Here is an 88,648-nt window from a genome sequence, read left to right as displayed (position 1 = left end):
GGCAGACGCTTGGCTGGAAGACGCCGAACCAGGCGCTGGAAGAAGAGATCGCTCAATTCAACTCACGTGTTGCACTTGCAAGTTGAGACCGCCACCGGTGGTGCATGCGCGCGTTCCGGCGTGGGACCTTGAGCGGCATGGATGCCGCGCCAGAGCCTACATGGACGTACTTGCGGCGTGTCCCATGCCGGTACGCGTGCAAGCGCCGGCAGCAAACCGAAGCATTCGCATGGAACGCGAGATGTTTTGCGCAAGATTGATTGCTGTGCGGAGTTGGTCTGCAGTGCGGTGCCGCATCCTGTGTTGGGACACGCCGCGAATCCGTCCCCTGAAGAAGCATTCATTCGTACGGAACCCGCAGACGCCGCCCGCGATGTGGGTGCGCGGCAGCGTGTCTGTGGTCGGCAGTTGCGCAAGCGCCAGCAGCAGGTTGCACCTGTCAAACAGTTCGACCGCAAAACCAAAACGGCCAGCAGATCACTCTGCGGGCCGTCAGGTTTGCATCGTCCAGCGAATAAGCCTACGCCACCGCAGCGGTCTTTCCAGCGACCACGCCACGCTCGCGCTGGCGCAACAGGCGGTTGGCCACGTCCAGCCATGCGAGGGCGCTGGCTTCGATGATGTCCTTGCTGGTGCCGGTGCCTTCGTATTCCACGCCGTCGTGGCGCACACTCAGGCTGGCTTCGCCACGCGCGTCCGCGCCGATGCCCACGCTGTGTACCTGGTAGCTGTCCAGCTCTAGCTTCACGCCGGTGGCCGAGGCCAAAGCACCGAATAGCGCGTCCACTGGCCCGTTGCCCTGTGCGGTTTCCGCCACGCGGTTGCCTTCCGGGTCGGACAACTCCACCAATGCATTCGCACGGCTCCCCACATCGCTGATTGTCATCGATGCCAGGCGATAGCCTTCCTGCACGGTGGCGTCCTGCATCAACGCCTGCAGATCCGCATCGGTCACAACGCGCTGCTTCTCGCACAGTGCCTTGAACTGCTCGAATACCAGCTTGACCTCCTCTTCTTCCAGCAGGTAGCCCAGTGCACGCAGGCGCTGCTCGACCGCGGCGCGGCCGCTGTGGCGGCCCAGCACCATCTGCGACGATTCCCAGCCCACATCTTCCGGACGCATGATTTCGTAGGTGCCGCGGTGGCGCAGCATGCCGTGTTGGTGAATGCCCGATTCGTGCGCGAACGCATTGCCGCCGACCACCGCTTTGTTGCGCTGCACCGGCATGCCGACCAGGCGCTGCAACAACTGCGAGGTGGAGACGATGCGTGGCGTGTTGATCGCCGAATCGATGTTGTAGAACGCATCACGCACCTTCAGTGCCATGGTGATCTCTTCCAGCGCGCAATTGCCGGCGCGCTCGCCGATGCCGTTGATGGTGCATTCCACCTGGCGTGCACCGCCTTCGATGGCCGCCAGCGAGTTGGCCACCGCCAGGCCCAGATCGTTGTGGCAGTGCGCGCTGAAGATCACTTTGTCGGCGCCTTCGACGCTGGCGATCAAGCGCGAGAACATGCCGCGGATCTCTTCCGGCGTGGTGAAGCCCACCGTGTCGGGCAGGTTGATCGTGGTAGCGCCGGCGGCGATCGCCACACGCGTGACCTCGACCAGGAAATCTTCCTCGGTCCGGGTCGCATCTTCGGCGGAGAATTCGATGTCGTCGATATAGCCGCGTGCCAGGGTCACGTGCTTGTGCACCGATTCCAGCACCTGCTCACGGCTCATGCGCAGCTTGTGCTCGCGATGCAGCGGACTGGTGGACAGGAAGACGTGCAACCGCGGATTGGCCGCTGATTCCAGTGCCTTGGCCGAAGTCTCGATATCGGTCTGCAGGCAGCGCGACAGCACAGCCAGTGTCGGCCGGCGCAACTCGCGTCCCATCATGGCGACCGCTTCGCGGTCGGAGTGCGAGCTGGCCGGGAAGCCGGTTTCGATGATGTCCACGCCGAGTTCATCCAGTGCGCGCGCCATCACCAGCTTTTGCTGGGGCGTCATGCTGCAGCCGGGGGATTGCTCGCCGTCGCGCAGGGTGGTGTCGAAAATTCGGATACGCGGGGTCTGGTTGGATACGGTCGTGTTCACCAGGAAGACTCCTCTACGGCGATGGCGGTGACAGGCGTTGTAGCGACTGCGGATGGACGGGAAACAGCGGCGGGATGTGGCGGTGGCTTGACGCCACGTTCGTTGCGCAGCCGCTCGGTATTGCGGCGGCGCGGTTTGCGTGGCGGACGCGGCCGCACTTCGGACAAGAGTGTGGCCAGAACGGTTGCGTCGATATTACCGCCAGAGACCACCGCACATTTGCGTTTGCCCGCGACGCGGCGACCAGCGGCCAGGGCGAGGGCACCGGCGCCCTCGGCAATGACGTGTTCTTCCAGTGCCAGCCGCACCAGCGTTTCGCGCAATTCGGCCTCGCGCACGATGACCACATCGTCCAGCAGGCTCGCGCACAGGCGGCGGGTGAGGAAGCCGGGAATCTTGACCTTGACGCCGTCGGCGAGCGTGGCAACGGGCGTGATCTCGCGCACATCGCCGCGCACGGCACGGGCCATGGAGTCCACGCCTTCCACCTGCGCGCCCACCACACGCACGCCCTGCGACTTCAGCGCCAACGCAATGCCGGAGGCCAGGCCACCACCGCCGATCGGCACGATCACCACGTCCGGCGCATGCGCTGCCAGCTCGATCCCGACCGTGCCCTGGCCGGCGATCACGTCCGGGTCGTCGAAGGCGGACAGAAAGCGGTAGCCATTCTGGTCGGCCAGCTCGCGGGCAAAGGCGAAGGCCTCGTCGTAGCTATTGCCATGCTGGCGCACAGTGGCGCCCCAGTGCGCCACGCCGGCGATCTTGGTCTGCGGCGCGCCATGCGGCATCACCGTGATGGCCTGCACACCCAGCCGATAGGCCGACCATGCGACGCCCTGCGCATGATTGCCGGCCGAGGCGCAGATCACCGGGCGCTCGTCGCCGCGTTCCAGGCCTGCCAGCAGCGCGTTCAACGCACCGCGCACCTTGTAGGAGCCGGTGCGCTGCAGGTTTTCCAGTTTCAGCCACACGCCGAAGCGCTCGGCGTAGTGCAACGGGGTGGGCGACAGATACTTGCGCAGGCGTGCCTGTGCAGCCAACACGTCGGCCACGCTGACGGCCACGTCGCCTACGTCTGGCTCCTGCGGGGCGGGGCGACCTGAATCAGGCATTGCAGCACGCGCGCGGCCGATCCGGAAGAAGACACCTCCGGACGGCGTTGTGGTGATCACGCGAGGTCTGGATGCTGGACATCAGTACGTTCATGCGGCGGCCTCGACCGATTCCAGTGCGGTGATCGCAACGGATTCGCAGTCGTACACCTTCTCCAGTTGCAGGCGCAGCGTTTCCGGCGGACGGCTGCTGACCACATCCAGCTGCAGGTGCCAGCGGCCTGACCCATCCGGTTGGGCAGCACCCTGGATGGCGCATGGACGGAAGCCGCGTCGCTCGGTCATGCCGAGCACGCGCACCAAGGCGCCTTCGGCCGGCTTCAGCATCAGATCAAGCCGGTAACGCATGCGATGTCTCCTTGGCCGCGTGTGCGGGATTGCTGTCCAGCATGGTGCTGTTGGCATTGTTGGGCGGCACCAGCGGCCACACGTTGGCACGCGCATCGATGGCCACATGCAGCAGGCCGGGGCCGGGTTGCGCCAGCAGTTCGGCCAGCGCGGCATCGACATCGCCGCGCGCGATGATGCGCTTGGCCGGGATGCCGAACACCTGCGCCAGCGCTGCAAAATCCGGGTTGTCGGACAGATCGATCTCGCTGTAGCGCTCGGCAAAGAACAACTCCTGCCATTGCCGCACCATGCCCAGCGCACTATTGTCCAGCAGCACGATCTTCACCGGCAGCTTGCAGCGCGCAATGGTCACCAGCTCCTGCACGTTCATCATGAAACTGCCGTCGCCGGAGACCAGCACCACGGTGCGGTCGGGACAGGCGAACTGCGCGCCCATCGCGGCCGGCAGGCCGAAGCCCATGGTGCCGAGCGCACCGCTGGTGAGGTGGTTGCGCGGATCGTTGAAGCGGCAGTGCTGGGCCACCCACATCTGATGTTGGCCCACATCGCAGGCGATGATGGTGTCGGCCGGGGCCACTTCGCTCAGGCGCTTCAACAGCGCCGGGGCGTAGATATCGGTACCGGGCGCGTCGTAGCGGGCACCGAATTTTTCACGGTTGGCAAGACAGCGTGTGCGCCAGCCCTGGCAGTTGGCCCGCGCTGCGCTCAGTGCCTTGAGGCTGGTAGCCACATCGCCGGGCACCGCGATGTCGGCGGTGCGCAGCTTGGAAATTTCATAGGCATCGGCATCCAGATGGATGACGCGCGCAAACGGAGCGAACTCGCTCAGCTTGCCGGTGGCACGGTCGTCGAAGCGTGCGCCCACCACCACCAACAGATCGCATTCCTGGATGGCCATGTTGGCCGCACGGGTACCGTGCATGCCCAGCATGCCCAGGTAGTCCGGATGCGCGTGCGGCAATGCACCCAGGCCACGCAGGGTCAGCGCGGTCGGGATGCCGGTCGCCTCGACGAAGCGCCGGAACGCCTCCACCGCCCCGGCCAACGCAATCCCGCCGCCGCCGTACACCACCGGGCGCTCGGCGCTGGCGATGGCGGCCAGTGCTTCGGCCAATTTCGCATCCGCCGGTGCCGGTGGCGGCAGCACCGCCGCTGGCACATGTTCCGGCAGATGCGAGGCATCGGCGATCTGCACGTCCTTGGGCAGATCGATCAACACCGGACCCGGGCGTCCTTCGCGTGCAATGCGGAACGCTTCGCGCACCATCTCCGGCAACTGGTCCACGCTGCGCGCCAGGAAGCTGTGCTTGACGATCGGCATGGTCATGCCGAACACGTCCAGCTCCTGGAACGCATCGGTGCCCAGCAGCGGCGTGGCGACCTGGCCGGTCAGGCAGATCATCGGCACCGAGTCGAGCATCGCATCGGCGATGCCGGTGACCAGGTTGGATGCGCCCGGGCCGGAGGTGGCCACGCATACGCCAACCCGGCCACTGGCGCGGGCGTAGCCGTTGGCGGCCAGGGCGGCGCCCTGCTCGTGGCGGACCAGGATGTGCTTGAGCCTGGAATCCACCAGGGCGTCGTAGAACGGCATGATGGTGCCGCCCGGATAACCGAACAGCGTTTCCACGCCTTCGGCTTCCAGGGCCTGCGTCAGCCAGCGCGCGCCGTTGCGGGGCATGCTGTGTGCGGAGGTGTTCATGCGTTGCGGACCTTCGGTGTTAAGCGGTGGGGGATGCGGCGGCGAGTTACGCCGCTTGTTGGTTCGCTGGTGCGGCAGCGGCCTGCTGTTCGCCATTGAGCCATACCATATTGGCGCGCAGCTTCTTGCCCACTTCTTCGATCGGGTGCTCCAGATCGGCCTGCTTGTACTTGTTGTAGTTCGGCAGGCCGGCTTCGTACTCGGCCACCCAGTTCTTGGTGAAGGTGCCGTTCTGGATATCGGTCAGCACGTCCTTCATGCGTGCCTTGGTGCTGGCGTCGATCACGCGCGGGCCGCTGACATAGTCGCCGTATTGCGCCGTTTCGGATACGAATTCAAGCATGCGGGTGATGCCGCCTTCGTAGAACAGGTCCACGATCAACTTCAATTCGTGAAGGACTTCGTAGTATGCGATTTCCGGCTGGTAACCGGCTTCCACCAGCACCTCAAAGCCGGCCTGCACCAGCGAGGATGCACCACCGCACAGGACTGCCTGCTCGCCGAACAGATCGGTTTCGGTCTCTTCCTTGAAAGTGGTCTTGATGATGTTGGCACGCGCGCCGCCCAGGCCGCCGGCATAGGTCAGCGCGAGCTGTTCGGCCTTGCCGCTGGTGTCCTGGTAGACCGCATAGATGCACGGCACGCCGCGGCCGATCTCGTATTCGCGACGCACCAGGGCGCCCGGGCCCTTCGGCGCAACCAGCACTACGTCCAGATCGGCGCGCGGTTTGATCATGTCGAAGTGCACGTTCAAGCCATGCGCGAACAGCAGGCAGGCGCCTTGCTTCATGTTCGGCGCGATGACGTCTTCGTAGAGCTTCTTCTGCACCATGTCCGGGGTCAGGATCGCGACCAGATCGGCGCTCTTCACTGCTTCGGACGGCGCCACCACGGTGAAGCCATCAGCCTGGGCCTTGGATTCGGTCGGGCCACCGGGACGCAGGCCGACGGTGACGTCGAAGCCGGAATCGCGCAGGTTCAGCGCGTGCGCGCGGCCCTGGCTGCCGTAGCCGATGATTGCGATTGTCGGTTGGGTGTGGTTGCTCATGAGTAGTCCTTGCGGGGTTGGCAGTGGAGATAGGGATCAGCCGGCAGTGCGGGCACTGGCCGGCCGAGCAAAACAGAAAGGGGCGAATTCGCTGCGCGGGCAGGCAGCGGTGCCGGCGCGCATCGCTGCGCCGATATGACCTGTCGCGGTGATTGCAGCAAAAACGTTCATGTCATTCGAAACTTTTGGTGGTCCCTGAAACGCGAAACCCCGCGCCGTTGCCGGTGCGGGGTCTGATCGAAGCCTTGTGTGTCTGTTGTCTACACGAAGTCTCGTCCCGCACCGGTTGGCGAGGTAATAAGTACGAGCACGAGAAGCGACGCTGCCGACGCGCCGAAGGGCGCGGACATCAGGGCGTTCGAGGTGGCGTGGCGGTGCGGCATGGGGCTGAGATAACCATCGCCGCCGGTGAGGTGTCAACCCTTGCGGGTGAAACATCCGTGGGCTTGCTGCGCACACCGTGCGAAGCCGCATGGCAGCAGCATGGTTACCGCTGAAACCGCATCGCCCGATGGCCGGCAGAGCCGACCCGGATCACCAACTGCGCGGGTTTATCGCAACGCGCACCATGGATCGGGCACTGCGCCCCGGGCCGCTGGTATGGTGGGTCATTCACTGTCGTGTCTTGGGGAGTTGCCTGCACATGCGTCGCGTACCGGTCTTGTTGGTGTCTGCTCTGGCGCTGCTCGCGCCGCCCCTCGGCGCCGCCGACCGCATCACCGGGCAGCCGTTCGCCACCCGCTCGGAAGTCATCGCGCCGCATGCCATGGCCGCCACCTCGCAGCCCCTGGCCACCCAGATCGCGCTGGATGTGATGAAGAACGGCGGCTCGGCGGTGGATGCGGCGATCGCGGCCAATGCGGCGCTTGGCCTGATGGAGCCCACCGGCAACGGGGTGGGCGGGGATCTGTTCGCCATCGTCTGGGACCCCAAGACCAGCAAACTCTATGGCTACAACGGCTCCGGCCGTTCGCCCAAGTCGCTGACCCTGGCCGAGTTCCAGCGCCGTGGGCTGAAGGACATTCCGCCAACCGGCCCGCTGCCGGTGTCGGTGCCGGGTGCGGTGGATGGCTGGTTTGCGTTGCATGAGCGCTTCGGCCGCAAGCCGATGGCGCAGAACCTGGCGCCGGCGATCCGCTACGCGCGCGAAGGCCATCCGGTGGCCGAAACCATTGCCTACTACTGGGACCGCTCGGTGCCACGGTTGTCGCAGTACCCCGGCTTCAAGGAACAGTTCACCATCGACGGGCACGCCCCGCGCAAGGGCGAGCTGTGGAAGAACCCGAATCTGGCCAATACGCTGCAGCAGATCGCCGACGGCGGCCGCGATGCGTTCTACAAAGGCGAGATCGCGCGCACCATCGGCGCCTACTTCAAGGCCAATGGGGGGTATCTGAGTTATGAAGACATGGCCAGCCATCAGGGTGAGTGGGTGGAGCCGGTCAGCACCAATTACCGCGGCGTTGATGTGTGGGAGTTGCCACCCAACAGCCAGGGCATCGCGGCATTGCAGATGCTCAACATCCTGGAGGGCTACGACTTTTCCAAGATTCCGTTCGGGTCGGCCGAGCATGTGCACCTGTTCACCGAAGCCAAGAAGCTGGCCTTCGCCGACCGTGCGCGCTTCTACGCCGATCCGGCCTTCCAGCCTGCGCCGTTGGCCACGCTGGTGTCCAAGGAGTACGCGGCCCAGCGCCGGCTGCTGATCTCGATGGACAAGGCCTTGAAGGAAGTGCAGCCCGGCACGCCCAAGCAACTGGAGGAGGGCGACACCATCTATATGACGGTGGCCGATGCCGACGGCATGATGGTGTCGCTGATCCAGTCCAACTACCGCGGCATGGGCAGCGGCATGGCGCCGCCGGGGCTGGGCTTCATCCTGCAGGACCGCGGCGAGATGTTCGTGCTGAAGAAGGACCACCCCAACGGCTATGCGCCGGGCAAGCGGCCGTTCCAGACTATCATCCCGGCCTTCGTCACCAAGGACGGCAAGCCCTGGCTGAGCTTTGGCGTGATGGGCGGAGCGATGCAGCCGCAGGGCCACGTGCAGATCGTGATGAACCTGGTGGACTTCCACATGAACCTGCAGGAGGCCGGCGATGCGCCGCGCATCCAGCACGAGGGCTCCACCGAGCCCACCGGCCAGGCCACCGCGATGAGCGATGGTGGCGAGGTCAATCTGGAAACCGGCTTCTCCTACGACACCATCCGTGCGCTGATGCGCAAGGGGCACCGGGTGATCTTTGCCGACGGCCCGTACGGCGGCTACCAGGCGATCGCGCGCGATGCGGCCAGTGGCGTCTATTACGGTGCCTCGGAAAGCCGCAAGGACGGGCAGGCGGCCGGTTACTGAGCAGATCGCCACGGTCGAGTCTGCCGCTCAACTCCAGCCGCCGCGCGCCGCTAACGATAGCGATGGATCAGGAACTCCCCATGAGCTCGATGCAACAGCCCGATTCGCCGTCGCAAACCCAGGCGGCTTTGCTTCCCGATGCACCGGTGGCCTTGTTGCGCCTGTCGGCCGAGGCCTGCGTGGTGGCCTGCAATCGTGCCGGCCTGGATGTGCTGGGCAAGACCGCCGACGAATTGGCCGGTGCACCTGCCGGCGTGCTGTGGGGGTTGAGTGTGACCGACCTGGTTGGCGAAGAAGGCGTGTGGGCCGCGCCGGGCGACGACCCGGCCCGGCGTGTGCGCTATCTGCGCGACCGCGCCCATGGCGGCTGGATGCTGTCGCTGCCGCATGTGGAAACTGCGATATTGCTGCGCGAGGCCTCGCGTCTTGCCGAAGACAGCCGCCCGGTGCCGATTTCGCCGCTGTTGCAGCCGCTGGTCGCGCGTCTGCAGGCCGAGCATGAAGACCGCACCGTGCTGGAGCACACTGCGCAGGCGCTGGCCGGCTGCGAACTGGAATTACTGTTGCCGCCCGGTCTGGCCGACACCGAGATGGGGCGCCGGCTGCAGGCCGGCTTCGGCAATCTGGCCGAAGCGATCCGCCAGGCGGTCGCGCTGTCGGTGCAGATCGCCGCCGAGGTGCCGCCGCTGGTGGCCGAGAACGATGAGATGGTGCGCCAGTCGCAGGCGCAGACCGACGCCCTGGATGGCGCGCGTACCGCCGTGGAGCGGCTCTCGTCCAGCCTGCAGGACGTCAATGCCGAACTGGCGCAGGTGATTGTGCTGGCCGCCAGCGCCGATGACAGCGCACGCCAGGGCGTGGCCGCGGCGCATGCGCTGGGCCAGGCCATGCACGAGGTGGAACGCCGGGCGGCACGTGCCGGCGAGGTCATCGAGGTCATCGACTCGGTGGCATTCCAGACCAATATTCTGTCGATCAATGCCAGCATCGAAGCGGCGCATGCAGGCGATGCCGGGCGCGGTTTCGCCGTGGTCGCCACCGAGATCCGCCGCCTCGCCGAGCGCGCTGCCGCCGCCGCCCGCGATGTACGCGCGATCCTGGCCGAAACCAGCGCCGCGGTGGGCGAGGGTGCGGCCTCCGCGCGCGGCACCGAAGCCGTGCTGGATGGCATTACCCGCGTGCTCGGCCAGGCCAGTGCCGCGATGACCACGGTGGCCGGGCGCATCCAGGCGCAGGACGAGGAGATTCGCGGTATCGAGCATGCGGTGGATGGCGTGGTCGCGCTGGGCCGCAGCAATCTGCAGCACGCCGCACATGTGGCCGAGCGCAGCGAAGCCCTGGAGCGCGGCACCGAAACCCTGCGCGATTGCGTGGGCCTGTTCCGGTTGCCGGCCGACCCATTGCAGGTGCCACGGCACGCGCGCGTCAAGGAACTGGCCGTTGCCACGGCGGGCAAGATCGGCGCGGCGTTGGCGCAGGCCATCGCACGTGGCCAGATCGACGAGGCGTCGCTGTTTGCACGCACCTATACTCCAATCCCCGGCGTGGAGCCGACCAAGTTCAGCACCGACTTCGACGCGGTCTGCGATCACGTGCTTCCGCCGCTGCAGGAGCCGCTGCTGGAAGCGCATCCATGGATCGTGTTTGCGATCTGCGCCAATCCCGACGGCTACGTGCCCACCCACAACCTGCGCTTCACCCAGCCATTGACCGGCGATCCCAAGCGCGACCTGGTCGGCAACCGCACCAAGCGCAAGTTCACCGACCGCGTGGGCCGCAGCGTCGGCGCGCATACCGATCCGTATCGGCTGCAGGTCTACCGCCGCGACACCGGCCAGATCATGTTCGATCTGTCCGCACCGATCTTCGTCGGCCGCAAGCACTGGGGCGGCCTGCGGGTGGGGTACACCCTGGAGTAATCAGGCGCCGCACTTACTGCGGCGCGGCAGGCACCGGCAAGGCACCTGCGACAGCTGCCGGGTTACCCAGGTGGCTGGCGAGGAACTGCTCAAGCGTGCGATAGAAGGCCACCTGATTGGCCTCCTTGTAGAACCCGTGGCCCTCCTTGGGTACGGCCATCCACTGCGGCGCATTGCCGCTGCGGGTGAGTGCCGCGCGCAGGCTCTTGGCCTGCGCAAAGGGCGCACGCTCGTCTTCTTCGCCATGGACCAGCAGCACCGGCGCCTTGATGCGTTCGGCCAGCGCCACCGGTGAGTGCGCCGCCAGATCGGCAGGGTCGCGGCCGATCGCACGCTCCAGGTAATTCAGGCCGTAGTCGCTGCGATTGATGTCGCCCTTGCTGTACATCATCTGCAGATCGTAGATGCCGGCCATGCCCACCGCGCAGCGGAACATCTCCGGTGCCTTGACCTGCACCATCATCGCCGCGTACGCACCGAAACTGGCCCCGTAGCTGCAGATGCGCGTCGGATCGGCCAGCCCCTGGGCGATCGCCCAGCGCACGCCGTCGACCAGATCGTCCTGGATGCGTTCGCCCCACTGGCGGTAGCCGGCACGCTCGAAGTTGGGTCCGCGTCCCTGCCCGCCGCGGTAGTTGACCTGCAGCACCAGGTAGCCGCGGCTGGCCAGGAACTGCGCATCGGTATCGAATGCCCAGCCGTCGCCATCGGCATGCGGCCCCCCGTGCGGAAGCAGGATCATCGGCAGCGGCACTCCCTTGGCGGCAGCGGCAGGGACGGTCAGCACGCCATCCAGCGCCAGGCCGTCGCGGGCCTGGAAGCGCAGCATGCGTCGCTCGCTCATCTGGGCGGCCGGCAGGGCGTTGCGGGCCTTGATGACCAGTTTGAGCGTATTGGTCGGGCGGTTGAAGATGTACCAGGCGCCGGCGTCGCGGTCGCTGTAGGCCTTCAGCAGCAAGGAACTGCCATCCTCGGTGAAGTTGACGAAGTCCACGTACTGGCCGGCCAGCGTCTGGCTGAGGCTGCGATGCAGCTGGGCTTGGGCATCGTCCTGCGCAAAGTAGCGCAGTGTCGGTTGACCTGGCCCGAGCCGTGCAGCGAACGGTGCGGCGGGGACCGGCCCCCATTGCAGGTCGTCGACGTCGTAGAACGGATCCGACGCCAGGACGCTGCGCTGCTGGCCGTCCGGATCGCTGGACACCAGGGCCGCCGGGCCACCGGCGTCGCTGTACCAGCCGTAGACACGCCCCGGCTGGTCGGCAAAGGTGAACGGGCGCCAGTTGGCCTGGATCTGCGTCAGCGGCGTCCAGCCGTTCCCGCTGCGGCGGAACAGCAGCGAGGTGTCGTCGTCGTCGGTGCCATAGGCGTATTGCGCCACGCCGTCCCTGTCGAGCACGAACCGCAGGTCCTGCATATCGATGTCGGCGATCAGCCGATGCGTGGTGGTGGTCGCATCCACGTCGTAGAGCATCGAATGGCGCGAATCCGGCGACAGGCGCCGCATGTAGAAATGGCCATTGCGGCGGCTGGGCAGCCCTTCGATATAGCCGAAGCCGCGCTCCAGCCCGGCGTTGCGGGTGCTCTGCTGGTAGCCGTAGACATAGCGCTGATTACCGCCATCCAGGTCGGTAGCAATGATCTCGCCCATCGGCACCGGTTCTTCCAGCGAACCAAGCTTGCGGCCCTTGCCGATCACCAGGCGTCGGTCGCTGACCCAGGCGATGCGCACCGGCAGTTCGTAGCGTGGCAGACGCAGCATGATGGTGGATTGCATATCGGCGATGCGATACACCACCAGGGCGTAATTGCCGTCGCCCAGGTCCGCACTGACCGCCAGGTGCTTGCCGTCCGGCGACATCGACGGCGAGGAGATCGGGCCGGACTCGACGAACGCCTCCGCGGGCGGCGGCTCCGCTGTCACGCCACCGGCCGATGCCCACACAGACACGGCCACCATCCAGGCACACCACTGCATCCTGCGCATTCGCGTTGTCCATCCCCTATTTCACAAAACGATAACGAAACTCAACGGGTGCTGGCAAGCGCCGGACAAAAAAGCCGCCGAAGGTCGGCGGCAGGGAGAGAGAGCAGTTTCTTGTCGTTATGCGGGCAGGCTAGCCAGGCGGCATGCCGTGGAAATGTCGGTGCATGTCAGGGGCGAGGGGTGTGTTCAGCTGTAGCGAGGCGGGCCGTGCGGGTGGCACGCACGCCCTGGCTGCATCAGCGCATGCCGCCTGTCTTGGCGATGTGGTTTAATCGCCGCCGAAGTGGGGGTACCGCAGCACCGTTGCGGTTGAGATAGTCCCTTGGAACCTGATCCGGCTCATACCGGCGTAGGGAAGCTTCGTTAGATGCGATGGTCCGTGCCTGCACGGGCGATCCGTGTCGAGCGCCGCCGCTTCGTCCGCACTGCGACTTTCTCGCAGAGCCAGCGCCATTGGTGCTGGTCCCCAGCACACAGGACGAATGCCATGAATGCCGCGCCTACCGTTTTGCAGCAACACGCCCAATCGCTGTCCAAGGCCGTGACCCAGCCGATTCCCGGTTCCCGCAAGATCTTCGTGTCCGGCTCGCGCGCCGATCTGCAGGTGCCGATGCGCGAGATCGTGCTGACCCGCACGCCAAGCCTGTTCGGTGGCGAAGACAATCCGCCGCTCAGCGTCTACGACACCTCCGGGCCATACACCGATCCGCAGGCGGCGATCGATCTTGCGGCCGGGCTTGCGCCATTGCGTGCGAACTGGATCGCCGAACGCGATGACACCGTGGTGCTCGACCAACTCAGCTCCAGCTTCGGGCGTGGCCGCGAACACGATGCGCGGCTGGATGCGGTGCGCTTTTCAGCGCGGCGTCTGCCTCGGGTTGCACGCGCCGGCGCCAACGTCACGCAGATGCATTACGCACGCCGCGGCAGCATCACCCCGGAGATGGAGTTCGTGGCCATCCGCGAAAACCAACGGCTGGAGGCGGTCGCCGATGCGGTGCTGCGCAAGCAGCATCCCGGCGAGCCGTTCGGCGCCGCGATCCAGCAGCGCATCACGCCGGAGTTCGTGCGTGATGAGATCGCACGCGGTCGCGCGATCCTTCCCAACAACATCAACCATCCGGAAAGCGAGCCGATGATCATCGGCCGCAATTTCCTGACCAAGATCAACGCCAATATCGGCAACAGCGCGGTGTCCTCGGGCATCGCCGAAGAAGTCGAAAAGCTGGTGTGGTCGATCCGCTGGGGCGGCGACACGGTGATGGATCTGTCCACCGGCAAGCACATCCATGAAACCCGCGAGTGGATCATCCGCAATTCGCCGGTGCCGATCGGCACGGTGCCGATCTATCAGGCGCTGGAGAAAGTCGATGGACGCGCCGAGGCGCTGACCTGGGACATTTTTCGCGACACCTTGATCGAGCAGGCCGAGCAGGGCGTGGACTACTTCACCATCCATGCCGGCGTGCTGCTGCGCTATGTGCCGCTGACCGCCCGGCGCGTCACCGGCATCGTGTCGCGCGGCGGATCGATCATGGCCAAGTGGTGCCTGGCGCACCACAAGGAAAACTTCCTCTACACCCATTTCGAAGACATCTGCCAGATCATGAAGGCGTACGACGTGGCGTTCTCGCTGGGCGATGGGTTGCGTCCTGGCTGCATCGCCGATGCCAACGACGCCGCGCAGTTCGGTGAACTGGAAACCTTGGGCGAGTTGACCAAACTCGCGTGGAAGCACGACGTGCAGACCATGATCGAGGGGCCGGGACATGTGCCGATGCAATTGATCAAGGAAAACATGGACAAGCAGCTGCGCGAATGCGGAGAAGCGCCCTTCTACACCCTGGGGCCGCTGACCACCGATATCGCGCCTGGCTACGACCACATCACCAGCGCGATCGGTGCGGCGATGATCGCCTGGTATGGTACGGCGATGCTGTGTTACGTCACCCCCAAGGAGCACCTGGGACTGCCAAATCGCCAGGACGTGCGCGACGGCATCATGGCCTACAAGATCGCCGCGCATGCTGCCGACCTGGCCAAGGGCCATCCCGGCGCGCAGGTGCGCGACAACGCCCTGAGCAAGGCGCGTTTCGAATTTCGCTGGGACGACCAGTTCCACCTGGGGCTGGATCCGGAAAAGGCCAGGGAGTATCACGATGAAATCCTGCCCAAGGACGCGCACAAGCTGGCGCACTTCTGCTCGATGTGCGGGCCGCACTTCTGCTCGATGAAGATCACCCAGGACGTGCGCGATTATGCTGCCGAGCACGGCATGGGCGAGGAACGCGCGCTGGCGGCAGGGATGGAAGAAAAGGCGACGGAGTTTCTGGAGCAGGGCGCGCAGGTTTATCGCGCATCGTAGCCGGGTCACGCGGTTGCACGGCAGCCTGCGTGACACGCGGGCTGCTTAGGAACAGTTCAGCAAATTTTTGTGCAGATTGCAGCGGCTCCCGCAAGTGCCGCGCTGCACCGATTTGCAAGCGGTTACATATTTCAAGGCTTACGGGCCGTCTAACTGAATCGCAGATAAAAAAATCGCGCCAGAAGGCGCGAAGGGAACATCTTTATTATTTGAATTCGTCGGCGAGAGAGAGAGAGCCTGACGTCACTGCCTGTCATAGGAAGCAACGGGGCATAGAGTAAAATTTGCATCAAATGGATGCATGACACAGTCGGTCGTCGTCCTTTGCTGAATTTGGCGCTTCGCAGCTTTCGTGTGTTGCGTCTTCTGTGGTTCTTGCATGCCGATGCCTGTTCTTTGCCGATGAGTGTTTCTCCCGCTACTGCGATGTCCTCTGGCCGGCTGCGTGTCGGGCAGTGTGTGGTCGACATTGCCTCGCGCGAAGTGCATGCACCGGGCGCCAAGCGCGCGCTGCGGCTGGCGCCGAAATCCCTGGCAGTGCTGCTGACCCTGGCCAGGCAGCCAGGGCAGGTGGTCACGCGCGAACAACTGTTGGCCGAGGTCTGGCCCGACACCCTGCCCACCAATGACGTCGTCACCCAGGCCGTTACGCAGTTGCGCAAGGCGCTGGGCAGCCATGGCAGCCAGCGCTCGGAGCATATCGAGACGATTTCCAAGACCGGCTACCGCCTGTTGGCGCCGGTGGCGTGGGATCTGCACGTCGAGCCACCCATGGTGGTGCAGGTGCCAGACACATTCGTGACTCCGGGCGAGCTGCTGTCCGAGCACGCGGCGCCAGTCGCAACCCGGCCGATGCATGCCGGGTCTGGCGCCGGCCAGCAGGCAAACGCACAGCGCCTAACTGCGATACCAAAGGCGCAGCATCGGCGCCGCTGGATGGCCTTGGTCGTTGCCAGTCTGGCATTGCTGGTGGTGTTGGGGCTTGCGGCGCGCACGCTGTGGCTGCGACCGCAAGCCACCGACACTGCCGCGTCGGCACCGGCGGTGCCAGGCAGCCCCAAACGGCCGTACCGGGTGATCACTGCAGGCGGTGGGTTCGATCTCACCCCCAGTCTTTCGCCCGATGGCACGATGGTTGCCTATGCCTCGCTGACCAATGATCGCGTGGGCACCTCGATCCTGGTCAAGACTACCGACAACGCCTATCCGCGTGTGCTGGAAACGCCTGCCCCCGGCGTCTCGGATCGATTGCCGGCCTGGTCGCCGGATGGACGCGAAATCGCGTTCGCGCGGCAGGCACCGGACGGTAGTTGCAGGATCATGATTGCTGCGGCCGCCGGCGCCGCCGCCGCCTCACGCGAAGTGACGCGTTGTGATGGCGCCGACATGCTCAGTTTCAGCTGGTCGCCCGACGGACGCGCATTGCTGTTCGGCAGCATGACCGGCGCGCAGGGCGCGCCGCGGATCCGGCGCCTGGATCTGGAAAGCGGTCGATGGCAGGAGCTGGCCTACAATGCGCAGCCGACCGACTTCGATTACGCGCCGCGCTATTCCCCGGATGGACGCTGGATCGTGTTCCAGCGAAACCCCCAGCTCGGCGATCTCTGGCGGATTCCTGCACGCGGTGGCACCGCCGAACGCCTGACCCATGACAATGCCGACATCCGCGGCTGGAGCTGGCTGCCTGATGGCAGCGGCCTGATTTTCGGGCGCCGCGTCGATAGCGAGGCGCGGCTGTATCGGCTCGATCTGGTCGACCGCAGCCTGCACGATCTGGGTGTGGACGACGCGCAGGCGCCGGACGTGGCGCATGGCCATCTGGTGTTCGTCCAGCGCAAGCCGCAGTTTGGCGTGCATCAGGTCATCCATGACCCGATGAATGGTGGTTACATTCGGCGCCGGCTGTTCGCATCGAGTGGACGCGACGACCATCCGATGATTGCGCCTGATGAGCGCCAACTCGTTTTCGCTTCCAATCGCTCCGGTGCTTACAGCCTGTGGTGGGGCGATGTCACCAAGCCTGGTTCGGTGCGGTTGATCGAAGGGGTGCGGCCGGATGCGCGACAGGCCGCGGATTGGTCAGCCGACTCGCGGCAGATACTGGTCAACGGTAGCGACGCAGAGGGGCACGCAGCGCTGTTCGAAGTGACGCCGGCCATCGGCAAGGCGGTCCGGCTGCCGGTACCGCAGACTCGGCCGCTGCAAGCCATCTATCTGCCTGATCCCAATCAGGTGCTGATTGTTGCTGCCGACGACGATGGGCACACCTTCGCCACGCTCTACGACCGGCGCAGTCGGCCCTGGCGCGCGCTGGCAAGCTTGCAGGATGTCTCGCAGCTGCGCCTGGATCGCACAAGCGGGCAAGTGCTGTTCACGCATCTGAGTGGCGCAGGCTTGTGGCAGATCGCACCGACCCTGGCCGCCGACAGCGTACGAGCAGTGGATCCGCAGCAGCCATCGCGTTGGCGGTATCGCAGTTGGGCACCAGGTGCGGATGGCCGGGTGCATTACCTGTCGTCCACTGACAGCTGTGCGGCCTACGACAGCGAGCTTCGCAGCGGGCGTGCGCAGTGCCTGGATGCGGATAAATTCACCACCATCAATGGCTTCAGCGTGAACCAGCGCAGCGACGCGATGTATGTAGCCCTGGCCGAAGAAGACGGTAGCTCGATCGCCTACATGGCGCTGCCGGAGCGGTCTTCGGCGGCCCCCGGCATCATTTCCAGCATGTTGATAATGCTGAGAAAAATGGCTTCGTAAATTTTTCGGAAAGGTTTCGTAGCGATTTCGGCACAGTTTCGTCAGAACTTCCTGATTCGCGCCAGATTCGGCAAAACACTGCGCCCTCTTTTGTACACAGGGCTGCCAACATGCAACAGGTCATCATTGCCGATCGCGGCCTCGCACTGTCACTGGATGGTGCCAGCGAATCGACCTCGACCACAGGTCTGGCAGTCTCGCGGCTGGGCAGCATCCGCACCACGTCTGCGACGTTCACGCTGTGGGTGCAGTTGCGCGGACGCGCATGGGTGGAATCCAAGGAAGGACGTTTCCGCCTGCGTGCCGGCGACTGGATTGCCTTCGACAAGGACTCGCACCCCACCGTGCAGGCCGACCGGAGCGCGCTGTGCGTCGGCGTCAGTCTCGACGGCGACAGTCTGCAGTCCCTGGCCGAGTTAACCGATGCCACGCTGTATCCGGGGCGCAGCCACCTGTCACGCAGCGATCTGCGTATTGCATTGCGGCTGTGGCGCAACGCGGCAGTGCAGAGTGGCTGTGCCTCTGCACGCCCGCTGTTGCTGCACCTGGCGGCAATGCAGCGCGACTTCATCGAGCAGGAGCAGCGGTGCCCAGGTCGCTCACGCAGCCGTCGCCGCCAGGTCTTCGGTCGCATGCAGCGCGCCCGGCTCTACCTGGAAGGCAACAGCGATCGCGTCGTGCGCATCAGCGAGCTGGCGCAGCTGACCAACTTCTCCGGCTGGTATGTCTCCAAGACGTTTCAGAGCCTGTACGAGGAAAGCCCACAGGCATTGTCGGCGCGCCTGCGACTGGAGCGCGCCTCCGATCTGTTGCGCGACACATCGATGATGATCGGTGAGGTTGCGGCCGCCAGCGGCTTCGATAATTGCTGCAGTTTTGCGCGTGCGTTTCGCGCGCGCTTCGGGGTCTCCGCATCGCGTTACCGGGACCAGACGACCAATCCGCCAGATTCGGCAAAGCCACGTAGCGTGACGCGCAAAGCGACGGCGTTCACGCAATCGTAATTTGCACGGGGGCGCTTAACGCGCCACTAACGAACCCTGGAGAGATTGATGAACCTTCGCACCTCCGCAGTGCGGCTGGGCCTGTTGCCCGCCGGTATTGCGATCGCGTTGACGCCGGCTTTTGCCGCCAATGCACAAGAGCAGTCCGCCCCGTCGACCACGACCCTGGACCGCATCGAAATCACCGGCTCGCGCATCCGCTCGGTCGACGTCGAAACCGCACAGCCGGTCTTTACCGTCACCCAGCAGGACATTCAGAAGTCCGGCCTGGTCAGCGTCGGCGACATCCTCCAGAACCTGTCGATTGCCGGCACGCAGACCTACAGCAAGGCTGCCGTGCTGACCTCCGACCCGGAACAGGGCGGCCAGTACGTCAATCTGTACAACCTGGGCGAGAACCGTACCCTGGTGTTGGTGAACGGCAAGCGTTGGACCAGCAGCCTGTCCAGCCTGTCCGGCCTGACCGACATGTCCACCATCCCGAGCTCGCTGATCGAGCGCATCGAAGTCCTGAAGGACGGCGCCTCGGCGATCTACGGCTCCGACGCCGTGGCCGGTGTGGTCAACATCATCCTGCGTCAGAACTACGACGGTGCAGAAGCCTCGGCGTACTTCGGCCAGAACGGTCGTGGCGACGGTTCCAAGGAGCAGTACTCCTTCACTGCCGGCACCACCACCGACCGCTCCTCGCTGGTGTTTGGCGTCAACTACACCAACGAAGATCCGGTATGGGCCAAGGATCGCACGCTGACCCGTTACTCGGCCGGTCCGAACCACATCGAAGATGGCCTGAGCGCGACCGGCCCGTGGGGTCGCTTCACCTCCAACGACCAGACCTACATCCTCAACCACACCGGTTCGTTCGACGGTAAGGGCGTGGGTGCGGATTCACGCAATCTGGCCAACTACCACAACGACATCACCACCGACGATTACTTCAATTCCGTCGACCAGATGATGTTGCAGCAGTCCAGCCGCAACAAGTCGATCTTCACGACCGGCAGCTACAACCTGACCGACAGCCTGACCTTCAAGTCGACCGCGATGTACTCCGAGCGCGACTCGAACCGTCAGATCGCCGGCTACCCGCTGCAGGCCTCGTCGCAGCCGCAGTTCCCGGTCGCCATCAGTGGCAGCAGCTACTACAACCCGGTTGGCCAGGACATCACCAGCTGGTTCCGTCGTACGGTTGAATTGCCGCGCACCACCGAAAGCAACGTCAAGACCCTGCACTTCGATGCAGCGCTGGAAGGCGTGTTCGACGTCGGAAGCCACGGCTGGAACTGGGACGTGGGCTTCAACTACAACAAATACGATGTGACGCAGGTTTCGCGCGGCAACATCAACCTGCTGGCGTTGCAGAAGGCATTGGGTCCCTCGTTCCTCAATGCGCAGGGTCAGGTGCAGTGTGGTACCGCAGCAGCCCCGATCGCGCTGGGTACCAGCAATGCGCTGGGCCAGTGCACCCCGTTCAATATCCTGGGCGGCCCGTCGGCTTCCACGCCGAACGCGCTGCAGTACATCAATGCATTGGGCCAGGCCACGCAGCAGAGCCTGAGCAAGCAGTGGACCGCCAACGTCACCGGTGGTCTGTTCGACCTGCCGGCCGGTGAGCTGGGCTTCGCTGCAGGCGTCGAGCACCGCGAAATCAGCGGTTACGACTATCCGGACCAGCTGTCCAGCGCCGGTTACACCACCGACCTGGCGGCACAGGCCACCGAGGGTCGTTACCAGACCAACGAAGCCTACCTGGAGCTGTTGATTCCGGTGCTGAAGGATTTGCCGGGCGCCAAGGAACTATCGTTCGACGTGGCTGCGCGCTACAGCAACTACAGCCGCTTCGGCGACACCACCAACAGCAAGTTCAGCTTCACCTGGAAGCCGATCGACGACCTGCTGGTGCGCGGTACCTACGGCACCGGTTTCCGTGCGCCGACGCTGTCGGACACCTTCGGTGGCGGCTCGCAGACCTTCGATACCTTCACCGATCCGTGCGACGCGACCTTCGGTTCGCTGGGTACCGCCGGCGTTGCTGCACGTTGCACCGCCGAAGGCCTGCCGGCGGGTTTCCGTCAGACCGACAGCGCCGGCAATCCGGTCACGCGTCGTGATGTGCAGGGCAATGCGCCGTTCAATTCGGGCGTGGGTAATGCAGAGCTGGAGCCGGAATACAGCATCACCCGGACCGTGGGCATGGTGTACAGCCCGCATTGGGTGCAGGGCCTGGACTTCTCGCTGGATTGGTACCGCATTTCGATCTCCAACATCATCACCGCGCTGTCGGCCAATGATGTGTTGAACAACTGCTACCTCAACAACCTGGCCAGCTACTGCGCCGACTACAGTCGCGATGCGGTCACCGGCCAGGTCACCACGCTGAGCCGCGGCAACGTCAACCTGGGTCGTCTGGAAACCGAAGGCTACAACTTCGGCGTGCGTTATCGCATGCCCGAAACCGCCTACGGCAAGTTTGCCGTCAACCTGGACACCAACTACCTGGCGACCTACAAGTCGCAGGCCGAAGCCGGTGCCGATTGGGCCAACTACGCTGGCTACTGGAACTTCCCACGCGTGCGCGCCACCCTGGGTCTGGACTGGTCGCTGGGTTCGCTGTCGGCCAACTGGAACCTGCGCTACTACGGCGGCTTCCGCGATTACTGCTGGGATGCATCGGCAGGCATCGAGTGCAACGACCCGAACTACCAGACCCCGAACCCGGGTTGGGGCGGCGGTACCGGTTCCAACAAGAAGGGCTCGATCTCCTACCAGGACGTCTCGGTCACCTGGCAGGCTCCGTGGGACGGCAGCGTGACCGTCGGCGCCCGCAACATCTGGAACAAGCAGCCGCCGGTGACCTACTCGATCACCAACAGCAGCACCGCGGCGATCGATCCGATGCTGGATTACGACCGCTTCCTGTTCGTGCAGTACAACCAGCGCTTCTGATCATCGAAGCGTCGTGAAAGAAGAAGCGGGCCGAAAGGCCCGCTTTTTATGCCTGTCGTCGACTGCGTCCAAGGTGTGGCCTGTGCATGTGAGTCGCCACGGTTGCCGTGGTGCCGAGGGCTGGCACGCGCCAGGCCGAGCTGGACGAGCTGCAACCGGAGCCTGCCAGCGCATGCCGAAAGCTCCTTTGCGTGCATGGTCTATGACGTCTGGCCACGGAATCCCGAGTCCGACTGCCATAACCCTCGGTCTGGCTCGGACCGCAGATGTTCCAGGTCTAAATCCAGCGCCGCGGATAGCCCGTTGCGGGGCGCCTGACGGCAGAGCTCAGCCGCAACGTCTATCGCCCATCCCACGCACGTCATCACGCGGCAGCAATGCGGCAAAGAAAAAGGCGCGATTCCATCGCGCCTTCTCGCTGCTTCGATCGCTGCCCCTGACGGCCGCCGCTTACGCCTCGGTAAGGCCCAGCAAGGTGTCGGCCTGTTCGCGCCAGGTCGGCAGGCGGGAGATCACGCCGACCTTGGACAGATACTCCTCGTCCACAGTTTCGCCGCTGGCCAGTGCCGTGGCCACATGTACCGCGCCGGTGACCCAGAAGCTGCGCAGGCTGGAACGCTGCGGGTGGCGATGGAAAGCCACTGCCTCGATGATCGGCATCGGCAGGCCCCACAGGCCAAGCAGATAGGCGCCGGCTTCGGTATGGCCCAGGCGCTCGTCGCCGCCTTCCGGCAGCGGCTCGCGCTCATCGCGCACGCCGGGCAGGAGCAGGCCGATGTCGGCCAGCAGCGCGGCGGTGGAACCCAGCTCCGCGCTGGTGGGTGGCAATACCTTGGCCGCCAGACGCGAGGAGAGCAGGGCGCGGCGTTGCATCGCGCTGCGCTCGGCCGGGGTCAGGGTCTGCACCGAGAACACTTCGCTCGCCAGCACCAGGTCGCGCAGCGTCGCCACGCCCAGGCGGGTCACGGCCGTGCGCAGATCGGTGATGCTGCGGCCGCCGGAAAAGAACGCCGAATTGCACAGCTGCAGCACCTTAGCTGCAATTGCCGGGTCGCCCGAGATGAGCTTGGCGATGTCGGCCGCATCGGCGCCATCGTCTTCTTCCAGTGCATGCATCAGGCTCAGATACAGATGCGGCGGCGACGGCAGCTTTTCGATCCGGCCGATGGCCGCACGCAGGCGCGGGTTGCCGAGCAGGTCGCGCAGCTCTTCCAGGCTGGTGACGGCTTCGAGCAGGACTTCCGGCGCCAGCGGCATCGGCAGGAAGCGATGGGCCACGCCGATGATGCGGGCCGGCGGCGTGCGCTGACCATCCTGGGCATCGATCAATGCAATCCGGATCGTGTCCGGACGCAGCGTCCGGATCTGCCCCAGCAAGGTGGCGGCAGTCAGGTCGGGCAGAGTCGGTGCAACGATGACCGCATCGAACGGAGACAACGCGGCAGCCTCGATCGCCGAATTTCCATCGGCCACCTGCTGCGCCTGCCATTGGTCGCCGAGATCGGAGACGTAATCGACCAGGTCGGACGGAAGGCTGGCTTCGTCCCCAACAAACAGAATACGCAAGACACTTCCCCAGAAGTCACCGGCGGCAAGGCGCCGGCCAAACGCAGTCCGGCAATGTACCCGATCTGCCGACGGCGGTCACCGGGATCACGGCAAAAGCGTGATCCCGGTCGCTCCATGCTCACGGAGCAAGGTGACGGCCAACGGCTCAGGGCGCGTCGGAATTATAGCGTTCCACCGATTCGACCAGGATGCGCTTGGCCTCGGCAGCGCCGCCCCAGCCATCCAGCTTCACCCACTTGCCCTTCTCCAAGTCCTTGTAATGCTCGAAGAAATGGCCGATGCGCTCCATCCAGTGGCTGGAGACCTGGCTGATGTCTTCGATGTGCGCGTAGCCTGAGAAGATCTTCTCGATCGGCACCGCCAGGATCTTTTCATCGCTGCCCGCCTCGTCGCTCATGCGCAGCACGCCGACCGGACGGCAGCGCACCACCGAGCCCGGGACCAGCGGCAGTGGCAGCACCACCAGCACGTCGGCCGGATCGCCATCGCCGCACAGGGTGTTGGGCACATAGCCGTAATTGCAGGGGTAGCGCATCGGGGTCGACAGGATCCGGTCGACGAAGATCGCGCCGCTGGCCTTGTCCACTTCGTACTTGACCGGCTCGGAATCCTTGGGGATTTCGATGACAACGTTGATTTCTTCCGGCAGATTCTTGCCAGAGGTGACCAGTTCAAGACCCATGCGCGTAGCTCCGAGGCGTCAGCTGTGTGTGGAGCGCGATTCTACGCGTTCGGCTGTTGCGCTGCAGCGACACTGAATAGGCAATGTTCTGACGGCCGAATACGGCATAGCCTGCATCCATTGCTGGCAACCGCCCGATCCCGGCGGGTCGGCACCGAGGCGCACGCTGCAGGCTCATCCACCGTTCGGAAACCGCCATGCTCAGGCTCCCGCGCTTGCTCGTCGTCTTGCTGCTTTCGCTCACCGCACCTGTCGCCGCCGCGGCAACGCCGCCACCGACCTATGTGGACGCCGTGGACTGGCCGGCCAATGGAGAGGGCTGGGAGGCCTTCATCGATCTGGAGCAACGGCTGGACCGTGACTTCGACAACATCTGCGGCGACACCTTCTGCGGTGGCGAGTTCAGCGACTACCAGCCGCTGCGCTTTCGCTGTTCGGTCCATCGCCTCACCGGCGTGGTGCGTAGCTGCATCTGGACCTTCGGCGCCAGCGAGGTCAGCGTCGACCCACGCAGTGGCTACCTGCGCTCGGACAGCCGGGTCTGGCGTTGCATCGCGCCACTGAAAGCCGGCACCCGCCTGGACGAGATGTATCGCGTGCTTGCCGTGACCAACCCCCTGTTCGAACCGCTGCCCGGCGGTGCGCCGCCGATCTACGATGGCTTGATCGGCTGTCTGTGATCAACGTCGAGGCGAATCGCCTTATTCGAGGATTGATGACCGGCACGGCACGGCGGTCAGCGCTCGCGCTCGCAGGCGAGTCACTGCATTGCCGGCAGGCGGGCGTTGGGTGTTCAGCGTGCAGCGTTGCGGGGAGGGGGCGATGCCATGCAGGTTCTGTATGGCATCGGGCTCGGCAAAACCCGAGAGGCGCTGGTCATACGCTCGCCGTTGTCGCTGCAACGCCCACCGCAAGGTCCTGTGCGGGTTTGGCCAACGCTCGACTGAACTGCAACTCATCCTGCGCCGGAGCCCATCCGTTAGCCGGCGCAGGATATTGCAGGCAGCAGGCCTGCCAGAGCCAGGTGCAGTTCGCTGCCCCGCACTGGATCAGAGTGTCGACCTGGGTACCGTGGCCGGCCGTGTAGTCTGCATCGCGAGCCACCGGAGGATCCCGGCGGCGTGGCCTGCGCTGCTCACAGCAATGGCACCAGCAGCAATGCCACGATGTTGATGATCTTGATCAACGGGTTGATGGCTGGCCCTGCAGTGTCCTTGTATGGGTCGCCCACGGTATCGCCGGTGATCGCCGCCTTGTGCGCTTCGCTGCCCTTGCCGCCGAAGTGACCATCCTCGATGTATTTCTTGGCGTTGTCCCAGGCGCCGCCGCCAGTGGTCATGGAAATGGCCAGGAACAAGCCGGTGACGATCGTGCCGATCAACAGGCCGCCCAGTGCGCGCGGCCCCAGCAACAGCCCCACCACAATCGGCACCACCACCGGCAATAGCGAGGGCACGATCATTTCGCGGATCGCCGAGCGGGTCAGCATGTCGACCGCACGGTCGTATTGCGGCTTGGCGGTGCCGGCCATGATGCCGGGAATCTCGCGGAACTGGCGGCGGACTTCCTCCACCACTGCGCCCGCCGCGCGGCCCACGGCCTCCATTGCCATGGCACCGAACAGATACGGAATCAGGCCGCCGATCAGCAGGCCGATGATCACCGTGTGGTCGGACAGGTCGAAGGCAAAGACCTCGTTCGGATTGGCGGCCTGCAGGTTGTGGGTGTAGTCGGCAAACAGCACCAGCGCGGCCAGCGCCGCCGATCCGATCGCATAACCCTTGGTCACCGCCTTGGTGGTGTTGCCGACCGCATCCAGCGGGTCGGTGATATTGCGCACGTCCGGCGGTAGCTCGGCCATTTCGGCAATGCCGCCAGCGTTGTCGGTGATGGGGCCATAGGCATCCAGCGCCACGATCATGCCGGCCATCGACAGCATGGCGGTGGCCGCGATGGCGATCCCGTACAAGCCGCCGAAATGGAACGCGCCCCAGATCGCGGCGCACACCGCGATCACCGGCAGTGCGGTGGACTTCATCGAAATGCCGAGGCCGGCAATGATGTTGGTGCCGTGCCCGGTGGTGCTGGCCGATGCCACGTGTTGCACGGGCGTGTACTGGGTGCCGGTGTAGTACTCGGTGATCCAGACGATCAGGCCGGTGAGGATCAGCCCGATCAAGGCGCATACGTACACCGACGTGGCGCCATGGCTGTTGTCGCGCATCAGCGCCTGGGTGATCGGCCAGTAGGCCAGTGCGGCCAGGACGCCGGAGACGATCACGCCCTTGTAGAGCGCCCCCATGATCGAGCCGCCCGTCTTCACCTTGACGAAGGCCGCGCCGACGATCGACGCGATGATCGACACCCCGCCAAGCACCAGTGGATACAGCACCGCATGCGGCCCGGTCTCGGTCAGGGTCAGGCTGCCGAGCAGCATCGTGGCGATCACGGTGACCGCATAGGTCTCGAAGAGGTCCGCCGCCATGCCGGCGCAGTCGCCCACGTTGTCGCCCACGTTGTCGGCAATCACTGCCGGGTTGCGCGGGTCGTCTTCGGGGATGCCGGCCTCCACCTTGCCCACCAGGTCTGCGCCCACATCCGCTCCCTTGGTGAAAATGCCGCCACCCAGGCGCGCGAAGATCGAAATCAGCGACGACCCGAACGCCAGTCCGACCAGGGCATGCAGGTTCTGCTCCAGCGGGAGCCCCAGGCGCTGCAGCACGGCGTAATACCCGGCCACGCCAAGCAGGCCCAGGCCCACCACCAGCATGCCGGTGATCGCGCCACCGCGAAACGCCACATCCATCGCCTTGCCGATCCCGTGGCGTGCGGCCTCGGCGGTGCGCACATTGGCGCGCACCGAGACATTCATTCCGATGTAGCCGGCCAGCCCGGAGAGCACTGCGCCCAGTGCGAACCCGATCGCGGTGTACCAGCTCAGGAACAGCCCGACCAGCACGAACAACACCCCGCCGGCGATCGAGATCGTGAGGTATTGCCGGTTGAGGTAGGCGCGTGCGCCTTCCTGGATCGCAGCGGCGATCTCCTGCATGCGGGCGTTGCCGCTTGGCTGCGCCACCACCCAGCGCGCCGACACGATTCCGTAGACGATTGCCAAGACCGCACATCCCAGCGCAAGCGATAACCCATAATGTTCCAGCATGACCCCTCCCAGAGAATGGATGTCATCCGGTCGGGATGAACCAGGGGGGCGATGCACGACGAGTAGACGGCGAATACGAACTCGACGGCCGCAAGGGCCATAATGCGCGTCGCGATGTTCAAGTGGCCGGATCGCGGCCGAGTATGCGCCGCAGCGTGCGTGGCTGCCAGCATCGCGGCTTTGGCATGTCGTTCAGTTGCCGCGTGACAGCCTGCGGCCTATCCGATCGAGCGATCCAAGGAGTGACCATGTCCCACCATGCCGCGTGCGGTTATGCCGTCCTGCTGAGCGCCCTGCTGCTCACCGGCAGCGCGTTTGCCGCAGACCCCACGCCGGAGCTGAAGGCGCGTGCACCCGGGAGCGCGCAGGCGGTTGGGGCAGTACACACCTTGCGCCAGATTCCGGAAGCCTGCGCGCGTCTGGAAGGCGTGTTCACCGGCAATGCTGCGCAGCCATACACCTTCTCGGTGGTGCGTAGCAGCCCGACCTGTCAGCCGCGTGCACGCTTCGTGGACTATGCCAAGGCCGCGCCCAGCGTGGCATCCGGCTGGATCTTCAACGATGTGATCCGCGTCCCCAGCGCCACCTGTCCGAGCCAGCAGGCGGTCGTGCGTGTCTGGCGCAAGCCGGTGGATGCCAAGCCGCAGCTGGATGGGCAAGGCCAGTCGCGCATCTATCTGGAAGATGCCAAGCAGCAGGCCGCCGCAGGCAAGATCCCGCAGGTGCCGATGTTCGCCGCGCAGCAAACCATGGAAGGCAAGGCCTGTCAGTAAAGGCGGCAGGTCATCGTTCTCGGTGATCCCGCCACCAGGGTGCCAATGGCGAATTGGGCGCGCTTGGTCAGCCCACCTCTCCTCATGGGGACACCGCGCCAGCAGGGCATGTCCGATGTGCTGCCGGTGCCGAGCAAGGCCTGACAAAGGTCGATGCGTCTCGACGGATCCATCGCACAGCTGTCGCACAGTCGATCCGGCAATTTAAGTCGCTTCGGTCGCCAATTCCGGATCATGTTTGAATAAACGCAGCGCCGCGTGGTCGGTGTCAGCTGGAGGCATGGTCGCGTGCGATGCCGGCCACGGTGTCCAGCACACTGATGCCCGCATGCAATGTTGCGGGGACGGAAATCGCTTGGGGCTGACCGATGTTCGGCATGGCACCACGTCCATGGACCTTGGCGCCAAGCGCGTCCTGCGCGATCCTGAGCAACATGTGTTGGCATTGTAAATGGGCACGCAGCGCTCCTGGCAGGGGTCGCAACAAGGTGCACGCTACATCACGTTACCGTTGACCTGGTCGTTCGGCGACGCAGCGGCTACCGGCCTTCATGCTGGTGCGGGGATGCGGCCGAATGCCATCGTTTGCCTGTCCAGGTGCTGATGCGTCACCACCTGGAGCGCGGAGGTCTGTCTGTGCTCAGCCTTCCCAGGCCGGCAGCTTCTTCGCCACCGCGACGGTCTTCAGGCTGACGTACTTGGGCAGGCCATCGCTGCCGTAGGCCAGTGGTGCTTCGCCCTTGATCAGCGGGGCGAAATAGCGGCGGGCGCGCTCGGTGATGCCGAAGCCGTCCTTGCGCAGGAAGCTGGGCGGCATCTTCTTTTCATGGTTGGCCACCTTGTGCAGCGGGGCCGGCACGATCTTCCAGCGGTACGGCGCGTCGCTGACGCGTTCGATCACCGGGATCACCGCGTTCATGCCCTTGAGTGCGTACTGCACGGCGGCCTTGCCGACAGCCTGGGCCTGTTCCCAATCGGTCCTGGAGGCGAGGTGGCGTGCCGAGCGTTGCAGGTAATCCGGCAGCGTCCAGTGCACCTTGTAGCCCAGCTCCTGCTTGACCTGCGCGGCCAGGAACGACGCCACGCCGCCGAGTTGTGCGTGGCCGAACGAGTCGGCCGCGCCGCCGGCATCGGCGACGAATTCTCCGCGCGCGTCCTGGATGCCTTCGCTTGCGACCACCACGCACCAGCCGACCTTTTCCACCACCTGCTTCACCTTGGCCAGAAACATGGCCTGATCGTAGGCACGCTCGGGCAGCAGGATGATCTGCGGTGCGTCGTCCGGGCCTTGTCCTGCCAGGCCTGCCGCTGCGGCCAGCCAGCCGGCGTGGCGGCCCATCGCTTCGTAGATGAAGACCTTGGTCGAGGTATCGGCCATCGCGGCGACATCCAGCGCGGCCTCGCGTACCGACACCGCGGTGTACTTGGCCGCCGAACCGAAGCCGGGGCAGGTATCGGTCACTGCCAGATCGTTGTCGATGGTCTTGGGCACGCCGATGCAGTGCAGCGGGTAGCCATAGGCCTTGGCCAGTTGCGAGACCTTCCAGGCGGTGTCGGCGGAATCGTTGCCACCGTTGTAGAGGAACCAGCGCACGTCATGCGCGCGCAACACATCGAGCAGGCGTTCGTACTTGGCGCTGTCCTGCTCCAACGATTTGAGCTTGTAGCGGCACGAGCCGAATGCGCCGCCGGGCGTCTGCGCCAGTGCGGCGATCGCGGCGGCCGACTCCTTGGAGGTATCGATCAGCTCTTCGCGCAATGCGCCCAGGATGCCGTTGCGCGCGGCCAATACCTTGATCTTGCGCGCGCGTGCTTCGCTGATCACGCCGGCGGCAGTGGCGTTGATGACGGCGGTGACGCCGCCAGACTGGGCATACAACAGATTGCCGGTGGTCATAGGGGACAGGCTCCTCACAGGGGCGATGGCGCAAGGGACAGTGCCGGGACATTCCCCGGATGCGGTAAGCTGCACGACCATGCGGTCAGCGCTGGCGAAGACCTGAGTCTAACGCCGCCAACCGCAACGCGTTTTTCTTCGAAAGTGGAGTCCACTGATGCGATTGGTTCTGTTGGGACCGCCCGGTTCGGGCAAGGGCACCCAGGCGACACGTCTCAAAGACACGTTTGACATCCCGCACATTTCCACCGGCGACCTGTTGCGCGCCGAAGTGGCCGCTGGCTCGCCGCTGGGCCTGAAGGCCAAGGAAGTCATGGCGCGCGGCGATCTGGTGTCCGACGACATCCTGCTCGGCATGCTGGAAGCGCGTCTGGGTCAGCCCGACGTCTCCAAGGGCTTCATCCTCGACGGCTATCCGCGCAACGTGGCGCAGGCCAATGCGCTGAACGACCTGCTCGGCAAGATCGGGCAGCCGCTGGATGCAGTGGTGCAGTTGGATGTGGCCAGCGAATTGCTTGTCGAGCGCATCGCCGGGCGTGCCAAGGCCGAAGGCCGCGAAGACGACAATCCCGAATCGGTACGCAAGCGTCTGCAGGTGTACACCGACTCGACGGCACCGGTGATCGGCTTCTACGAGCAGCGCGGCAAGCTGGCGCGCGTGGACGGTGTCGGCTCGCTGGATGAAGTGCTGGAGCGTATCAGCAAGGCGCTCGGCCGCTGAGCGCATCCGGCCGGGCGCAATGCCCGGTCCTTGACGCGGCACGCCCATGGCAGCGCCGCGGCGCAGGTGCAAGACCTGCGAATCTGACCTCTTCCAAACAAAGAAAAACCCCGGTCGTACACGACGACCGGGGCAGGATAACGCCAGTAGTGAGCTTGCTCAGAGCCCCGACAGCATGAGCTCCCTGGGGATTTGGCCTCTTGGGGAGTAGGACCAAAGGGCTGCTGCGACTGGCGCTCAGCATAGTGATGGATGTGATGCAGTTCGCATATCGGGAAATTCCCGACAGTACGGTAGGGTTTCCCGACACCGGGGCCGAGGGCGGATTGGAATGTCCCGCAACTCCGGTGATCGGCGACAATATGCGGCATGACCAAACTTCACATCCTCGGCATCGCCGGGACTTTCATGGGCGGTGTGGCCGCCCTGGCGCGCGAGCTGGGCTGGCAGGTGGAGGGCAGCGACCAAGCCATCTATCCACCGATGTCCACTCAGCTGGAAACGCTCGGCATCGCGCTGGCGCAGGGCTACGCGCCGTCGAACATCGCGCCCGATGCCACTGACGTGGTCATCGGCAATGCCTTGTCGCGCGGCAATCCGGCGGTGGAAGCGGTGCTCGATGCCGGCCGTCGCTACACCTCCGGCGCCCAGTGGCTGGCCGAACAGGTATTGCCGGGCCGCGACACGCTCGCGGTGGCCGGCACCCATGGCAAGACCACCACCACCACCATCCTGAGCTATCTGCTCGAGGCCGCCGGGCGGTCGCCGGGCTTCTTGATCGGTGGGGTGGCCGAGGACTTCGGCGTCTCCGCACGGCTGGGCCAGGGCCGCGAATTCGTGGTGGAGGCCGACGAGTACGACACCGCGTTCTTCGACAAGCGCAGCAAGTTCGTGCACTACCGGCCGCTGGTGGCGATCCTCAACAACCTCGAGTACGACCACGCCGATATCTTTCCGGATGTGGCCGCCATCCAGCGGCAGTTCCATCATCTGGTGCGCACCGTACCGGCGCGTGGGCGGTTGATCGCCAACGGCGACGACGCGCGGCTGGCCGAGGTGCTGGCCATGGGCTGCTGGACGCCGGTGGAACGCTTCGGCTTCGATGCCGGGCTGGAGTGGAGCGCCCGCCTGATCGCCGCCGATGGCAGCACATTTGCGGTGGCCCATCGCGGTGTGGAGATCGGTCAGGTGCAGTGGTCACTGGTAGGCCGGCACAACGTGCTCAACGGGCTGGCCGCATTGGCCGCGGTGCATGCGGTGGGTGTGGATCCGGCGACGGTGATGCCGGCGCTGGCGCAGTTCCAGAGCGTCAAACGACGATTGGAAGTGCTGGGCCAGGCGCGCGATATCACCGTCTACGACGACTTTGCGCATCACCCCACCGCGATTGCGACCACGCTGCAGGGGCTGCGTGCCAAGGTGGGTGCGGCGCGCGTGCTGGTGGCGATGGAGCCGCGCAGCAACTCGATGCGCCTGGGCGCGCATGCGCTGGCGCTGGCGCCGTCGCTGCACGATGCCGATGCGGTGGTGTTCCTGCATCGGCCAGAATTGCCCTGGGACGCGGCGCCGATCATCGCGCAGGTGCGCGGCGATGCGCGCGTGGCGCATGACGTCGATGCATTGCTGCACACCTTGGGCGAGCTGGCGCAGCCCGGCGACCATGTGGTGTTCATGTCCAATGGCGGTTTCGATGGTGCGCCGCGTCGCTTCCTGGCGCAGCTGTCCTGATGGCGCCGATCCCCGCCACCGCCGACACCAGCGCGTTGCCGCTGTTCCCCTTGCACAGCGTGCTGTTGCCGGGCGCGGCGATGGGTCTGCGCGTGTTCGAACGCCGCTATCTGGATCTGGTACGCGAATGCGGCCGCAACGGCACCAGCTTCGGCGTGTGCCTGATCCTGGAGGGCAACGACGTCGGCATGCCGGCCACGCCGGCCGCGTTCGGTACCGAAGTACGCATCGAGGATTTCGATGTAGGCGCCGACGGTGTGCTGGTGCTGCGCTTGCGTGGCACGCGGCGTTTCCACGTACAGCGCTCGCGCATTCGCGACAACGGTCTGGTGGTGGGAGATGTCGCCTTGCGCGAACCGGATCCGGACGACGAATTGCGGCCCGAGCACGGCCTGCTGTCCACGGTGCTGGAGCGCATGCTGGAGCAGGTGGGTGGCGAATTTGCATCGGTGGGACCGGGATTGATGGATCAGGCCGCCTGGGTTGGTTGGCGGCTGGCCGAGCTGCTGCCATTGACCGAGCAGCAGCGGCTATCGCTGTTGCAGCAGGACGATCCGCATCGGCGGCTGGATCAATTGCTGGCCTGGATGCCTTAAGAGCAGCAGATAAAGCGGCTGCGCTCCGAACTTTCATGCGCCATGTGTGCACTCTGTTCCTGCAGACCGTGCACATCCAACTGATAGCCTCTCGCTACGCCTTTCAATCGCTTCGGCGGCGTGGGGCAGTGGTTTCGATCGGCCCCATCACCGCGCTTGCACCGTGGCAACGGCACACTGCGCACGCTTGAGTGCGCTACCGACCGCATCCATGCGCTGGATGCGCGTAATGGCGTTACTCGTTTCTTTTGTTTGATGGAGTGCGCCTTTGATTGTCGATGTAAAGCCGCGTGTGGCAGATGTGATCGGCCAGGTCTGGCGGACCCTGGCGGTGTTGTTCGTATGGGATGTGTTGATTACCATCATCTATTACGTGCTGCCGTTCCGTGCGCCGGCGTTGCCGCTGACCATCTTTGGATCTGCGCTGGCGTTGTTCCTGGGCTTTCGCGCCAATTCCACCTATCAACGCTGGTGGGAGGGGCGGGTGCTGTGGGGCCAGATGATCAATGCCTCGCGCAATCTGGTGCGCTTGAGCGTCAGTATCCTGTCTGCACCGAAAGCCGGCGATCTTGGGCGCACCATTGCGCTGCGGCAGATTGCCTACGTCAACGCACTGCGCTGCCAACTGCGCCGCTTGCCGATAGCGATGGCGTTGGCCCCGCATGTGGACGCCGACGAAGCGGCGGCGGTGGTGGTGCGCACCAACGTGGCGAACGGCTTGCTCGATACCACCGGGCGCAGCGTCGAACAGGCGCGTCGCGAGGGCTGGATCGACAGCATCCAGCAGGCCAGCGTCGAACGCATCCTGGTGGACATCGCCAATGCGCAAGGCGGCATGGAGCGCCTGAAAAATACGCCGCTGCCGTATCAATATCGCTTCTATCCGAACCTGTTCACGCGGTTGTTCTGCGTGCTGCTGCCGATCGGCCTGGTGGAAACGCTGCAGTACGCCACGCCTGTGGGATCGACGGTGGCCGGCTTGATGTTTCTGGCGGTGCTGAAGATCGGCGATGAACTGGTCGACCCGTTCGCCAACACCATCCACGACCTGCCGCTGGATACCATGTGCCGCACGGTGGAGATCGATGCGCTTCAGGCCATTGGTGAGCAAGCGCCGGAGCCGATGCAGCCAGTGGATGGCGTGTTGTGGTGAGGCGTCGCGCCCTTGACCAGCGCGGCTGGTGCGCATCCAAACGGCGCTGAAACACAAGCTCTCGGCCACCTTGAGAGGTAATGAAACGGTGCGGATGCGTTGGTTGTAGAGCGGCTGCGGCTTGGCTGCAGGGCCCTTGCCCGCCCACCATCGCGGGACACGCTGCAAGTCCGTCCTTGTAAGCTCTGACGCGGCATCCATGCCGCGTAAGGTCCTGCGACGGTGAGCGGGCAAGGTCCAGTCCAGTTGGTCGGTGCGCCGAGTGTTCAAGCGATAGCAAACCATGCGACGCAAGTAACCAGGCAGCGCAGTGTTCTCTGCTCTTCGGTGGATCACCGACAAACGTCCTGATGCGGTGTCCTCGCCGCTTGCGGGACCGTTGGCGGCATGGATGCCGCCATCGAGCCCCCATGGATGGGTTCACGGCGTGTCCCGCAAGTGGTGAGGGCACCGTGCGCTCGGCTAGCCAAGCGTTCACCCTGAAAATTCATCTGTTTCTACAGGACGTCAGCACGTGACCGCCATCGATACAGCGTTCAAGAGGCGTTGCTGACACTCCATATCAACACGGCCGCGCGATCGCCAGCCAATCGTCTGTTGCCCGATCGATCAACGGCGTTGTTGTGGCGAACCTGATGCTGCTGGATCGAACGCAGCGGTCTGCGTCTGCGCTGCAGCGTCGTCGTTGTTTCCGCCACGCACTGCACTGCCCGAGGTGCTGTCGATCAGGATCACCGGCACCTGCGAGCGGGGGCGTTGCTCCACGCGATGCGGCAATGGGCCAAGTGCGTCGCGCAAGGCGCTCAAGGCAGGGTCCACGCCGCGCAGCGGATACCACAGCCCGATCAGGCTGAAGTGGCGGCTATAGCGCAAGGTCTGGGTGCTGCCGACCCATAGCGGCTGCGCATCGGGCTGCAGGCGTGCGGCGGCGGGCCACAGGCGCAGGACATGCACGTGGCCGGGGGCCGCATGGCGCACCATCAGCAAGGCTTCGACCTGCGTGTCGAGGGTGGCCGGCAGGATCGGCACCTCGTCCGGGCGGCCGCTGACGTCGAGCAGGTGCAGTGCCTGTTCCCAGCCGGCCTGCGGTTGTGTCCGCCAGCCACGCGCTTGGAGCTGGCGCTGCAGTGGTGCCAGCGAGCCGGCAAGCTGTACGTCCAGCGGCCAGCGCTGGTCGTCGTCGAATTCGTTGCGGCGCGCCGGCAGCAGGCGCCATTGGCTGGCCCACCACGCGCTGGCGGGCAGTTCCATCAGCAACGGCGGTGGCGGTTCGAACTTGGCCAGCTTGGTGTCGAGGTTGCGTGGCGCAAAGAAGATCGCGCCGCCCAGGAACACGCCATAGAAGATCCATGACACCGGCTTGACCCAGAACGCCCGGGTGGCGCGGCGGCGGTAGGCAATGCCCAGCACCAGCAGCCAGAAGATGCCGAACAACATGCCGCCGACCACATCGCTGAGCCAATGCGCGCCCAGGTACAACCGCGCAAAGCCAATCAGCGAGACGATCGCGCCACTGACCAGGTACGGCCACACCCGGCGTCGGCCGGGCAGTTCGCGTGCAATCAACAACGCAAAGAAGCCAAACCCAATGGTGGCCATGGTGACCGCCACCGACGGAAACCCGAACCCGCTACTGGCCGCAGGCGGGCGCACCACTTGCACGGTCGCGCCCAGCAACTGTGTCAACGCAAGGCCGAACGCCAGTGCGATCACCCAGTGCGTCACCGCCATCCAGCGCCGGCGCCAGGCCAGGTAGCCCATCGCCGCGGCGATTGCCGGCAGCAGCACCTGCCAGTCGCCCAGCGAGGCCAGCGCCACCATCGGGTAATCGGCCAGCGGGTTGCGCAGCGCCAGCATCAGGTCGTGCACGGCCAGGTCCACGCGCAGCGGCTCGCCGTGCGCCAGCACCACCATCAGCAGCACGAACCAGCCCCAGCCGAGCAGCAACAGCATCAGCGCCATCATCGCCAACGGCACCGATTCGCGGCGCCGTGGGTCGAACACGCTGACCGACCAGTTGCCCAGCACTGGATGCCGATGCGACCACTCCAGCAACCGCGCCAGCAGTGCATCCAGGTGGCCGGCGGACCAGCGATACGAATACAGCACCATGGCCCAGGCCAGCCCGATCACCGCGGCCAGCAATGCCACCACCACGAACAGGCGCCCGGCCACGGCGGCGACCGCGTCGTAGGCGGTGCCCAGCACCCAGCCCGGCACCAGGAACAGCAGTGCCCAGGAAATGCAGGCCAGCCCGCTGGCGATCAGGTAGCGCTTGAACGGCATGTGCGACATGCCGGCGATGGCCGGTACGAACGGCCGCACCGCGCCCACATAACGGGCGATGAGAATGCTCTTGAACGCATTGCGCCGGAACAGCAGCTCGCCGCGTTCCAGCAACTGCGGATAGCGCCGGAACGGCCAATAGGTATGCAACTGGTGGCCCCATCGGTGGCCCACCCAGAAGCTCAGCGCATCGCCGACGAAGGCGCCCAGCGTGGCGCAGACCACCGCATACGGCCCGTTGATCTGGCCGAGCCCGATCAGCACGCCGATGGCGAACAGCAGCGGCAAGGCGGGCACGATGGCCCCCAGCACGATCACCGCATCACAGAATGCGATGGCAAAGATCACCACGCCAGCCAAGGTGGGGTGGTGTCCGATCCACTCCAGCGTGGCGTCGATCCATGAGTTCATTCCCGAATTATAGGCGGGCATGGCGACGACTGACTTGCGCCATGCTCACATCGGACGGTTTGCTTCACTTCAGGTTGCATCCGCCCCGGCGTTGCATGCCATTGGCACAGCGGCGCTCGCATTGGCGATGTGGCGATGCTGACCGCCCGTCTACAATGGGCGATGAGCGACGATCCCGCCGGCAACCTGCCGCTGAAGTCCGATACCTTCGGGCGCATCCTGCTGATCCGCGACGCGGGCCGCGTGTTCGTGCGGCGCGACCTGAGCGTGGCACCGTGGCTGCTGCGCGGCGTGGCGTGGTGGCTGGCGCGGCGCGAAGCGTTGGCACTGCGCCAGCTGGACGGCCTGCCGCGGACGCCGCGCCTGCTGCATTGGGACGGGCGTCATCTGGACCGCAGCTACCTGGCCGGCGATGCGATGTACCAGCGCCCGCCGCGCGGGGACCTGGCGTATTTCCGGCAGGCGCGCCGGCTGTTGCAACAGCTGCATCGGCGCGGCGTGGCGCACAACGATCTGGCCAAGGAAGCCAACTGGCTGGTGCAGGACGATGGCAGCCCGGCGGTGATCGATTTCCAGCTGGCGGTGCGCGGCCACCCACGCGCGCGCTGGATGCGTCTGCTTGCACGTGAAGACCTGCGCCACCTGCTCAAGCACAAGCGCATGTATTGCCCGGCCGCCATCACCCCGGTGGAACGCCGCGTACTCACGCGCCGCTCCTGGGTGCGCGAGCTGTGGTTCGCCACCGGCAAGCCGGTCTACCGCTTCGTGACCCGCCGCGTGCTGCATTGGGAAGACAACGAGGGGCAGGGCCCGAAGCCCTGAAGGCGGGGATTGGGTATTCGGGATTGGGGATTCGCAAGAGCGTATGGCTTGAGCGGTGGGTTGGTCGGTGGGAGCAATGAAAGAATAAGCTCTTACGAATCTCCAATCCCGACTCCCTAATCCCATGACGTTATCAGGCAAAACCCTCTTCATCACCGGTGCCTCGCGCGGGATCGGGTTGGCGATCGCGCTGCGGGCGGCGCGGGACGGGGCCAATGTGGCGATCGCGGCCAGGTCGGCGGTGGCCAATCCGAAACTGCCCGGCACCATCCATGGCGCGGCGTCGGCCGTCGTGGCGGCAGGTGGTAAGGCGCTGGCGCTCAAATGCGACATCCGCGACGAAGCGCAGGTGCATGCCGCTGTGGCCGCCACCGTGGACGCGTTTGGCGGGATCGATATCCTGGTCAACAACGCCAGCGCGATCTGGTTGCGCGGCACGCTGGACACGCCGATGAAGCGCTTCGACCTGATGCAGCAGGTCAATGCGCGCGGCAGTTTCGCCTGCGCGCAGGCCTGCCTGCCGCACCTGTTGCAGGCGCCCAATCCGCACATCCTCAGTCTGGCGCCGCCGCCCTCGTTGAATCCGGCGTGGTGGGGCGCGCATACCGGCTACACGCTGGCCAAGATGGGCATGAGCCTGGTGACGCTGGGGCTGGCTGCCGAATTCGGCCCGCAAGGCGTGGCGGTCAATGCGCTATGGCCGCGCACGGTGATCGCCACCGATGCGATCAACATGCTGCCCGGTGTGGATCCCGCTGCCTGCCGCCGGCCGGAGATCGTGGCCGATGCGGCGCATGCGCTGCTGACCCGCACCGCGGCCGGCTTCCACGGACAGTTTCTGATCGACGAGCAGGTGCTGGCGCAGGCCGGCATCACCGACTTCAGCGGCTATGCGGTCGATCCGTCGCGCAGCGTGTTGCCCGATCTGTTTCTCGACTGAGTGCGGCGCGTGCGCGCACGCCGCGGTCGGGTGGGGCATCGTTGCGTGCAGGGCGTTGTAGTACTGCCATGCACGTGGCGAGTGTCGCGGCGGTTGCGCCTGGCGGCGGTGCGCCATGCATTGGGCTGCGCAGCCTTGCGTCAGCCGTTGCCGAGCGCCGGCAGCGGCTCGGCGCACTGCCGGCAGTAGCGCGCATCCGGCGCGTGGCCTTCCAGTCCGCAGCGGGCGCAGTTGCGAGCATCGCGCTTGCCGGTATGGCCACCTTCGCGCAGCGTGGTGGCCAGTTCGGCTGTATAGATGCCGGTGGGCACGGCGATGATGCTGTAGCCGATCAGGATCAGCGCCGAGGTGACGAAGCGGCCCAGCGTGGTCTGCGGCACCAGATCGCCGAAACCCACCGTGGCCATGGTGACGATGGCCCAGTACATGCTGGTGGGAATGCTGGTGAAGCCGTGTTGCGGGCCTTCGATCACATACATCGTGGCACCGGCGATCACGGTGATGGTGAGCACGCTGAACAGGAACACCAGCACCTTGCGCCGGCTGCGCCACAGCGCGTCCACCAGTTGCCCGCTTTCCTGGATGTAGCGGGTGAGCTTGAGGATGCGGAACAGGCGCAGGATGCGCAGCACCCGCACCACCACAGGGTCTGCGCACCGGGCACGAAGAACGACAGGTAGCTGGGCAGGATCGACAGCAGGTCGATCACGCCCCAACTGCTGAGCGCGTAATGCGATGGCCGCCGCACCACCGCCAGGCGCAAGGCGTATTCCAGTGTGAACAGGATCGTGAAGGCCCATTCCAGCGGCACCAGCCAGTGTGCCGAGCGCGCATGGATGCGCGGCACGCTGTCGATCATGATCACCCCCACGCTGGCCAGGATGGCCGCCACCAGCATCAGGTCGAAGTTGCGCGAGGGGCGCGTGTCGTGCCGGTAGATGATGTCGAACCAGTGCCGGCGCCAGCCGTGGTCGGTGGCGGGCGTGAGCTGGGGATCGGAAAGAGGGCGCATGCGTGCATTGTGCCGCAGGCGCGCGAATGCGCGCGAATGCGCGCGAATGCGCGAGAATGCCCGTTCCCTTTCCGCTTCTGCGACCGATCATCATGAGCACCGCTGCCGATTCGCCCCTGTCCCTTGCGCACTACTACCTGCCGGTCTATCGCCCGCGCCAGGTGGTGCTGGAGCGTGGGCAGGGCAGTCGCGTGTGGGACGATGCCGGGCGCGAGTATCTGGACCTGTCCTCGGGCATCGCGGTCAGCGGGCTGGGCCATAACGATCCGGACCTGGTGGCCGCGCTCACCGAGCAGGCCGGCAAGCTGTGGCACACCAGCAACATCTTCTACAGCGCGCCGCCATTGAAGCTGGCCGAAGAACTGGTGGGCGCCTCGCGCTTCGCCGAGAAGGTGTTCCTGTGCAATTCGGGTACCGAGGCCAATGAGGCGGCGATCAAGCTGGTGCGCAAGTGGGCCAGCGATCAGGGCCGCCCGGCCGAGCGGCGCGTGATCGTCACCTTCCGCGGCAGTTTCCATGGCCGCACGCTGGCGTCGGTCACCGCCACCGCGCAGCCGAAGTACCAGGAAGGCTACGAGCCGCTGCCGGGCGGATTTCGCTATGTGGATTTCAACGATGTGGCGGCGCTGGACGCGGCGATGGCCGCTGGCGATGTGGCGGCGGTGATGGTGGAGCCGATCCAGGGCGAGGGCGGGGTGATGCCGGCAGCGCCAGGCTTCCTGGCCCGCGCACGCGCGCTGTGCGACCAGCATGAGGCCTTGTTGGTGCTGGACGAGATCCAGTGCGGTATGGGCCGCACCGGTACCTTGTTCGCGCATTGGCAGGAGCAGGTGACGCCGGACATCGTGACCCTGGCCAAGGCATTGGGCGGCGGTTTCCCGATCGGTGCGATGCTGGCCGGCCCCAAGGTGGCGCAGACCATGCAGTTCGGCGCGCACGGCACCACCTTCGGCGGCAATCCGCTGGCTGCGGCGGTGGCACGGGTGGCGTTGCGCAAGCTGGCCTCGCCGGAGATTGCGGCCAATGTGGAACGTCAATCGGCTGCGTTGCGCGCGGGGCTGGAGGCATTGAATGCCGAGTTCGGCCTGTTTGCGCAGATCCGCGGGCGCGGCCTGATGCTCGGCGCGGTGCTGGCGCAGGCGCATGCCGGCCAGGCGGGCGCGATCCTCGACCTGGCGGCCAAGCACGGGCTGCTGGCGCTGCAGGCGGGGCCGGATGTATTGCGTTTCGTGCCGGCGCTGAATCTGACCGATGCCGAGCTGGCCGATGGGCTGGCGCGCCTGCGGCTGGCGATTGCCGAGTACGTCGCGCAGCGGTGAGTGGTCGCTTGGTCTGTTGCGTGGCGGCGGGTAGGGCGCTGATTGGTGAGGGTATGGAAGGCGCGTGCGTCGCAATCCCGTACCCTCACCCCAAGCCATACCGCTTCAACACCCGCCGCAATGCGCGCGCATCGCGCACGGTATCGGCATGCAATCCTGCGGCGCGGGCGCCGCTGACGTTGACGAACAGGTCATCGACGAACAGGGTGCCAGACGCGTGTGCCCCGAGGGCGTCGAGCGCACGCTGATACACCTGCACGTCCGGCTTGCGCCCGCCGAGTGCGCCGCTGCACAACACGCGCCCTTGCACGAGCGGAAACAGCGACGGCACGATCTGCGCAATCGCCTCGGCCATCAATGGGCCGTTATTGGTCAGCACGGCCACCGCGGTTGTCGCTGATACCGCCAGCACCTGCGCCACCACCGCAGGGTCTGCACGGCACGCGGCCACGCGCGCAGCGATCCAGGTGGCCTGATCGATCGGGTGCCCCAGACCGTCGCTGAGCTGGCTCAGGTACGCCGGCGTGTCGATCGCGCCGGCATCGTAGGCGCGCTCCAGTCCCTGTTCGAACAGCACCTGCTGGACGCGCTGCGGGGTGCAGGCAGCGGCCGTTGCCAGGGCGGCCAGGCGGCGTGGCCGCCAATAGCGCGCGAGCACGCCATCGAAGTCGAGCAGTAGCAGGGAAATCGGTGCGGTCGGCATGCGCAGGCCCAGGACGTAGCGCTGCAGCGTTGTCGATTCGCCCTTGCATGGCAAGCGTGCGAGAGCTGCCATGCCCAAAGCGCCGCACGCGGGTCGGCGCGTTGTGTACGAGCGGTTCGCGGCCATGCGGCGCAGTGCCAATGCCTGTGTCGCCAATGCCTTGCCACGGAAACACATAGGCGCCGAGCGCACGGATGCTGCGCATTCATATGGTTCGATTCGGTAGCAGCCTATCCACCTGCGCAGAGCCTACCCTCCGCACCGCCTCTGCTGCGGAACCGTGCTGGGTATGGTCGATCCGTGCCGCATCCGCGGTGCCAGCCGGTCTTGGGGAGCGGGTCCGGTCACTCATCACGCGCCACACTCCACACTCCAGGGGGCGATTGCCTGCCTAAGCGCTTGAATACCGATCAGCTGGCGGCGGCACTGGCCGCCGTTCTCACCGCCGCCATCGCGCCACCAACTGCCGGCGCGTTGTCGCCGGTGATGGTCGGCTGCAACGAACATCCGGACCGGCCATGCCCGGCGACGATCAGGGCGATCACCCAGATCGCTCCGCAAGGTGGGCGCTATCTGCGTGACGTGCAACTGGAGCCGATGACCACGCCGGCAGCCGAACTCAGGTTGCCGTTGGATCACCTGATGGCTCATGCCGGCTCCACCGAGCCGCTGGATTACACGATGCTGGCGTTTGCCTCGCCTGGCGCCTCGTTGGCGACTGCCGATCCCATCTACGAGTCGGGATGGCGCGCAGCCACGCGCAATGGCGCCAAGCTGATCAAGGTGCCGCTGCGCAAGGATTTCTCGCATGACGTGCAAGCCATGTGCAGTGCCGATGCGCATGCCGGCGTGATCTACATCTGCAATCCCAACAACCCCACCGGTTCGGCGACCGCGCGCAAGGACCTGGACTACGCACTGGCGCACAAGCCCAAGGGCAGCGTGCTGATGGTGGACGAGGCCTATATCCACTTCGCGCAGAACACCCGCAGCAGGGTGGACATGGTGGCGGCGGGGCGAAGACGTGGTGGTGCTGCGCACCTCCTCCAAGCTCTACGGCATGGCCGGCATCCGCCTGGGTTACGTCGCGGCACGGCCGGAGTTGTTGGCCAAGCTGATGTTCTACAGCGTCAACAGCCTGCCGGTAACGGCGGCCGCAGCCGGGCTGGCCAGCCTGCGCGACACTGCACTGGTGCCGCAATGGCGCGCCCGCACCGCCGCTCCACGCGAGGATGTGATCGGGTTGCTGCGCGCGCAGGGCTACGCCTGCATCGCTATCGCAGAGCAATCGCTTCATGGTCGATGTGAAGCAACCGGCGGACGGCTTCAAGGACGCCATGGCCAGCTTCGGCGCGTTCATCGGACGCAGCTGGCCGGTGTGGCCAACCTGGTCGCGCATCACTGTGGGCGCACCCGAGGAGATGGCGCGCTTCAAGCAGGCCTTCGTGCAGATGATGGCCGGCAAGCGCGGCACGTTCCAGGCGCCGCAGGGGGCGTCGGCCACGGACGCGCACATGGACGCATTCTTCCGTCATGCCTGATGCAGACGGTTGAGCCAGGCCTGCAGGGTCATGGCGAGGTGTGGCGGTGCTACGTGGCACCGGTCATCGCCTGCGCACTGCGATAGCGGCCTGTGGATGTTCTGTTGACCTCGACAAGGCATTACCCTGGAAGCGCCGACGCTGTGCGCGCAGCGATGGTTGCCTTGGGCGCGTGGTGTATTTCTTATTGCAGGAGTCATGCCTTGAAACTGTTTTCGACGATCGCGGTACTGGGCTTGCTGGGGCTGGCGCCTTCGGCCTGGGCAAAGACCTGTGCGGTGACCATCACCGGCAACGACCAGATGAAATTCGACCAGAGCGCCATCACCATCGCGCCGGACTGCACGCAGGTGGAGGTGACGCTCAAGCATTCCGGCAAGATGGCCCCCACCGTGATGGGGCATAACTGGGTGCTGACCAAGACCGCCGATTTCCAGCCGATCGCCAATGCCGGCGTGCGGTCTACCCTTGCCGACAGCTATCTGCCCAAGGCCGATGCGCGCGTGATCGCGCATACCAAGGTCATCGGCGGCGGCGAGAGCGCCACGGTCAGCTTTGCCACCAGCAAGTTGACCAAGGGCGGCGCGTATACGTTCTTCTGCTCGTTCCCCGGACACTGGGCGATGATGAAGGGCACGCTGAGCTTCGGCTGATGTTGTCGCGGGCGGCGTGCATCTGTGGCGTGTGGATTGCCGGTGCATTGACTTGAGCGTTGCTTGCAGCACTCACGCGCTGCGAGCGCAGGCGCCGCCGTCCGTGAAGACGCAGGTCGGGCAAGCTCCACCACTCAGCGGGGCGCATCTTCTGCTTGCTGGGGATCCTGGCCGTGCAACACGCCCCGTTGCTGAGCCTGTGCCAGCGCACCCTCGCGGCTGCGTGCATTGAGCTTGCGATACAGGTTCTTGAGGTGGAACTTGACGGTGTTCTCCGACAGGTGCAGGTGGCGGGCGATCTGCTTGTTGGAATAGCCGCGTGCCAGCTGCGCCAGCACTTCCAGTTCGCGCTCGCTGAACATGTCGCTGGCCGGGTCTTCGTCGCCGCTGAGCCGTTCGAGCAAGGCCTGGATGGTCAATGCACGCGTGGTGCCGCCAACGGTGTGCGGGTCGTGCTGGCGCAGCGACCGCAGCATCGCCTTGGCTGGCAGACCCAGCTCGACGATGGCCTGCCAGCTTTGGGTCAGCGCTACGTGATCCAGTGCGCTGTACAGCGGCGGCAGTGCCTCGAGCAGTTCGCCGCGCTGCTGCAGCACCAGTGCGATGCGCGCACGGGTGCGCGCGAGGTGGCAGGCATTGTCGTTGCTCAGGCAGGCTTGCTCGATCTGGCCAAGAATGCTCAGCGCCGCACTGCTGCGCCCGGCCAGCCGATGCCAGCGCGCCAGCGCAAAGCCCATTGCGGCGCGGTCGCGCCAGCGGTGCGCGGCGCGCAACGTGTGGGCCAGGCCGGATTCGCCGCCGGTGCGGGCGATCAGCAGGTCGATGGCCGTCGTGCCGGGGTGCTCCAGCAGCACCATCAATCGCCACGCAGCGGCCAGTTCGGACAGCCGCGCCAGCTTGCGCTCGTGGGCAATCTGTTCGATGTGTTCGAGCAACCCCAGGGCACTGCGTCCGCTGCGATCGCGCACGCGTTCCAGGCCCAGTGCGGTGTCGTAGGCAGCTGCCAGGACATCGGCGCTGCCATCGTGTTGTTCGAGCAGTTCCAGCGCCGGATGCAGCAGGTCGGCCGCATCGTCGTGGTGGCCACGCTCGTAGTGCAGCTGCGCAAGCAGGCACTGACCTGCGGCTTGCACTACACGGTCCAGCTTTGGTGAGCGGGCGCAGCACTGCAGGGCTTGCTGGTAGCAGGCTTCGGCGTCGCCGAGCTGGCCGCGGTAAAACAGACTCTGCCCCAGCGACAGCAGCGCCTGGCTGGCACCGAGATCGCTGCCGCCGCGGCGCATGGCATCGCGTGCGGCCAGTGCATGGCGCTCGGCAACTGCAAAGGCGCCTTGTGCAAGCGCGGTGTTGGCGCAGATGCACAGCAGCATCCCGCGGCCCAGGTGGTCGTCTTCGTCCAGTGCGCCGGCCTGCGCGGCGATCTGGCTAAGGCCGTGTGGATTGCCGCAGATTTCATCCAGGCGGTCGCGCAGCAGCGCCACCACCACCGTGTAGTCGCGCTGCAAGGGCTCACGCAGCGCCGCCGGGAAGTCGCGGAAACGTTCCAGCAGCAGACGCGCATGGCTGAACTCGCCGAGCCTTGCGTGCAGATGCGCCTGGGTGAGATTCAGCGCCGGGGTGTCGCGGATGGTGCGGTGTTCGAAATGCCGGAGCAGTGCGCGGACTTCGTGTGTGCCGTGGGTCAGCACCAGTTGCCAGGTGCCGGCACGCGCGATGTAGCTGGCGGCCAGGTCGCCGCACTCGCCACGTGCGGCATGCCGTACCGCGTCGGCCAGATGCTGGTGCTCGCCACACCAGCGCGCCGCGCGTTGGTGCAGGTGCACGGCCTGGCCGGGATGCTCGCGGTCGAGCAGTTGCTGCAGGAAGTCGGCAAACAGCCGGTGATAGCGGAACCATTCGCGCTCGCCGTCCAGCGGCACCAGCAGGCCATGGAAGTGTTCCAGGCGCGCCAGCAGGCGACCGCTGTCCTCGCGCTGGCGCAGTGTATCGGCAAGGGACGCATTGATGCGTTTCAGGTGGCTGGTGCGCAGCAACAGGTCGCGCGTGTCCGCATCCAGATCGTTGACGACCTGTTCGGCCAGGTAGGCGGCGATCTGCGCGCTGCGGCCGGAGAAGCGCGCCGTCACTTCCTGCTGGCGTTGCGCATCGCCTTCCAGCCAGAGCCGGGCCAGGTGCAAGGCCACTGGCCAGCCCTCGGTGTAGCGCAGCAAGGCATCCACCATCGGTGCAGGGATCTGCGGTCCCAGCAACGTGCGCGCCTCGTCTGCGTCCAGTGCCAATTGCACGCTGCCAAGGCGGCTGAGTTGGGCTTGCAGATCCAGGCGCGCCAGCGGCAGTGCCGGGATGCGGCGGGTGGCCAGCAACAGATGCAGCCGCCCGCCGCCGTGTTCGATCAACCGCAGCACCAGTTCATCGACCGATGCGCTGCCGACCCGGTCGTAGTCGTCGAGAATCACGCTGATCGGACGCGGTGCGTTGCGCAAGGCGCGGATCAACAGGGGGACGGCGTTGCGTGGGTCCTGGTCGCAGCCGTGCAGCACGCTGGCGCACAGTGCGGCATCCGCGCCCGCGTGCTGCAGGGCCAGGGCAAGATGGCCGAGGAAGCGCGCGGCATCGGCGTCTTCCTCATCCAGCGACAGCCACGCCACGGCCATGTGCTGGCTTGTCTGCAGACGGGCATGCCATTGCGCCAGCACAGTGGTCTTGCCGAAGCCGGGGGGCGCCAGCAGCAGGGTGAGCGGGCGTGCCCGCGCCCGATCCAGTGTGCTGAGCAGTGCCTCGCGCAGCACCGCGCCCGGGCGCGGCAACGGTGGCTCCAGCTTGCCGGCAAGCAGCCAGTCGGGAAGAGGATGGTCGCGCGACGGTGACGGGCGCGGAGCGAGCAACGCAACAGGCTCGAGCATGAGGCGAGGGCGGCCGTGGCAAGCATCGGCAGCGCGCCGGCTCGATGCGCTGCATGACAGGATGAAACAGCGGCGACGGCCAGCCTGTCACGGCGAAGGCGACAACGGCGGATCGGCTGCTTCGAGGGTCCCCACCCATGCCCGTCCGTGAGCACCTTTCAGAAAGGTATGACAGCCACACGACAAAAGCAAAGCGTGTTGCGCCGGGTTGGCGCGTTCAGCGTGACGAATGCGTCGGCCCGTGCGCACGGTCAAGGCGCGTCAGAGGTCGCCTGGCTTCGGTGGCGCGCATGCACAGATACCACGGCACAGCGTCACCGGCACGCGGTCACGGACTGCTTGCAACGCCCACCGCCTCGCAGTTGCTGCTGCCGCGAACGAAATCGATCACGCCGCACCGCAGACCCGCAAACCTGCAACGCCCCGCACTCACCGATTCCCCATTCCCCACTCCCAGCTTTCAGCGCGCCACGTCGGCAAAGGCCTCGCGCGCGGCCGCCAGCGTGGCATCGATCACTGCCGCATCGTGTGCGCTGGACATGAAGCCGGCTTCGTACGCCGACGGCGCCAGATACACGCCCCGCTGCAGCATCGCGTGGAAGAAGCGATTGAAGCGGGTGATGTCGCAGGCGGTGGCCTGGGCGTAGCTCTCCACGATCTCGTCGGCGAAGAACAGCCCGAACATGCCGCCCACCTGGTTGGTGGTGACCGCAATGCCGGCCGCACGCGCGGCATCTTCCAGCCCCTCGCACAACGCGCTGGTGGCCTCGCTCAGGCGAGCATGGAAGCCCGGCGCCTGCACAAGCTCCAGCATCGCCAGGCCCGCGGCCATGGCCACCGGGTTGCCCGACAAGGTACCGGCCTGGTAGATCGGCCCGGCCGGGGCAATCTGCTCCATCAGCTCGCGACGGCCGCCATACGCGCCCACCGGCATGCCGCCGCCGATGATCTTGCCAAAGGTGGTCAGGTCCGGCGTCACCCCGTACAGCGCCTGCGCCCCACCCAGGGCGACGCGGAAACCGGTCATCACCTCGTCGAAGATCAATAGCGCGCCATGCCGCGTGCACAGCTTGCGCAGGTGCTGCAGATAGCCGGCCAGCGGCGGAATGCAGTTGGCGTTGCCCACCACCGGTTCGATGATCACCGCCGCCACATCGGCGCCGATCTCGTCGAACAGGGCGGTAGCGCCTTCGAAATCGTTGAAGCTGAGCGTGGCGGTCAGTTCGCTCAGGCCCGCCGGCACGCCCGGCGAGGTCGGCACGCCCAGGGTCAGCATGCCGCTGCCGGCCTTGACCAGGAACGAGTCGCCGTGGCCGTGATAGCAGCCTTCGAACTTGATGATGCGGCTACGCCCGGTCGCGCCGCGCGCCAGGCGCACCGCCGACAGCGTGGCCTCGGTGCCGGAATTGACCATGCGCACCATCTCGCAGGAAGGCACCAGCCGGGTGATGGTGTCGGCCATGGTCACTTCGGCCGCGCACGGCGCACCGAACGACAGCCCGTCACGAATGGCGCGTTCCACCGCCTCGCGCACCGCCGGGTGGTTGTGGCCGGCGATCATCGGGCCCCACGAACCCACGTAGTCGATATAGCGGTTGGCGTCGACATCGTACAGATACGGGCCGTCGGCGCGCGCCACGAAGAACGGCTCGCCTCCCACCGACTTGAACGCCCGCACCGGTGAATTGACGCCGCCGGGCAGCAGTGTCTGCGCCTGGGCCAACAGGGCGTGGGAGCGGGTGTGGTTCATGCGCGCAGATCCTTGAGGAATACCGATGGGAGCATCGATGCCCGGTAGCGGGCATCGCGTGCGCCATTGTCAGGCCTGCAGCCTCGCGCGCCTACCCGGCAGAGGCCCGCCTACCCGTCGGAGCCGGCGGGTAGGGCAACCCGGCTGCCTATGATCGAACGCAACGGTCTCGACGGTTGGGCATGAGTTGATGGCATGCGGTCATTGGCGCCCTGCTGCGAATGTTCAGAAAGTGTGATTCCGGTGGCCGTTGGCCCCGTTCATTGGTCGCCTGGCGACAGTTCCAGACTTGGGGAGAAAGCATGAACCGTAGTATCCAGAAGCGTGCCCTGGCGTTGGCCCTGGTGGTGGCCATCGGTAGCGCACACGCGCAGTCGACCACCGGCAGCATCGTCGGCAGCGTGGGGCAGGGCAACGGCACCAGCGTGGTGGTGGAAAACAACAGTGGCCTCCGTCGCGAAGTGCCGGTGGATGCGCGCGGCCGCTACACCGCCGGCAACCTGCCGCTGGGCACCTACAAGGTGACGGTCAAGCGCGACGGCGCGGTGGTGGAAACCCGCGAGAACGTCGCCATTACCGTCGGCGCCAACACCGACGTCTCGTTCGCCGCCAGCGCCGCGGGGAGCGGCGTGCAGACCCTGGACAGCGTCACCGTCAATGCCGCCAGCCTGGCCAGCATCGACGTCAGCAGCGTGGATACCCGCACCGTGGTCACCGCCGAGCAGCTGGCGCAGCTGCCGTTGGGCCGCACCGCCGAAGCGATCGCGCTGCTGGCGCCGGGCGTGGTGGTCAACAGCGGCGGCTTCGACAACGGCCCGCTCGGCGGCTCGCTGCCCAGCTTCGGCGGCTCGGCCGCCAGCGAAAACGCCTACTACCTCAACGGCTTCAACACCACCACCATCAGCAACAACCTGGGTGGCCTGACCCTGCCCTACGGCGCCATCGACCAGCAGGAAATCTTCACCGGCGGCTACGGCGCGCAGTTCGGCCGTTCCAATGGCGGCGTGATCAACCAGATCGGCAAGCGCGGCACCAACGAATGGAAGTTCGGCGCCGCCGTCATCTGGGAGCCCAACGGCTTGCGTGCCAACCAGCGCGACATCTACTGGCGTCCGGACAGCCAGGCCAGCACCGTCAACAACGCCGCCTACCGCTACGCGCGTGCGGCCAACGGCCTGTACCAGCCGGCCAGCGAAGCCGAAGCCAACCAGACCACCTACAGCGCCTATGTCGGCGGGCCGATCATCCAGGACAAGCTGTTCTTCTTCCTGGCCGCCGAGCAGGTGGATTCGGACGGCGTGCGCGTGGGCACCAATCGCGACACCGACAACGGCCGCACCGGCGGCCTCACCGATTACGACTACAAGCAGAAGCGCTGGTACGCCAAGGTGGACTGGAACATCACCGACAACCACCTGATCGAGGTGACCGGTGCCAGCGATGAGGCCGAGACCAACGGGTCGATCTACCGCTACGACTACGTCAATCGCCAGCGCGGCAGTTATTTCACCGACGAATCCACCTGGAAGACCGGCCCGACCCTGTTCACCGGCAAGTACACCGGCTACCTCGGCGACAACCTCACCGTGACCGCGCTGTACGGCAAGATGAAAACGCCCGATGAGCTGACGCCCTTCAACTACAACGCGGCCGGCGGGCCGGTCATCAATAGCGCCGCACTGCAGAATCCGGCCTACACCGGCGGCACTCCGCGCATCGGCAACCAGCTGGTGACCTCGGTCAGTTCGCCCGACCGCGAGTACAAGAAAGACAATCAGCGCCTGAATCTGGAATGGCGCATCGGCCACCACACGCTCAACTTCGGTATCGACAACCAGAAGTCCGAAGGTATCGACGTAGGGTCGGTGCTGTCCGGCCCCGGCTTTGCGTGGACCTACGGCCAGACCAACGATCCCAACGGCCTGGCCACCGGCGGGCTGGTCAGCCAGTCGGCCAACGAGGCCGGCGGCATCGGCGCACCCAGCCCGGGGTTGGTGGATCCGGTCAACGGGTCCAGCGGCTACTACGTGGTGCGCAACATCAACACCAGCCTGTACTCGTACGAAGCAAAACAACGCGCGTACTACATCGAAGACAAATGGCAGGTCACCGACAACCTGCTGCTCAGCCTGGGCCTGCGCAAGGACGAATTCACCAACTACACCCCGTTCGGCGATCCCTACATCGAAGTGGACAATGCCTGGGCGCCGCGCCTGGGCTTCAGCTGGGACGTCAACGGCGATTCCAGCCTGAAGGTATTCGGCAACCTCGGCCGTTACTATCTCGGCCTGCCGCTGTCGGCGGTGAGCCTGTTCACCCCGGCCACCACCACCGACACCTACTTCACCTACAGCGGCATCAATGCCGACGGCACGCCGATTCTGGCGCAGCAACTGGGCTCGGCGGTCTCCGCCAATTCGCGCTTCGGCCGCATTGCCGACGTGCGCACGGCCGTGGCCAAGGACATCGAAGGCGAGAACCAGGACGAACTCATCCTCGGCGTCACCAAGCAACTCGACAGCGGCTGGGTGCTGGGCGTGCGTGGCACGCACCGCCGCCTCAATGCCGGCATCGACGACCAGAACTACGATGTCTCCAATACCGCGCTGATCGACGCGGCGGCCGCGCAAGGCGTGACCATCGATTTTTCGAAGGTGGCTGGCGCGTCGCTGATCAATCCCGGCCAGACCAACACCTGGGGCGTGATCGGCACCGATGGCCAGTTCCACGAAGTGTCGGTCAGCCGCGAGGCGGCGGGCTTTCCAAAGCTCAAGCGCAACTACTCGGCCGTGGAATTCAACCTGGAGCGGCCGTTCGACGGCCAGTGGTACGCCAAGGTCAACTACGTGTGGTCGCACAGCTACGGCACCACCGAAGGGCAGGTGCGCTCTGACCTGTGGCGCACCGGCGGCGCACTGGGCAGCTACCAGGGCCAGGCCTCGGTATCGACCACGCAAAGCTGGGACCACCCGGCGTTGATGGAGCACTTCAACGGCGATCAATCCAACGATCACCGTCACCAGCTCAAGGTGTTCGGCTTCTACCAGTTCACTCCGCAATGGGGTGCGTCGGCCAACTTCAGCCTGATCTCCGGTGCGCCGCGCAACTGCCTGGGCAATTACTACGGCACCGAATACAGCGGCCGCGATCCGGCCGGCTATGGCGGCAGTGCAATCACCGGCGGTCCGTACCACTACTGCTACAACCCGGAAACCGGCACCGGGGTGGCATCGCCTCCGGGCTCGCAGGGCCGGCTTGGCTGGATCGCCCAGCTCGACATGGGCGTGACCTACAAGCCCTCCTTCGCCGACGGCAAGCTGGCCTTGCGCTTCGACGTGTTCAACCTCACCAATGAGCAGACCGCGACCAATATCTACCCGTTCTCGCAGTTGCCCGACAACACCACCAATCCGTTGTGGAACCAGGTCGTGGCCTATCAGGCGCCGCGCTCTGGCCGGGTGACCCTGAGCTACGACTTCTAACCGGATCAAGCGACAAAGGCAGTCCCGGCAGCGACGCGTGAAAGCACGCGTCGCTGTTTTTGTTTCGGGAGATGGCTTGGCTGACGACGCGGTGTCTTTTGCTCTTCAACAAAAAACACCAGCCAACTGTCTGGCGTGGCGTCCTCGCCGATTGCGGGACCGGGACCGCCAAGGGTCCTGCGATGGTGGGCGGGCATGGGCCCGTCACGATGGTCGGTGCACTTGGTGCAAGCAAGGCATTCAATCCTGCGCGAGCGGCGTACGCTGCAGCCAGCATCGATCGTCATCATCGTTTGCAGCACTACCACCCAAACCCGGCGCGATACGCCTGCACTGCAGCGACCGGATCCGGCGCCGCATACACCCCGCTGACCACGGCAATCAGATCGGCGCCGGCAGTGACGAGTTCGGGCACCTGTGCAGGTGCGATACCGCCGATCGCCACCCGCGGCAGTCCCAGCTCTGCCGTCTTCTGCAATAGCGCAGGGGTGGCGCGCCGGGTGGTCTGCTTGGTGGTGGTAGGGAAGAATGCGCCGAACGCCACGTAGCTGGCGCCGGCAGCCGCTGCGGTGCGCGCGCGCGCGATCTCGTCGTAGCACGACACCCCGATGATGGCCTGCGGCCCCAGCGCGGCGCGTGCGGCCGCCACCTCGCCATCGTCTTCGCCAAGATGCACGCCTTGCGCGCCGACCTGCGCGGCCAGCTGCGCATCGTCGTTGATGATCAAGGGCACGCCATGCGCCGCGCAGGCCTCGCGCAGGGCGCTGGCCTGGCGTAGCCGTAGCGCCGCATCGGCCTGTTTGTTGCGGTATTGCAACCAGGTGATCGCCGACAACAATGGCGCGGTGCGCAGCAGCAGGCGCTGGGTGTTGGGCTCGTCGGGGGTGATCAGGTACACGCCGCGGGCGTCAAGGCGGTTGGGCATGGCAGCGCTTCCGAAAGCGGTGGATGGAGTGGGACAATGTATCCCCACCGTCACGTGACCGCGATTATCCGATGAGCGACACATCCACGACCATCTACCGCACCTGGATGTGCGTCGTCTGCGGGTTTCTCTACCACGAGGCCGACGGCATTCCCGAAGAAGGCATCGCGCCCGGCACCCGCTGGCAGGACGTGCCCGACACCTGGACCTGCCCGGACTGCGGCGTCACCAAGGACGACTTCGAGATGGTGGAGATCGACTGAGCGCTTGCCCGCCCGGATCGGGTATCGATCACGGGCGGCAGCGCCACGCTGCGGCGGCCAAGCGGATCGCGATGCAGGCGGGCTCAGTGCGCGCGTGAGCGCTGGCTGTTCAACTCGACCAGATGCTCGTGCAGATTGCCTGCGTCCTGCGCGCCTGGATTGAGCAGCAGGTAACGCGACAGATCGTGGCGTGCGCCGTTGCGGTGGCCCAGATGCAGGTAGGCCATGCCGCGATCGCGCATGGCCTCGGGTTGGTCCGGTACCAGCTTCAGGATGCGGTCGGCGCTGCGCGCGGCGCGGTCCCAATGCTCGGCATCGGCATACACGCCGTGCAGGTTGCGCAGGATGCGGATCAAGATCGCGCGGTGCGGGGCGGGGTCGAGAATCTGCGCCAGCGCACGGTCGTCGGGAATTTCTCCCCCCAGATGTGGGCGGGCGCGTTCGCGCAGCTCGTCCACGCCCAGCGGACGGCCGCCGTTGAACGGGTCCATCACCAGCACGCCGTCGTCCACCGGCAGCCGCACCAGGAAATGCCCGGGAAACGACACGCCTGCCAACGGGATACCGAGCCGGCGCGCCACTTCGATCTGCACCATCGCCAGCGAAATCGGATTGCCCAGCCGGCGCTCGAACACCTGGTTGAGATAGCTGTTACGCGGGTCGTAGTACTCGTCGTGATTGCCCGAATAGCCCAGCTCATCGAACAGGTAGCGGTTGACCGCGGCCATCTTCAGCGGCCACAGGTCGATCGCGTCCACTTCGCGGCGCAGATGCTCGACGTGGCTCTGCACCAGCGTGTCATACAACTCGGCATCCAGTTGTGGATACTCGTCGCGCGCAATCAGCAGCGCGGTGGACATCAACGGCACCGCATCGTCGTCCAGGCTGGCAAGCGCGGTCCAATGGGGAAGTGGGAGCATGTCGACCATGCCGACAAGAGTGTCGGCAAGCGGCGCGGGGTTCAAGTCCGGTACTTCCTGACAGGAGACACCGCATCGCTGTGAATCACTTCAGCTCGGGAATATCCGGGCCGAAAACAAGCTCGGTGCCATCCTGGAGGTCGAGCTTGGTGGCCTGGCCGGCATTGAGTTCCAGCACGTAGCGGGCCGGCGCCTTGCTGGGATAGGGCGGGCAGGCATCGCCGCCGGCCGAACACGGCGGCACATCGCGCTGCTGCGACACCAGCCGGCGCTGGTCGTCGAAATACAGGATGTCCAGCGCGATCTTGGTGTTCTTCATCCAGTACGCCAGCGGTTCCTGACGGTCGTGGATGAACAGCATGCCGCGGTCTTGGTCCATGGCATCGCGGAACATCAGGCCCTGGACGCGGTCGGCATCGTTCTGCGCCAGTTCCACCTGGTAGCGCGTGCCGGCCAGTTCCACCCACGAGCCGCGGCTGGCGCAGCCACCAAGCAACATCAGGCAGGCAAGGGCGAGAAAGCGGACAGGGCGCATGCGGCAGACCAGCGAGACAGGGGATGGCGCACCATCTGCCATGCGCCGGCGTGCGTCAAGCCGTTGGCATGCAGTTGCAGCCGGGCCATGCGAGTCCGTGTATCGCCAGGTGCAGGCAGCGTGGTGCGAAGCGTGCAGCATGAACGTCGGAGTTCGCAGGCGCGGCGGTCGCTGCTGCCTGCGCGTGTGCAGGGTGTTTGCCGGCATGCAGCCTGCGTGCGGTGATCGCCCGGATGGCCTCGCAACGGCCTGGCCTAAGGGGAGATGCAGAAGGCACCATCGCAGGCGCCTGCGTGTGCAGGCCGGTGGGTTGGCGCCAGGCCGCGTTGCTGGTGTCCGCGCATCGCAGGGGCGCGCGACCATGCTGCACGCGGCGTGCGTCAGAGCACGCGCGGCGGCTCGCCACCGACGATCACCACATCGGCCGGGCGGCGCGCGAACAAACCCACGCAGACCACGCCAGGGATCTGGTTCAAGCTGCGCTCCAGCGCCACCGGGTCGGTGATCTGCAGGTTGTGCACATCCAGCACCACGTTGCCGTTATCGGTGACCACGCCGTCGCGCCACACCGGCTGGCCGCCGGTCGACGCCAGGATCTGGCGGGCCACCAGGCTGCGCGCCATCGGAATCACTTCCACCGGCAGCGGGAACTTGCCCAGTACCGGCACCTGCTTGCTCGGGTCGACAATGCAGATGAAGCGCTCGCTGGCCTCGGCGATGATCTTCTCGCGCGTCAGCGCCGCGCCGCCGCCCTTGATCAGGCAACGGTTTGGGTCGCACTCGTCGGCGCCATCCACATACAGCGACAGATTGCCGGTGTGGTTGAGGTCCAGCACCTCGATGCCATGCTGGCGCAGCCGTGCGGTGCTCTGTTCGGAGCTGGACACCGCGCCCTTGATGCGATGGCCGATGCGGCCCAGCGCATCGATGAAGTAGGCCACCGTCGAGCCGGTACCCACGCCAACGATCATGCCGTCTTCCACGTAATCGATCGCCTTCTCGGCGGCCAGGCGTTTTGCTTCGGACATGGGCAAGGGCTCGGGATTGGGGAATCGGGAATCAGGAATCAGGAATCAGGAATCAGGAATCAGGAATCAGGAATCGGGAATCGGGAATCGGGAATCGGGAATCGGGAATCGGGAATCGGGAATCGGGAATCGGGAATCGGGAATCGGGAATCGCAAGAGCGGCTGGGCTGAGGCGGGATGTGCAAATCTCAAATCCCGACGCTCTGTTCCCGGCTACTCCATCGCCAGCAACAGCTTCCACTGCGCGGCGGTCACCGGCAGGATCGACAAGCGATTGCCGCGCGCGATCAGCGGGAAGCCTTCGCCCAGCGCATCGGCGTGTTGCTTGATTTCATCCAGCGAAATCGTGCGTTTGAGTTTGCGCTCGAACGCCACGTCCACCAGCATCCAGCGCGGGTCTTCGCGGCTGGCCTTGGGGTCGTGGTAGTCGGAAGTCGGATCGAACTGGGTGTCGTCCGGGTACGCGGCGCTGGCCACCTTGGCGATGCCGACGATGCCGGGCACCTTGCAGTTGGAGTGATAGAAAAACACGCCATCACCCACGTGCATGCCATCGCGCATGAAGTTGCGCGCCTGGTAGTTGCGCACGCCATTCCACGGTTCGGTGCCGACGCGTTCCAGATCGTCGATGGAAAAGGTGTCCGGTTCGGACTTCATCAACCAGTAGCGCTTGCGGGCAGTCATACGGAAACGGCGTCGTCGTTCAGGAGAGTGGCGTGTTCGGTGCAGATGGCATCCACCGCCACGTCCCAGGGTTCGGTCGGCAGCGCAGGCACCTGTTGCGCGGCGAAGCCGACGCCGACCAGCCAGGGCGGCGGCGCCTGGCGATGCCGGAACGCGAAGCTGCGATCATACCAGCCGCCCCCCATGCCCAGCCGCCGACAGCCCGCGTCAAAGCCGGTGAGCGGGGTGATCACCAAGGCCATATCCTCCGGTGCCAGGGTGTCGGCGCGGGCCACATCCGGCTCCGGGATTCCGTAGCGGTTGCTGACCAGCCCCTGGCCCGGCCGCCATGGCGCAAAGCGCAGCACGCGCCCGTCCAGCATCGGCAGGCAATAGCGCAGGCTCGCCGGCAAGCTGAGTTGCCAGCGATGCAGCGCGATCTCGCCATCCATCGCCCAGTACCCCGCCACCGCGCCGGTTTGCGGCGCAAACGGCAGCGCCAGCAAGCGCTCCGCCAAGGCATCGGCAGCGGCCAGGCGCTGCGCGGCCGGCATGCTGCGCCGCTGCGCGCGCAACTGTTGGCGCAACGCCTCTCGATTCTCGGTCATCGGTGTCTCGCAGCGGTGTGGGAGCCGTAGTGTCGGTGGCAGGCCTCCACCTGCCTAGCGGCGCGGCCGGATCGGCGCGATGTGTGCCGCACCTGCTGCACGCTGCGTTGTCGCATGTGTCGTCGTTGCGGATCGCTCTTGTGGCACGTCATGTCATTGCATCGCTTACCCGGGGTCATGCGTGGGTGCTCATGAACGCGGTCGTGCCAAAGGCCATGCGCCCGCCTCAGCGGCAGGCAATGGACATACAAATAGACAAATGGCGGACGCACAAAAAGAAGCGACGCCCAAAGGCGCCGTTTCAGATTTGCATTCTCCGCCGTGACGATGCGGGCGAAACGACCTTGAACCCGGGGTTCAAGTGGGGACGTTGTGAGGCCATCGGGCTTCCCGCTACAAGGCGGACTTGCACACCCGGCTTCGTCGCGCCCCCGTAGTCGTAATTAAGGGACAAGGCGAATGTTTTGCACGCTGTCGTTTACAGCAGAGAACGCAAGCGAAGTATAGACCTCTGACGCGCGATGGCTAGCCCATTGGTCGATGCGCGCGTTCGAAAGTTCATCTTTGCGACGACAGTGCGACGTGCGCCTCAACGCGACGTGTCGGCCACGCTGTCCAGGCGGCGATTCAAGGTGTCCAGCGTGGTCGCCAATTCACGGTCGTACAGCGCCTGCTGGTCGCGCAGTTGCTGCAACTCATGCGCCAGGTTGAGCGCCGCCAGCACCGCGACGCGGTCCACCGCAGCCATGCGGTTGCTGCCGCGGATCTCGCGCATGCGCAGATCCAGCAGGCGCGCAGCGGCAGTCAGGCTCTCGCGTTCTTCGGCGGTGACGCCCACCGTGTATTCACGATCCAGAATACGCACGCTGACCGGTTCGTTGTTGCTCACGTGTGCTGCTCCAATGACTTCAACCGCGTGATCATCGCTTCCACGCGCGAGCGCGCCTGCTCGTTCTTGGTCAGCAACTGCGAACGCTCGCCGATCAGCTGCTCCTGCTGGTGTCGCAGGCTGCGGTTTTCGTCGGTCAATCGTTGAGTACGCTCGACCAACGCCTCCACGCGAGCGGCAAGTGCGCGGATCTGGGCGAGGGCGGCGGGGTTGTCCATGCACTCACGATAGGGGGGCGTGCGCGCGGCGGTCAAGCGCTCGATTGACCGCCGGCGGTACCCCGCAAGCGCAAGCCTGCCAAGGCCTGGCGTCACGCGGTCCCGGCCTGGCGCGGTGGGCGTGGAACGCTGCATGGAACCACGTGATGGCGGCGGAAGGGGAGGGCACCTTGGTACACTGGGAAGTCACATCGCCCAGCGTGCGTGGGCTCCTTACTGCTCTTAACTGGATGACTCGATGGATCTGCCTGACGTGACCGCTGTGCAAACCGAAAGCCGCCAGCTCGCGCTGGCGTCCTCTGCGGCGGAACTGCATGGCGGGCTGTGCGGGTGGCTGTCTGGCGGCGGTGCCGACAGCGCCGACTGGCTGGCACGCATCCTTGCCGAACCCTCCCAGGTGGCGCCAAAGCAGGGCGGCGCGCTGGATCAGCTGCGGCAGGCCACGGTGGCGCAGCTGGAAGATCGCGACTTCGCCTTCGAACTGCTGCTGGTTGAAGACGGGGCCCCGCTGCCGGCACGCACCGATGCCTTGTTCGACTGGTGCCGTGCGTTCCTGGGCGGCTTCGGGCTGGCCGCGCAACAGCGCCCGGCGCTGACCGAGGAAGGCGAGGAGGCGTTGCAGGACCTGGCGCGTCTGGCGCAGGCATCCAGCGAGGATTTCGATGCCGGCGAGGAAGACGATACCGCGCTGGCCGAGATCGAGGAATTCGTGCGCGTGGCGGTGCTGTTGCTGCATGGCGACTGCGTGATGGGGCCGCGTTTCCGCCAACGTCTGAACTGATCGTCGCGCTATGAAAAAGCTCACCGGGATCGGCGCGGCCGAATATGCGCGCCGGCGCAAGCAGCTGATGCAGATGGCCGGCGAGCACGCCATCCTGATCCTGCCGGCCGCGCCCGAGCGCGTGCGCAGCCACGACACCCATTACCCGTATCGACAGGATTCGGACTTCTGGTACCTGAGCGGGTTTCCCGAGCCCGAAGCGGTGCTGGTGCTGGTGCCCGGCCGCAAACATGGCGAGGCGATCCTGTTCTGCCGCGAGCGCGATGCCGAGCGCGAAGCCTGGGACGGCCCGCGCGAAGGACAGGAAGGCGCGGTGGAGCGCTACGGCATGGACGATGCCTATCCCATCGACGATGTGGACGAGATCCTGCCGGGCCTGCTCGAAGGCCGTAGCCGTGTGTACTACCACTTCGGCCGCGACGTCGATTTCGACCTCAAGCTGATCGGCTGGCTCAAGCGCGTGCGCGAGCAGGTGCGCCACGGCGCGCAGCCGCCGCACGAATTCCTGGAGCTGGGACACCTGTTGCACGAGCAGCGCCTGTTCAAGTCGCGCGACGAGATCGCGTTGATGCAGCAGGCGGCCGACATCAGCGTGCGCGCGCATCGTGCAGCGATGCGGCTGGCGCGCCCGGGCGTGCACGAATACGCGTTGCAGGCCGAGGTCGAGCGCGAGTTTCGCGCCGCCGATGCGTGGCCGGCGTATGGCAGCATCGTCGGCACCGGCAGCAATGCCTGCGTGCTGCACTACCGCGCCAATGCTGCACGCAGCCGCGACGGCGAGCTGGTGCTGATCGATGCCGGCGCCGAGTACCGCGGCTATGCTGCCGACATCACCCGCACCTTTCCGGTCAATGGCCGCTTCACCCCGGCGCAGCGTGCACTGCACGATCTGGTCGGTGCCGCGCAGGCCGCTGCGCTGGCGCAGGCGCGTCCCGGCGTGGCCTACGAGGCGGGGCATCTGGCCGCGGTGGAGATCCTGACCGAAGGCCTGCTGCGCCTGGGCCTGCTCACGGGCAAGCTGGAGCGCATCATCGCCGAAGGCCATTACACGCGGTTCTACCGGCACAAGACCGGTCACTGGCTGGGCCTGGACGTGCACGATGTCGGCGACTACAAGCTGGCGGGCGAGTCGCGGCTGCTCGAACCGGGCATGGTGTTCACCATCGAACCGGGGCTCTATGTGTCCGCCGACGACACCTCGGTGAATGCCAGGTGGCGCGGCATCGGCATCCGCACCGAAGACAACGTGCTGATCACCGCCGACGGCCACCGCGTGCTGACCGATGCCTTGGCGCGCAGCGCCGATGAGATCGAGGCGGAGATGGCCGCCGCCGGCGCCTGAGCGGTTGGTCCGGTGCGGTCAGCGTGCCTGGGTCGCGGTGATGGCGTGCGGGGCGCGTACCGTTCGCCGCCGACGGCGACCGCCGACTTGCCTCCCAGTGAATCCAGCGGAGATGGCCGGCGCCCAGACCCGATACCGCTGCCACATCGGGGGGGCAGGGCGCCTGTGGTCGGCAAGTGCGCACGCCGCCCCGATGCACGCGCCGCTGGGTGCGATGCGGACGCGTGGATGCCGCGCCTCGCCTGCCCATCTTTGCTGTTCGCCGCGATCAGTGCGGCGCCAGCTGCGGCGCCTTGCGCGGGCTACTGCCCCAGCTGCGGCGTCTGGCTGCGCTCTGGCTGCTGTGCCTGCTCGCCGGGGCCGGTGAGTTGGCGGGTACGCTCGAACGACTGCGCTTCGGGTGTGCTCAGGGCCTGCTCGGTCTTCATGTGCGCGCGCAGATGCACCGGGTTGGTTGGCTCGCCCTGCACCACGAACACATGCTCGCCGCCATGCACGCCGGTGCTGTTCGCCTCACTCATCAGCACGTGATCCACGCGCGACAAGCCGTTCTCCTTGGCCAGCGGCAACAGCGCGGCGGTGAGCCGCGCGCTGGCCTGATCGGGGGCGCGTCCGTGCGCGGCGTCGATCGCGTGCACGCCGCGTTCGATCTGCTGATACATCGGATGATCTGGATGCGAGGCCTGACGTGGGTCGTTCATGGGAATGCTCCGTGTGGCACAGGGCCGGTCATGCGGCGGCAAAGACCGGGCGGGTCAGGTTTTCCGGCGCGTCATCGGTACACACCACTTCGTCTTCGATGCGGATGCCGCCATAGGGCGTGAACTGTTCCACGCGCTGCCAGTCGATGCTGGCGGCGTGGCCATTGCGTTTGACTTCCTGCAGCAGCATATCGATGAAATATACGCCCGGCTCGATGGTCACCACCATGCCCGGTTCCAGCACGCGGGTCAGGCGCAGATACGGATGGCCTGCCGGCCGCTCGATGCGTCCGCCCTGGTCACTGGCGGCAAACCCCGCCACATCGTGCACCTGCAGGCCGATCAGGTGACCCAGGCCGTGCGGGAAGAATGCGGCGCTGACGCCGGTGGCTAAAGCAGCCTCGGGCGAGACGGTGAGGATGCCGAACTCCTTGAGGATGCCCATCAATGCCAGATGCGCGTCCACATGCAGCTGCTTGTAGTCCACGCCGGCACGCACGCTCTGGCCCATGCGCACCTGCGCGGCGTCCACTGCCTCGATCAGCGCCTGGAACTCGCTGCCGGTATCGGCGGCGTAGGTGCGGGTGATGTCGCTGGCATAGCCATAGGCCGAGGCGCCGGCATCGATCAGAAAGCTGCGCAGCGGTTGCGGCGGTTGCTGGCCCAGCTCGGTGTAGTGCAGCACCGCGCCGTGTTCGTTGAGCGCGACGATGTTGCCGTAGGGCAGCTCGCTGGCATCCTGGCCCACCGCGGCGCAGTACGCCATGTGGATGCCGAATTCGCTCTGGCCGGCGCGAAATGCGGCCTCGGCGGCGCGGTGGCCGCGCACGGCCAGTTGCTGGGCGATGCGCATCAGCGCCAGTTCGTACGGCGTCTTGAAGGCGCGCTGATACTCCAGGCAATCGAGCACCGGCTGCGGGGTGTTCGGCACGTAGGCGCCGAGCGCGCTGTGCGCCTCGCCCAGGATGGCGCAGCGTTCGCTGCGCGCGGGCAGCAGCGTCAGCGCCTGCTCGGGTGTGCGGATGATGTGGATATCGCAGTGCTCCACCCACCAGCCGCTCGGTGCGTCGGGCACCACGTGCCAGTAATCGAGCGGCTGATGGAAGATCACCGTCGGGCGCTGGCCTGGCGTATAGACCAGCCAGCTGTTGGGCACCCGCGTCAGCGGCACCCAGGCCTTGAACTGCGGATTCACCGCATACGGGTAATCGCGGTCGTCGAACACCTGATAATGCAGGTTGCCGCTGGGCACCACCAGATGATCGAAGCCGCCGCGCTGCAGCGCCTGATCGGCGCGCGTGGTGAGCGTGCGCAGGTGGTCGGAATACAGGCGGCTGAGGGACGGCTGGGGCATGCGGGACTCGATCGGCGATGCAAAGGCAGAACGCGATTTTGCCGCAAACCCGGTGACGCGGTCAGCCCACCATGTGTTCTTCGGCGATCCAGGCGCGCAGGCGCAGGCGATGCGGCTCGGACATGCTCAGGAACCGGAAGCCGGCCCAGGCCTGGCCGGGCGCGTGCGCCGCGTCCGACCACAGCAGGTGCACGCCGACATCGATCTCGGTGGCGCGGCCAATCCGCTCGGGCAGGCTGAAGCGCAGCTGGTACAAGGCGTCGTCGTGCAGCGGAACCGAGGCCAACACCAGCATGCCGGTTTCGGACACGTTGCCGACGCGGCCGATCTGCGCCTCGCTGAGCATGTCGATGACCGGCACCAGGTCGCTGGGTTGGCGGCGCGGCGCGCGGCGGGTGTCCTGGATCATGGGCTAGCCTCTGCGGGGGAGTGGCCGGCCAGGCTGCGCAGGGTCCGCACGGTGGCGTGCCAGGCGCGATCGATCAGCCGCGATTTTTCTTCCACCAGCAGCCGCGCCTGACCACTGGCCATCAGCCGTGCCAGGCCGTCGAGCGAGTGGTCGCCCACCTTCTGCCCGCGGTGATTGACGAACAGCGCGTGGTCGGTCATCGGGCTGTACCAGGACAGCCGCTGCCGGCGCAGGTCGCCCTGCTGGTTGATGGTGAATTCGAACCAGGTACCGAACGGCAGGCTGCGCAGCTGCGTGTAGTACTCCTCTTCCGCCGGCGTGCGCGGCGCCGTTGCCGGCGTGCGCGCTGCGCCCTCGCCCTGGTCGCCCAGCCGTGCACGTGCCTTGAGCTTGGCGGTGAGCTCGGTGCGCGAAGTGAGTTCGTCCTCGCCGCCGGGCGTGGACAGGCGGCGCGCGATCGCCGCCGCTTCGTCGTGGTGGTAGCCGACCTGCAGCAGCGCGGTTTCCACGTCGGTGGCGAGCGCGGTGTCGATGGGCTCGCCCTTGCTGCGGCAGGTGACCTCGGCAATACGCGCGGTCAAGGCCTGGCGTTCGTCCCATTCGGGCGACTGCTCGCCCTGGCGCAGCAGGGTGAGGGTGAGCACATCGGACCAGGCCTGGCGCAGCAGCGACTGCACGAACCGTGGCGGTGCGCTGCCTTCGCACACTTCCTCGATGCGGGCCTGGGCTTGCTGCTTGGCCGATTCCAGCCGCTCCTTGCCGCGGGCGGCATCCACATGCCGGCGTTCGGCAACCTCGGCCTTGCGGCTGAGCGTGCGCAGATGGGCCTGGATGTCGTCGTTGGCGGCGGCAAACACCGCTTCGTCACCCTGGTAGGTGTCGACGATGCGGTCGACCGCGCTGCTCAGCTTGTGCAGCAGCTGCGGGTCGATGTCCTCTTCGCCCAGCCACACCGCGCCGGACTCGGCCACGGTGTTGAGCAGCTCGCGCACCGGGTGTTGGTCGCGCACGAAGAAATGCGTGTCGGCCAGCGCGGCGCGCACCACCGGAACCTGCAATTTGGCCAGCAGCGCCTGCGCCGGGGTGTGCTCGCGGACCTCGCGTTGCATCTGCGCATACAGCAGGCCGAGCAGGTCGAAGGTGTCGGTGTCCTGCGGCGACAGCGCCGCGGTAGGCCCATGTTGGGCACGCAGCACCTCCAGCACCCGACGCTGGACCGCATCGATACCGCTGGCTTGCGAAGCCGGGTTTGCCTGCGCGCGCAAGGCGCCTTGCAGGCTGGCCAGTGCCTCGCCGAGCGCGGCCTTGGGCACGGCAGCCGAGGCCGCCGCAGCGGGCGACGTGGCGGGCTGTGCCGCGGCGGCCTGCACCAGGCTGCCCGGTGCGGCGCCCCGGTGGGCGTTGCCGGCGACCTGTGCCTGGCGTGCCGAGGACATCAGGCCACCGAGCGCCTGAGCGGCATCGGCCAGTGCCGGTGAGCCGGCCACTGCACCATTGGTCACGGCAGCCGGTGGTGCAGCGGCTGCGCCCTGCGGATCGAGCAGCGCGCTCTGCCAGGCGGTCGGGGCGGATGCGCCACTCCAGCCGGTGGCCGGCCACCCTGCACGGTGTGCGTTGCCGCGCGCAGTAGCCTCCTTGGGCGTGGTTGCAGCAGCCGGGGCCGTGCGCCGGGTCTGGACCTGGGTGGGTTTGACCAGATACGGGTGATAGATCAGCCCCGGCAGGATGCCCTCGTGTTCCAGTGTGCTGTTGGCGCGCTCGAACAGATCGCCCAGTCGGTCCACGACCTGGCGCTCGAAGACCTTGTACAGGGTCAGCTGCCCATCCAGGTTGAGCCCGAGCGCGTGGCCGCACTCGCGCAGGATCCGGCACAGCGCGTACGGCCCGAGTGGCAGGGCTTCCAATTCGAATTCGGGCACCGCGCCGATCACCGCCAGCCGCTGCGCGAGCAGTTGCAGTGCATCGGCGCGCCGCGAGGTTTCGCGCCGGGCGATCTCGCTGAGCACGATGTCGCGGTCGATATCGGTGTCTTCCACCAGCGTGAGCATCTGCGGATGCGCCGACGCATCCGGCGGCGGCATCAACGCAGGGCGTGTGTGCAGGGTGGCCAGGTCCTGCGCCAGTTCCTGCAGGAAGCGCTGTGGAAAGCGGTCGACGTGATCGCGCAGCCCGCGTGTCTGCGCGTAGGTGTCGGCCTGGATCTGGCTATTGCGCGCATGTTCTGCCTGGTGCAGCAGCTCGCGCTCCAGCTCGACGATGGTCAGCCGTAGCGGCCCGCCAAGCGCCTGCATGCAGTGCGCATGCAACATGCCGAGCAGGCGCCGGCCGCGCGCGGACACGGGCGCTTCGGCGATCGGGCCGCTGAGCGTGGGCTGCAGGGAAGAGGCGGGCGTGGACATCCGGGGGCGGGCTCGGTTCGAAGCGTGAGCTATGTAGCATGTTTTTCCGTCGTCCAGCGAACCGGCGTGCATCGGCTGGCGTACTGCGTGTCTCTACAGGCGGCGATGACTCTAGCCACGCAAGGTGTGCTGCCTGCGGCCGCCGGGCAGGCCGCTGCAGTTGTTGCGCAGTCGCCAGGCAGGCGCGGCCGGTACCGATCTGCAGACGCGTGGATGCAGCGTCATGCCGCCGCCAGCTGCATCTGGCGAGTGGTGATCCTGCAGCCGTGCATTCGCCGTTCCTGCGTGGCGCAGGCAGCTCACCTGTGCGCGGTGGCAATCAGTCCAGGAACAGCTCGACCACGTCGTTGGTGAAACGGCGGCCCAGTTCGGTGGGCAGCAGGCGTTCGTCGTGCTCGACCAGCCAACCCTGCGCCAGCGCACGCGCCAGCGGTGCGGTAATCGCCGAGGCCGGCAGCCCGGTGCAGGCTTCGAAGTCGCCCAACCGGAAGCCTTCGTGCAGCCGCAGCAGGTTGAGCATGTATTCGAACGGCAGCCGTTCGCGCGGCACGATGTCGACGCCGCCGATCGACGCCGCCGTGCCGGCGCCGGCCAGATAGCTTTGCGGATGCTTGTGTTTCCAGCGGCGCAGCACCTGTTGCTGCGCACCGGAGCTGATCTTGCCGTGCGCCCCGGCGCCGATGCCCAGGTAATCGCCAAAGCGCCAGTAATTGAGGTTATGCGCGCATTGCCGCCCGGGCCTGGCGTAGGCGCTGACTTCGTACTGCGCATAGCCGGCCTGGGCCAGCAACCCTTGGCAATGTTCCTGGATATCCCAGGCCGCATCTTCGTCGGGAATGCCCTTGGGCGGCCGCGCGAAGAACACCGTGTTCGGCTCCAGCGTGAGCTGGTAGTGCGACAGATGCGTGGGCTGCAGCGCGAAGGCGCGCTCCAGATCGTGCTCGGCCTGGGCCAGGGTCTGCTCTGGCAGGGCGTACATCAGATCGATGTTGACATTGTCGTAGCCGGCATCCTGCGCCAGCTTGATCGCACGTTCGGCCTCGCCGCTGTCGTGGATGCGCCCCAGCCGTTGCAGCGCCACATCGTCGAAGCTCTGCACGCCGAAGCTCAGCCGGTTCACGCCCGCTGCGCGGTAGTGCTCGAAACGGCCATGTTCGGCGGTGCCCGGGTTGGTTTCCAGGGTGATTTCCAGATTCGGCGCAAACCGCAGCCGCGCCGCGGCCGCCTGCAGGAAACGGTCGATCGCCGCCGGCGGAAACAGGCTGGGCGTGCCGCCGCCGAAGAACACCGAATGCACCACCCGGCCCCAGACCAGCGGCAGATCCGCATCCAGATCGCGGATCAGCGCATCCACGTAGTCGTCGAACGGCAACGCGCCATTGGCCGCATGCGAATTGAAATCGCAATACGGGCATTTGCGCACGCACCAGGGCAGGTGCACGTAGAGCGAGAGGGGCGGTGGAATCAGGTCGGGCACTGCGTCAGGCCATGGTTCACAGCGACAGGGCGTGCAGCTTGTGCTGCAGCGTGGCCAGCGCCACTGCGCGATGGCTCAGGCGATTCTTCAGATCGCTGTCCATTTCTGCTGCGGTCAGGCCATGCACCGGGTCCAGGAACACCGGGTTGTAGCCGAAGCCGCCATCACCACGCGGTGCAGTGGTGATGACGCCTTCCCAGCTGCCTTCGGCGATCAGCGGTTGCGGATCTTCCGGGTGACGCAGCAGCACGATCACCGCGTAAAACCGCGCGCTGCGGCGCTCGGCCGGCACGGCGCGCATAGCGTCGAGCAGCTTGGCGGTGTTGGCCTGCGCATCGGTCGGGCTGCCGGCATAGCGGGCGCTGTACAGGCCGGGCGCGCCGCCGAGCGCATCGACGATCAGGCCCGAGTCGTCGGCCAGTGCCGGCAGGCCGGTCACCGCGCTGGCGTGGCGGGCCTTGATCAAGGCATTCTCGACGAAGGTCAGGCCGGTTTCCGGCACGTCGTCCACGCCCAGCTCGCCCTGCGCCACGATGCGCAGCGGCAGGTCGGCCAGCATGGCGCGCAGTTCGTCCAGCTTGCCGGCGTTGCCGCTGGCCAATACCAGTTGTTTCATCGCTTGGGCTCCAGCAGATCCCACCGGGTGCCGTACAGGTCGCGGAACACCGCGACCGTTCCATACGGCTCCTGGCGCGGGGGTTCCAGGAATTGCACGCCATACGCCTGCATCGCCGCATGGTCGCGCCAAAAGTCGTCGGTGTAGAGGAAGTGATCCACCCGTCCGCCGGTCTGGTCGCCGATGCGCGCCTGCTGCGCGGCATCGGATGGCTGCGCGAGCAGCAGGGCGGCATCGTCCGCGCTGCCCGGGCCGATCACCACCCAGCGCTTGCCATCGCCCAGCGCTCGATCTTCGATCACGCGAAAACCCAATGCGCCGGTGTACCAGGCGATAGCCGCGTCGTAATCGGCGACCAGCAGCGTGGTCAGGGCGATGCGCCGCTTCATCCGGCCAGCGCGGCGCGTTGCAGCGCGAATAGCTCGCTCACGCCTTTTTCGGCCAGCGACAGCAGCGCATCGAGTTCCTCGCGGCGGAAAGCGTGGCCTTCGGCGGTGCCCTGCAGCTCGATGAAGCCGCCGCCATCGTTCATCACCACATTCATGTCGGTATCGCAGTCGCTGTCTTCGGGGTAGTCCAGATCCAGTACGGGTGCGCCGCGGTAGATGCCGACCGACACCGCCGCCACCGCACCGATCAGCGGGTGCTTCTTGATGTCGCCACGCTTGAGCAGCAGGTTCACCGCATCGGCCAGTGCCACGTAGGCACCGGTGATGGCGGCGGTGCGGGTGCCGCCATCGGCCTGCAACACGTCGCAGTCCAGGGTGATGGTGCGCTCGCCCAGGGCATTGCGATCCACGCAGGCGCGCAATGCGCGGCCGATCAGGCGCTGGATTTCCAGCGTGCGCCCGCCCTGCTTGCCGCGCGCGGCCTCGCGGTCGGAACGGGTGTGGGTGGAGCGCGGCAGCATGCCGTACTCGGCGGTGACCCAGCCTTCGCCCTTGCCGCGCAGGAAGTTCGGCACGCGGCTGTCCACGCTGGCGGTGCACAGCACGCGGGTGTCGCCGAAGCTCACCAGCACCGAGCCTTCGGCATGGCGGGTGAAGGAGCGTTCGATGCGCACCGGGCGCAGCTGATCGGCCATGCGGCCGCTGGGACGGGAAAAGGTCATGCGATGGATCCGGAAGTCGGGAGGTGGTCTGTCGGCGCGTGGCGGGCGGTCAGCCAGCGCGGGCGGCTAGAGTACCATTCGCGCTTTGATGGCACGGGACTGACGATGATCCGAAGCATGACCGCATTCGCCGGCGGCGAACGCATCACGCCCTGGGGGACGCTGGGCTGCGAGCTGCGCTCGGTCAACCACCGGTTTCTGGAGGTCGGCATCCGCCTGCCGGAGGAATTGCGTGCGCTGGAGCCGTTGCTGCGCGAACGCGTGGCGGCCAGGAACAGCCGCGGCAAGCTGGACCTGACGCTGCGCCTGCGCGCGCCGGAGCATGCGCAGAGCCTGGCGGTGAACGAAGCGCTGCTGCAGGAACTCGGCGCGCTCGCCACTCGGCTGGATGCGAGCTTTCCCAGGTTGCAGGTGGGCTTCACCGAGTTGCTGCAACTGCCCGGCGTGCTGCAGGTGCAGGACGTGGATGCGCCGGCCCTGCAGGCGCAGGCGCTGGCGCTGCTGGACGAAGTGGTGGACAGCTTCGTGGGCGCACGCGAGCGTGAGGGCGCCAAGCTGGCCGAGGCGATCGGCGAGCGGGTGGATGCGATCGAACGCATTGCCGCGCAGGTGCGCAGCCTGATCCCGGCGATCCGCGAAGGCCAGCGCGCCAAGCTGGCCGCACGCCTGGCCGACCTGCCGCATCCGGTGGATCCGGGTCGCGCGGAGCAGGAACTGGTGCTGTGGCTGCAGAAACTCGATGTGGACGAGGAACTGGACCGGCTGTCCAGCCATATCGGCGAGATCCGCCGCGTCCTCAGGCAGCGCGAACCGGTGGGCCGCCGCCTGGATTTCCTGCTGCAGGAATTCAACCGCGAGGCCAACACGCTCGGCTCCAAGTCGGTGGACAGCCGTACCTCCAACGCCGCGGTGGATCTGAAGGTGCTGATCGACCAGATCCGCGAGCAGGTGCAGAACATCGAGTAGCCGGGATGTGTGATTGGGGATTCGGGATTGGTGGACGGCAAATCCCGCGCCTCTGCGGGCTGCGCTCAATCCCGGTAGCATGTCGACCCCGGTGGTACCGGTCCGCAGTCCGTTCGCGAATCCCGACTCCCCAATTCCGAATCCCTGATCTTATGCGCGGCACCCTCTATATCGTTGCGGCCCCCTCCGGCGCCGGCAAGAGCAGCATCGTCAACGCCACCCTGGCGCGTGATCCCAAGATCGCCTTGTCGATCTCGTTCACCTCGCGCGCGCCGCGGCCGGGCGAACGGCATGCCGAGCACTACCATTTCGTCTCCGCCGACGAGTTCCAGGGCATGATCGAAGCGGGCGACTTCTTCGAATACGCGCTGGTGCATGGCGACTGGAAGGGCACCGCGCGGCAGTCGGTGGAGCCGCAGCTGGCCGCCGGTCACGACGTGCTGCTGGAGATCGACTGGCAGGGCGCGCGCCAGGTGCGCCAGAAGGTACCCGACGCGGTCAGCGTGTTCATCCTGCCGCCGTCGCGCCAGGCGCTGGACGAGCGCATGCGCAAGCGCGGCCAGGACAGCGAGGACGTGATGGCGCAGCGTCTGGCCGCTGCCCGCGAAGAGATGCTGCATTTCGAAGAGTTCGATTACGTCATCATCAACGAGACCTTCGACACCGCGGTCTCGGAGATGTGCGCGATCTTCACCGCCAGCCGGCTGCGCCGGCAGGCGCAACAGCAGCGACATGCGGCGTTGATCCGGGCCTTGCTGGACTGAGCGGCTCAAATCCCTGATTCCAAAGGAAACTGAATAGGCCAAGGTTGCCGTGACGGCGGCCGGGGCGTACACTCCGCCCCTTTCCCTCATTCGATGCGCGGCCGTTGCCGGTCGCCGGGAGCCCGCATGGCCCGCATTACCGTAGAAGATTGCCTGGAAGTCGTGAACAACCGTTTCGAGCTGGTCATGATGGCATCCAAGCGCGCCCGTCAGCTCGCCAACGGCGTGCAGCCGCTGATCGAGAACGCCGACGCCAGCGACAAGCCCACCGTGATGGCACTGCGCGAGATCGCCGCACGCCGGATCGACAACGCGCTGATCGACGAAGTCGAGAAGGCCGAGCGCGAGCGCGCCGAACGCGAAGCGCTGGAATGGGCCGCTGCCGAAGTCGTTGCCGACGAAGACATGTCCAAGAACGACGATTGATCGATCGCGTTCGCGATCGATCCAGACAGCCCGCCTTGCCGCGGGCTGTTTTTGTTTGCGGGCCTCGCATACGCCTGGGTGTGCAAACGTTTGCCGTCATTGCGCCGCTGGCATAGTCTTCTGCCATGAACCCAGGCCCTACTGCCCAGGCGAGCGTGGCGACGTCCCCGTCCTCCGACCCGGCGATTCCCGACTACGTCCTGCACTTCGAGCGCGCTGCCAGCTACCTGCCCAAGGAGCAACTGCCGATCCTGCGCCGTGCCTGGGAAGTGGGCGCCAGCGCGCATGCCGGCCAGACCCGCAAGTCCGGCGAGCCCTACATCACCCACCCGGTGGCCGTGGCCGGGGTGCTGGCCGAGCTGGGCCTGGACATGGAGTCGCTGATCGCCGCGATCCTGCACGACACCATCGAAGACACCCCGCTGACCCGCGAAGAGCTGGCGTCGGAATTCGGTGAAGCGGTGGCCGAGCTGGTCGATGGCGTCACCAAGCTGGACAAGCTCAAGTTCCGCGACCGCCAGGAAGCGGCGGCCGAAAGCTTCCGCAAGATGCTGCTGGCGATGTCGCGCGACCTGCGCGTGATCATGATCAAGCTGGCCGACCGCCTGCACAACATGCGTACGCTGGGCGCGCAGAGCACCGAGGCGCGCGGCCGCATCGCGCGCGAAACGCTGGAGATCTACGCGCCCATCGCCCAGCGCCTGGGCATGAGCCTGATCAAGTCCGAGCTGCAGAACCTGGGCTTCCGCGCGTTGTATCCCTGGCGTCACGCCATCATCGAAAAGCATATCCGCAGCCAACCGGTGGTGCGGCGCGAATCGATGGCGCAGGTGGAGGTGCAACTGTCGCAGCGGCTGGCCAAGGAAGGTCTGGAGCACCGCCTGGTCAGCCGCATCAAGACGCCGTGGAGCATCTATTCGAAGATGCACGAAGAGAACAAGTCCTTCGACCAGGTGATGGACGTGTTCGGCTTCCGCCTGGTGGTGCGCACGGTGGCCGACTGCTACCACGCACTGGGTGCGGTGCATGCCACCTTCAAGCCGCTGGACGGGCGCTTCCGCGATTTCATCGCGATCCCGAAGGCCAATGGCTACCAGTCGCTGCACACGGTGTTGTTCGGGCCGTATGGCTCGCCGATCGAGGTGCAGATCCGCACCGAAGAGATGGACCTGATCGCCGAGCGCGGCGTGGCGGCGCACTGGACCTACAAGGTAGGTTCGGCTGCGCCCAACAGCGCGCAGAGTCGTGCGCACGACTGGATCGTGGAACTGATCGATTCGCAACGCGCCGCCGGTTCGTCGCTGGAGTTCCTGGACAACGTCAAGGTGGATCTGTTCCCGGACGAGGTCTACCTGTTCACGCCCAAGGGCAAGATCCTGGCGCTGCCGCGCAATTCCACCGCGCTGGATTTCGCCTATGCGGTGCATACCGATGTGGGCAACCGCGCCGTGGCCTCTCGGGTGGACAAGAAGCTGGTGCCGCTACGCACCAAGCTGGTCAGCGGGCAGGCGGTGGAAATCATCACCGCGCGCTCGGCCACGCCCAAGCCGCAGTGGCTGGAGTTCGTGGTCAGCAGCAAGGCGCGCACCGCGATCCGCCACCAGCTCAAGCAACTCGAACACGAAGACGCCGTGCAGCTCGGCCACCGCATGCTCGACCGCGCGCTGGAAGCGATGGACTCCTCGCTGGAGCGTCTGCCCAAGGGCCGGCTGGATGCGTTTCTCAACGAACACCGTTACCCGCGCCTGGAAGCGCTGCTGGCCGATGTGGCGCTGGGCAACTGGATGCCGACCCAGGCCGCGCAGGCGCTGATGGCCTACGCCGAACTGCGCGGTGGCGGCCACTCCAAGCATTCGCACGAAAAGATCCTGATCGACGGCAGCGAGCGCGGCGTGATCAGCTTCGCCAACTGTTGCCAGCCGATTCCCGGCGACGAGATCATGGGTTACCACACCGCCGGCAAGGGCATCGTGGTGCACCGGCTGGACTGCCCGAACCTGGCCGAGCTGCGCAAGTCGCCCGAGCGCTGGGTGCCGATCGACTGGGATTCCAACGTCAGTGGCGATTACGACACCGCCTTGATCGTCGAGGTGGAAAACCGCACCGGCGTGCTTGCGCAGCTGGCCGCGGCGATTGCGCAGAGCCAGTCCAATATCGAACGCGTGGATTACCTGGACCGCGACTTCAATGCCGCGGTGCTGCGCTTCAATATCCAGGTGCGCGACCGCCGCCACCTGGCCGAAGTGATGCGCCGGCTGCGCCGTCTGCATGTGGTGCAGAGCGTGGGGCGTCAGTAGGAGGAGTGCCCCCTGCGCGCTGCACTCAGGCAACCAACCGGCGCAGCGCCGGATTGTCGTTGTCCTGCTTCCACACCAGATGCAATTCCACCGGCGTGGCCGGTGCATCGTCGCGCAGTGGCAGATACACGATGCCGGCGTAGCGCAGGCCGCTCGCGCCTTCGGGCACCAGCGCCATGCCCATGCCGCCGCGCACCAGTGCCAGCACCGAGTGGATCTGGCTGACGTATTGCACCGAGCGCGGCGCGATGCCGCGGCTGCCGAACAGCTGCGCCAGCAGATCGTAGAAGTAGCGCGCTTCATCGGGCGCGTAGTTGACCAGCGGCTGGCCGTCGAAATCCTGCAGGCGCAGGCTGTCGCGGCGTGCCAGCGGCGCGTCTTCGGGAAGCGCGGCGATCAGCGGCTCACGCGCCACGCAGCGGCTGTGCAGGCTGGGGCGCTGGATCGGCGGGCGCAGCAGGCCGATATCCAGCCGGCCTGCGTCCAGCGCATCCAGCTGCGCCAGGCTGACCATTTCCTTCAGCTGCAGGTCCACATCCGGTGCCTGCCTGCGCCAGCGCGCGATGGCCTCGGGCAGGAAGTGATAGCTGGCACCGGCAGTGAAGCCCACCGAGACGCTGCCGGCATCGCCGGTGCCGATCCGGCGTGCACGCAGGCCGGCGTTCTCGGCCATGCGCAGGATCGCGCGTGCCTCGGCCAGCAGGCTGCGCCCGGCCTGGGTCAGCCGCACGTGCCGGCTGTTGCGCTCCAGCAATGCGGTGCCAACGCTGTGCTCCAGCAGCTGAATCTGCCGGCTGAGTGGTGGTTGGGTCATGTTGAGGCGTTCGGCTGCGCGTCGAAAGTGCAGCTCGTCGGCAACGGCAACGAAGCAGCGCAGTTGGGGCAGATCGACCATAAAGCAGCCTCTCGATGGGCGATTTGGATGAATTCGATGCTGCATGTGCAACATCTTTGCGCGCGGTGTGCGGATGAATACGCGGCACACCGGCAAGGCACCGACAACGAGCACGCGCATCCATAATTACGCAAGCCGCAGAAAACTGTTGCAAAGCAGCCATTTGCACAGGTTTGGCGTCATCCATAACGCGATTGATTCAACTCGTGTATCAGACAATACGTAATTTGGTTTGGACCAGCAACGATCTGCGTTCCTAGGATCAGCCCATCCCCCGCCTAGGAGCGTTTGTCCGATGAGCAGCAGCTACACCCCGTCCGAAATGGCCCAGGCGCTTGGCGCCGGGTTGCTGTCGTTTCCGGTCACCCATTTCGATGCCGAACTGGCGTTCGACGAACCGGCCTATCGCACCAACCTGGACTGGTTGTCCTCGCATCCGGCAGCCGGGCTGTTTGCTGCCGGCGGCACCGGCGAGCTGTTTTCGCTGAGCCTGGACGAGGTCAACCGCGCCGTGCGTGCCGCGGTGACCCAGACCGCCGGGCGCATGCCGGTGATTGCGCCGGCCGGCTACGGCACCGCGATCGCCATCGAGATGGCGCAGGCCGCCGAACGCAACGACGCCGACGGCATCCTGCTGTTTCCGCCGTACCTGACCGAGTGCGATGCCGAGGGCGTGGCAGACCATGTCGAACGCGTCTGCAAGGCAACTAAGCTCGGCGTGATCGTCTACGGCCGCGCCAATGCCAAGCTCGACGATGTGACCCTGGCGCGCGTGGCCGAACGCTGCCCCAACCTGGTGGGCTACAAGGATGGCATCGGCGATGTGGATCGCATGACCCGCATCTATGCGCGGCTGGGCGACCGGTTGCTGTACGTGGGCGGCTTGCCCACGGCCGAAACCTTCGCGCTGCCGTATCTGGAAATGGGCGTTACCACCTATTCGTCGGCCATCTTCAATTTCCTTCCCGAGTGGGCGCTGGCGTTCTATGCGGCGGTGCGCGCGCGCGACCACGTCACCATCTACCGCGAGCTCAACGATTTCGTGCTGCCGTACACGGTGCTGCGCAATCGCCGCGCTGGCTATGCGGTGTCCATCGTCAAGGCCGGCATGCGCGCGGTGGGCCGCCCGGCCGGCCCGGTGCGTACGCCGTTGGCCGACCTCAACGAGGACGAATTCGCCCAGCTCAGGCAATTGATCGGAGGACGCCGCTGATGCATGCCATCCAGGGTGAATCGTTGATCGGCCAGCGCAGCGTGCCCGGCGTCGGTGCGGTGTTTCAGGGGCTGGATGCCGCCAGTGGCCAAGCGCTGCAGCCGGTGTTCGCCTCGGCCAGCGCACAGGATCTGGAACAGGCGTGCGCGCTGGCGCACGCCGCGTTCGATTCCTATCGCGACACCTCGCTGGAAGTGCGCGCCGGCTTTCTGGAGACCATCGCCGAGCAGATCCTGGCACTGGGCGATGCGCTGATCGAACGCGCCATGCGCGAAAGCGCTCTGCCGCGTGCACGGCTGGAAGGCGAGCGCGGACGCACCGTGGGCCAGCTGCGGCTGTTCGCCAACGTGGTGCGCGAAGGCAGCTGGCTGCAGGCGCGCATCGACCCCGCCATGCCGCAGCGCACGCCGCTGCCGCGTGCGGATCTGCGCCAGCGCCATATCGCACTGGGGCCGGTGGCGGTGCTCGGTGCCAGCAACTTCCCGCTGGCGTTTTCGGTGGCCGGTGGCGATACCGCCTCCGCCCTGGCGGCCGGCTGCCCGGTCGTGGTGAAAGCGCATGGCGCCCATCCGGGCACGTCCGAACTGGTGGGCCGCGCAATCCAGGCGGCGGTGGCGCAGTGCGGTTTACCCGAAGGCGTGTTCTCGCTGCTGTTCGATGCCGGCATCGAGATCGGCGCGCAGCTGGTGGCCGATGCACGCATCAAGGCAGTGGGTTTCACCGGCTCGCGCGCCGGCGGCATGGCGTTGGTCAGGATTGCTTCTGCACGCCGCGAGCCGATTCCGGTGTATGCGGAAATGAGCGCCATCAACCCGGTCTATCTGTTGCCGCATGCGCTTGCAGCGCGCGCGCCGGCACTGGGCAAGGCGTTCGTGGCTTCGCTCACCCTGGGCGCAGGGCAGTTCTGTACCAACCCCGGCCTGCTGCTGGCGATCGATTCGCCGGCACTGGATGGCTTCATTGCCTCGGCAACGCACGCGCTGCAGGACGTATCGCCGGCGGCGATGCTGACCGCCGGCATCGGTCATGCGTATGCGCAAGGCGTGCAGCGCCTGGATGCGCATCCGCAGGTCGCCACCCTGGCCCGTGGCGCGGCCGCTGGCACCGGGCGTTGCCCGGCGGCGTTGTTCGGTACCGATGCCGATGCCTTCCTGGCTGACGAAGCGCTGCAGGCCGAGGTATTCGGCGCCTCCTCGCTGCTGGTGCGTTGCAAGGACATTGCCCAATTGCGTGCATTGAGCGAGGCGCTGGAAGGCCAGCTCACCACCACCCTGCACATGGACGACGGCGATACCGAGTTGGCGGGGGCATTGCTGCCGGTGCTCGAGCGCAAGGCAGGGCGCATCCTGGTCAACGATTGGCCCACTGGCGTGGAGGTCTGCCACGCCATGGTGCATGGCGGTCCGTTTCCGGCCACCTCCGACAGCCGCAGCACCTCGGTGGGCACGCTGGCGATCGATCGTTTCCTGCGCCCGGTCTGCTACCAGGACCTGCCGGCGGCGCTGCTGCCGGCGGCCGTGGCGCACGGCAATCCGCTGGGCCTGTGGCGCCGCGTGGATGGCGCGTTGGGCCACGACTGACCGACCCGTTCGCAACCTTGCCTGAGGCGTGCCGGAGGAGGGTCCGGCACGCCAACCGCAGGCCCACTTGGAATACCGAAGCGCAGTGCGCTTCCATCGTCATAGGTGAGGAACGATGATGGCTATCGATTCAAAAACGGTCGGTTCAACGACAGTTGGCGCACCGACGGTTCCGCGCAGGCGGTATCTGATCCTGTTGATGTTGTTCGTGGTGACCACGATTAACTATGCCGATCGCGCCACCTTGTCCATCGCCGGTTCCGCGGTCCAGGATGCGCTGGGCATCGACGCGCTGCAGATGGGCTTCATTTTTTCCGCGTTCGGTTGGGCCTATGTGGCCGGGCAGATTCCCGGCGGCTGGTTGCTCGACCGCTTCGGCTCGCGCCGGGTGTACGGCCTGTCGCTGCTGATCTGGTCGTTGTTCACCGCCTTGCAGGGCTTCATCGGCTGGGTGCCGGTGACCTGGGCGGTGACCACGCTGTTCGTGCTGCGCTTTCTGGTGGGCATTGCCGAAGCGCCGTCGTTCCCCGGCAATAGCCGCATCGTGGCAGCCTGGTTTCCCACCGCCGAGCGCGGCCTGGCCGCATCCATCTTCAATTCCGCGCAGTACTTCGCCACCGTGGCGTTTGCGCCGCTGATGGGTTGGTTGGTGCATGCCTGGGGCTGGGAGCATGTGTTCCTGGTAATGGGCGGGGTGGGCGTGCTGCTGGCGTTGGTGTGGCGCAAGACCATCTACGCACCGCGCGACCATCCGCGCCTGTCTGCGCAGGAGCTGGACTACATCCAGCGCAATGGCGCACTGGTGGACATGGAACAGGGCAACACGCCCGGTGGCCAGCCCAAGGGGACGCAATGGCATTACGCCAAGCAGTTGCTGTGCAATCGCATGCTGCTGGGCGTGTATATCGGCCAGTACTGCATCACCACGCTGACCTATTTCTTCCTGACCTGGTTCCCGGTGTACCTGGTCAAGGAGCGTGGCATGTCGATCCTGGAGGCGGGCTTTGTGGCCTCGTTGCCGGCGGTGTGCGGCTTTGTCGGCGGCGTGCTGGGCGGCTATGTGTCCGACCGCATGGTCCGGCGCGGCTATTCGCTCACTGCCGCGCGCAAGACGCCGATCGTGGTGGGCATGCTGATGTCGGTGACGATGATCGGCTGCAACTACGTGCAGGCCGAATGGATGGTGGTCGGGCTGATGGCGCTGGCCTTCTTCGGCAAGGGCATCGGCGCGCTGGGCTGGGCGGTGGTGGCCGACACCTCGCCCAAGGAGATCCCCGGCCTGTCCGGTGGCCTGTTCAACACCTTCGGCAACATCGCCGGCATCACCACGCCAATTGTCATTGGCTACATCGTCTCCACCACCGGCACCTTCGAGTGGGCGCTGGTCTTCGTCGGGCTCAATGCCCTGCTGGCGGTGGTGTCCTACCTGGTCGTGGTCGGGCAGATCAAGCGCGTGGAACTGAAGGCCCCCCCGGGCGGCCCGGCCGCGCCTGTGCCGGCATCGCGTTGATCGTCTTCGGAGACTTCAGATGAATATCCATCCCTCAGCTGCAGGCATCGGCACCACCCCGCGCATCACCGACATCCGCGTCGTGCCGGTGGCCGGCCAGGACAGCATGCTGCTCAACCTCAGTGGCGCGCACGCGCCGCACTTCACCCGCAATGTCTTGGTGCTGCGCGATTCGTCCGGGCGCACCGGCGTGGGCGAGGTGCCGGGCGGTGATGCCATCGCCGGCCTGTTGAACGAGGCGGCCACGCTGATTCGCGACCGTTCCATCGCCGACTACCAGCGCATCCTCAATCAGGTGCGCACCGCCTTCGCCGACCGCGACAGCGCCGGACGCGGCCTGCAGACCTTCGATCTGCGCATCACCATCCATGCGGTGACCGCCATCGAAGCGGCATTGCTGGACCTGCTCGGGCAGTTCCTGGATCAACCGGTGGCCGCGCTGCTCGGCGAAGGCCAGCAACGCGATGCGGTAGACGTGTTGGGTTACCTGTTCTTCATCGGCGATCGCCGCAAGACCGGCCTGGAATACCGCGACGGCAGCGCTGCCACCGATGCCTGGGATGCCGTGCGCGACCAGAAGGCACTGACGCCGTCCGCGGTGGTGCGGCTGGCCGAAGCGGCCTACGAGAAATACGGCTTCCGCGATTTCAAGCTCAAGGGCGGCGTGCTGCGTGGCGAGGAGGAGATCGAGGCGATCCACGCGTTGCACGCGCGGTTTCCGCAGGCGCGCATCACCCTCGATCCCAATGGCGCGTGGTCGCTGGATCAGGCCATCGCCCTGTGCCGCGACATGCACGGCGTGATGGCCTATGCCGAAGACCCGTGCGGTGCCGAGCAGGGCTATTCCGGCCGCGAGGTCATGACTGAATTCCGTCGCGCCACCGGCCTGCCGACGGCCACCAACATGATCGCCACCGACTGGCGCCAGATGGGTCACGCCATCCAGCTGCAGTCGGTGGATATTCCGCTGGCCGACCCGCATTTCTGGACGCTGCAGGGCTCGGTGCGGGTGGCGCAACTGTGCCGCGACTGGGGCCTGACCTGGGGCTCGCATTCCAACAACCACTTCGATATTTCGCTGGCGATGTTCACCCATGTGGCCGCGGCCGCGCCGGGGCGTGTCACCGCCATCGACACGCACTGGATCTGGCAGGACGGCCAACGCCTGACCCGCACTCCGCTGCAGATCGAAGGTGGCCAGATCCAGGTGCCAACCAAGCCCGGCCTGGGCGTGGAGCTGGACCTGGATGCGCTGGAAGCGGCGCATCGCACCTACCAACAGATGAGCCTGGGCGCGCGCGACGATGCGGCCGCCATGCAGGCGCTGATCCCCAACTGGACCTTCGACAACAAGCGGCCCTGCCTGGTGCGCTAGGCGTCCCGATGCCTGCTGCCGGAGCACCGGCCGCAGCGCATGGCCGCCAGTTCACCGCAGGTGGAGAACCGAACAATGAAAAGCATGATGGCAATCAGTGGCGCCGCGCTGCTGGCGGTCGGTGCGGCCGGGCGTGCGCAGCAACCGGACGAGGGATTCTGGAATGGCACCACGGCCGAGGTCACCGCGCTCAATTTCTATTACAACCGCGATTTCCGCAGTGGTGACGGGCAGGGCAAGCGGGCCGAATGGGCGCAAGGCTTCGTGGTCGATGCCAGGAGCGGCTACACCCGCGGCCCGGTCGGCGCGGGGGTGGACCTGCTCGGCATCGGCGACTTCAAGCTCGATGGCGTGCGTGCCGAAGGCGGCACCGGCCTGCTGCCCAACAACGACGATGGCACCGCGCAGCATGCACTGGTGCGGGTGGCGCCGACGCTCAAGCTCCGCGCCTCGCAGACCGAGTTGAAATGGGGCAGCTTCATTCCCAACGAGCCGCTGGTGCGCGCCAGCATCACCCGCATCATGCCGGAGACGTTCCAGGGCGTGACCCTGGAGTCCAAGGATGTGCCCAAGCTCGATCTGCTGCTGGCCCGCTTTACCAGCGCCTGGTATCGCGACGGCGATTCGCGCGTGCCGATCACCCTGACCGACAAGAACCGCCGCTTTCTCGGTACCCCGGATTCGGACGCGCTCGATCTGGTGTCGGCGACCTATACGCTGGCCCCGAGCACCCAGCTGCGTTATCAGGGCGCGGTGATGGAAGACATCTATCGCCAGCAGCTCTACAACCTGATCCAGACCCAGATGTTCGGCAAGGATCGCCTGCGCGTGGATCTGCGCTACTTCCGTACCGACGAGACTGGTCAGTCGCGCGCCGGCTTGATCGACAACCGCATGTTCAGCAGCATGGTGTCCTGGCGCACCGGTGGCCATGAATTCGGTGCCGGCTATCAGAAGCTGTCCGGGCCCAGCGCCATGCCATGGCCGGGCGGCACCGATGGCAATGTCTTCAACTGGACCTTCATCAACGACTTCCTCGAGCGCGGCGAACGCAGCTGGCAACTGCGTTACAGCATCGATGGCGAAAGCATCGGCATTCCCGGCCTCAGCGTCATGGCGCGCTACATCAGCGGCGACAATGCGCGGCCGGCCACCTATGCCGGCGAAGGCCGCGAATGGGCGCGCGACGTGCTGACCACCTATCAGTTCCAGAGCGAGCGCTTCAAGCATCTGAGCCTGATCTGGTTCAACGGCACCTTTCGCTCCAACTACCAGCGCAATGTCGATGAAAACCGCTTGATCCTGCAGTACCGGCGCCAGTTCGACAGCCCCGATCGCTAACGCATTCCACCCCCATGTTCTGCAAGGTAGCCCCCCGATGTCCGCAACCCAGCACGCCATGCCCTGGCTCAGCATCCGCGCCCATGCGCGCGACAACGTCGCCATCGTCGTCAACGATGGCGGTGCGCCCGCCGGCGCCGGTTTTCCGGATGGGGTAAGCGCCACCGAGCACATTCCGCAGGGCCACAAGATGGCGCTGGTGGAGTTGCCGGCCGGCGCGCCGGTGATCCGCCTGGGCGCGGTGATCGGCACCGCCAATGCCGCGATCGCACGCGGCGCCTGGGTCAGCGAGCAGCTGCTGGCGATGCCCGAGGCCCCCGAACTGGCCACGCTGGATCTGGCGCTGCACCCGGCGCCAGCGCCCGAGCCGCTGGAGGGCCACACCTTCCAGGGGTACCGCAACCGCGATGGCAGCGTGGGGACACGCAATATCCTGGGCATCATGACCAGCGTGCAGTGCGTGGTCGGCGTGCTCGGGCACGCGGTGGACCGCATCCGCGCCGAGTTGCTGCCCAAGTATCCGCATGTCGACGATGTGGTGGCGGTCAATCACGTCTACGGCTGCGGCGTGGCGATCACTGCGCCTGAGGCCATCATTCCCATCCGCACGCTGCGCAACATCGCGCGCAGCCCCAACTTCGGCGGGCAGGCGCTGATCGTGGGCCTGGGCTGCGAGAAGCTTGCGCCGGAGCGTCTGTTGCCCGACGGCGCCAGCGACGACGACAGCGGCGTGTATCGCCTGCAGGAAGCCAGCCTGGGTTTTGCCGACATGGTGGGCTCGATCATGGCCATGGCCGAAGAACGCCTGCGCCATCTGGACCTGCGCCGCCGCGAGACCGTGCCTGCCAGCGAACTGGTGGTGGGCATGCAATGCGGCGGCAGCGATGCATTCTCTGGCGTCACCGCCAACCCGGGCCTGGGCGTGGCCGCCGACCTGCTGGTGCGTGCCGGCGCCACGGTGATGTTCTCGGAAAACACCGAAGTGCGCGACGGTATCCATCTGCTGGTCCCACGCGCGGCCAATGCCGACGTGGCCAGGGCGCTGGTACGCGAGATGGCCTGGTACGACGCCTATCTGGCGCGTGGGCAGGCCGATCGCAGTGCCAACACCACCCCCGGCAACAAGAAGGGCGGGCTGGCCAACATCGTGGAGAAGGCGATGGGCTCGATCGCCAAGTCCGGCTCCTCGGCGATCAACGGCGTGGTGCCGCCGGGCGAGCGCGTCAAGGGACGCGGCCTGCAGTACTGCGCCACCCCGGCCAGCGATTTCGTCTGCGGCACGTTGCAGGTTGCGGCGGGCATGAACCTGCACGTGTTCACCACCGGGCGCGGCACCCCGTACGGCCTGGGCATGGTGCCGGTGATCAAGGTGGCCACCCGCAGCGAGTTGGCGCAGCGCTGGTCCGACCTGATGGACATCGACGCCGGTGGCGTGGCGACCGGTGCCAAGACGCTGGAGCAACTGGGCTGGGAGCTGTTCCAGCGCTATCTGGACGTGGCCAGCGGCCAACGTACCTGGACCGAGCAGCATCGCCTGCACAACGATCTGGCGTTGTTCAATCCGGCGCCGATTACCTGACTTGCCAGACGCTGCGCCTTCACTGCATTCGCTCAGCCGTCGCATGCGCCGATACAATGCGCCCTCGTTTTCAGTGTTGACGGAGTTCCCATGTCCCAGATCATCCATACCGATCAGGCGCCTGCCGCCATTGGTCCGTATTCGCAGGCCGTGCGCGCCGGCAACACCGTGTATTTCTCCGGCCAGATTCCGCTGGACCCGGCCACCGGCGAGATCGTGCCCGGCGACATCGGTGCGCAGGCGCGTCGCGCGTTCGACAACCTCAAGGCGGTGGCCGAAGCGGCCGGCGGCTCGCTCGACAAGATCGTGCGGCTGGGCCTGTACCTGACCGACCTGGGCCAGTTCGCCGCCGTCAACGCGGTGATGCAGGAGTATTTCCAGGCCCCGTTCCCGGCCCGCTCCACCATCGAAGTCTCCGGCCTGCCCAAGGGCGCCGGCTTCGAGGTCGATGCGGTGATGGTGCTCGACTGATCCCGTCCGGCTGATCGGTCCTGATCCGTCGTGCCGCGCGCACCCATCGCAACGCCCAGCCTGGCCGTCGCCGGCCAGGTCGCGCTGTCCAGCCTGCCCGGCGTCGGCCCCAAGGTGGCCGAGAAGTTTGCCGCGCGCGGCATCGTGAGCGTGCAGGATCTGTGGCTGCACCTGCCGCTGCGGTATGAAGACCGCACCCGCCTGACCACCATTGCCCAGTTGCAGGGCGGCGTACCGGCACAGATCGAAGGCCGGGTGGACGCGGTGGAACGCGGCTTCCGCTTCCGCCCGGTGTTGCGCGTGGCGGTCTCGGACGAGTCGCACGGCAGCGTGGTGCTGCGCTTCTTCCAGTTCCGCGCTGCCCAGGTGGCGCAGTTGGCCGTCGGCACGCGCGTGCGGGTGTTCGGCACGCCCAAGCCCGGCCAGCACGGCTGGGAGATCGTGCATCCCAGCTACCGGGTGCTCGCGCCGGGCGAGGATGCCGGCTTGGGCGACAGCCTGGACCCGGTCTATCCGGTGCTCGAAGGCGTTGGCCCGGCCACGTTACGCAAGCTCATCGGCCAGGCGCTGGAGCGGCTGCCACCGGAGGCCGCACTGGAATTGCTGCCGCCGCATTGGCTGCAGGACCAACAGCTGCCCTCGCTGCGTGCGGCCTTGCTGACCATGCATCGCCCGCCGGTCGGCACCGATCCCCAGCAGCTGCTCGCCGGCGGGCATCCGGCCCAGCAGCGTCTGGCACTGGAAGAACTCTTGGCGCATCAACTCAGCCTGCGCCGCCAGCGCATCGCCCTGCAGCGCTTCCGTGCCCCGCAATTGCGCGGCGGCCGCCTGGTGCAGCAATTGCGCAACGCATTGCCGTTCCAGCTCACCGGCGCGCAGCAGCGCGTGTTCGAGCAGATCGCGCACGACCTCGCGCAAGCCTCGCCGATGCTGCGGCTGGTGCAAGGCGACGTCGGCAGCGGTAAAACCGTCGTCGCCGCGCTGGCGGCGATGCTGGCGGTGGAGCAGGGCAAGCAGGTGGCCCTGGCAGCGCCCACCGAACTACTGGCCGAGCAACACCTGAGCAACCTGCGCGGTTGGCTGGAGCCGTTGGGCACTCGTATCGTCTGGTTGGCCGGCAAGGTCACCGGCAAGGCGCGCGCCGCGGCCATGGCCGAGGTCGCCTCGGGCCAGGCGCAGGTGGTGGTCGGCACGCACGCCTTGATGCAGGACGCGGTGGTCTTCCACGACTTGGCGCTGGCCATCATCGATGAGCAGCACCGCTTCGGCGTGCACCAGCGCCTGGCGCTGCGCGACAAGGGTGCGGCCGCCGGCAGCGTGCCGCATCAGCTGGTGATGACCGCCACCCCGATCCCGCGCACGCTGGCGATGTCCACGTATGCGGATCTGGACGTCTCGGCCATCGACGAGCTGCCGCCTGGCCGCACTCCGGTGCAGACCATCGTCCTGAGCGCCGAGCGGCGCCCGGAGTTGGTCGAACGCATCCGCGCTGCCTGTGCCGAAGGCCGCCAGGCGTACTGGGTGTGCACGCTGATCGAAGAAAGCGAAGAGCCGGAGAAGGGCGCGCCGAGCGGGCCGCCACGCATCGAGGCGCAGGCCGCGCAAGTCACCTATGAGGCCTTGTCGGCGCAGCTGCCCGGCGTGCGCGTCGCTCTGGTGCACGGGCGCATGAAGCCGGCCGAAAAACAGCAGGCCATGCTCGACTTCAAGCAAGGCCGCACCGACCTGCTGGTGGCCACCACCGTGATCGAAGTCGGCGTGGACGTGCCCAATGCGTCGTTGATGATCATCGAGAACGCCGAGCGCCTGGGCCTGGCCCAGTTGCACCAGCTGCGCGGCCGGGTCGGCCGCGGCGCCGCGGCGTCCAGTTGCGTACTGCTGTACCAGGGGCCGCTGTCGCTGATGGCGCGCCAGCGCCTGGAAACCATGCGCCAGACCAACGATGGTTTCGTGATCGCCGAAAAGGACCTGGAGCTGCGCGGTCCCGGCGAACTGCTGGGGACCCGCCAGACGGGCCTGGCCAGTTTCCGTATCGCCGACCTGGCCCGTGACGCCGGCCTGCTGCCGCGCGTGCAGGTGCTGGCCGAGCGGTTGCTGGCCGAAGCGCCGGAGATCGCCGACCGCGTGGTGGCGCGCTGGATCGGTGGCGCGGTGCGGTATGCGGCCGCTTGAGTGGCGGGGAGTCGGGAGTCGGGATTGGGGATTCGTCAAAGCGGGGTTGCTGCGACCTGGACGTCCCCGGAATTCGCGCGGGTCGCCGATCCTTGCGAAGATGGGGCAACGAATCCCGAATGCCCACTCTCCAATCCCATGACAAAAAAAATACCGCTGCTGATCGATACCGACCCGGGCGTGGATGACGCGCTGGCGTTGCTGATGGCCTTCAACGACACCCGCCATGAGGTGGTCGGGCTGACCATTGCGGCCGGCAACGTCGGTCTGGAGCACACCGTGCGCAACGCCTTGAAGGTCTGCGAGATCGCCGGTGGCGCCGATGTGCCGGTGTACGCCGGCTGCCCGCAGCCGCTGCTGCACCCCTCGGTGGACGCGGCGCATGTGCATGGCATGGATGGCTTTGGCGACGTCGGTCTGGCGCCGGCCAAGTGCACTGCCGAAAGCGAGCACGCCGCATTGGCCATCCTGCGCCTGTCGCACGCGTACGCCGGCGAGCTATTGCTGGTGGCACTGGGCCCGCTGACCAATCTCGCCCTGGCGTTGACCCTGGACCCGACCCTGCCGCAGCGCGTGGCGCGGCTGGTGGTGATGGGCGGGGCGCTGACCGGGCACGGCAACATCACCCCGGCGGCTGAATTCAACATCGGCTTCGATCCGGAGGCCGCGCATATCGTGTTTCGCAGCTTCCCGCACTTCGACCTGGCCGACTGGGAAGCCACCATCGCGCACGGCCTGTTGCACCGGGACGTGGAGCAATGGCTGGCCGCCGATTCGGCCCGCGCCCGCTTCTACGAGGAAATCTCGCGCAAGACCCGCCTGTGGTCCGAGGACAGCCGCGGCGAATACTGGTATGCGGCCGACGCGCTGGCGATGGCATTTGCCCTGCAGCCGGAGGGCGCCCAGCGCCTGGAGCAGCGCCCGGTGCATATCGAGCTGTCCGGCACCCACACCCGCGGCATGACCCTGGTGGACTGGAACCGGCAGGGCGGGGTGCCCGACAATTGCAACCTGTTGCTGGAGTACGACCGCCAGCGGTTCTACGGGCTGGTCGGGGCGGCCCTGGCGGCGGGCTAGGGCGACCTTGCGCCGGCTGCCTGCAGGCCGCTATAATGCCCGGCTTATCCAGGCAGCCCGGCGCCAAGTCCATGAAAGATAACGTGCATCCCAACTACAAAGACGTCGTCTTTCACGACGTGACCTCCGATTTCAAGATCCTGACCCGTTCCACCATGAGCTCGAAAGAGACCGTGAAGTGGGAAGATGGCCAGGAATATCCGCTGATCAAGGTGGAAATCTCCTCCGCATCGCACCCGTTCTATACCGGCAAGCACAAGGTGATCGACACCGGCGGCCGTATCGACAAGTTCCAGAAGCGCTACGCGCGCTGAACTTGCAGGACGGGCTGTACCGGCAGCGGCCGCGCATTGCGCGGCCGTTTCTTTTGGGTCGCCGGGCGCTTCGCCTGCACGCCCCTGCGCTGGGCATCTACGACTTCTGTCCAAGCGACGGCCAAAATGCTGCTGTGCGATAATGATGTGATCCGAGGCGACGCCTTGGACTTCCATCACGTGCCTGCCCATGTGGGATCAGGTGCCTTCCACTGAAGGAGCGTACACAGTGTCCGATCTTGATCAGGTCACGCTCAACGCCGGCGACACGTCGGTCGTTCTGCCGGTTCTCAAGCCCACGCTGGGCAATGACTGCGTCGATATTTCCAAGCTGACCAAAGAAACCGGTCTGTTCACCTACGACTCGGGCTTCACTGCCACCGCCAGCTGCAAGTCGGCCATCACCTATATCGATGGCGACAATGGCGTGTTGTTGTACCGCGGTTACCCGATCGAGCAGCTGGCCGAGAAGTCCAGCTTCCTGGAAGTGTCGTACCTGCTGATGAACGGCGAACTGCCGACCGCGGACGAATTCAAGAAGTTCGACCATGAAGTGACGCATCACACGATGATGCACGAGTCGCTGAAGAACTTCCTCGGCGGTTTCCGTCACGATGCGCACCCGATGGCCATGCTGGCCGGTTCGGTCGCCTCGCTGTCGGCGTTCTACCACGACACCCTGGACCTCAACGATCCGGAGCAGCGCCGCCAGGCCGCCATCCGTCTGATCGCCAAGGTGCCGACCCTGGCTGCGGCTGCGTACCGCTATTCGATCGGCTGGCCGATCCGCTACCCGCGCAACAACCTCAACTACGTCGACCGCTTCCTGCACATGATGTTCGAAGTGCCGAGCGAGCCGCTGGAGATCAATCCGGTGGTGGCCAAGGCGCTGGATCTGCTGTTCATCCTGCATGCCGATCACGAGCAGAACGCCTCGACCTCGACCGTGCGTCTGGTCGGTTCGACCGGTGCCAACCCGTACGCCTCGGTCGCAGCGGGCATCACCGCGCTGTGGGGCCCGGCACACGGTGGCGCCAACGAAGCGGTGCTGAAGATGCTCGAAGAGATCGGTACCGCCGACAACGTCGAGTCGGCCGTGGCCAAGGCCAAGGACAAGAACTCCTCGTTCCGCCTGATGGGCTTCGGTCACCGCGTCTACAAGAACTTCGACCCGCGCGCCAAGATCATCCGCGAGATGACTCACAAGGTGCTGGGCGAGCTGGGTGTCAACGACCCGCTGCTGGAAGTGGCGCTGAAGCTGGAAGAGGCCGCGCTGAAGGACGACTACTTCGTGCAGCGCAAGCTGTACCCGAACGTCGACTTCTACTCCGGCCTGATCTACAAGGCGCTGAACATCCCGGTGGAAATGTTCACCGTGATGTTCGCCATCGCACGCACCGCCGGCTGGGTGTCGCATTGGCTGGAGCAGCAGGTCGACCCGGAAATGAAGATCGGCCGTCCGCGCCAGATTTACACCGGCTACGACAAGCGCGACTACACCGACAGCGCCAGGCGCTAAGCGCCTGCGATTGTCTGCGTGAACGAACGCCCCGCATCGCGGGGCGTTCGTTTTGCGGGTTGGCGTTGTGGTCAGTGGTCGCGCGTCATGGCGCGCTGTGCTCAGCGCGTGCGCGGCAGGGCGTCGCCACCATCCTCTTCTGCCAACAACTGACGCAATTGGGCGGCCGAGGCGCGCTGCATCGGTTTTTCATCCAGCTGCGACAGCGGTGCCTGGCGCAAGGCATCGTACGGCAGCACGGTCAGGTCGAAGCTCAGTTCCTCGGCACGGAACAGCCACACCGGAAACTCGGCCGTGCGCTCGCGGTCCAGACGTAGCCGGCGCGTACGCGATTCGGCCGGAATGCGGTGTTCTTCCAGGAAGCGCTGCACGGCGTCGGCATCGTCGCTGTGCAGCTGCAGCTGCACCGGCGCGTTGGCGTCGGCCGTGCCATCGAGCACCGGACCGGCCAGGCGCGGCTGGAACGGGCCGAGAAACTCCAGCGCGCGCAATGCGGCCTCGCGGCGTTGGCGCAGCCGCAGCCCGTGCGCAGGCCCGGCGAACAGGCGCTGGTGCTCGCGCAACGCATCTTCGATCTCGCGGTTGCGCGGCAGCGACGCGTCGTCGTGGATGCCCAGCCGGCTGGCCGCCTTAAGCTTGGCCTGATGAAAATCGCGGATGCCGCCCTCGGCCATCAGCCGGGCCGCTTCGTGCGCCAGGCGATGGCGACGTTCTCGGGTTCGCGTGTCGGCGTGTTCGCGCGCGTGATGCATGACCGGGCTCCCCTAATGACCCTGGTTCGACTCTACAACAGCGGCATGAAGAGGTGGCGAATGCCCCGTGTCTCCCTGCAAGGGCAATCACGCAATGGTGATTGCCCGGTCCCTTCTGCTGCAGCCAGAGACAGTCGCTGCCACGAACCCGATCGGGGAATCGAGCGGGCGAAGCCGTTCCGATTCCCCAATCCCGATTTCCCAATCCCCGCCCTCAAAAGATATCGAACGCCTTCTCGTCCTGCTGTTCCTGCAGGCCGTAGTCGTAATCCTGCAGACGGTCCAGATCCTCGTTCTTGACCCACTCGACCGCGCCATTGATGGTGGCCTGGGTCATGCCATCGGGCGGGTCGTTGGCGGCGATCGGCTTGTCCTTGAGCGCCACGCGCATGTAGTCGATCCAGATCGGCAACGCCGCCTTGCC

69 protein-coding genes, 1 other RNA gene, 2 pseudogenes and 1 riboswitch (1 of these 73 cut by a window edge) are annotated in these 88,648 nt (G+C 66.2%); of the genes and pseudogenes, 36 read left to right on the top strand and 36 right to left on the bottom strand.

The genetic code is table 11. The annotated features are described in order from the left end of the window. Window positions 1–520 precede the first annotated feature (520 nt). The 5 genes from XCSCFBP4642_RS0115445 to ilvC all read right to left on the bottom strand — a co-directional run bounded on the left by XCSCFBP4642_RS0115445 (window position 521) and on the right by ilvC (window position 6,299). Window positions 521–2,083, bottom strand: coding sequence for a 2-isopropylmalate synthase (locus XCSCFBP4642_RS0115445; protein WP_029220594.1), 1,563 nt, complete (start codon window positions 2,081–2,083; stop codon window positions 521–523). Beyond that, window positions 2,080–3,150 (bottom strand): threonine dehydratase, encoded by a 1,071-nt coding sequence (locus XCSCFBP4642_RS0115440; protein ID WP_029220593.1) that lies wholly within the window; start codon window positions 3,148–3,150, stop codon window positions 2,080–2,082. The genes XCSCFBP4642_RS0115445 and XCSCFBP4642_RS0115440 overlap by 4 nt, the downstream gene beginning before the upstream one ends. Window positions 3,151–3,288: 138 nt before the next feature. Further along, window positions 3,289–3,546, bottom strand: a complete 258-nt coding sequence (locus tag XCSCFBP4642_RS0115435; protein WP_029220592.1) for an ACT domain-containing protein — start codon at window positions 3,544–3,546, stop codon at window positions 3,289–3,291. Then, on the bottom strand, window positions 3,530–5,251 hold the full coding sequence (ilvG, locus tag XCSCFBP4642_RS0115430; RefSeq protein ID WP_029220591.1) for an acetolactate synthase 2 catalytic subunit: 1,722 nt from the start codon (window positions 5,249–5,251) through the stop codon (window positions 3,530–3,532). Before ilvG ends, XCSCFBP4642_RS0115435 begins: the two co-directional genes overlap by 17 nt. A 46-nt stretch (window positions 5,252–5,297) precedes the next feature. Next, a complete protein-coding gene (ilvC, locus tag XCSCFBP4642_RS0115425) occupies window positions 5,298–6,299 on the bottom strand; it encodes a ketol-acid reductoisomerase (RefSeq protein WP_029220590.1) in 1,002 nt (333 codons plus the stop codon). Window positions 6,300–6,942: 643 nt separating this feature from the next. On the opposite strand from ilvC, the gene ggt reads away from it, so the two are divergent. Beyond that, complete coding sequence (gene ggt, locus XCSCFBP4642_RS0115420) at window positions 6,943–8,652, top strand: gamma-glutamyltransferase (RefSeq protein ID WP_029220589.1); 1,710 nt, start codon at window positions 6,943–6,945, stop codon at window positions 8,650–8,652. A 62-nt stretch (window positions 8,653–8,714) separates the two neighbouring features. Then, window positions 8,715–10,571: a methyl-accepting chemotaxis protein gene (locus XCSCFBP4642_RS0115415; RefSeq protein WP_029220588.1), complete on the top strand. Its 1,857-nt coding sequence runs from the start codon at window positions 8,715–8,717 to the stop codon at window positions 10,569–10,571. A gap of 13 nt (window positions 10,572–10,584) precedes the next feature. Here XCSCFBP4642_RS0115415 and XCSCFBP4642_RS0115410 read toward each other — a convergent pair whose 3' ends face one another. After that, window positions 10,585–12,555, bottom strand: coding sequence for a S9 family peptidase (locus XCSCFBP4642_RS0115410; RefSeq protein WP_029220587.1), 1,971 nt, complete (start codon window positions 12,553–12,555; stop codon window positions 10,585–10,587). Between the two features lie 275 nt (window positions 12,556–12,830). Then, a riboswitch (TPP riboswitch) is annotated at window positions 12,831–12,929 on the top strand. A gap of 113 nt (window positions 12,930–13,042) precedes the next feature. Here XCSCFBP4642_RS0115410 and thiC point away from each other — a divergent pair. From thiC to XCSCFBP4642_RS0115390, 4 genes are all read left to right on the top strand, one after another. Next, complete coding sequence (thiC, locus tag XCSCFBP4642_RS0115405; protein WP_029220586.1) at window positions 13,043–14,920, top strand: phosphomethylpyrimidine synthase ThiC; 1,878 nt, start codon at window positions 13,043–13,045, stop codon at window positions 14,918–14,920. A 426-nt stretch (window positions 14,921–15,346) separates the two neighbouring features. Next, window positions 15,347–17,680 (top strand): winged helix-turn-helix domain-containing protein, encoded by a 2,334-nt coding sequence (locus XCSCFBP4642_RS0115400; RefSeq protein ID WP_029220585.1) that lies wholly within the window; start codon window positions 15,347–15,349, stop codon window positions 17,678–17,680. A gap of 110 nt (window positions 17,681–17,790) precedes the next feature. After that, entirely contained in the window at window positions 17,791–18,684 is an 894-nt protein-coding gene (locus tag XCSCFBP4642_RS0115395) for a helix-turn-helix domain-containing protein (RefSeq protein ID WP_029220584.1), read from the top strand. Window positions 18,685–18,732: 48 nt separating this feature from the next. Next, entirely contained in the window at window positions 18,733–21,630 is a 2,898-nt protein-coding gene (locus XCSCFBP4642_RS0115390) for a TonB-dependent receptor plug domain-containing protein (protein WP_029220583.1), read from the top strand. A 450-nt stretch (window positions 21,631–22,080) separates the two neighbouring features. On the opposite strand, the gene XCSCFBP4642_RS0115385 is transcribed toward XCSCFBP4642_RS0115390, so the two are convergent. After that, entirely contained in the window at window positions 22,081–23,196 is a 1,116-nt protein-coding gene (locus XCSCFBP4642_RS0115385) for an HDOD domain-containing protein (RefSeq protein WP_029220582.1), read from the bottom strand. A 148-nt stretch (window positions 23,197–23,344) separates the two neighbouring features. Further along, on the bottom strand, window positions 23,345–23,881 hold the full coding sequence (gene ppa, locus XCSCFBP4642_RS0115380) for an inorganic diphosphatase (RefSeq protein WP_029220581.1): 537 nt from the start codon (window positions 23,879–23,881) through the stop codon (window positions 23,345–23,347). Between the two features lie 197 nt (window positions 23,882–24,078). Here ppa and XCSCFBP4642_RS0115375 point away from each other — a divergent pair, with 197 nt between their 5' ends. Continuing rightward, entirely contained in the window at window positions 24,079–24,561 is a 483-nt protein-coding gene (locus XCSCFBP4642_RS0115375; protein WP_029220580.1) for a hypothetical protein, read from the top strand. A gap of 455 nt (window positions 24,562–25,016) precedes the next feature. Here XCSCFBP4642_RS0115375 and XCSCFBP4642_RS0115370 read toward each other — a convergent pair whose 3' ends face one another. Next, window positions 25,017–27,044, bottom strand: a complete 2,028-nt coding sequence (locus XCSCFBP4642_RS0115370; RefSeq protein ID WP_029220579.1) for a sodium-translocating pyrophosphatase — start codon at window positions 27,042–27,044, stop codon at window positions 25,017–25,019. Window positions 27,045–27,292: 248 nt separating this feature from the next. On the opposite strand from XCSCFBP4642_RS0115370, the gene XCSCFBP4642_RS0115365 reads away from it, so the two are divergent. Then, the gene (locus XCSCFBP4642_RS0115365; protein ID WP_033898432.1) at window positions 27,293–27,817 is read left to right on the top strand and encodes a hypothetical protein; all 525 of its coding nucleotides are present in this window, start codon (window positions 27,293–27,295) and stop codon (window positions 27,815–27,817) included. A gap of 268 nt (window positions 27,818–28,085) precedes the next feature. On the opposite strand, the gene XCSCFBP4642_RS29250 is transcribed toward XCSCFBP4642_RS0115365, so the two are convergent. Both XCSCFBP4642_RS29250 and XCSCFBP4642_RS0115355 read right to left on the bottom strand, forming a co-directional pair. Then, complete coding sequence (locus XCSCFBP4642_RS29250) at window positions 28,086–28,253, bottom strand: hypothetical protein (protein WP_160170380.1); 168 nt, start codon at window positions 28,251–28,253, stop codon at window positions 28,086–28,088. A 204-nt stretch (window positions 28,254–28,457) separates the two neighbouring features. Further along, window positions 28,458–29,714, bottom strand: coding sequence for a 6-phosphofructokinase (locus tag XCSCFBP4642_RS0115355; RefSeq protein ID WP_029220577.1), 1,257 nt, complete (start codon window positions 29,712–29,714; stop codon window positions 28,458–28,460). 157 nt (window positions 29,715–29,871) lie between these two features. Here XCSCFBP4642_RS0115355 and XCSCFBP4642_RS0115350 point away from each other — a divergent pair, with 157 nt between their 5' ends. From XCSCFBP4642_RS0115350 to XCSCFBP4642_RS0115335, 4 genes are all read left to right on the top strand, one after another. After that, window positions 29,872–30,435: an adenylate kinase gene (locus XCSCFBP4642_RS0115350; protein ID WP_029220576.1), complete on the top strand. Its 564-nt coding sequence runs from the start codon at window positions 29,872–29,874 to the stop codon at window positions 30,433–30,435. Window positions 30,436–30,795: 360 nt separating this feature from the next. Beyond that, window positions 30,796–32,163, top strand: coding sequence for a UDP-N-acetylmuramate:L-alanyl-gamma-D-glutamyl-meso-diaminopimelate ligase (gene mpl / locus XCSCFBP4642_RS0115345; RefSeq protein WP_029220575.1), 1,368 nt, complete (start codon window positions 30,796–30,798; stop codon window positions 32,161–32,163). After that, window positions 32,163–32,759 (top strand): LON peptidase substrate-binding domain-containing protein, encoded by a 597-nt coding sequence (locus tag XCSCFBP4642_RS0115340; protein WP_029220574.1) that lies wholly within the window; start codon window positions 32,163–32,165, stop codon window positions 32,757–32,759. The genes mpl and XCSCFBP4642_RS0115340 overlap by 1 nt, the downstream gene beginning before the upstream one ends. A gap of 268 nt (window positions 32,760–33,027) precedes the next feature. Next, window positions 33,028–33,912 carry a bestrophin family protein gene (locus tag XCSCFBP4642_RS0115335; RefSeq protein WP_029220573.1) on the top strand — a complete coding sequence of 295 codons (885 nt, stop codon included), beginning with the start codon at window positions 33,028–33,030 and terminating at the stop codon, window positions 33,910–33,912. A 609-nt stretch (window positions 33,913–34,521) separates the two neighbouring features. Here the strand turns inward: XCSCFBP4642_RS0115335 and XCSCFBP4642_RS0115330 are convergent. Then, the gene (locus XCSCFBP4642_RS0115330) at window positions 34,522–36,609 is read right to left on the bottom strand and encodes a bifunctional DedA family/phosphatase PAP2 family protein (protein WP_029220572.1); all 2,088 of its coding nucleotides are present in this window, start codon (window positions 36,607–36,609) and stop codon (window positions 34,522–34,524) included. Between the two features lie 162 nt (window positions 36,610–36,771). On the opposite strand from XCSCFBP4642_RS0115330, the gene XCSCFBP4642_RS0115325 reads away from it, so the two are divergent. Beyond that, window positions 36,772–37,431 carry a serine/threonine-protein kinase gene (locus XCSCFBP4642_RS0115325; RefSeq protein ID WP_029220571.1) on the top strand — a complete coding sequence of 220 codons (660 nt, stop codon included), beginning with the start codon at window positions 36,772–36,774 and terminating at the stop codon, window positions 37,429–37,431. Window positions 37,432–37,555: 124 nt separating this feature from the next. Then, entirely contained in the window at window positions 37,556–38,371 is an 816-nt protein-coding gene (locus XCSCFBP4642_RS0115320; protein ID WP_029220570.1) for an SDR family oxidoreductase, read from the top strand. Between the two features lie 140 nt (window positions 38,372–38,511). Here XCSCFBP4642_RS0115320 and XCSCFBP4642_RS24960 read toward each other — a convergent pair. Beyond that, window positions 38,512–39,230 (bottom strand): annotated as a pseudogene (locus XCSCFBP4642_RS24960) (ion transporter). A gap of 245 nt (window positions 39,231–39,475) precedes the next feature. Between XCSCFBP4642_RS24960 and XCSCFBP4642_RS0115310 the strand changes: the two are divergent. Further along, window positions 39,476–40,702: an acetylornithine transaminase gene (locus XCSCFBP4642_RS0115310; RefSeq protein ID WP_029220569.1), complete on the top strand. Its 1,227-nt coding sequence runs from the start codon at window positions 39,476–39,478 to the stop codon at window positions 40,700–40,702. 85 nt (window positions 40,703–40,787) lie between these two features. Here XCSCFBP4642_RS0115310 and XCSCFBP4642_RS0115305 read toward each other — a convergent pair whose 3' ends face one another. Further along, window positions 40,788–41,405: an HAD-IA family hydrolase gene (locus XCSCFBP4642_RS0115305; RefSeq protein WP_029220568.1), complete on the bottom strand. Its 618-nt coding sequence runs from the start codon at window positions 41,403–41,405 to the stop codon at window positions 40,788–40,790. Between the two features lie 387 nt (window positions 41,406–41,792). Here XCSCFBP4642_RS0115305 and XCSCFBP4642_RS24955 point away from each other — a divergent pair. Both XCSCFBP4642_RS24955 and azu read left to right on the top strand, forming a co-directional pair. Next, a pseudogene (locus XCSCFBP4642_RS24955) lies at window positions 41,793–42,946 on the top strand (pyridoxal phosphate-dependent aminotransferase). Between the two features lie 203 nt (window positions 42,947–43,149). Further along, window positions 43,150–43,599, top strand: coding sequence for an azurin (azu, locus tag XCSCFBP4642_RS0115295; RefSeq protein WP_029220567.1), 450 nt, complete (start codon window positions 43,150–43,152; stop codon window positions 43,597–43,599). Window positions 43,600–43,733: 134 nt separating this feature from the next. Here azu and XCSCFBP4642_RS0115290 read toward each other — a convergent pair whose 3' ends face one another. Beyond that, window positions 43,734–46,502, bottom strand: coding sequence for a winged helix-turn-helix domain-containing protein (locus XCSCFBP4642_RS0115290; RefSeq protein WP_029220566.1), 2,769 nt, complete (start codon window positions 46,500–46,502; stop codon window positions 43,734–43,736). Between the two features lie 460 nt (window positions 46,503–46,962). Next, window positions 46,963–48,252, bottom strand: a complete 1,290-nt coding sequence (gene hemL, locus XCSCFBP4642_RS0115285; RefSeq protein WP_029220565.1) for a glutamate-1-semialdehyde 2,1-aminomutase — start codon at window positions 48,250–48,252, stop codon at window positions 46,963–46,965. A 302-nt stretch (window positions 48,253–48,554) separates the two neighbouring features. Here hemL and XCSCFBP4642_RS29470 point away from each other — a divergent pair, with 302 nt between their 5' ends. Further along, complete coding sequence (locus tag XCSCFBP4642_RS29470; RefSeq protein WP_029220564.1) at window positions 48,555–51,734, top strand: outer membrane beta-barrel protein; 3,180 nt, start codon at window positions 48,555–48,557, stop codon at window positions 51,732–51,734. 301 nt (window positions 51,735–52,035) lie between these two features. Here XCSCFBP4642_RS29470 and thiE read toward each other — a convergent pair whose 3' ends face one another. Then, the gene (gene thiE / locus XCSCFBP4642_RS0115275) at window positions 52,036–52,659 is read right to left on the bottom strand and encodes a thiamine phosphate synthase (protein ID WP_029220563.1); all 624 of its coding nucleotides are present in this window, start codon (window positions 52,657–52,659) and stop codon (window positions 52,036–52,038) included. Between the two features lie 23 nt (window positions 52,660–52,682). Here thiE and XCSCFBP4642_RS0115270 point away from each other — a divergent pair, with 23 nt between their 5' ends. Beyond that, entirely contained in the window at window positions 52,683–52,922 is a 240-nt protein-coding gene (locus XCSCFBP4642_RS0115270) for a rubredoxin (RefSeq protein ID WP_029220562.1), read from the top strand. A gap of 83 nt (window positions 52,923–53,005) precedes the next feature. Here XCSCFBP4642_RS0115270 and XCSCFBP4642_RS0115265 read toward each other — a convergent pair whose 3' ends face one another. The 8 genes from XCSCFBP4642_RS0115265 to XCSCFBP4642_RS0115235 form a co-directional block, all read right to left on the bottom strand. Further along, window positions 53,006–53,887 carry a SirB1 family protein gene (locus XCSCFBP4642_RS0115265; RefSeq protein ID WP_029220561.1) on the bottom strand — a complete coding sequence of 294 codons (882 nt, stop codon included), beginning with the start codon at window positions 53,885–53,887 and terminating at the stop codon, window positions 53,006–53,008. Window positions 53,888–53,927: 40 nt separating this feature from the next. Beyond that, entirely contained in the window at window positions 53,928–54,377 is a 450-nt protein-coding gene (locus XCSCFBP4642_RS0115260) for a DUF192 domain-containing protein (RefSeq protein ID WP_029220560.1), read from the bottom strand. A gap of 380 nt (window positions 54,378–54,757) precedes the next feature. Then, window positions 54,758–55,405 (bottom strand): ribose-5-phosphate isomerase RpiA, encoded by a 648-nt coding sequence (gene rpiA / locus XCSCFBP4642_RS0115255; protein WP_029220559.1) that lies wholly within the window; start codon window positions 55,403–55,405, stop codon window positions 54,758–54,760. 213 nt (window positions 55,406–55,618) lie between these two features. Next, window positions 55,619–56,089, bottom strand: a complete 471-nt coding sequence (locus XCSCFBP4642_RS0115250) for an EVE domain-containing protein (protein WP_029220558.1) — start codon at window positions 56,087–56,089, stop codon at window positions 55,619–55,621. After that, window positions 56,086–56,676 carry a 5-formyltetrahydrofolate cyclo-ligase gene (locus tag XCSCFBP4642_RS0115245; protein ID WP_029220557.1) on the bottom strand — a complete coding sequence of 197 codons (591 nt, stop codon included), beginning with the start codon at window positions 56,674–56,676 and terminating at the stop codon, window positions 56,086–56,088. Before XCSCFBP4642_RS0115245 ends, XCSCFBP4642_RS0115250 begins: the two co-directional genes overlap by 4 nt. Before the next feature lie 309 nt (window positions 56,677–56,985). Further along, window positions 56,986–57,169, bottom strand: a non-coding RNA gene (gene ssrS / locus XCSCFBP4642_RS27245) — 6S RNA. Window positions 57,170–57,265: 96 nt separating this feature from the next. Continuing rightward, window positions 57,266–57,565 carry a cell division protein ZapA gene (locus XCSCFBP4642_RS0115240; protein ID WP_029220556.1) on the bottom strand — a complete coding sequence of 100 codons (300 nt, stop codon included), beginning with the start codon at window positions 57,563–57,565 and terminating at the stop codon, window positions 57,266–57,268. After that, window positions 57,562–57,783, bottom strand: a complete 222-nt coding sequence (locus XCSCFBP4642_RS0115235; protein ID WP_029220555.1) for a TIGR02449 family protein — start codon at window positions 57,781–57,783, stop codon at window positions 57,562–57,564. The genes XCSCFBP4642_RS0115240 and XCSCFBP4642_RS0115235 overlap by 4 nt, the downstream gene beginning before the upstream one ends. Before the next feature lie 238 nt (window positions 57,784–58,021). Between XCSCFBP4642_RS0115235 and XCSCFBP4642_RS0115230 the strand changes: the two genes are divergently transcribed. Together XCSCFBP4642_RS0115230 and pepP are read left to right on the top strand one after the other, a co-directional pair. Further along, window positions 58,022–58,564 carry a YecA/YgfB family protein gene (locus XCSCFBP4642_RS0115230; RefSeq protein WP_029220554.1) on the top strand — a complete coding sequence of 181 codons (543 nt, stop codon included), beginning with the start codon at window positions 58,022–58,024 and terminating at the stop codon, window positions 58,562–58,564. 10 nt (window positions 58,565–58,574) lie between these two features. Beyond that, window positions 58,575–59,906: a Xaa-Pro aminopeptidase gene (gene pepP, locus XCSCFBP4642_RS0115225; protein WP_029220553.1), complete on the top strand. Its 1,332-nt coding sequence runs from the start codon at window positions 58,575–58,577 to the stop codon at window positions 59,904–59,906. Window positions 59,907–60,208: 302 nt separating this feature from the next. Here pepP and XCSCFBP4642_RS0115220 read toward each other — a convergent pair whose 3' ends face one another. The 8 genes from XCSCFBP4642_RS0115220 to rph all read right to left on the bottom strand — a co-directional run bounded on the left by XCSCFBP4642_RS0115220 (window position 60,209) and on the right by rph (window position 67,973). Continuing rightward, window positions 60,209–60,607, bottom strand: coding sequence for an XVIPCD domain-containing protein (locus tag XCSCFBP4642_RS0115220; protein ID WP_029220552.1), 399 nt, complete (start codon window positions 60,605–60,607; stop codon window positions 60,209–60,211). Window positions 60,608–60,635: 28 nt separating this feature from the next. Further along, window positions 60,636–61,961, bottom strand: a complete 1,326-nt coding sequence (pepQ, locus tag XCSCFBP4642_RS0115215) for a Xaa-Pro dipeptidase (protein ID WP_029220551.1) — start codon at window positions 61,959–61,961, stop codon at window positions 60,636–60,638. A 61-nt stretch (window positions 61,962–62,022) separates the two neighbouring features. Then, window positions 62,023–62,370 (bottom strand): PilZ domain-containing protein, encoded by a 348-nt coding sequence (locus XCSCFBP4642_RS0115210; protein WP_029220550.1) that lies wholly within the window; start codon window positions 62,368–62,370, stop codon window positions 62,023–62,025. Then, window positions 62,367–64,769 carry a DUF1631 domain-containing protein gene (locus tag XCSCFBP4642_RS0115205; RefSeq protein WP_029220549.1) on the bottom strand — a complete coding sequence of 801 codons (2,403 nt, stop codon included), beginning with the start codon at window positions 64,767–64,769 and terminating at the stop codon, window positions 62,367–62,369. Before XCSCFBP4642_RS0115205 ends, XCSCFBP4642_RS0115210 begins: the two co-directional genes overlap by 4 nt. A gap of 319 nt (window positions 64,770–65,088) precedes the next feature. After that, complete coding sequence (gene hemW / locus XCSCFBP4642_RS0115195) at window positions 65,089–66,246, bottom strand: radical SAM family heme chaperone HemW (RefSeq protein WP_029220548.1); 1,158 nt, start codon at window positions 66,244–66,246, stop codon at window positions 65,089–65,091. A 16-nt stretch (window positions 66,247–66,262) separates the two neighbouring features. Next, window positions 66,263–66,862 carry an RdgB/HAM1 family non-canonical purine NTP pyrophosphatase gene (rdgB, locus tag XCSCFBP4642_RS0115190; RefSeq protein ID WP_029220547.1) on the bottom strand — a complete coding sequence of 200 codons (600 nt, stop codon included), beginning with the start codon at window positions 66,860–66,862 and terminating at the stop codon, window positions 66,263–66,265. Beyond that, the gene (locus tag XCSCFBP4642_RS0115185) at window positions 66,859–67,251 is read right to left on the bottom strand and encodes a VOC family protein (RefSeq protein ID WP_029220546.1); all 393 of its coding nucleotides are present in this window, start codon (window positions 67,249–67,251) and stop codon (window positions 66,859–66,861) included. Before XCSCFBP4642_RS0115185 ends, rdgB begins: the two co-directional genes overlap by 4 nt. Then, window positions 67,248–67,973, bottom strand: a complete 726-nt coding sequence (gene rph / locus XCSCFBP4642_RS0115180; RefSeq protein ID WP_029220545.1) for a ribonuclease PH — start codon at window positions 67,971–67,973, stop codon at window positions 67,248–67,250. The genes XCSCFBP4642_RS0115185 and rph overlap by 4 nt, the downstream gene beginning before the upstream one ends. A gap of 105 nt (window positions 67,974–68,078) precedes the next feature. On the opposite strand from rph, the gene XCSCFBP4642_RS0115175 reads away from it, so the two are divergent. The 4 genes from XCSCFBP4642_RS0115175 (at window position 68,079) to XCSCFBP4642_RS0115160 (ending at window position 72,426) form a co-directional block, all read left to right on the top strand. Then, complete coding sequence (locus tag XCSCFBP4642_RS0115175) at window positions 68,079–68,939, top strand: YicC/YloC family endoribonuclease (protein ID WP_029220544.1); 861 nt, start codon at window positions 68,079–68,081, stop codon at window positions 68,937–68,939. Window positions 68,940–69,091: 152 nt separating this feature from the next. Next, on the top strand, window positions 69,092–69,703 hold the full coding sequence (gene gmk / locus XCSCFBP4642_RS0115170; protein WP_016903572.1) for a guanylate kinase: 612 nt from the start codon (window positions 69,092–69,094) through the stop codon (window positions 69,701–69,703). 126 nt (window positions 69,704–69,829) lie between these two features. Then, complete coding sequence (gene rpoZ, locus XCSCFBP4642_RS0115165; protein ID WP_002812428.1) at window positions 69,830–70,129, top strand: DNA-directed RNA polymerase subunit omega; 300 nt, start codon at window positions 69,830–69,832, stop codon at window positions 70,127–70,129. A gap of 125 nt (window positions 70,130–70,254) precedes the next feature. Then, window positions 70,255–72,426 carry a RelA/SpoT family protein gene (locus XCSCFBP4642_RS0115160; RefSeq protein ID WP_029220543.1) on the top strand — a complete coding sequence of 724 codons (2,172 nt, stop codon included), beginning with the start codon at window positions 70,255–70,257 and terminating at the stop codon, window positions 72,424–72,426. A gap of 25 nt (window positions 72,427–72,451) precedes the next feature. Here XCSCFBP4642_RS0115160 and XCSCFBP4642_RS0115155 read toward each other — a convergent pair whose 3' ends face one another. Further along, window positions 72,452–73,321, bottom strand: coding sequence for a LysR family transcriptional regulator (locus XCSCFBP4642_RS0115155; RefSeq protein ID WP_029220542.1), 870 nt, complete (start codon window positions 73,319–73,321; stop codon window positions 72,452–72,454). A 295-nt stretch (window positions 73,322–73,616) separates the two neighbouring features. Here XCSCFBP4642_RS0115155 and kdgD point away from each other — a divergent pair, with 295 nt between their 5' ends. The 11 genes from kdgD (at window position 73,617) to XCSCFBP4642_RS0115100 (ending at window position 87,472) form a co-directional block, all read left to right on the top strand. Further along, window positions 73,617–74,534 (top strand): 5-dehydro-4-deoxyglucarate dehydratase, encoded by a 918-nt coding sequence (kdgD, locus tag XCSCFBP4642_RS0115150; RefSeq protein ID WP_029220541.1) that lies wholly within the window; start codon window positions 73,617–73,619, stop codon window positions 74,532–74,534. Further along, on the top strand, window positions 74,534–76,114 hold the full coding sequence (locus XCSCFBP4642_RS0115145) for an aldehyde dehydrogenase (NADP(+)) (RefSeq protein WP_029220540.1): 1,581 nt from the start codon (window positions 74,534–74,536) through the stop codon (window positions 76,112–76,114). The genes kdgD and XCSCFBP4642_RS0115145 overlap by 1 nt, the downstream gene beginning before the upstream one ends. Before the next feature lie 115 nt (window positions 76,115–76,229). Then, window positions 76,230–77,624: an MFS transporter gene (locus tag XCSCFBP4642_RS0115140; protein WP_029220539.1), complete on the top strand. Its 1,395-nt coding sequence runs from the start codon at window positions 76,230–76,232 to the stop codon at window positions 77,622–77,624. A gap of 19 nt (window positions 77,625–77,643) precedes the next feature. Then, entirely contained in the window at window positions 77,644–78,999 is a 1,356-nt protein-coding gene (gene gudD / locus XCSCFBP4642_RS0115135) for a glucarate dehydratase (RefSeq protein ID WP_029220538.1), read from the top strand. Window positions 79,000–79,074: 75 nt separating this feature from the next. Continuing rightward, the gene (locus XCSCFBP4642_RS0115130) at window positions 79,075–80,340 is read left to right on the top strand and encodes an OprD family porin (RefSeq protein WP_029220537.1); all 1,266 of its coding nucleotides are present in this window, start codon (window positions 79,075–79,077) and stop codon (window positions 80,338–80,340) included. Window positions 80,341–80,377: 37 nt separating this feature from the next. Then, entirely contained in the window at window positions 80,378–81,919 is a 1,542-nt protein-coding gene (garD, locus tag XCSCFBP4642_RS0115125; protein WP_029220536.1) for a galactarate dehydratase, read from the top strand. 90 nt (window positions 81,920–82,009) lie between these two features. Next, window positions 82,010–82,390: a RidA family protein gene (locus XCSCFBP4642_RS0115120; protein WP_011038342.1), complete on the top strand. Its 381-nt coding sequence runs from the start codon at window positions 82,010–82,012 to the stop codon at window positions 82,388–82,390. Window positions 82,391–82,420: 30 nt separating this feature from the next. Continuing rightward, a complete protein-coding gene (gene recG / locus XCSCFBP4642_RS0115115) occupies window positions 82,421–84,562 on the top strand; it encodes an ATP-dependent DNA helicase RecG (RefSeq protein WP_029220535.1) in 2,142 nt (713 codons plus the stop codon). Window positions 84,563–84,700: 138 nt separating this feature from the next. After that, entirely contained in the window at window positions 84,701–85,639 is a 939-nt protein-coding gene (locus XCSCFBP4642_RS0115110) for a nucleoside hydrolase (RefSeq protein WP_029220534.1), read from the top strand. 71 nt (window positions 85,640–85,710) lie between these two features. Continuing rightward, complete coding sequence (locus XCSCFBP4642_RS0115105; protein WP_029220533.1) at window positions 85,711–85,953, top strand: type B 50S ribosomal protein L31; 243 nt, start codon at window positions 85,711–85,713, stop codon at window positions 85,951–85,953. A gap of 229 nt (window positions 85,954–86,182) precedes the next feature. Further along, the gene (locus XCSCFBP4642_RS0115100) at window positions 86,183–87,472 is read left to right on the top strand and encodes a citrate synthase (RefSeq protein ID WP_029220532.1); all 1,290 of its coding nucleotides are present in this window, start codon (window positions 86,183–86,185) and stop codon (window positions 87,470–87,472) included. 101 nt (window positions 87,473–87,573) lie between these two features. Here the strand turns inward: XCSCFBP4642_RS0115100 and XCSCFBP4642_RS0115095 are convergent, their stop codons facing one another. Continuing rightward, window positions 87,574–88,224 carry a hypothetical protein gene (locus tag XCSCFBP4642_RS0115095; RefSeq protein WP_029220531.1) on the bottom strand — a complete coding sequence of 217 codons (651 nt, stop codon included), beginning with the start codon at window positions 88,222–88,224 and terminating at the stop codon, window positions 87,574–87,576. A 214-nt stretch (window positions 88,225–88,438) separates the two neighbouring features. After that, on the bottom strand, window positions 88,439–88,648 hold the 3' end of the coding sequence (locus XCSCFBP4642_RS0115090; RefSeq protein ID WP_033898425.1) for a penicillin-binding protein 1A. The gene runs 2,217 nt beyond the window's last position; the window shows 210 of its 2,427 coding nt (coding positions 2,218–2,427); its start codon lies off the right edge, out of view; it ends in the stop codon at window positions 88,439–88,441.

The organism is Xanthomonas cassavae CFBP 4642 (assembly GCF_000454545.1).
GTDB classification, from domain to species: Bacteria; Pseudomonadota; Gammaproteobacteria; order Xanthomonadales; family Xanthomonadaceae; genus Xanthomonas; species Xanthomonas cassavae.
The sequence above is the reverse complement of the archived record's forward strand: the minus strand, read 5'-3'. Positions and strand labels throughout refer to the sequence as shown.

Excerpts from the sequence above, each read along its gene's own strand:
- thiC (WP_029220586.1), top strand. The coding sequence starts at position 13,043 with ATGAATGCCGCGCCTACCGTTTTGCAGCAACACGCCCAATCGCTGTCC.
- rph (WP_029220545.1), bottom strand. The coding sequence starts at position 67,973 with ATGACCTTTTCCCGTCCCAGCGGCCGCATGGCCGATCAGCTGCGCCCG.
- XCSCFBP4642_RS0115350 (WP_029220576.1), top strand. The coding sequence starts at position 29,872 with ATGCGATTGGTTCTGTTGGGACCGCCCGGTTCGGGCAAGGGCACCCAG.
- XCSCFBP4642_RS0115230 (WP_029220554.1), top strand. The coding sequence starts at position 58,022 with ATGGATCTGCCTGACGTGACCGCTGTGCAAACCGAAAGCCGCCAGCTC.
- thiE (WP_029220563.1), bottom strand. The coding sequence starts at position 52,659 with ATGCCCAACCGCCTTGACGCCCGCGGCGTGTACCTGATCACCCCCGAC.
- XCSCFBP4642_RS0115400 (WP_029220585.1), top strand. The coding sequence starts at position 15,347 with ATGTCCTCTGGCCGGCTGCGTGTCGGGCAGTGTGTGGTCGACATTGCC.
- ppa (WP_029220581.1), bottom strand. The coding sequence starts at position 23,881 with ATGGGTCTTGAACTGGTCACCTCTGGCAAGAATCTGCCGGAAGAAATC.
- XCSCFBP4642_RS0115095 (WP_029220531.1), bottom strand. The coding sequence starts at position 88,224 with ATGCATCACGCGCGCGAACACGCCGACACGCGAACCCGAGAACGTCGC.
- ilvC (WP_029220590.1), bottom strand. The coding sequence starts at position 6,299 with ATGAGCAACCACACCCAACCGACAATCGCAATCATCGGCTACGGCAGC.
- XCSCFBP4642_RS0115340 (WP_029220574.1), top strand. The coding sequence starts at position 32,163 with ATGGCGCCGATCCCCGCCACCGCCGACACCAGCGCGTTGCCGCTGTTC.
- XCSCFBP4642_RS0115160 (WP_029220543.1), top strand. The coding sequence starts at position 70,255 with ATGAACCCAGGCCCTACTGCCCAGGCGAGCGTGGCGACGTCCCCGTCC.
- ilvG (WP_029220591.1), bottom strand. The coding sequence starts at position 5,251 with ATGAACACCTCCGCACACAGCATGCCCCGCAACGGCGCGCGCTGGCTG.
- XCSCFBP4642_RS0115185 (WP_029220546.1), bottom strand. The coding sequence starts at position 67,251 with ATGAAGCGGCGCATCGCCCTGACCACGCTGCTGGTCGCCGATTACGAC.
- garD (WP_029220536.1), top strand. The coding sequence starts at position 80,378 with ATGTCCGCAACCCAGCACGCCATGCCCTGGCTCAGCATCCGCGCCCAT.
- XCSCFBP4642_RS0115395 (WP_029220584.1), top strand. The coding sequence starts at position 17,791 with ATGCAACAGGTCATCATTGCCGATCGCGGCCTCGCACTGTCACTGGAT.
- XCSCFBP4642_RS0115370 (WP_029220579.1), bottom strand. The coding sequence starts at position 27,044 with ATGCTGGAACATTATGGGTTATCGCTTGCGCTGGGATGTGCGGTCTTG.
- XCSCFBP4642_RS0115410 (WP_029220587.1), bottom strand. The coding sequence starts at position 12,555 with ATGCGCAGGATGCAGTGGTGTGCCTGGATGGTGGCCGTGTCTGTGTGG.
- pepP (WP_029220553.1), top strand. The coding sequence starts at position 58,575 with ATGAAAAAGCTCACCGGGATCGGCGCGGCCGAATATGCGCGCCGGCGC.
- XCSCFBP4642_RS0115435 (WP_029220592.1), bottom strand. The coding sequence starts at position 3,546 with ATGCGTTACCGGCTTGATCTGATGCTGAAGCCGGCCGAAGGCGCCTTG.
- XCSCFBP4642_RS0115245 (WP_029220557.1), bottom strand. The coding sequence starts at position 56,676 with ATGACCGAGAATCGAGAGGCGTTGCGCCAACAGTTGCGCGCGCAGCGG.
- XCSCFBP4642_RS0115145 (WP_029220540.1), top strand. The coding sequence starts at position 74,534 with ATGCATGCCATCCAGGGTGAATCGTTGATCGGCCAGCGCAGCGTGCCC.
- gudD (WP_029220538.1), top strand. The coding sequence starts at position 77,644 with ATGAATATCCATCCCTCAGCTGCAGGCATCGGCACCACCCCGCGCATC.
- XCSCFBP4642_RS0115325 (WP_029220571.1), top strand. The coding sequence starts at position 36,772 with ATGAGCGACGATCCCGCCGGCAACCTGCCGCTGAAGTCCGATACCTTC.
- XCSCFBP4642_RS0115210 (WP_029220550.1), bottom strand. The coding sequence starts at position 62,370 with ATGATCCAGGACACCCGCCGCGCGCCGCGCCGCCAACCCAGCGACCTG.
- XCSCFBP4642_RS0115105 (WP_029220533.1), top strand. The coding sequence starts at position 85,711 with ATGAAAGATAACGTGCATCCCAACTACAAAGACGTCGTCTTTCACGAC.
- XCSCFBP4642_RS0115120 (WP_011038342.1), top strand. The coding sequence starts at position 82,010 with ATGTCCCAGATCATCCATACCGATCAGGCGCCTGCCGCCATTGGTCCG.
- XCSCFBP4642_RS0115140 (WP_029220539.1), top strand. The coding sequence starts at position 76,230 with ATGATGGCTATCGATTCAAAAACGGTCGGTTCAACGACAGTTGGCGCA.
- gmk (WP_016903572.1), top strand. The coding sequence starts at position 69,092 with ATGCGCGGCACCCTCTATATCGTTGCGGCCCCCTCCGGCGCCGGCAAG.
- XCSCFBP4642_RS0115305 (WP_029220568.1), bottom strand. The coding sequence starts at position 41,405 with ATGCCGACCGCACCGATTTCCCTGCTACTGCTCGACTTCGATGGCGTG.
- XCSCFBP4642_RS0115220 (WP_029220552.1), bottom strand. The coding sequence starts at position 60,607 with ATGAACGACCCACGTCAGGCCTCGCATCCAGATCATCCGATGTATCAG.
- rdgB (WP_029220547.1), bottom strand. The coding sequence starts at position 66,862 with ATGAAACAACTGGTATTGGCCAGCGGCAACGCCGGCAAGCTGGACGAA.
- XCSCFBP4642_RS0115235 (WP_029220555.1), bottom strand. The coding sequence starts at position 57,783 with ATGGACAACCCCGCCGCCCTCGCCCAGATCCGCGCACTTGCCGCTCGC.
- XCSCFBP4642_RS0115310 (WP_029220569.1), top strand. The coding sequence starts at position 39,476 with ATGAGCACCGCTGCCGATTCGCCCCTGTCCCTTGCGCACTACTACCTG.
- rpiA (WP_029220559.1), bottom strand. The coding sequence starts at position 55,405 with ATGTCCGAAGCAAAACGCCTGGCCGCCGAGAAGGCGATCGATTACGTG.
- XCSCFBP4642_RS0115155 (WP_029220542.1), bottom strand. The coding sequence starts at position 73,321 with ATGGTCGATCTGCCCCAACTGCGCTGCTTCGTTGCCGTTGCCGACGAG.
- XCSCFBP4642_RS0115415 (WP_029220588.1), top strand. The coding sequence starts at position 8,715 with ATGGATCAGGAACTCCCCATGAGCTCGATGCAACAGCCCGATTCGCCG.
- ggt (WP_029220589.1), top strand. The coding sequence starts at position 6,943 with ATGCGTCGCGTACCGGTCTTGTTGGTGTCTGCTCTGGCGCTGCTCGCG.
- XCSCFBP4642_RS0115330 (WP_029220572.1), bottom strand. The coding sequence starts at position 36,609 with ATGAACTCATGGATCGACGCCACGCTGGAGTGGATCGGACACCACCCC.
- XCSCFBP4642_RS0115365 (WP_033898432.1), top strand. The coding sequence starts at position 27,293 with ATGTCCCACCATGCCGCGTGCGGTTATGCCGTCCTGCTGAGCGCCCTG.
- XCSCFBP4642_RS0115260 (WP_029220560.1), bottom strand. The coding sequence starts at position 54,377 with ATGCGCCCTGTCCGCTTTCTCGCCCTTGCCTGCCTGATGTTGCTTGGT.
- XCSCFBP4642_RS29470 (WP_029220564.1), top strand. The coding sequence starts at position 48,555 with ATGAACCGTAGTATCCAGAAGCGTGCCCTGGCGTTGGCCCTGGTGGTG.
- rpoZ (WP_002812428.1), top strand. The coding sequence starts at position 69,830 with ATGGCCCGCATTACCGTAGAAGATTGCCTGGAAGTCGTGAACAACCGT.
- XCSCFBP4642_RS0115250 (WP_029220558.1), bottom strand. The coding sequence starts at position 56,089 with ATGACTGCCCGCAAGCGCTACTGGTTGATGAAGTCCGAACCGGACACC.
- XCSCFBP4642_RS0115130 (WP_029220537.1), top strand. The coding sequence starts at position 79,075 with ATGAAAAGCATGATGGCAATCAGTGGCGCCGCGCTGCTGGCGGTCGGT.
- XCSCFBP4642_RS0115175 (WP_029220544.1), top strand. The coding sequence starts at position 68,079 with ATGATCCGAAGCATGACCGCATTCGCCGGCGGCGAACGCATCACGCCC.
- XCSCFBP4642_RS0115205 (WP_029220549.1), bottom strand. The coding sequence starts at position 64,769 with ATGTCCACGCCCGCCTCTTCCCTGCAGCCCACGCTCAGCGGCCCGATC.
- XCSCFBP4642_RS0115375 (WP_029220580.1), top strand. The coding sequence starts at position 24,079 with ATGCTCAGGCTCCCGCGCTTGCTCGTCGTCTTGCTGCTTTCGCTCACC.
- XCSCFBP4642_RS0115110 (WP_029220534.1), top strand. The coding sequence starts at position 84,701 with ATGACAAAAAAAATACCGCTGCTGATCGATACCGACCCGGGCGTGGAT.
- XCSCFBP4642_RS29250 (WP_160170380.1), bottom strand. The coding sequence starts at position 28,253 with ATGTTGCTCAGGATCGCGCAGGACGCGCTTGGCGCCAAGGTCCATGGA.
- XCSCFBP4642_RS0115270 (WP_029220562.1), top strand. The coding sequence starts at position 52,683 with ATGGAGTGGGACAATGTATCCCCACCGTCACGTGACCGCGATTATCCG.
- pepQ (WP_029220551.1), bottom strand. The coding sequence starts at position 61,961 with ATGCCCCAGCCGTCCCTCAGCCGCCTGTATTCCGACCACCTGCGCACG.
- XCSCFBP4642_RS0115290 (WP_029220566.1), bottom strand. The coding sequence starts at position 46,502 with ATGCTCGAGCCTGTTGCGTTGCTCGCTCCGCGCCCGTCACCGTCGCGC.
- hemL (WP_029220565.1), bottom strand. The coding sequence starts at position 48,252 with ATGAACCACACCCGCTCCCACGCCCTGTTGGCCCAGGCGCAGACACTG.
- XCSCFBP4642_RS0115355 (WP_029220577.1), bottom strand. The coding sequence starts at position 29,714 with ATGACCACCGGCAATCTGTTGTATGCCCAGTCTGGCGGCGTCACCGCC.
- XCSCFBP4642_RS0115390 (WP_029220583.1), top strand. The coding sequence starts at position 18,733 with ATGAACCTTCGCACCTCCGCAGTGCGGCTGGGCCTGTTGCCCGCCGGT.
- kdgD (WP_029220541.1), top strand. The coding sequence starts at position 73,617 with ATGAGCAGCAGCTACACCCCGTCCGAAATGGCCCAGGCGCTTGGCGCC.
- XCSCFBP4642_RS0115320 (WP_029220570.1), top strand. The coding sequence starts at position 37,556 with ATGACGTTATCAGGCAAAACCCTCTTCATCACCGGTGCCTCGCGCGGG.